This is a genomic window from Vibrio sp. 11-4(1), assembly GCF_013048625.1.
Lineage (GTDB): Bacteria > Pseudomonadota > Gammaproteobacteria > Enterobacterales > Vibrionaceae > Vibrio > Vibrio diabolicus.
Genome location: NZ_VHSY01000004.1, coordinates 1 through 115,343 on the forward strand (window position 1 = coordinate 1; position 115,343 = coordinate 115,343).

96 protein-coding genes, 6 tRNA genes and 1 pseudogene (1 of these 103 running past the window's edge) are annotated in these 115,343 nt (G+C 43.7%); 41 read left to right on the plus strand and 62 right to left on the minus strand.

What is annotated here, in order from left to right; translation table 11 throughout:
* The first annotated feature begins 1,274 nt into the window (after positions 1-1,274).
* The gene (locus tag FKN16_RS08945; RefSeq protein WP_170902506.1) at positions 1,275-2,114 is read left to right on the plus strand and encodes a LysR family transcriptional regulator; all 840 of its coding nucleotides are present in this window, start codon (positions 1,275-1,277) and stop codon (positions 2,112-2,114) included.
* 306 nt (positions 2,115-2,420) lie between these two features.
* Positions 2,421-2,633 carry a hypothetical protein gene (locus FKN16_RS08950; RefSeq protein ID WP_012842272.1) on the plus strand — a complete coding sequence of 71 codons (213 nt, stop codon included), beginning with the start codon at positions 2,421-2,423 and terminating at the stop codon, positions 2,631-2,633.
* Positions 2,634-2,735: 102 nt separating this feature from the next.
* On the opposite strand, the gene FKN16_RS08955 is transcribed toward FKN16_RS08950, so the two are convergent.
* The 10 genes from FKN16_RS08955 to FKN16_RS09000 form a co-directional block, all read right to left on the minus strand.
* The gene (locus FKN16_RS08955) at positions 2,736-3,125 is read right to left on the minus strand and encodes a universal stress protein (protein ID WP_012842271.1); all 390 of its coding nucleotides are present in this window, start codon (positions 3,123-3,125) and stop codon (positions 2,736-2,738) included.
* A gap of 926 nt (positions 3,126-4,051) precedes the next feature.
* Positions 4,052-4,213: a YoaH family protein gene (locus FKN16_RS08960; RefSeq protein WP_080936793.1), complete on the minus strand. Its 162-nt coding sequence runs from the start codon at positions 4,211-4,213 to the stop codon at positions 4,052-4,054.
* Positions 4,214-4,255: 42 nt separating this feature from the next.
* Positions 4,256-5,377 carry a conjugal transfer protein TraF gene (locus FKN16_RS08965; RefSeq protein WP_046875459.1) on the minus strand — a complete coding sequence of 374 codons (1,122 nt, stop codon included), beginning with the start codon at positions 5,375-5,377 and terminating at the stop codon, positions 4,256-4,258.
* 60 nt (positions 5,378-5,437) lie between these two features.
* Positions 5,438-6,319, minus strand: a complete 882-nt coding sequence (locus FKN16_RS08970) for a DUF2861 family protein (RefSeq protein ID WP_005394478.1) — start codon at positions 6,317-6,319, stop codon at positions 5,438-5,440.
* Positions 6,320-6,325: 6 nt separating this feature from the next.
* Positions 6,326-6,988, minus strand: coding sequence for a response regulator transcription factor VxrB (vxrB, locus tag FKN16_RS08975; RefSeq protein ID WP_005394480.1), 663 nt, complete (start codon positions 6,986-6,988; stop codon positions 6,326-6,328).
* Positions 6,963-8,417, minus strand: coding sequence for a sensor histidine kinase VxrA (gene vxrA / locus FKN16_RS08980; protein ID WP_005394482.1), 1,455 nt, complete (start codon positions 8,415-8,417; stop codon positions 6,963-6,965). Before vxrA ends, vxrB begins: the two co-directional genes overlap by 26 nt.
* A gap of 155 nt (positions 8,418-8,572) precedes the next feature.
* Complete coding sequence (pntB, locus tag FKN16_RS08985; RefSeq protein WP_164665637.1) at positions 8,573-9,949, minus strand: Re/Si-specific NAD(P)(+) transhydrogenase subunit beta; 1,377 nt, start codon at positions 9,947-9,949, stop codon at positions 8,573-8,575.
* 8 nt (positions 9,950-9,957) lie between these two features.
* Positions 9,958-11,514: a Re/Si-specific NAD(P)(+) transhydrogenase subunit alpha gene (locus FKN16_RS08990; RefSeq protein WP_170902507.1), complete on the minus strand. Its 1,557-nt coding sequence runs from the start codon at positions 11,512-11,514 to the stop codon at positions 9,958-9,960.
* A gap of 435 nt (positions 11,515-11,949) precedes the next feature.
* Positions 11,950-12,231 (minus strand): HlyU family transcriptional regulator, encoded by a 282-nt coding sequence (locus FKN16_RS08995; RefSeq protein ID WP_005394488.1) that lies wholly within the window; start codon positions 12,229-12,231, stop codon positions 11,950-11,952.
* A 41-nt stretch (positions 12,232-12,272) separates the two neighbouring features.
* Entirely contained in the window at positions 12,273-12,641 is a 369-nt protein-coding gene (locus FKN16_RS09000; protein ID WP_048625058.1) for a late competence development ComFB family protein, read from the minus strand.
* A gap of 254 nt (positions 12,642-12,895) precedes the next feature.
* On the opposite strand from FKN16_RS09000, the gene FKN16_RS09005 reads away from it, so the two are divergent.
* Positions 12,896-14,134 (plus strand): GGDEF domain-containing protein, encoded by a 1,239-nt coding sequence (locus tag FKN16_RS09005; RefSeq protein ID WP_109170287.1) that lies wholly within the window; start codon positions 12,896-12,898, stop codon positions 14,132-14,134.
* A gap of 24 nt (positions 14,135-14,158) precedes the next feature.
* Here the strand turns inward: FKN16_RS09005 and FKN16_RS09010 are convergent, their stop codons facing one another.
* Both FKN16_RS09010 and FKN16_RS09015 read right to left on the minus strand, forming a co-directional pair.
* Positions 14,159-15,151 (minus strand): Solitary outer membrane autotransporter beta-barrel domain, encoded by a 993-nt coding sequence (locus tag FKN16_RS09010; protein WP_170902508.1) that lies wholly within the window; start codon positions 15,149-15,151, stop codon positions 14,159-14,161.
* Positions 15,148-16,107 carry a diguanylate cyclase gene (locus FKN16_RS09015; protein ID WP_074190148.1) on the minus strand — a complete coding sequence of 320 codons (960 nt, stop codon included), beginning with the start codon at positions 16,105-16,107 and terminating at the stop codon, positions 15,148-15,150. Before FKN16_RS09015 ends, FKN16_RS09010 begins: the two co-directional genes overlap by 4 nt.
* A gap of 273 nt (positions 16,108-16,380) precedes the next feature.
* Between FKN16_RS09015 and FKN16_RS09020 the strand changes: the two genes are divergently transcribed.
* A complete protein-coding gene (locus FKN16_RS09020) occupies positions 16,381-16,818 on the plus strand; it encodes a DUF3069 domain-containing protein (protein WP_005394495.1) in 438 nt (145 codons plus the stop codon).
* 71 nt (positions 16,819-16,889) lie between these two features.
* On the opposite strand, the gene modC is transcribed toward FKN16_RS09020, so the two are convergent.
* The 4 genes from modC to FKN16_RS09040 form a co-directional block, all read right to left on the minus strand.
* Entirely contained in the window at positions 16,890-17,996 is a 1,107-nt protein-coding gene (gene modC, locus FKN16_RS09025) for a molybdenum ABC transporter ATP-binding protein ModC (protein ID WP_170902509.1), read from the minus strand.
* Positions 17,996-18,682: a molybdate ABC transporter permease subunit gene (gene modB / locus FKN16_RS09030; RefSeq protein WP_170902510.1), complete on the minus strand. Its 687-nt coding sequence runs from the start codon at positions 18,680-18,682 to the stop codon at positions 17,996-17,998. The genes modC and modB overlap by 1 nt, the downstream gene beginning before the upstream one ends.
* Positions 18,683-18,709: 27 nt before the next feature.
* Positions 18,710-19,474, minus strand: a complete 765-nt coding sequence (gene modA, locus FKN16_RS09035) for a molybdate ABC transporter substrate-binding protein (protein WP_170902511.1) — start codon at positions 19,472-19,474, stop codon at positions 18,710-18,712.
* 69 nt (positions 19,475-19,543) lie between these two features.
* The gene (locus FKN16_RS09040) at positions 19,544-20,995 is read right to left on the minus strand and encodes a cobyric acid synthase (protein ID WP_170902512.1); all 1,452 of its coding nucleotides are present in this window, start codon (positions 20,993-20,995) and stop codon (positions 19,544-19,546) included.
* Between the two features lie 155 nt (positions 20,996-21,150).
* On the opposite strand from FKN16_RS09040, the gene FKN16_RS09045 reads away from it, so the two are divergent.
* Together FKN16_RS09045 and FKN16_RS09050 are read left to right on the plus strand one after the other, a co-directional pair.
* On the plus strand, positions 21,151-21,525 hold the full coding sequence (locus FKN16_RS09045; RefSeq protein ID WP_170902513.1) for a NirD/YgiW/YdeI family stress tolerance protein: 375 nt from the start codon (positions 21,151-21,153) through the stop codon (positions 21,523-21,525).
* Positions 21,526-21,679: 154 nt separating this feature from the next.
* Positions 21,680-22,216, plus strand: a complete 537-nt coding sequence (locus FKN16_RS09050; RefSeq protein ID WP_005394515.1) for a hypothetical protein — start codon at positions 21,680-21,682, stop codon at positions 22,214-22,216.
* Positions 22,217-22,329: 113 nt separating this feature from the next.
* On the opposite strand, the gene FKN16_RS09055 is transcribed toward FKN16_RS09050, so the two are convergent.
* The 3 genes from FKN16_RS09055 to FKN16_RS09065 all read right to left on the minus strand — a co-directional run bounded on the left by FKN16_RS09055 (position 22,330) and on the right by FKN16_RS09065 (position 25,225).
* On the minus strand, positions 22,330-23,013 hold the full coding sequence (locus tag FKN16_RS09055) for an ATP-dependent zinc protease (RefSeq protein ID WP_054867620.1): 684 nt from the start codon (positions 23,011-23,013) through the stop codon (positions 22,330-22,332).
* Positions 23,014-23,024: 11 nt separating this feature from the next.
* Positions 23,025-24,212 (minus strand): amino acid aminotransferase, encoded by a 1,188-nt coding sequence (locus FKN16_RS09060; RefSeq protein ID WP_168187765.1) that lies wholly within the window; start codon positions 24,210-24,212, stop codon positions 23,025-23,027.
* Between the two features lie 155 nt (positions 24,213-24,367).
* Positions 24,368-25,225: an AraC family transcriptional regulator gene (locus FKN16_RS09065; RefSeq protein ID WP_134645680.1), complete on the minus strand. Its 858-nt coding sequence runs from the start codon at positions 25,223-25,225 to the stop codon at positions 24,368-24,370.
* Between the two features lie 120 nt (positions 25,226-25,345).
* Here FKN16_RS09065 and FKN16_RS09070 point away from each other — a divergent pair, with 120 nt between their 5' ends.
* The gene (locus FKN16_RS09070) at positions 25,346-26,731 is read left to right on the plus strand and encodes an MATE family efflux transporter (RefSeq protein WP_170902514.1); all 1,386 of its coding nucleotides are present in this window, start codon (positions 25,346-25,348) and stop codon (positions 26,729-26,731) included.
* An 84-nt stretch (positions 26,732-26,815) separates the two neighbouring features.
* Here FKN16_RS09070 and nrdG read toward each other — a convergent pair whose 3' ends face one another.
* Positions 26,816-27,286 (minus strand): anaerobic ribonucleoside-triphosphate reductase-activating protein, encoded by a 471-nt coding sequence (gene nrdG, locus FKN16_RS09075; RefSeq protein ID WP_005394529.1) that lies wholly within the window; start codon positions 27,284-27,286, stop codon positions 26,816-26,818.
* Positions 27,287-27,370: 84 nt separating this feature from the next.
* Positions 27,371-29,491 carry an anaerobic ribonucleoside-triphosphate reductase gene (gene nrdD, locus FKN16_RS09080; protein ID WP_170902515.1) on the minus strand — a complete coding sequence of 707 codons (2,121 nt, stop codon included), beginning with the start codon at positions 29,489-29,491 and terminating at the stop codon, positions 27,371-27,373.
* Between the two features lie 309 nt (positions 29,492-29,800).
* On the opposite strand from nrdD, the gene FKN16_RS09085 reads away from it, so the two are divergent.
* Positions 29,801-30,667 (plus strand): endonuclease/exonuclease/phosphatase family protein, encoded by an 867-nt coding sequence (locus FKN16_RS09085; protein WP_170902516.1) that lies wholly within the window; start codon positions 29,801-29,803, stop codon positions 30,665-30,667.
* 88 nt (positions 30,668-30,755) lie between these two features.
* Here FKN16_RS09085 and FKN16_RS09090 read toward each other — a convergent pair whose 3' ends face one another.
* From FKN16_RS09090 to FKN16_RS09110, 5 genes are read right to left on the minus strand one after another with little or no spacing between them, the layout of a single operon-like run.
* Entirely contained in the window at positions 30,756-31,811 is a 1,056-nt protein-coding gene (locus FKN16_RS09090; RefSeq protein WP_029864220.1) for an efflux RND transporter periplasmic adaptor subunit, read from the minus strand.
* Positions 31,808-35,116: an efflux RND transporter permease subunit gene (locus tag FKN16_RS09095; RefSeq protein WP_170902517.1), complete on the minus strand. Its 3,309-nt coding sequence runs from the start codon at positions 35,114-35,116 to the stop codon at positions 31,808-31,810. Before FKN16_RS09095 ends, FKN16_RS09090 begins: the two co-directional genes overlap by 4 nt.
* Before the next feature lie 28 nt (positions 35,117-35,144).
* Positions 35,145-35,603 (minus strand): YeeE/YedE family protein, encoded by a 459-nt coding sequence (locus FKN16_RS09100; RefSeq protein WP_005479357.1) that lies wholly within the window; start codon positions 35,601-35,603, stop codon positions 35,145-35,147.
* 10 nt (positions 35,604-35,613) lie between these two features.
* A complete protein-coding gene (locus tag FKN16_RS09105; protein ID WP_170902518.1) occupies positions 35,614-36,033 on the minus strand; it encodes a YeeE/YedE family protein in 420 nt (139 codons plus the stop codon).
* Between the two features lie 28 nt (positions 36,034-36,061).
* Entirely contained in the window at positions 36,062-36,370 is a 309-nt protein-coding gene (locus FKN16_RS09110) for a metalloregulator ArsR/SmtB family transcription factor (protein ID WP_170902519.1), read from the minus strand.
* A 178-nt stretch (positions 36,371-36,548) separates the two neighbouring features.
* Here FKN16_RS09110 and FKN16_RS09115 point away from each other — a divergent pair, with 178 nt between their 5' ends.
* A complete protein-coding gene (locus FKN16_RS09115) occupies positions 36,549-36,734 on the plus strand; it encodes a DUF2892 domain-containing protein (RefSeq protein ID WP_005498909.1) in 186 nt (61 codons plus the stop codon).
* Between the two features lie 71 nt (positions 36,735-36,805).
* Positions 36,806-38,509 carry an FAD-dependent oxidoreductase gene (locus FKN16_RS09120; RefSeq protein WP_170902520.1) on the plus strand — a complete coding sequence of 568 codons (1,704 nt, stop codon included), beginning with the start codon at positions 36,806-36,808 and terminating at the stop codon, positions 38,507-38,509.
* A gap of 76 nt (positions 38,510-38,585) precedes the next feature.
* On the opposite strand, the pseudogene FKN16_RS09125 reads toward FKN16_RS09120, so the two are convergent.
* From FKN16_RS09125 to FKN16_RS09140, 4 genes and pseudogenes are all read right to left on the minus strand, one after another.
* Positions 38,586-39,280, minus strand: a pseudogene (locus FKN16_RS09125) (aspartate/glutamate racemase family protein).
* Positions 39,281-39,424: 144 nt separating this feature from the next.
* Positions 39,425-40,225: a PhzF family phenazine biosynthesis protein gene (locus FKN16_RS09130; RefSeq protein ID WP_170902521.1), complete on the minus strand. Its 801-nt coding sequence runs from the start codon at positions 40,223-40,225 to the stop codon at positions 39,425-39,427.
* A gap of 141 nt (positions 40,226-40,366) precedes the next feature.
* Positions 40,367-40,843, minus strand: a complete 477-nt coding sequence (locus FKN16_RS09135; protein ID WP_170902522.1) for a DM13 domain-containing protein — start codon at positions 40,841-40,843, stop codon at positions 40,367-40,369.
* Positions 40,844-41,140: 297 nt separating this feature from the next.
* A complete protein-coding gene (locus tag FKN16_RS09140) occupies positions 41,141-43,465 on the minus strand; it encodes an FdhF/YdeP family oxidoreductase (protein WP_170902523.1) in 2,325 nt (774 codons plus the stop codon).
* A 666-nt stretch (positions 43,466-44,131) separates the two neighbouring features.
* Between FKN16_RS09140 and FKN16_RS09145 the strand changes: the two genes are divergently transcribed.
* From FKN16_RS09145 to FKN16_RS09190, 10 genes are all read left to right on the plus strand, one after another.
* Positions 44,132-45,016, plus strand: a complete 885-nt coding sequence (locus tag FKN16_RS09145) for a LysR family transcriptional regulator (protein ID WP_005460961.1) — start codon at positions 44,132-44,134, stop codon at positions 45,014-45,016.
* 53 nt (positions 45,017-45,069) lie between these two features.
* Positions 45,070-45,900, plus strand: coding sequence for a formate dehydrogenase accessory sulfurtransferase FdhD (gene fdhD, locus FKN16_RS09150; RefSeq protein ID WP_170902524.1), 831 nt, complete (start codon positions 45,070-45,072; stop codon positions 45,898-45,900).
* A 406-nt stretch (positions 45,901-46,306) separates the two neighbouring features.
* On the plus strand, positions 46,307-47,701 hold the full coding sequence (gene uhpT / locus FKN16_RS09155; protein ID WP_021707729.1) for a hexose-6-phosphate:phosphate antiporter: 1,395 nt from the start codon (positions 46,307-46,309) through the stop codon (positions 47,699-47,701).
* A 139-nt stretch (positions 47,702-47,840) separates the two neighbouring features.
* A complete protein-coding gene (gene uhpA, locus FKN16_RS09160; RefSeq protein WP_104970830.1) occupies positions 47,841-48,449 on the plus strand; it encodes a transcriptional regulator UhpA in 609 nt (202 codons plus the stop codon).
* Complete coding sequence (gene uhpB / locus FKN16_RS09165) at positions 48,449-49,951, plus strand: signal transduction histidine-protein kinase/phosphatase UhpB (protein ID WP_170902525.1); 1,503 nt, start codon at positions 48,449-48,451, stop codon at positions 49,949-49,951. Before uhpA ends, uhpB begins: the two co-directional genes overlap by 1 nt.
* Before the next feature lie 6 nt (positions 49,952-49,957).
* Complete coding sequence (locus tag FKN16_RS09170; protein ID WP_005394568.1) at positions 49,958-51,298, plus strand: MFS transporter; 1,341 nt, start codon at positions 49,958-49,960, stop codon at positions 51,296-51,298.
* A 124-nt stretch (positions 51,299-51,422) separates the two neighbouring features.
* The gene (manA, locus tag FKN16_RS09175; RefSeq protein WP_170902526.1) at positions 51,423-52,640 is read left to right on the plus strand and encodes a mannose-6-phosphate isomerase, class I; all 1,218 of its coding nucleotides are present in this window, start codon (positions 51,423-51,425) and stop codon (positions 52,638-52,640) included.
* A 350-nt stretch (positions 52,641-52,990) separates the two neighbouring features.
* Positions 52,991-54,259: a hydroxymethylglutaryl-CoA reductase gene (locus FKN16_RS09180; protein WP_170902527.1), complete on the plus strand. Its 1,269-nt coding sequence runs from the start codon at positions 52,991-52,993 to the stop codon at positions 54,257-54,259.
* Between the two features lie 406 nt (positions 54,260-54,665).
* On the plus strand, positions 54,666-56,234 hold the full coding sequence (locus tag FKN16_RS09185; protein ID WP_134645694.1) for a DUF1800 domain-containing protein: 1,569 nt from the start codon (positions 54,666-54,668) through the stop codon (positions 56,232-56,234).
* A 9-nt stretch (positions 56,235-56,243) separates the two neighbouring features.
* Positions 56,244-57,569: a DUF1501 domain-containing protein gene (locus FKN16_RS09190; RefSeq protein ID WP_170902528.1), complete on the plus strand. Its 1,326-nt coding sequence runs from the start codon at positions 56,244-56,246 to the stop codon at positions 57,567-57,569.
* An 86-nt stretch (positions 57,570-57,655) separates the two neighbouring features.
* Here FKN16_RS09190 and FKN16_RS09195 read toward each other — a convergent pair whose 3' ends face one another.
* On the minus strand, positions 57,656-58,750 hold the full coding sequence (locus FKN16_RS09195; protein ID WP_170902529.1) for a ketoacyl-ACP synthase III: 1,095 nt from the start codon (positions 58,748-58,750) through the stop codon (positions 57,656-57,658).
* Positions 58,751-58,912: 162 nt separating this feature from the next.
* Between FKN16_RS09195 and trxC the strand changes: the two genes are divergently transcribed.
* Positions 58,913-59,347, plus strand: a complete 435-nt coding sequence (gene trxC / locus FKN16_RS09200; protein ID WP_170902530.1) for a thioredoxin TrxC — start codon at positions 58,913-58,915, stop codon at positions 59,345-59,347.
* 176 nt (positions 59,348-59,523) lie between these two features.
* A complete protein-coding gene (locus FKN16_RS09205; protein WP_012842235.1) occupies positions 59,524-60,684 on the plus strand; it encodes an MFS transporter in 1,161 nt (386 codons plus the stop codon).
* Between the two features lie 48 nt (positions 60,685-60,732).
* On the opposite strand, the gene FKN16_RS09210 is transcribed toward FKN16_RS09205, so the two are convergent.
* Together FKN16_RS09210 and FKN16_RS09215 are read right to left on the minus strand one after the other, a co-directional pair.
* Entirely contained in the window at positions 60,733-61,122 is a 390-nt protein-coding gene (locus FKN16_RS09210) for a nitrous oxide-stimulated promoter family protein (RefSeq protein ID WP_005394584.1), read from the minus strand.
* A gap of 13 nt (positions 61,123-61,135) precedes the next feature.
* Complete coding sequence (locus FKN16_RS09215) at positions 61,136-61,645, minus strand: GNAT family N-acetyltransferase (RefSeq protein ID WP_170902531.1); 510 nt, start codon at positions 61,643-61,645, stop codon at positions 61,136-61,138.
* A 136-nt stretch (positions 61,646-61,781) separates the two neighbouring features.
* Between FKN16_RS09215 and FKN16_RS09220 the strand changes: the two genes are divergently transcribed.
* Positions 61,782-61,973, plus strand: a complete 192-nt coding sequence (locus FKN16_RS09220; RefSeq protein ID WP_005376066.1) for a DUF2986 domain-containing protein — start codon at positions 61,782-61,784, stop codon at positions 61,971-61,973.
* Positions 61,974-62,022: 49 nt separating this feature from the next.
* Here FKN16_RS09220 and FKN16_RS09225 read toward each other — a convergent pair whose 3' ends face one another.
* Complete coding sequence (locus FKN16_RS09225) at positions 62,023-64,194, minus strand: TonB-dependent receptor (protein ID WP_170902532.1); 2,172 nt, start codon at positions 64,192-64,194, stop codon at positions 62,023-62,025.
* 89 nt (positions 64,195-64,283) lie between these two features.
* Entirely contained in the window at positions 64,284-65,021 is a 738-nt protein-coding gene (locus tag FKN16_RS09230) for a siderophore ferric iron reductase (protein WP_047009216.1), read from the minus strand.
* Between the two features lie 420 nt (positions 65,022-65,441).
* On the opposite strand from FKN16_RS09230, the gene FKN16_RS09235 reads away from it, so the two are divergent.
* On the plus strand, positions 65,442-66,773 hold the full coding sequence (locus FKN16_RS09235; protein WP_005394592.1) for an anaerobic C4-dicarboxylate transporter: 1,332 nt from the start codon (positions 65,442-65,444) through the stop codon (positions 66,771-66,773).
* An 88-nt stretch (positions 66,774-66,861) separates the two neighbouring features.
* On the opposite strand, the gene FKN16_RS09240 is transcribed toward FKN16_RS09235, so the two are convergent.
* Positions 66,862-67,350, minus strand: a complete 489-nt coding sequence (locus FKN16_RS09240) for an NYN domain-containing protein (RefSeq protein ID WP_005394594.1) — start codon at positions 67,348-67,350, stop codon at positions 66,862-66,864.
* 117 nt (positions 67,351-67,467) lie between these two features.
* Between FKN16_RS09240 and FKN16_RS09245 the strand changes: the two genes are divergently transcribed.
* Complete coding sequence (locus FKN16_RS09245) at positions 67,468-67,908, plus strand: DUF4174 domain-containing protein (RefSeq protein WP_012842228.1); 441 nt, start codon at positions 67,468-67,470, stop codon at positions 67,906-67,908.
* Positions 67,909-67,921: 13 nt separating this feature from the next.
* Here the strand turns inward: FKN16_RS09245 and cobA are convergent, their stop codons facing one another.
* The 4 genes from cobA to nirB form a co-directional block, all read right to left on the minus strand.
* The gene (cobA, locus tag FKN16_RS09250; RefSeq protein ID WP_170902533.1) at positions 67,922-68,680 is read right to left on the minus strand and encodes a uroporphyrinogen-III C-methyltransferase; all 759 of its coding nucleotides are present in this window, start codon (positions 68,678-68,680) and stop codon (positions 67,922-67,924) included.
* Positions 68,681-68,852: 172 nt separating this feature from the next.
* Entirely contained in the window at positions 68,853-69,704 is an 852-nt protein-coding gene (locus FKN16_RS09255) for a formate/nitrite transporter family protein (protein ID WP_170902534.1), read from the minus strand.
* 195 nt (positions 69,705-69,899) lie between these two features.
* Entirely contained in the window at positions 69,900-70,223 is a 324-nt protein-coding gene (gene nirD, locus FKN16_RS09260; RefSeq protein WP_054867640.1) for a nitrite reductase small subunit NirD, read from the minus strand.
* Positions 70,224-70,236: 13 nt separating this feature from the next.
* Positions 70,237-72,801 carry a nitrite reductase large subunit NirB gene (nirB, locus tag FKN16_RS09265; RefSeq protein ID WP_170902535.1) on the minus strand — a complete coding sequence of 855 codons (2,565 nt, stop codon included), beginning with the start codon at positions 72,799-72,801 and terminating at the stop codon, positions 70,237-70,239.
* 529 nt (positions 72,802-73,330) lie between these two features.
* Here nirB and rnk point away from each other — a divergent pair.
* The 3 genes from rnk to FKN16_RS09280 all read left to right on the plus strand — a co-directional run bounded on the left by rnk (position 73,331) and on the right by FKN16_RS09280 (position 77,194).
* Positions 73,331-73,738 carry a nucleoside diphosphate kinase regulator gene (gene rnk / locus FKN16_RS09270; RefSeq protein ID WP_005394604.1) on the plus strand — a complete coding sequence of 136 codons (408 nt, stop codon included), beginning with the start codon at positions 73,331-73,333 and terminating at the stop codon, positions 73,736-73,738.
* 238 nt (positions 73,739-73,976) lie between these two features.
* The gene (locus FKN16_RS09275) at positions 73,977-74,930 is read left to right on the plus strand and encodes a sensor domain-containing diguanylate cyclase (RefSeq protein WP_170902688.1); all 954 of its coding nucleotides are present in this window, start codon (positions 73,977-73,979) and stop codon (positions 74,928-74,930) included.
* Between the two features lie 479 nt (positions 74,931-75,409).
* Positions 75,410-77,194, plus strand: a complete 1,785-nt coding sequence (locus FKN16_RS09280) for an Ig-like domain-containing protein (protein ID WP_170902536.1) — start codon at positions 75,410-75,412, stop codon at positions 77,192-77,194.
* A 63-nt stretch (positions 77,195-77,257) separates the two neighbouring features.
* Here FKN16_RS09280 and FKN16_RS09285 read toward each other — a convergent pair whose 3' ends face one another.
* Positions 77,258-78,853, minus strand: a complete 1,596-nt coding sequence (locus tag FKN16_RS09285; RefSeq protein WP_012842220.1) for a hypothetical protein — start codon at positions 78,851-78,853, stop codon at positions 77,258-77,260.
* A 680-nt stretch (positions 78,854-79,533) separates the two neighbouring features.
* Here FKN16_RS09285 and FKN16_RS09290 point away from each other — a divergent pair.
* Positions 79,534-80,820, plus strand: coding sequence for a hypothetical protein (locus FKN16_RS09290; protein WP_041853064.1), 1,287 nt, complete (start codon positions 79,534-79,536; stop codon positions 80,818-80,820).
* Positions 80,821-80,897: 77 nt separating this feature from the next.
* On the opposite strand, the gene FKN16_RS09295 is transcribed toward FKN16_RS09290, so the two are convergent.
* From FKN16_RS09295 to FKN16_RS09305, 3 genes are all read right to left on the minus strand, one after another.
* Positions 80,898-82,580 carry an Ig-like domain-containing protein gene (locus FKN16_RS09295; RefSeq protein ID WP_170902689.1) on the minus strand — a complete coding sequence of 561 codons (1,683 nt, stop codon included), beginning with the start codon at positions 82,578-82,580 and terminating at the stop codon, positions 80,898-80,900.
* A gap of 982 nt (positions 82,581-83,562) precedes the next feature.
* A tRNA-Cys gene (locus FKN16_RS09300) sits at positions 83,563-83,636 on the minus strand.
* Positions 83,637-83,673: 37 nt separating this feature from the next.
* A tRNA-Leu gene (locus tag FKN16_RS09305) sits at positions 83,674-83,760 on the minus strand.
* A 301-nt stretch (positions 83,761-84,061) separates the two neighbouring features.
* Here FKN16_RS09305 and FKN16_RS09310 point away from each other — a divergent pair.
* Positions 84,062-84,991 carry a CHAD domain-containing protein gene (locus FKN16_RS09310; protein WP_170902537.1) on the plus strand — a complete coding sequence of 310 codons (930 nt, stop codon included), beginning with the start codon at positions 84,062-84,064 and terminating at the stop codon, positions 84,989-84,991.
* A 68-nt stretch (positions 84,992-85,059) separates the two neighbouring features.
* Positions 85,060-85,848, plus strand: coding sequence for a lipase (locus tag FKN16_RS09315; protein WP_047009223.1), 789 nt, complete (start codon positions 85,060-85,062; stop codon positions 85,846-85,848).
* 74 nt (positions 85,849-85,922) lie between these two features.
* Here FKN16_RS09315 and FKN16_RS09320 read toward each other — a convergent pair whose 3' ends face one another.
* From FKN16_RS09320 to FKN16_RS09335, 4 genes are all read right to left on the minus strand, one after another.
* Positions 85,923-86,177: a hypothetical protein gene (locus FKN16_RS09320; protein WP_012842214.1), complete on the minus strand. Its 255-nt coding sequence runs from the start codon at positions 86,175-86,177 to the stop codon at positions 85,923-85,925.
* Positions 86,178-86,307: 130 nt separating this feature from the next.
* Positions 86,308-87,831: an alpha-amylase gene (amyS, locus tag FKN16_RS09325; RefSeq protein ID WP_170902538.1), complete on the minus strand. Its 1,524-nt coding sequence runs from the start codon at positions 87,829-87,831 to the stop codon at positions 86,308-86,310.
* A gap of 308 nt (positions 87,832-88,139) precedes the next feature.
* Positions 88,140-88,213: transfer RNA gene (locus FKN16_RS09330), tRNA-Cys, on the minus strand.
* A gap of 37 nt (positions 88,214-88,250) precedes the next feature.
* Positions 88,251-88,337 (minus strand) — tRNA-Leu (locus tag FKN16_RS09335).
* Between the two features lie 552 nt (positions 88,338-88,889).
* Between FKN16_RS09335 and FKN16_RS09340 the strand changes: the two genes are divergently transcribed.
* The 4 genes from FKN16_RS09340 to FKN16_RS09355 all read left to right on the plus strand — a co-directional run bounded on the left by FKN16_RS09340 (position 88,890) and on the right by FKN16_RS09355 (position 93,301).
* Entirely contained in the window at positions 88,890-90,521 is a 1,632-nt protein-coding gene (locus FKN16_RS09340) for a methyl-accepting chemotaxis protein (protein WP_170902539.1), read from the plus strand.
* 199 nt (positions 90,522-90,720) lie between these two features.
* Entirely contained in the window at positions 90,721-91,950 is a 1,230-nt protein-coding gene (gene alr, locus FKN16_RS09345) for an alanine racemase (RefSeq protein WP_104970750.1), read from the plus strand.
* A gap of 314 nt (positions 91,951-92,264) precedes the next feature.
* The gene (locus FKN16_RS09350) at positions 92,265-92,996 is read left to right on the plus strand and encodes an AzlC family ABC transporter permease (protein WP_134645708.1); all 732 of its coding nucleotides are present in this window, start codon (positions 92,265-92,267) and stop codon (positions 92,994-92,996) included.
* Positions 92,993-93,301: an AzlD domain-containing protein gene (locus FKN16_RS09355; protein ID WP_012842209.1), complete on the plus strand. Its 309-nt coding sequence runs from the start codon at positions 92,993-92,995 to the stop codon at positions 93,299-93,301. Before FKN16_RS09350 ends, FKN16_RS09355 begins: the two co-directional genes overlap by 4 nt.
* Before the next feature lie 139 nt (positions 93,302-93,440).
* On the opposite strand, the gene dld is transcribed toward FKN16_RS09355, so the two are convergent.
* The 6 genes from dld to FKN16_RS09385 form a co-directional block, all read right to left on the minus strand.
* Positions 93,441-95,147 carry a D-lactate dehydrogenase gene (gene dld, locus FKN16_RS09360; protein ID WP_170902540.1) on the minus strand — a complete coding sequence of 569 codons (1,707 nt, stop codon included), beginning with the start codon at positions 95,145-95,147 and terminating at the stop codon, positions 93,441-93,443.
* 384 nt (positions 95,148-95,531) lie between these two features.
* Positions 95,532-96,434 carry a LysR family transcriptional regulator gene (locus FKN16_RS09365; RefSeq protein WP_139060621.1) on the minus strand — a complete coding sequence of 301 codons (903 nt, stop codon included), beginning with the start codon at positions 96,432-96,434 and terminating at the stop codon, positions 95,532-95,534.
* Between the two features lie 236 nt (positions 96,435-96,670).
* Positions 96,671-96,746: transfer RNA gene (locus tag FKN16_RS09370), tRNA-Gly, on the minus strand.
* Positions 96,747-96,782: 36 nt separating this feature from the next.
* Positions 96,783-96,856, minus strand: a tRNA-Cys gene (locus FKN16_RS09375).
* 230 nt (positions 96,857-97,086) lie between these two features.
* On the minus strand, positions 97,087-98,541 hold the full coding sequence (gene viaA / locus FKN16_RS09380) for an ATPase RavA stimulator ViaA (protein WP_012842207.1): 1,455 nt from the start codon (positions 98,539-98,541) through the stop codon (positions 97,087-97,089).
* Positions 98,542-98,550: 9 nt separating this feature from the next.
* The gene (locus tag FKN16_RS09385; RefSeq protein WP_170902541.1) at positions 98,551-100,212 is read right to left on the minus strand and encodes an ATPase RavA domain-containing protein; all 1,662 of its coding nucleotides are present in this window, start codon (positions 100,210-100,212) and stop codon (positions 98,551-98,553) included.
* A 268-nt stretch (positions 100,213-100,480) separates the two neighbouring features.
* Here FKN16_RS09385 and FKN16_RS09390 point away from each other — a divergent pair, with 268 nt between their 5' ends.
* The 5 genes from FKN16_RS09390 (at position 100,481) to FKN16_RS09410 (ending at position 105,263) form a co-directional block, all read left to right on the plus strand.
* The gene (locus FKN16_RS09390; protein ID WP_005396403.1) at positions 100,481-100,996 is read left to right on the plus strand and encodes an NUDIX hydrolase; all 516 of its coding nucleotides are present in this window, start codon (positions 100,481-100,483) and stop codon (positions 100,994-100,996) included.
* Between the two features lie 22 nt (positions 100,997-101,018).
* A complete protein-coding gene (gene ltaE, locus FKN16_RS09395) occupies positions 101,019-102,023 on the plus strand; it encodes a low-specificity L-threonine aldolase (RefSeq protein WP_005396402.1) in 1,005 nt (334 codons plus the stop codon).
* Positions 102,024-102,102: 79 nt separating this feature from the next.
* Positions 102,103-102,423 carry a cytochrome c gene (locus tag FKN16_RS09400; protein WP_005396401.1) on the plus strand — a complete coding sequence of 107 codons (321 nt, stop codon included), beginning with the start codon at positions 102,103-102,105 and terminating at the stop codon, positions 102,421-102,423.
* Between the two features lie 203 nt (positions 102,424-102,626).
* Positions 102,627-104,159 (plus strand): putative basic amino acid antiporter YfcC, encoded by a 1,533-nt coding sequence (gene yfcC, locus FKN16_RS09405; protein WP_170902542.1) that lies wholly within the window; start codon positions 102,627-102,629, stop codon positions 104,157-104,159.
* Positions 104,160-104,267: 108 nt separating this feature from the next.
* The gene (locus tag FKN16_RS09410; protein WP_170902543.1) at positions 104,268-105,263 is read left to right on the plus strand and encodes a succinylglutamate desuccinylase/aspartoacylase family protein; all 996 of its coding nucleotides are present in this window, start codon (positions 104,268-104,270) and stop codon (positions 105,261-105,263) included.
* Between the two features lie 198 nt (positions 105,264-105,461).
* On the opposite strand, the gene FKN16_RS09415 is transcribed toward FKN16_RS09410, so the two are convergent.
* A complete protein-coding gene (locus tag FKN16_RS09415; protein WP_047009233.1) occupies positions 105,462-105,995 on the minus strand; it encodes a lipocalin family protein in 534 nt (177 codons plus the stop codon).
* 314 nt (positions 105,996-106,309) lie between these two features.
* Between FKN16_RS09415 and FKN16_RS09420 the strand changes: the two genes are divergently transcribed.
* Complete coding sequence (locus FKN16_RS09420) at positions 106,310-106,690, plus strand: cystatin domain-containing protein (protein WP_005396397.1); 381 nt, start codon at positions 106,310-106,312, stop codon at positions 106,688-106,690.
* A 57-nt stretch (positions 106,691-106,747) separates the two neighbouring features.
* Here FKN16_RS09420 and FKN16_RS09425 read toward each other — a convergent pair whose 3' ends face one another.
* The 7 genes from FKN16_RS09425 to tssH all read right to left on the minus strand — a co-directional run.
* Positions 106,748-109,804, minus strand: a complete 3,057-nt coding sequence (locus tag FKN16_RS09425) for an SMC family ATPase (RefSeq protein ID WP_170902544.1) — start codon at positions 109,802-109,804, stop codon at positions 106,748-106,750.
* A 9-nt stretch (positions 109,805-109,813) separates the two neighbouring features.
* Complete coding sequence (locus FKN16_RS09430) at positions 109,814-110,947, minus strand: exonuclease SbcCD subunit D (protein WP_012842192.1); 1,134 nt, start codon at positions 110,945-110,947, stop codon at positions 109,814-109,816.
* A 323-nt stretch (positions 110,948-111,270) separates the two neighbouring features.
* Positions 111,271-112,110 (minus strand): NAD/NADP transhydrogenase subunit beta, encoded by an 840-nt coding sequence (locus FKN16_RS09435; protein WP_170902545.1) that lies wholly within the window; start codon positions 112,108-112,110, stop codon positions 111,271-111,273.
* Positions 112,111-112,401 carry a PAAR domain-containing protein gene (locus FKN16_RS09440; RefSeq protein ID WP_170902546.1) on the minus strand — a complete coding sequence of 97 codons (291 nt, stop codon included), beginning with the start codon at positions 112,399-112,401 and terminating at the stop codon, positions 112,111-112,113.
* An 11-nt stretch (positions 112,402-112,412) separates the two neighbouring features.
* Positions 112,413-114,248 carry a type VI secretion system tip protein TssI/VgrG gene (tssI, locus tag FKN16_RS09445; protein WP_170902547.1) on the minus strand — a complete coding sequence of 612 codons (1,836 nt, stop codon included), beginning with the start codon at positions 114,246-114,248 and terminating at the stop codon, positions 112,413-112,415.
* 48 nt (positions 114,249-114,296) lie between these two features.
* Complete coding sequence (locus FKN16_RS09450) at positions 114,297-114,776, minus strand: type VI secretion system tube protein Hcp (protein WP_005375967.1); 480 nt, start codon at positions 114,774-114,776, stop codon at positions 114,297-114,299.
* 208 nt (positions 114,777-114,984) lie between these two features.
* Positions 114,985-115,343 carry the end of a type VI secretion system ATPase TssH gene (tssH, locus tag FKN16_RS09455; RefSeq protein ID WP_170902548.1) on the minus strand. 2,209 nt of this gene lie beyond the right edge of the window, so 359 of the gene's 2,568 nt are visible here — the last part of the coding sequence; its start codon lies beyond the right edge, outside the window; the stop codon is at positions 114,985-114,987.

Here is a 115,343-nt window from a genome sequence, read left to right on the forward strand (position 1 = left end):
GTGTTGATGCTCCCCATAACTTTCTCCAAACACCTGTATGATGCTAAGTGCTTATAAGTATAGATCAGCAGACAAACAGGACATTTCTACTTTGCTGAGGACAGGACATTTTAAAATGGGATTGACATTAGAGTTAGAAGATTAGCAGTGGCGATGTCAGCTTAGTTTCACCGTATTTGGCTTTTGCGGCCTATCGGCTGTCTTGTATGGGCCATGAACTTCTATTTCACCGCAGCGGCCACTTGATAAGAACCAGTCATCAACTTTAAAACCGTGTAGCTGATTAAGTTCCTGCACTGTGTCTTAGGTTACGTTCGACACCATGCACGTTGGCTCTGCATCTTGCTCATTCAAGTAACCGAACAACTGGATCGGATATTCCATTATTTCTCTCCAACTTTCTGAGTTAACAAGATCTTTTGCTGGCGTTCTTGAAGTTCTGATACTAACTCTGCTGGGCATGAGCTAGTGTTTAAGTTATATCAGATAAGCAACCTAACGATTGCTTAAAGCCTTTGTCTTCAAATCTCATTATATCCTTTCGATAACTTATGTTTTAAGTTATCGAAAGGACGAGAAAATTCAATGTTCTCACTTATGGCCACATATTGTTCATCCCAAAAGTGTAAGTATTACATTAGCTTTATAGGAACAAGGCATCCATTAGATGTAAACTCTCTACTTTTCAATCTATACCTAGATCTTTCTTCATATGTTCACTCAACTCACTAGTGGTTCTTACATTAATTTTATGTTTGCAATGATGGATTCTCAACTCTTCACCAAATAATTTTACTAACGATTTTGTATACAAAGCACTAATATTATTTATTATTCTATACAATGTACCTTTCTGATAAACAGATCTTTTCGAATTTTGTATTGCAGTCTTCATATTTAAATATTCTCACATTTTTAACTTTATAATTTAAAGAATCATTTTCAATCTCGATCTTTATTATTACTTTTGTCGATATTGAATGAGTCATTATCAATGATGCACAGTCGACAATTAAATTACCTGAATCCAACTTAGTAATTTCACGAGAGAGAACTTTTATTTTTAAATTTTCCGTTTCGTTATTTAAGTCGATTGAGTTAATTTCTTCAGGATATTTGTTTAACTTAATATCCAATATGGTTTTATTAAGATAGTAGTCTGCCATTATTTCATGACGGCTTTTAAATATCATTGTCCCCCTCCGTTGATGCAAGTTATACTTTCCCTCCCGTTAAAAGACAACGTGACTCAGAGTTGCAAAAAGGTAACAATCATGGAATTGATGAACAATGAGCTGGTCTGCTTTGCAGCCATTTGTAAACACCTCTCTCTTACAGAGGCATCAAAAGAACTTGGAAAGTCGAAAGCTCAAGTCAGCAGGCAGTTAGCGGCATTAGAAAAACAACTTGGTGTAACACTCGTCCACAGGACAACAAGAAAACTCGTTTTAACTGATCATGGTGAAAGCATTAGAGAGCTTGCCATCAAAACGTTAGAGAGCTTGCAGGAGTTGAATTACAGAGCTAGCTCGTTGAGTGAGTGCATTAATGGAAAGTTTAAAATTACAATGCCCAACTCTATAGCCTCTTCTATTTTTGGTTCTGTTCTTAAAGGCTTACAAGAACGATATCCAGCAGTGAACTTTGAAATATCATCAAGTAACAATGTTGAGAATTTATTAGAAAGCAATGTAGATTTAGCGATTAGGCTTAATAATATTATTGATGACACTCTGATTGCACATAAAATCGGTGATTATAACGATGTTTTAATATCTACAGTTAACAATGCCAATAACAACACGCTATTAATCTACAAGAATCACTCGAATAAGGAATCAATTAAAAAGCAGTACACTGACGTTATCGAAGTTGATAACACCTCTATTTTAATAAACTTTGTCTCTGAGGGGGTTGGGGTTGGCGTCATTCCAAATTACCTTGTAAAAAGTAACCATATAGACAACAATATCCAAATTTCACAAAATTTTGATATAGAACGCTCCATGTATATCGCCTCCCCTTATCAAAACCCTTTACCAAGAAAGCTAGCTGAAATATCTACTTTTATTAGGTCTGAGTTATCAAAAATATTGAAAAATGAATCACTTTAGGATGGCTTTTCAGGTTTATAATTTTCCTTTGATAACTCATGAGATCTAGCGAGAAGCTTTGTAACGTATTGTTTCAAAGAGCCTCGTTAGGCATTTATGAAAATCCCCAACTTTATGCTTGTTATCACAACATGAGATGCTATACCGTTTCATTATCAAGGCTTTGCGTGGAATAAATCACGTGGGTTAAACGATAGATTGACTTACATTAAAAATTTAATCGAAAGCAGCTTTATATTAAATTGATTTCATACCGTTCTGCGTGTATCTTCTACCCATATCCCCACAATAACCAAGGAGAATGCCATGGATAAGCTACTCGCGTCTGCACTAGAAATTAAGCAGCGAACTATGGTGACTGGCTTTTTTGCTAGAAATGGATTCAAAATTGCTATGACCGATTTTGATGATGTCACTTTTGAGCGAGAAGGTGTGCAAGTTAACGTGCATTTTGATTTGCAGTCAAACGCAGAGTCTGCATCTATTTTATCCCAAGAGGCATCTGCCATTCCTGGTTAGTTATTTTGTTGTCAATCATACGCAAAGCCGAACGCAAACGTTCGGCTTTTTAATATGCGAAAAACGGGATTACAAAAGATGTGGCACAAACCTGCGTTACTGTCACTCATCCAAGTAAACAATCAATAAATCCGCTTCAACCTCATTCGCTACCCTTGGTACCGATGAAAAGAAACGGCTCAATAAATTATGATGATGACCGCAGACAACTAGGTCTATTCCCTCTTTTTTTACGATTCCCGACAATTTGATATGAAGGTCACCGATAACTGCCATCGTCTCGTGTACTGGATATAGGCATTTATCAGCGAGTTCTTGTAGCTCCTTTTGCAACTTTTGTTCTTCTTTCGGCTCCATGATCACACGATCAACATCCACATAAACGAATGAAAGTTTGGCGTTCGAGTTCTTTGCTTGAGTTATTGCTTTTTCGATAACGACTTGGCTAGATTGAGATAAATCAACAGCGACTAAAACGTGCTTGTAACTCATTCTTTCTCTCCTAGTTAGTTTTCATGTGCTTATAGTAAGTCTAGTTCACTAAGAGCGAATGCAATGTCTAAACTCATATTTCATGAAAATATTGGAGTTTGATATAAGAATGTGGAAACAGCCGAGCGATCAGCTATCTAATAGCCTTGAAGGCTCGTGAAGTCAACTAGTGACTTAGGAACCGGTTATTGATATGTGGCCCATTTTGTTCTCCCTCCTTAAGATGTACATAACTATGTAACTAACGCAAACAAACCCACGTTACGCCGTCACTACGCTTCTAAACCCTGTCAATTTCTATTGCAGCTTGTTTTATATTCCTAATTACAACGTCGCCTAGTTTAGTAAAACCACTTGGCAATAAGTAATTTCTTCGTGTAATCCATCGATCAAGATTAAGAATTATTTTCATAGACAACACTGAATTAAAGACAAGATTTAGAGTTAAAACAGAGTCCAACACTCCTATGTTCAACCTAAGACCGACATACGTCTGCGAGCACTTACTGTCTATATAACGTCAACTATATAACTATATTCAGATTTTATTTCTCTGTTACAACGTGTCTTTTTTATCTTTACAGCACAATCCTCTACTTGAAAGTATATCCAATCATCATCTTGTAATTTAATTACACAAAAAGATGTTCGAAACATAACCACAAGACAAAAAACCAACACAAGTTACTGAATTTATTAATTTTAATTTAAAAAATAGCATTTCACCCCATATTCGTTCAAGCCAGAACGCATCAGGGTTAACTTAAATAAGTAAAATTTTACCAATTGCTTAGTACAGAATAGAGGAAGTTGAATAAATTGAAAGGTATAGAAATAACGTTACGACGTAACTACGTTAAGGTGTGAAAATATTTGAGGATAATATGAGACCAAAAAAACAGGGCCAAAGCCCTGATATGAATTAATTAGTTTTGTTGCTGTTGTTTTTCTGCGTACTCAGATCGAATCTGTTCGGCAACAATTTTGATGGCTTCTGCTGTACTTGTGCCCTTCGCCATCAATTCTTGAATTCTCTCTACAGCTTGTTGTTGCTCTTGGTGAGATAGAGGGGGTAAATCGTCAAACATAAAAAAGCTCCTCATTTTGAGGAGCAGACTATAACGATTCAATTAATAGGTCGCAAGGAAATTAATGGATGCCCCCATTGCGTTCTCGTTCGTGTACTGAGCAGCAATATCTAATTCGATCAACTTAAGTGGAGACAGTCCAATACCTGCAGTAATGGTACCTTCGTCGCTACTTCGAGCTAAGTTTTTCATATAACCCGCTCGCAATGCCATTTGACGCAAGATATCAAATTCAATACCAGCTCGAATCATTTGTGTATTATCATCGAAGGATGAAAAACGTTTTTCTTCATTAAGATCGTAGTCGACACTCATAGTAAAGTAATCGGCAACAACCCCTGCCCCGACCGTATATACGGGACGCATGCTGTATTCGTATGATTTTATCGTATCACTGCCATACATGAACGATTTTGTTTTAACGTCTCTTCCGATCAAGTTTTTTGCTGAAATACCGACACGATATGGGCCAAAGAACCAAAGCGCGCCCGCATCCAAGTTAAACATCGTTTCCGCTGTCTCATGTTCACGTAAGTCTTTGGTATCGAAATTCTGAAAACTCGTGGCGTAAGAGTACGTATAAATACGCTGAAGTTTAGGCGTAACACCAAATGAAAGGTGTTGATTCATAAAGTTGGTGTATTTAGCAAGTGATACACCTGCTTCAGCAACACCAATAGAAACACCTTGTACGTAGCTATCGTCTAACGGATTAGTACCTGACGTATCTACTTTTGGTTGTACGAATGATTCAGTGTATAACTTACCGTATGCAGTTGCAGATAAAAATTTATTAGGAATACCTATAGCGACAACGCCACCAAGATCAAAGTCAGTTTTTTTTCCATCTATGGCATTCATCGATTTTTTGATTTCATCGACATCGGTCAATTTGCTGATGCGTTCGATTTCATCGACAAGATCATATTGATCATCGTAATTACCACCAAAACTTGGCACGATCATTCCTGCGTCGTCGTTTCGGCGATAAATTGCAGTAAGTGCGGGGTTGAAAAAAGGAGCAGTCAGATAAGTTGCTGATACCGTACCAACGCCACCCATCGCATCGCTACGAGCTTCTATCGCATAAGTGGCAGCCGAAGCAACGTTTGCGAAAAGTGTGGTGGCAACAGAGGTGGCTAGAATTTTATATTTGGTTTTCATACTACACTTGTGATTTTGGTTCTTCCTGAACCTTTATCGGCACAAATGGTATTTCTTTAACTATTCTTCTTGGGAAAGATCATAGGTTCGGCTAATAGTTTGAGCTTGCTCAACAATTATATCGCCCTGCCAACGACGACTGTTGATACTCACTGCTAGCACGTATCTATCATTTGGGACACCCGCAAGCTCTAGTGAATTAGGATAGTTAGACTCGTAAGTCTTTTTCCACATTTGCTCGTATTGACCATCAATGTAGTCATATAAACCAACTTCAAGTTGCGGTAATGGACAATGGGGATTACGAAGTGCGCTCTTTTCTACTTTCCAATTCTCTTTAGATGTCCAACGAACATATTGCGAAGAATTGGAATCTCCTAATATTACCCAAGTTCGATACTCTTGTTTATCTTTAGAAACAATAGTTAAGTGATACAAGCCTGCTTCAAGCTTACCCGTGAGGTTATAGCGTTTCGAATAACTACGCTCATTGGCTAATTCCGTACCGCTCGGCTGTTCTTCATAACTGAATGAACTGTCTGCGGATATAGAATCATCCACCCATCGATTAAATGAAATATTTTCGATGTCAGTTGTAGCTCTTAGCTTGATCACTAACCTAAATGTATCTCGCCCAGGGCTTTGGATGGTCTGACGAATAACGTTCACGCCACTTATCCATTCAGGCAGCGTTACACCAGTGAGAGACTTGCCACAGTTTTTAGATAGTGACTGACCAAGAAGGTCATTGAGATGAGGAGTCAAATCTTTACTTGGTTCCGTTTGCCACAGTTCAACAAGAGAGTTGAACATACCGGCAAGATCATCTTCAAGTAAGTGTTGATGTGCCTGCGTTAAAGGCGTGTTGGTTTGAAACCAGTCCATTGCATGGACTGGTTTCACTAACGCTAATGAGAGAACTACGGGGAGTAGTGTTTTCATTATGACTTATGCTTTCATCTTGTAGCCAACACCGCGAAGTGTTTCAATTTCCAGTCCTGGCAGTTTTTGACGAAGCTGCAATACGTGCGTATCCACAGTACGTGTTGTTGGGAAGTGATTATAACCCCAAACGTGGTCAAGTAGCTCATCACGAGTAAACACGCGACCTAAGTTCGACGCTAAAAATAGCAGTAGATCAAACTCTGTACGAGTTAACGTAATTAGCTCATCTTTATAGGTAACTTCACGAGTTGAACGATCAATTTCTAAGTCTTTTGTGATCACTTTATCAGCGCTGCTTTGCTCTGCTGAATCCGGTGCTCGTAGCTGTGCACGGATTCTCGCAAAGAGTTCCGCTTCAGCAAAAGGCTTCGTTAAGTAGTCGTTCGCGCCGGAATCAAGGCCTGCAACTTTATCTTTTACGGTAACAAGTGCCGTTAGCAAGATAACTGGTACGTCTTTAATCTGTTTCCATTCTGGGAGACATTGTACAGAGTCACCATCTGGGAGTTGGCGATCGAGAATAACCAAGTCAGCTTTTTTCCATTGTGGTTCTACGTCTGCAATACGTTCCACATGTAAACACTCATATCCTGCTTGTTCCAGGCTTACTAACAGGCCATCAGCCAAGTTTTTATCGTCCTCAACGAGAAGCAGTGTCTGTTTCACAAGGTATCTCCAATATAAAGGTTGTAGGTGGTCCCATCAGGGACATTTTTCCGCCCATGCGGCCTACCATAGATTCAACGATTGTTAACCCAAGTCCTAACCCGCTCTTACTGACGAACGGTTTCTTCAAATTTGCCCAATCTTTAGCCGTTAGGCCACCAGCATCTCGGACTTGGAATACTATTTTTTCTTCACTAGTTGAAACATCCAATTCAACTGGTGCAATACCGTACTTAAGCGCATTACGAAGCAAGTTATCGATACAAGTTCCTAACCAGTACACATTAACTTTAGCAGCCACATCTTCATTGATGTTGAAAAGCACGGCACTATCAAATTCTTCTTCGATCTTAAATTCTAACCAGTCTGCGACAGACGGAACCCAATCTGTTGCAAGCATTTGGTTATCAGATTGCAAATAATCTTTACTCGCTTCTGCCAATTGACGCAAACGACGTGTATCTTCACACAATCTGCGGAACTCGTCATATACGCTTTCAGGTAGATGCTCGAATTCTCGGCGAAAGCCCTCAACCGTCAGTGATAGAGATGCAATCGGTGTTCTGAGCTCATGCGTTAAAATTTGCAACACAAGCATTCTACTACGGAGCTCTTCTCGCTTACTATTCCAGCGGTATACAGCCCAACCAATCACTAGAAGAATATTTGCGATTACCAGTATGATCATACTGATCCGCAAAACTTGTGAGTGATCTTCTACATCCCAACAAATATTGCCTCGTTTAACAAAGCAACTTTTGCTTTGAGACGCTAGAGCGTATGACAAACCCGCATTAGCGACGTTTTCTTCCCAGATATCTTTCTCGAAGACAAAGTAACGGTCACCACGTCGTAACCAAAGTTCGTTACCTTCGATAAACATGCTCGCGCCTGCAATCAAAGCATTAATGGCGTCGTCGTCCATGTTTTTCAAGCTTTCTAACAACTCATCCCCTTCCTCATTGTCACGCTCTTTAATATGCATGTATTGAGCAAGCTTGGGTTTGAGTTCTGGATACTTATCCACATAGCGTGCAGCATAAGTCCCACCACCAGGGTGAATGAGGCCACTACGCGAAAACCAACGTGGTGTCAGTTGCGTCCCTTTACAGATAGCTCTTGTAAATACTAACGGCTCAGTAATTAAAGGACTCAGTGGCAATTTACCACGACAAGTATTCGCTAAGCTGTAAAGCTGTTGTATATCTTTTAACGGATAGTCAGACGTTTGCGGCAGAAGCGAATCTGGCGCAAGTAACTTGGTAGGATAATTTGATTGCAGAATACGAATATCATACGATTTAAGAGCTACTTCATAATTAAATAGCTCTGTAAACGTATCTATTCTTTCTGGTAGTGAATCGGAAAATGCAGGTGCCGAAAAAAGCGGCAATACAGTTGCAAAACCGAGCAAAAACTTTTTAATCAAACTGTTACCGTCACTTGTTACATTAGCCAAAACTATACATCAATCTACAAGCAATTGACATCTGCTAACAGAAGGATTTGCATTACTATAACATTGAAACGGAACAAAAAAGGGCCAGCGATTGCTGACCCTGTATAGTTTTAAATCAAGAATGGTTAGAGTGCTTTAAAAATAGACTCAACACTTTCCTTCGCATCACCAAATAGCATTGATGTATTTTCTTTGAAGAACAGTGGGTTCTGTACACCTGCGTAACCAGTATTCATTGAACGCTTGAATACCACTACATTTTTCGCGTTCCAAACCTCCAGTACAGGCATACCAGCAATCGGGCTGTTCGGATCTTCCAGAGCTGCTGGGTTTACCGTATCGTTAGCGCCGATAACCAGTACGGTATCTGTTTCATCGAAGTCATCATTGATTTCATCCATTTCAAGAACGATATCATACGGTACTTTCGCTTCAGCAAGTAACACGTTCATATGTCCCGGAAGACGACCTGCTACTGGGTGAATACCAAAGCGAACCTCAATACCTTTTGAACGAAGTACGTCAGTAATTTCATGCACTGGATACTGCGCTTGCGCTACAGCCATGCCATATCCTGGAGTGATGATTACTGATTTTGAGTTCTTCAGCATTTCAGCGACTTCTTCTGCCGTTGTTTCGCGGTGTTCGCCCTGCTCTTCGTCACCTGAAATTACAATCTCTTGACCAAAGCCACCAGCAATAACACTGATAAACGAACGGTTCATGGCTTTACACATGATGTAAGAAAGAATCGCACCTGAAGAACCAACCAACGCACCTGTTACGATTAATAGGTCATTTGCGAGCATGAAACCTGCTGCTGCTGCTGCCCAACCTGAATATGAGTTCAGCATTGAAACGACAACTGGCATATCAGCACCACCAATTGAAGCAACTAAGTGGTAACCGAACGCGAACGCAATCAGTGTCATCACAATCAGAGCGAACATGCTGCCATCTGCTTTTACGAAGTAGATCATAAGAAGCGTAGAAATCACAACCGCTGCAAGGTTCATTTTGTGCTTGTGAGGAAGGTTAAGCGGCGAAGAAGAAATCACACCACGTAACTTACCAAATGCAACAATTGAACCCGTGAATGTTACGGCACCAATGAAGACACCCAAGAATACTTCTACAAGGTGGATAACATGTTCAGCATGTGTCGCCGCTTCTGGCGCATCTAGGTAACTGTTGTAGCCAACTAAAACCGCAGCTAAACCTACAAAGCTGTGCAGTATCGCAACCAGTTCTGGCATTTCGGTCATTTCTACTTTCTTCGCATAGAAAATACCGATCGCCCCACCGATCGCCATCGCAATAATGATCCACCCAAAGCCTTGAGCATCAGGGCTGAAGATCGTCGCGATCAGCGCGATCGTCATACCTGCGATACCATAGTAGTTACCATTACGAGCGGACTCTTGCTTTGAAAGCCCCGCCAAACTCATGATGAAAAATAATGCAGCAACAATGTAAGCTGCTTGTACTAATCCTGCAGACATTGTAACTCCTATTTATCTTTGCGGAACATTTCAAGCATACGCTTGGTGACGGTGAAACCACCGAAGATATTGATGCTGGCGATCAATACAGCAATAAAGGATAGGAATGAAACGACCCCATTACCTTGCCCAATTTGCAGTAATGCACCAACCACAATAATGCCGGAGATAGCATTCGTTACCGACATAAGCGGAGTATGAAGTGCATGGGTAACATTCCAAACCACGTAGTAGCCGACAACACAAGCTAAAACAAATACAGTAAAGTGAGAAAGGAACGCTGCCGGCGCAACCGATGCAATCCAAGCAAAAGCACCTACTGCAGCGGCTACACCAATAATCTTCTTCGCTGGAGAGGTAGGTTCTTCTACTTTAGGCTCTGGTTTCGCAGGTTGCTCTTGTTTCACTTGCGGCTGCGCTGAAACCTGGATTGGTGGCGCAGGCCATGTAATTTCACCTTCTTTAACCACGGTGACACCACGGATAACAACATCTTCGAAATCAATATTGATGTTACCGTCTTTTTCTTTACACAGCAGTTTTAGAAGGTTAACAAGGTTTGTCGCGTAAAGTTGAGAAGATTGCGTTGGCAAACGGCCGACCATGTCAGTGTAACCAACAATTTTTACGCCATTATCTGTCATGATAACTTGGTCTTTAACTGTGTATTCACAGTTACCGCCATTAGCAGCTGCCAAGTCAACAATGACACTGCCCGCTTTCATGCTGTCGACCATTTCCTTGGTGATCAGCTTCGGAGCAGGTTTGCCAGGGATTAGTGCCGTTGTAATAATGATATCAACATCTTTAGCTTGCTCTGCGTATAACTCTGCCGCTTTTTTGTTGAAGTCATCGGACATTTCTTTTGCGTAGCCGTCACCAGAACCAGAGTCTTCTTGGAAATCCACGGTCAGGAACTCTGCTCCCATGGACTCAACTTGTTCTTTTACTTCTGGGCGAACGTCAAATGCACGAACAATAGCCCCTAGGCTACCCGCAGCACCGATTGCAGCCAAACCAGCCACACCCGCACCAGCGACCAATACTTTCGCTGGTGGTACTTTACCGGCAGCCGTGATTTGACCTGTAAAGAAACGACCAAACTCATGAGCTGCTTCAACAACCGCACGATACCCAGCGATGTTAGCCATCGAAGAGAGCGCGTCTAAGGCTTGTGCACGAGAGATACGAGGAACAGAATCCATGGCAAGAACGTTAATGTTCTTACTTGAAAGTTGTTCCATCAACTCTGCGTTTTGAGCAGGCCAAATAAAGCTAACAAGTGTTGCACCATCTTGTAGTAGTGCGATTTCGTCAATGCCTTGTTCTTCATCTACGATTGGCGCATTAACTTTTAGAATAAGACCAGATGCCCAAACTTCTTCACTAGAAACGATTTTCGCACCAGCAGCTTCATAAGCAGCATCATCGAAACTCGCAAGCACCCCCGCTTGGGATTCAATCGCGATATCGAATCCCAACTTTATTAACTGCTCAACCGACTTCGGCGATGCAGCTACTCGCGATTCACCCGCAAGTATCTCTTTAGGTACACCGATTTGCAAAACGCATACTCCTTGTATACATATCAATAAATTAGTCCCAAAACAGAGCGTCGCTCTACTCTAACTCTTTTTTATTTCTATCTGTTTACCACGCAAGACAATTGCAAACGAAAGATGGTGTTTGGGGCCACCCATTTGCACAATAACACCTTGACTAACAGCCCTGTTATTATTCTGTTTGTATCGAACGCGTCTCATTACTTCAAGTGTTTTGTAATTTAAATACTAAATTTCATTACATATAACGCTAAGTAATGAATGATTGTCGCTCTGAGCACGAAAAATAACAACGCCATGCCTTACTAGACTGAGGTCTAACCAGATCATAATTAAATGGCGACTTAACAAACATTTAAGCTCTAAAAAAGAAAGAGCCATCAGCATATACACTAATGGCTCTTTTTAAGATGATTGGAATCAAGTTGCGGTGAATTGTTAATCGAAGATTTTATCGCCCATTTGATCGATAAACATTTGAGATTTCTTCAACATAAGTTCATTGGCATCTTGTTCCGAGCCGAGCAAATCTGAACGAATAAATCGATGAGTTTTCACTTCATCGTCGTATTGCTTTTCTATTCGACCGGCAATGCGGTATTGCCCACCCTCTGAAAGGCTCTCTTGGTAAATAAGGAAACCTTTGTACTCAACTGGTTCCACAGTTTTTACTTCAGCAGTTTTTTCACTACCACCAAACAAACGCGAAAAAAATCCCACGGTTCCTCCTTGGGTAAGCTCATCGATAGATTAAGCTTGTATCACTTAATATTGACATTGAGGATTGGTTTTTCATACCAGTCCAATTCTTTGTCTTCATCATAACTGGTATGGGTAAAAATTACAGGTACATCATGATCTCGGTTTTTACGCCGGTCTTCTTTCACCATTTCTGCCGCGTTTTTCACCGCGATATCTGCACTTTGCTTAAATTGGGTGAGCTTTTGTTCCGGAAGCGAAGATAGAAAATCAATATCATGACGAATATAGACAGGTTTAAGCTGAATAAGTGCAAGGCACGCAATATCTGCGAGCTGCTCGTTGTTATACTGCTCTACAAACTGAGGCAAACTGAGCACTTGTCCAACAAGTGTTTCCATGTAGTTATGCACATCTGAACTTATCTGCATTGGCAAATCTCCCTTGTTCTATGAAAACAAGTATAGCAACGACTTGTTTATAACAACTTATTGATTGCTCTTAATTTAATCAATCTCTCTCTTTTTGTCGTAATGTCTCCCAAAATACTTGGGAAAATGAGCAAATAGACGTATTCTTGCTAGTTCTCGAAGCATGAAAATCGATAGCAGATTAATATCTATATTGATGAAACGCTTAACCTAACCAATTATATAATCAACTATTTTCAGGCAATTTGTAATAGATGTCCTCATCATCAATGACTTCATCAGGCTTTCGATTCCTTTTCCCATTTATGTTGCTGGGATTAGTGAGTTCGAGCATGAACAACATCATTCAGATGACTCAGTCAAACTGGGGTATTGCCGCAAATTTGCCGTACATACTGTTAGGCTGTGCACTGCTCCTTTGCTATTCATTTAAGCAAGGTAGGGAGTCAATGGTGTGCTTAGCGATGTTACTGGCCTATTTCGTGATACAGCACAGGCTACAAGTCCCACTTCAAAGTGGTACAGCCTTACTTGAGTTGACCATTTTAGCCACGCTACTTCCTGTTTCTTTTCTTGCGGTATTTTTGTTTAGTAAAGACGGTTTCGACTCAAGAGCCATGTTTACTTACCTCTTGATGTTAACGATGTTCGTTCTTTGGTCTTACCTTACGTTAGCGTATTACGTTGAAGGTGGGTTTGAACAATGGACAAGCGGCATTTTATTTATCGTACCTACGGTTTCTAAACTGCCTTTTATTCTAGTTTTATATTGTGTGGGTATTGTCTGCTTCCTCGGAATTCTTGTTTTAAAGAAGAATGAAATCATCCATGCGATGACCTACTCTGCAATGGTGCTGGCGTCCGCGACGTTCATTTTCTTTGATGTGCAATACATATCTAGCACCATGTTTACCCTAACGGGATTGCTTATCATTATTTATGCTGCCTCTGCGAGCCATCAGTTGGCTTTCACAGATAGCTTAACGCGTATCCCGAGTAGACGCGCACTCGACCTTGACTTAAAACACATGGGCAAAAAGTTCACGATCGCAATGCTTGATGTTGACCACTTTAAAAAGTTTAACGATACCTACGGTCACGATACGGGTGATGACGTATTAAAAATGGTCGCTTCGCGTCTAACTAAAACTCCCGGTGGCGCAAAAGTATATCGATTTGGCGGAGAAGAATTTACCATCGTCTTTAAAGGCAAGTACGCAGATGAGTGTAAAGAGTTTTTAGAAGAAGCACGTAAATCCATCGCCGAGTATGAGATGATTTTGCGTGATGAAGAATCCCGCCCAGATAACCATAAACAAGGCCAAAAAAAGCGTGGTAACGACAGTTCGAGGAGAAAGTCGGTCTTTGTTACCGCAAGTTTCGGAGCGGCCGACAGCAGAAATGGGCAAGCACCTCAGGACGTGATTAAGTTAGCGGACGAAGCGCTTTACAAAGCGAAAAAAGCTGGACGCAATTGCGTGAGGCTTCATTAATACCCCAGAGCGAAAGTTAGCTGACTAATCTTGATTAAAGAACAAGACTAAGCTTCCTCCTTTTAACGCACTGCCATAATTGATCGTTAATCCGATCCCGATATTATCTATCCAATCGGAGTCAAATGGTGGTGTCATTAACCATCCAACACTGGCTTCGTAGTAGTGCACAGTATTCATGGGTTTTCTTGTATCACCACCAATATCAACTCGATTGAAGCTCGAATACACTGACTGCACAGTATCTCCAATGTGGGTAAAATCATAAAACACCTTTATTCCATTGACCCAATACCAGCCTTCCGGATTGCCAATATCACCATTATTTGCTTTACCCCAGCCAGTGCCATAAAAATAGTGAGGAGACGACCAGAGGTACCATTTCCCCCACGATTCATGCTCTAGGTATTTGAGCTTTGTGTTGACTTCTCCGACAACGGCCCAAGCACTGGTGTTTAGGTATACACCTTCTAGAAATGGTTTTAGGTCATTCAGTGCATTACTACGATAACTATAATCGTTTTGATAGTACATTAAGTGTGAGCCAATTGCGCCACTAAGCGTTAGCTTATCAGTGAGGTGTTTTTCTCCAGCAAACTCAATATACCCGCCCATGACTAACTCTTTACTTTTATCTGGAATCTGTCCTTTTTGGTCTACATACACATCTTGCTCTGTACTTAAGGCATAAACTCGGCCATTTAATAGATAGTGAGTTTGTATTCCCTCTTGTTCAAACAAATCAAAACTAAATGGTAGCGTTGATACAGCGATCTTCTTTCTGAGATCAACCGAATCTTGAGTACCAATGTCTTCATTATCTATGTTGAAGTATTCGTTCGGATCGAAATCATGAAATCCTACCGTAAAGACATCGCTATCTGACAGAACGATCCCAATAGCAAAGTTCCTTTCATACTCTTTTTGTATCTGATCTTGAATCGAATTAGCCTTAGAACATAATGAAAAAAGTGACAGTGTAGCTAAGGCGTAACTATTGATAACAGCTTGTTTCAACTTGCATTTACCACCGTATGTGTATTTCTTCCTAAAGACTTTGAGGTATACAGCGCTCTATCCACCGTCGCATACAAATCAGACTGCTGCTCTTTTCCCGTCGGTTGAAAAACAAAAACACCTTGTGACACTGTCACCCTACTAGACACACTAGAATACTCATGTGGGTAATCCAGAAAATACATGGCCTCTTGTATACGTTCTGCTTCTCTCTCTGCGGTTTGGGCGTCTGTGCAACCCAGTAACACCACAAACTCTTCTCCGCCATAACGCCCTACGTATTCGCCAGAGCGACAAAATGTTGCTTTAAGTTGGTTCGCAATGGCTTGCAAGCAACGATCTCCTTCTATATGACCGTAATTATCATTAAACGGTTTGAAAAAATCGACGTCCAATAAAATCAAAGCCATTGGCATGTTGTGACGGCCATGCCATGCAACCATCGATTCTAACTTATGATCGATATAACGACGGTTATAGAGTTTGGTTAAGCCATCTTCATTCGCTTGCTGGGTCAAAAGTTGATTCACTTTCTCCAACTGAGCTGTCGCTTGTTTAAGCTCTCGTCTCATATGGGCAATACGCTGCATTGCGATAAGCTTAGAGTTCAGTACGAGTTTATCTACGGGTTTAATTAAATAATCATCACCGCCGGCCTCTATGGCTTTTGCAATCATTTCTGGCTCTTCGTGACTGCTCAGGAAAATTATTGGGATCCAGTCGGGAAAGGTTTCTCTGATATGAAGAGAGACTTCAAAACCGTTCATATCTGGCATCGATATATCGAGTAATACCAGTTCAGGATCAAAACTCTCGTAGGTGTTTAGTGCTTCTAGCCCACTACCCACCGCTTTTACAATATGTCCAAGTTGCTTAAGACGAATAGCCAACTGCATCCTATCTAGCTGAACATCGTCAACCAGGAGGATTCGCATTGATGTCCCTGTCGGTTGCATAACGCGTTCCATTTCTTATTTTGTCTTTATTAAACATATACCATACTCATAGAGTTGTTGCATTCGACTCATAATTAAGTGCTATATTTTTGTTTAAATATCACGGAATCAATTGTCTATAACGATTACACTGAGAATTGCCCTACCAAAACATGACCAACGAACGTTAGTTCAACAAACTCACGTGTTCTGGTCATCTTGCGGACACATGGGTATAGCTATTTGATGCATTTGGTATTAATATTCCCGCCTTTTTGTAATGAGAGACACACCATGTCAGAAGCAACTAACAGCGAAAGCAAAAAAATCGATCTAGCAACCATTTCTCCTGAACTACGTAAAGTTATTGAGTTTGACGAAGTTCCAGAGCAAATGTTCGAAATGGTTACCTCTATCCATGAAGTGTCTGAAGAAGCAGTGCGTGAGTCTTGGGACGAAATGCCTGCAAGTGCTCAGAACATTCTAGATAACTTCGAGCAATTTCATGCTCTAGTTTCTGTTGGCCAAGCATTTGCTGGTATCAACGTGATGGAAGAATTCCCTACTCTTAATCTGCCAGAAAACATGACAGATGAAGATAAAGAAGAATACCGCGCTCAATTACTTGATAATGTGCTTCACAACTGCGTGAAAGACATGGTTAAGCAACTTAAGAAAGCACGTCGCGACCCACTTCTTAAACGCGAATTCAAAGAAGTGTTCGCAAAATAACGTTTTTCCGACAAAATAAAGGCCGCGTTTGCGGCCTTTTTTGATCATTAAGCGTGCGTAGCTTTAAATGATTAATGCGGCGCTAATGCCATGTCTTTTTGCGTGACACTGACACCTTTAATTTGTGCGAATACACTATCACCTGCCTTTAAGTCGAGATCATCAAGCGCCCAAGGTGTTATCGTTGCCCACAAATAACATCCCTCATCTAGCTTTAGCGATACATTAATACTCTGTTTATCATCAGCCGCGTTAAACACCTCGATTGAATCGACCGTCGCAGGCAGGATATTTCGAATAGAAGTCGCCTTAGGTTGCTCTAGCGTAATAGAAACGTCGTTGGCACGCACTTGTAAGCGAATTGGCGTCTCTGGCTCACCATCAATCTTTTGCACCCATAGTGATGCATTAGGTGCAAGGCTGACACAAGTCAGCGCATAACGCTCATGATGTTCAGCGATTCGGCCTTCAAATAAGCTGCTTTGATCCGAGAAAGACTGCCATGGACGCATAGCATGAGAAGCCCACACCTCTTCAAGCTTACCTGAACTCGTAATTTTACCTTGATCGATAATAGCGAGGTGTTGAGCGAGTCTTAAGATCTCCTGCAGGCTATGCGTGACATAGATAATCGGAATATTAACCTTATCCGACAATTCCTCCAGAAATGGCATCACCTCACGTTTTCTCGGCATATCAAGCGACGCAAGTGGTTCATCCATCAAAAGCAAGTTGGGTTTTGATAGTAATGCGCGCGCAATCGCAACACGTTGCTTTTCACCACCAGACAGTGAGATCGGGAAGCGCTTTAGTAACGGTTTGATAGACAAGAGTTCGGTGACTGCATCAAAGTACTTGTCATCTTTTTCTTTAACGCCATACAACAAATTGCCTTGAACCGAATAGTGAGGAAATAACCGCGAATCCTGAAACACGTAACCAATGCCGCGCTTGTGTGTTGGTAAGTTGACCCCCTGTTCACTATCAAACAAAACGTGATCACCAATCGCAACATGTCCCTGCTTTGGTGCAACTAATCCGCTGATGATATTAATTAACGTGGTTTTTCCCGCACCAGATCGCCCAAACAAAGCGCTAATTCCGTTACAAGGTAACTCAAGTTTAATATCGAAATCAGTATCACCAAGCATTTGTTTAAATTGAACTTTAATCGTCATTACTTCGCACCCAATCGACTTGCCGCTTTACGATTTAACCATTCAGAGATCATTAATGTAGACAAAGCTAACGCGATAGAAATGATACATAGGCGAGCCGCCTGCATTTCCGCGCCTGGCGTTTCAATAAAGTTGTACATTGCCAGTGGAATCGTTTGGGTCTCTCCCGGAATGTTAGAGACGAAACTGATCGTCGCCCCGAACTCACCAAGACTACGAGCAAAGGACAGCATCGTCCCAGTAATAATTCCGGGAATGGTCAGTGGTAACGTAATGGTGAGAAAAACTTTTAAAGGAGAAGCGCCTAACGTTGAAGCGGCATGTTCCAGTTTTGGGTCGACGTTCTCTAAACTTAACCGCACAGACCGAACCATCAAAGGCAAGGCCACTACAATACAAGCGACTACTGCTCCTTTCCAATTAAAGCTAAAGACTACCCCTACATGTTCATAGAGCCACTTTCCAAGAAACCCTTGCCGCCCAAGAGAAATCAACAACAAATAGCCGATAACCACTGGCGGCAATACCAGTGGTAAATGAATTAAGCTATCGAGGATCGATTTACCGAAGAACGTTTTTCGAGAAAGTAGCCAAGCAAGAAAAACGCCGAGAGGAATGAGCCAAAGTACTGCGTACGCGCCCACTTTGAGGCTTAACATTAAGGCTTGGTATTCCAGTTCTGTCACGCTTCGTTCCTATTATTGAAAGCCGGTTTATTGCTGAAAGCCATATTGAGCAAAAACGCGTGCGGCTTCGTCCGATTTTAGGTACTGGAAGAACCGCTCGGACTCAGTAGAATCATTCACAACTGCAGCCGGATAAACAATAGCCGCATGCGTATCACTCGAAAATTCACCGACAATTTTGACTTTGTCGGTTAACTGCGCATCGGTTTTGTAGACCACGCCTAAAGGTGCTTCTCCACGTTCAACCAACGCCAAAGCTAGGCGCACATTCTTTGCTGGTGCGATTTGAGTTTGAATCTCTTTCCATACACCCAGTGTAGTCAGTGATTCTTTCGCATACATACCAGCAGGCACTGACGTCGGATTGCCTAACGCAAGGCGATTTCCATACAATGCCTTTTCCCATGCTGTTGCATCAGAGAAGTTAAATGAGGTTAATTCTGAAGACTGAGGAGCAATCAACACTAAGCTATTGCGCACCAAGCTTGTGACATTGTCACGAGAAATAACGTCTTTATCGACCAAATAATCCATCCATTTAGTATTCGCAGAAATGAATATATCCGCTGGTGCGCCGTTGATAATTTGCCGAGCGATAGAAGAAGAACCACCATAAACGGGAGTGATAGAAACGTCATACTTTTCTTCAAAGTTTTGTGCGATTTCGTCGATCGCATTCGTCATCGAAGACGCCGCATACACTTTGAGGTTCGTAGCTGCGTTAGCTGCGTTAGCTGAAAATGAAATGCTTAATATTGCCGCGAGGCAAGCATGCGTTTTCCATGCTTTCATAGAGAAACTCCAATACAAGGCAAGCGAAAGAACTGGTTATTTGGGTAGAAAGTTCAATCAGTTAATGTGCTATTTAAACAAAAAATCAAGGTTTATATGTTGTTCTATCGCATCTGCAATACGATTAATTCCTTGCTCCTTTAACTCTTCAAAGTCTTGTTGTTTGATTTGAGTGCCGTTTACCCACTCTGACACCAGGCTTAAGACATCTGCCTCATCAAAGAACCCGTGAAGGTAGGTTCCCATGATTTGGCCACACTTGCTGATAGCCCCCTCTGCTTCACCGGTACTCAATATAAGAGGTTGAACGCCCTGCACTTCACTCTGTCCTACGTGGATTTCATAACCCTTTACATTGGCTGTTTTGCCATTAAGAGAAAGCTGTGCTTGCGTATTTGTAAGCTGTTTGCTGTTAGTTAGCGTCGTGGTGATGTCTAGTAAGCCAAGCCCTTCGCTTTGACCCGGCTGGCCTTCGACGCCATTTGGATCATCAATCAAGCTTCCAAGCATCTGGTAGCCACCGCAGATACCAATCACTTTTCCACCAAGACGAATATGACGTAAGATATCTTTATCCCACCCTTGGCTTCTTAGATACTCTAAGTCGTCTCTAACTGATTTGGTCCCAGGTAAAATAACAAGATCGGCTTTATCTATTTTCTCGCCTTTGCCTACATAACGTAGATTGATGTCGGGATTCAATCGCAACACATCAAAATCAGTATGATTACTAATCCGGGTTAAAACAGGCACAACGACATTCAGTTTTACCTCAGAGTGCAACTCTTGCTGCGCGGTGATCGCATCTTCTGCTTCTAAATTCAAACCATGAAGAAAAGGAAGCACGCCGAGTACAGGTTTGCCTGTTTTTTCTTCTAGCCAGTCGAGGCCCGATTGCAATAAACGAATATCACCTCGAAAACGGTTGATAACAAATCCTTTTACTCGCGCTTGTTCAGATTCAGAAAGTAACGCGAGTGTTCCGTACAAATGTGCAAACACACCACCACGATCAATATCAGCAACAATGAGCACCGGAACATCAGCGGCCTCCGCAAAACCCATATTCGCAATATCGCCTTCTCTTAAATTGATTTCAGCAGGACTCCCTGCGCCCTCGATCATGATCGAATCAAATTCTTGAGTCAGACGGGAGAAGGAATCTAACACCGTATCCATCGCAACTTTCTTGTAATCATGAAAGCCAGCCGCATCCATATTGGAAAGCGCCTTGCCCTGCAAAATGATCTGAGCACCTGTATCACTGTTAGGTTTAATCAAAACCGGATTCATATGCACGGTTGGCTCAATATTACACGCCTGTGCCTGAACTGCCTGAGCTCGACCTATTTCACCGCCATCTCTGGTTACCGCACTATTTAGTGCCATGTTTTGTGGCTTAAATGGGGCAACATTTATCCCTCTTCTCGCTAATACACGGCATAAACCTGCCACAAGGACACTTTTTCCGGCATCAGAAGTGGTGCCTTGAACCATTAAAGATGGGATCGCTGACTTCATGAACATTTGTAAGGAATAGAGGAAGATGAACAATCATAACGTCATCGTCCCCACTTACTCAAGCAAATGAATAGAATATGAATGTTGAAATCATCATTGGTTCAAACAAGCTCTGTTTTAATGAACCCATCAAAACAAACCGATGAGGATGTAACATGAAAAAGAATACAATTATCGCACCAATCGCCGCCTTAGTTATTGCTCCTTCTATCGCGTTCGCGAAAGATCACGCTCAAAACCAATCAAACTTGCAGTTTAACGGTCCTGTTACTGTGGAAAAATTGGATGCCTTGCTAAACGACTCCAATATGTTTACTGAAAAAGATGTGGTCGTTGAAGGTAACTTATTGCGTCAAGTTCGCGCGGATAAGTTTGTCTTTAGCGATGGTTCCGGTGAAGTGATGGTCGAACTCGATGACGATATTCAGCTAAATACTCCGATTGATCACACCACTAAAGTCCGTCTGTTTGGCGAATTTGAAGGCGGAAACAAACCAGAGATTGAAGTCGAACAACTCGTGGTCATGTAAAACAAACCCCGATTGCTGTGCACATCGACATGATGTTGTGACGATTACAGCTAAATGGTGACGGCAAGCACTTAAAATGATAGCTTTATCAATCTTGGTCTGCTTTTTGCAGACCATTTTTTTGTTCATTTTAATCATCTTGCCCGGAGACACCATGCTAGGTAAAGCTCTAAAGGTTGCAGCCTTTGGTTTGTGCGCTGTTTTGCCACTTTCCGCACATGCAAATAATTTCAACTACAACACGATGGAATTTCGCATGGGCACTAGCCCTGGTACATTTGGTGGCGAGTTCAATACCTACTTTACGGAAAACACCCACTTCATTGCTCGCGCAGACAGTGAATTCAGCGGAGACTGGGACATTGCTGGTGGTATTGGCTTTAATGGCCCTGCGGGTCAATTTGCGGATATTTATGGCCAAATGTTGGTACACAACATTAAAGAAAACGGCAGTGATAAAGTGGGTGACGAGTGGCGCACTGAGGTGAATATTGGTACTCGTATTTGGTTCATGCAAAATGTTGAGCTACATGCCCGTATCGGTCAAATAATGGATAACGACGATTCCAATACCGTTTATAATTTTGGCGCAAGATTCCACTCTACTCAGCAACTATCACTTGGCGCGGATTTCAAAAATAATGGTGTCTATGGCCAACAAATTGTGATGTCTGCTCGTTTTGCATTTTAATTAAGTAACTAAGCAGTTGCATTAATAAGTGTGTGATTCAATAAAAATGGCCTCCGGTTTCGGAGGCCATTTTTGTTAAGTACCGATTGTTAGCAGGAACTAGTAACAAGGCATTAATTTTTGCCGGATTTTTTAGGTTTATCTTGGACATACTTTTTCGATACATCCACAACGGCGATATCTCTAAAAAAGCTTCGACCAAGTAAAATTGGAAACTTCATATGCCCACGCTCAGCTAACGTAAACTCTGTCTTTTCTTTGTGGTCACCGACGGTAATATACGCTTTTACTACCGCTCGTTTATCCACCTCTTCTGACGATGACTGCTTGATTTTAGCCCAGCGCTCTACAGGTACTTTAAACTCTTTAGTTTCTTTATCGCCCAAGTCGATCTTAAACTGAACCCAATCTTTACCATCACGCTCAAACGGAACAATGTCTGTCGCGCTAATTGATGATGTTGTCGCCCCTGTATCAACCCTAGCTTTGAAGGTTTGATCAATTTCAGGAACGTAAACCCACTCTTCAGAACCAAGAATCAACATGCCGTCTGGTGTCTTTGTCACTTTGGCTGGTTTTGTCGGTTTTGGCTCGGGCTTTTTCTCAGGTTTTACTTCAGGCTTAGGCTCAACCTCAGGCGTTGGATCAACCTCTGGTTTCACTTCTGGCTCTACTTTGACAGGTTCTTCGACCTTCGGCGACTCAGGCTCAACAGGTTCCTGCGTCGTTTGAGTTGACGTACAAGCAATTAAACTGCCGCTCATCATAAGCGGCAGAATCAGTTTCCAGTTTTTCATCCACACTCCAATTAAGCTTGAGATACTTTCTTAATTGCGTCCGCTACGTATGGAATATGAGTTTCGGTAAGTCCAGCGATGTTAATTCGACCATCGCCAACACCATAAATGCCATAATCTTCACGCAGTTGCGCCATTTGGTTTTCACTAAAGCCTAGCACAGTAAACATGCCTTTGTGACCCTCAATGAAGTCAAATTGATCGGTATTATGGTTGTTTCTCAATTCGTTACACAAACTTTGACGAAGACTAACCAAACGATGTTGCATTTCACTCAACTCTTGCTTCCAAACGGAAGTCAGGTTGTCATCTTGAAGAATCGTCTTAACCAAAGCCGCTCCATGATCGGGTGGCATCGTGTAAGTAGAACGCGCTAACGTAAGTAACTTGCCTTTTGCGTTGGCCACGTCTTGCATGTTCTTACCAACGACAATCGCCGCACCTGTGCGCTCGCGATATAGGCCAAAGTTCTTCGAACATGATGTCGTAATTAACATCTCTTCAACGTTATCTGCCATGAAGCGAAGCCCTTTTGCGTCTTCCTCTAAGCCATCACCAAAGCCTTGGTAGGCAATATCAACAAATGGCGTGAAACCGTTCTTCTGTGACAATTCCGTAATGGCTTGCCAAGCAGAAAAATCGATATCTGCGCCTGTTGGGTTGTGACAGCAACCATGCAGCAATACAACATCGGAAGGCCCTGCTTTCGCAAGATCATCCATCATTTTTGCTGTGTCTACTTGTTTCGTTTCTGGAGAAAAGTAATGGTAGAACTTAACTTTAAGACCTGCCGCTTCCATCACTGGTTTATGGTTTACGTAGCTAGGGTTTGAAATCCAAACCGTCGTATCTGGCTGTGCGACCTTCATTAGGTCACCTAACATACGCAGCGCACCACTTGCACCTGGTGTTTGAATGGCAGCAACACGATCTATTGCTGACGTTCCCGTCAGTAGCAAATCGATCATGCTTTTATTAAATTCTTCGCAACCCGCAAGACCAACATAAGATTTGGTTTTTTGAGTTTCAACAACGACATCCTGCGCCATTTGAATGGCTTTCATGATCGGCGTTTCGCCTGCGCTGTTCTTATAGACGCCAATACCAAGGTCAACCTTGTTTGGACGGTCATCGTTACGGTATGCAACGGATAGAGATAAAATAGGATCTAATACGGGAGTTGGGAGATTAGAAAACATGAAAGTCATAACCCTTTGAAATTCAAGTACCGAACCTCACGTTAACACCATCGCAAAAAATGGCGAAATGATTTTTCACTTATTTCATCAATTAGAGAACAAAATTCTGGGTTACGATAAGTTTTGTGCGCTCTATCGGTTATAAAAAGAACGATTCACTCCTCAATATACCAATCCACTCTTCCGTTTTTCCTAAATTCTCTTGGCGTCATGCTCGACCACGCTTTAAAACGTGTACTAAAGTTGGCACTAGTTGGATATCCGACTATCTCTCCAATATGTTGAATCGGCCATTCTGTTGAACGAAGTAGCCTAGCAGCATATTCCATGCGCATACGTGTTAAATGTGCCATCGGGCTTCGACCAAACTGCTTTTGAGTCAGACGGTGCAAATGTGGCTCCGAACATGGATATAAAGCTGCCACTTGCTCGACACTCCAATCCTTATGCAGCTGACGCTGGACAAGATCGAATACGCGCCGAAGCCTCAATTGGCTGCGTGATATCGACTCTGAGGGCGGCATGTTTAACATCAGCTCTAACTGAGCCACGCTATGTGCACCAACCGCACCACCATAATCAATAGGAAGATTAATACTGCGTAACAACGTTTGGATACACGCATACATCACCTCAGGTGCAGATGTGAGCTGGTAACTAATATTACTCTCTATCATTGGCCATGCTCTATCAGGAGCAAGAAAAAGCCATGCGATCTGCCAGGGTTCCTCTTCCATACCAAAACCGTTTTCAACACCTGCAGGCACCGTGATCAACGAGCCAGGCTCCAAATCATATCGACACGCCCCACTTTCTAACCAACCTTTACCGCGCACGGTGTAAAGCAGCATGTGTTTTTTTTGGTTTTTACGATAAACAGAGAAGAAGTCACGACAGGTTGCAATTCCGCACTGCACAATGCCTCTCTCCTCCAATGCCAGTACTCGACTGTGATCAATAAACTCTTGATAGGTTTTTTCTGAAATCGCGTAGCGTTCTTGTTTATCTTCCATGATTTATTGGCTCACATATACACTAGTGGAGAGTTTTACAAAGGTTTTGGATGCCTTTGAAAAATACACCGCCAAATCATAGGGATAAACTACTCGCATTAATCTTTAAGGAGAAATGCGATGCTCTTAACACGCGAATACATCGATAAAGCATTTTGGCAAAAGCTGATTGCGATTGGCCTTCCTGTTTCACTTCAATCCATGCTTTTTGCGTTACTCGGCGTCGTGGATATTTTCATGGTGAGCCAACTCGGTGAATCCGCCACTGCAGCCGTTGGAGTCGGAAATCGCATTTTTTTCTTTAACCTTGCAGTCATTTTCGGTCTTTGCGGTGCAGTAACAGTGCTGGCTTCTCAATATTACGGTTCAGGGAACCTGGCAGGAATCCGCAGAACATTGGCGCAATCTTGGTTTATTTCCATTTTAGTGACGCTGCCGTTTATTGTTCTTTATGCGATTTTTGATAAAGAGATCGTCTCTTTCATGTCAGACGATCCTGAATACGTCACTTATGCACGTGATTATCTTGTGATTACGGGCTTTAGTCTTATTGCAACGGCCATAGTGGTACCTATTGAAGCGGTATTGCGCTCCGTAGGCCAAACCAAACTGGCAACCAACGTTAGTGTCTCGGCTATTGTCGTGAATATCGTGCTTAATTATGTTTTGATTTTCGGTTTATTCGGCTTCCCTCAATGGGGCGTATTTGGTGCAGCCGTTGGCAGCTTTGTTTCTCGACTTTTTCAAACGGCAGTGTTGATTTACTTTTTCTGTAAACGCTATGCATACCTGATTCCGACCAAATTCGACTGGGCGCAAGGCCGTTTAAAGCAGTATCGTCAAAAATACTTTAAGGTTTCTCTACCCATGCTGGTCCACGATGCGCTCTGGACTGGTGGACTGATCGTTTACAGCATCATCTATGGTCAATTGGGCGTTTCAGAACTTGCGATCATCTCATTCTTATCGCCAATTGAAGGTGTACTGATTTCAACCTTTATGGGATTTGCGGTCGCTGCATCCGTTCTTCTTGGTAATGATATTGGCGCAAAACATTATGATCGGGTCGAGAAAACGGCATGGTGGTATGTGTTAACCAGCGCAATCTTAGCCACCTTACTGTTTTTCCTAGTGTGGTTGAGCTCGCCTTTGATTCATCATCTATTGGTACTGAGCCCATTAACCGATGCAGAAATGGCACTTAACGTATGCTTAGTCATGGCGCTGGGTATGATTTTGAGAGTGTTTAACATGGTAGGGATTGGCGGCGTACTAAAGAGCGGCGCAGATATTCGCTACAGCATTTTCATTGATACGTTTGGTCAGTGGGCTATTGGTATTCCCCTTACCTATTACACTGGTATGGTACTCGGGTTGCCTTTGCATTTTGTCTTGATGTCTCTGCTAGCTGAAGAATTTGTGAAAGGCGTACTGACGACTTATCGTATCCAATCTAAACGTTGGATAAACAATATGGTCGAAGATGACCAAACGGTGACAGCGTAACTGAAAATACACTGACGAACTCACACCAAAAGGGCTCACACGTTATGCACGTGTGAGCCCTTTTTATGTTTGGAGAATGCTTGATTAAATATCCGTAAAGCGATGAATGATTTGGTTTGAACTGCCACGCCATTCGAGATTGAGATCTTTCTTGTCTTGTTCAAACTTACCATCAATCAAAACATCGATGTATTGCACCACTTCTCTTTGCGCGTCATCCAGTTCAGCCAGCGTGTAGCCTGTCCAAACCCAGATGTCTTTACCGGGACACTCTTCTCTCACCCTTTTCACGATCTTTAAAATATGAGGCACATTAGCAGGATGAAGCGGATCTCCGCCCGACAACGACAAACCGCGACGTTTAATGCGCGTGTCATTCAAGTCATTGATGATTTTGTCTTCCGCTTCTTGCGTGAACAACACTCCCGAATCCAATCGTTGCGTCGACTGGTTATAACAGCCACGACACTGATGTACGCACCCCGACACAAACAATGTGCAGCGCGTACCCGGTCCGTTAACAACGTCAATTGGATAATATTGGTGGTAGTTCATAATGCGTCTCTTTGTTATCGCGAAAAAGAAAATCAACCTAAAGCAGGTTGATTTTCAAAGTGTTGAATCGAGTGGTAATTAACCTTATAGGTGTTTCACTCGACGTTTCACTTCTTCTTGTTTGCCGAAGTTAAACGGACGTGCGTCTGGGCTGCCCAAGTAGCCACATACGCGACGTGTCACCGATACTTTGGTTGAATCGTGGTTGCCACAACTCGGGCAAGTAAAGCCTTTGCTTGTACATTCAAACTCGCCGGTGTAACCACATTCGTAACACTCATCAATCGGAGTGTTGGTTCCGTAGTAAGGAACGCGGGTGTAACTGTAGTCCCACACGTTTTCTAGCGCTTCTACGTTACGTTGCATGTTCGGGAATTCACCGTAACAGATGAAGCCACCGCTTGAGATTTCTGGGTAAGGCATCTCGAAGTCGATCTTGTCGTAAGGGTTAACCTTCTTCTCAACATCCAAGTGGAAGCTGTTGGTGTAGTAACCTTTGTCTGTTACGCCTTCAATCAAACCAAACTCTTTGGTGTCGATGCGGCAGAAACGACTACATAGGTTTTCACTTGGCGTTGCGTACAAGCTAAAGCCATAGCCAGTTTCGTCAGCCCATTGATTCACCGCATCTTTTAGATGTTTGATGATCGCGACCGCTTTTTCACGCAATACGGCATCATCGTAAACGTGCGCTTCAGTACCAAACAACGCGTTGATAGTTTCATGCACGCCAATGTAACCTAGAGAAATTGATGCACGGCCGTTTTTGAAGATTTCTGCAATCGAATCGTCCGCTTTCAAGCGCACACCACATGCACCTTCCATATATAGAATTGGGGCAACGCGCGCTTTTACGTTCTCTAGACGAGAAATACGCGTTTCTAGTGCTTTACGAGCAAGACGTAGACGATCATCAAGCAGTTCATAGAACTTCGCTTCGCTGCCTTTTGCACGAAGCGCGATACGTGGCAAGTTCAAGCTAACTACACCAAGGTTGTTACGACCTTCATGGATAAGTTCGCCATCCTCTTCGTAAGTGCCTAGGAAGCTACGACAGCCCATAGGTGTTTTGAATGAACCGGTTACTTCCACTACTTTGTCGTAGTTAAGAATGTCTGGGTACATACGCTTAGACGCACACTCAAGCGCAAGCTTCTTAATGTCGTAGTTTGGATCTTCTGATTTGTGGTTTAAGCCATCTTTGATGCCGAATACAAGTTTAGGGAATACCGCTGTTTTACGGTTCTTACCTAGACCTGCAATACGGTTTTTCAAAATCGATTGCTGAATAAGACGAGATGCCCAGCTTGTACCAAGACCAAAACCAAACGTAACGAATGGCGTTTGACCATTTGCCGTGTGCAGTGTGTTTACTTCGTACTCTAGCGATTGGAATGCGTCGTAACACTCTTTCTCGGTGCGCGCTTTAGCAAACTCTTCTGGCTCGGCAATGTTCCACTCTTTCGCGATCTCTAGATGTTTCTCATAGCTTGTCATAACGTACGGAGCGAGCACTTCGTCGATACGGTTGATTGTCGTACCGCCATAAATATGGCTAGCTACTTGAGCAATAATTTGCGCCGTTACGGCAGTCGCAGTTGAAATCGATTTAGGCGTGTCGATTTCTGCATTACCCATTTTGAAGCCGTGCGTTAGCATGCCTTTCAAATCGATAAGCATACAGTTAAACATCGGGAAGAATGGCGCGTAATCCAGATCGTGGTAGTGAATGTCACCCACTTCGTGTGCTTGAACCACATCTCGAGGCAGGATGTGCGTTTTCGCGTAGTGCTTCGCCACGATACCCGCTAAAAGGTCACGCTGAGTCGGGATAACTTTGCCGTCTTTGTTCGCGTTTTCGTTGATCAAATCAAGGTTACTTTCTTCAATCAAGCCTTCGATTTCACGAGTTAGTGCACTTTGCTTTTCACGCGCGATGTCGCGGTCATGGCGATATTCAATGTAAGAACGTGCTAGGGCTTTGTAAGGACCTTGCATGAGTTCATTCTCAACTAAGTCTTGAATCTCATGGATGTGAACTTCATCGTGATCTTTTAGCTGTAACTCGACAGCAAGAGCGACATTAAGAGCATAAATGGCGACATCTTTATCTTTGTTTTCCGCTGCCGCTTCAACTGCTGCTTGGATACGATCCCTGTTGAACGGAGCTCTTGAGCCGTCACGCTTGATTACGATTGGTTTCACTTTCTTCTCCTTACCCCAGCATACTCACAGAGTTATCCACAAACACACTATATGGGGTTATTTTTTATTCTGCTAACACAATATATTGTGGCGTATTTAACGAAAAGCACCACTTGAAAACATTGATTTTGATCAATAAAGATCGGCTAGCGGACAAGAACAAATCGATCTTATTGGTACTGATCTCAGTTGCGAAGAAAACCGTGAAAATTGCAAAATTGGAACTAAATCTACTTGCTTTTTTGGGATGTCTTATAGAATAAAGGTTGGAAAGGAATACGCTAAAAACCTGGAGTGAAACAAGCCAATATGCGATCACTATTTGTTACTGCCTTATTAATTTTTAGTTCAACGTCACTTGCTCAAAACTCCATCAACTTAACCAGTTGGAATATAGAATGGCTGTCTATAAATGGAGGTAAGGTTTCGAGAACCAGTGACGATTTCGTCAAACTCAACCAATATGTGGATAAAACTCAAGCCGACATCATCGCCTTTCAGGAGGTCGACTCCAAAGCTGCGGTTCAAAAAGCCGTAGGTGATGGCTACGCGATTTATCTCTCTGATCGAGCTCAATCAAACAATAAGCACCTTCAGTTTTCTGATACCAATCAGTACACCGGTTTTGCTGTGCGCAAAGACATTGAAGTGTCTGACCCAGCAGACTTCTCAATCACGCGTGGTAATAGCAAGTTGCGCTTTGCCAGTTACATCGTCGTTAACCCAAGCCAAAAGGACGAGCTTCACCTGCTCTCTGTGCATCTAAAAGCAGGATGCAGCGGAGCGTACAAAAACAGTCGTGATTGCCAGACACTGAGTCAACAAGGAGAAGCACTTGCGAAATGGATGAGCGAGAGAGAAAAGAAAAAAGAGCAGTATGCCGTAATGGGCAATTTCAATCACAACTTGTCGTATCAACGTGATTGGTTGTGGGCGATCATGACGCTCGGTAACGATGCACAATTGGTAACGCGAGATACCCAAGCCGATTGCAAGGTTCGCTCAAATAAGAACCCAAGCAAAACACACCAATTCCGCTCTTTGATTGATCACATTATTGTTAGCCCGCAAATAAAAGCGAAAAACGCGCATCAAACGCTGTTTAGCTCACAAGATGTTTTAGATTACAAACTGAGTGACCATTGCCCTGTAAACGCAACGGTAACGCTTAACTGAACGAACAAAATAGCCCAGCATCATGCTGGGCTATTTTATGTTGTTTGCTAGATAGACGTTTAACTAGTTAACAAGAGAAACCGTTCTATCAAAGCGCTCTTGGATTCAGCAGCACTATGTCACCCTGCTTTAACCCAGTTCGCACTCTCCCCAACTCTCCAAGCTGAATAAGCCGAGTTTCTACCTCACCGCTGTCTTGCACCACTTTTACGTAGTCCAATTGGCCAACTTGGTAAACCGCCTCTTTTGGCACGCGAAGTACAACATCGTCGGTCAAGGTCAACGCGACTTTGGCGTATGTACCTGGATAGATAGCCGTTGGCGGCTCAAATTGAAGCTTTACGGTATAACTGCGCGAGTTGGCATCTGCCGACGGCGTCACTTCTTTTACAGCCGCTTGCGCGTTGAGGTTGTAAGACGGAAAAACAACGTCCACTTCTTTATCATAAGTCACATAAGGCATGACAGACTCAGCAAAGTTCACCTCTATTTCCAACGAGTTTGGATTGTACATTGATAAAAGCAAAGCCCCCGGCGTCGCGGTATCACCTTTGTTGATGGGCTTTTGCGTGATCAAGCCATCAAACGGTGCAGTAATGATGCTGTAGCCAAAGGTCGTTTCCGCCTCGGAGACCGCCGCTTGCGCTTTATTGAAGTTGGCTTGTGCGGTTTGCAGCGCACTTTCCGCTTGGTCAAATTGCGATTGAGGGATCAGTTTTTTGTTTAAAAGCGCTCTGACACGAGAAAACTCCTTTCTCGCCGCGTTAAGCTGCGCTTGTGCAGAGGATAAAGCCTGCTCACTTTGACGAACTCGCGCGTCGAGATCATCGCTTTCTAGCCGCGCCAACACGTCTCCTTGCCTCACTCTATCGCCAACCTTCACCAATACCTCCATCACCGATGCCGTTAACCGTGCCGCGATATCGGCGTGCTGCTCTGCAACGACGACGCCCGGAAATTCTCGAACAACCGGTTCGCTGGTTAACATCAGTTGATGTGTCTCTGCGTTATTTACATCAATCTGGTTGGTTTTCGCGTCATGTTCTGTCGGCAACTTTTCTGTAAAAAATCCAGCCATATAGAGAAAAAGAAGCGCGAGTATGGCAAACAGAATCACGCCTAACCATTTGGTATCTAATTTCATTGCTCTTCCTCCATCTGAGGTAATCCATGTCCTTTGGTGTTTTGGTATGCAAGGTTGTAAACCACCGGAACCACAAGCAGCGTAAAGATGGTCGAGGCGGTAATTCCGAATATGATTGCCCAAGCCAAACCGTTAAAAATGGGGTCTAACGTAATCACGACATTACCCAGTAACGTTGTACCCGCAGTCAGCAATATTGGCCGCATACGAACAACACCAGATTCAATCAACGCATCATGTAAGCTACGACCTTCAGCCAACGATTGCTGAACAAATTCAATCAAAACGAGTGAGTTACGCACCACAATCCCTGCTAGCGCAATCATGCCGATCATCGCGGTCGCCGTGAACAGAGCTGGGTTGGGGTAATTACCGATGTCACTGCTTAACACATTCAAAATCCAGAACCCCGGCATAATCCCAATCACGGTCAGAGGTATCGCCAGCATGATGATGCCCGATACCGCAGGTAAACCAGTTTGAATCAACATCACCACAAATACGCCAAGCAGCGCAGCGCCATAAGCAATGCCTAAATCGCGGAATACGTCCACTGTGATTTTCCATTCCCCCTCACCACTCCAAACCACTTCGATGTTGTCTGGCACGCTCCAATTGACACCAGCGCCATTGCTCAAGTACGTGCGATCTTGCCAGTGACGATGCACATCTTCCGCGTGAGTTGTATCTTGGTCAGCCATCACATCGGCAATCACTTCACCCGGAACACGCCCAACTACCTCGGCGTAGACATACACAACAGGCTTGAGGTTTTTATGGAAAATCGGTTTGTCCGCTGCACGTTTCACAAAATGACCGACTTCAGACAACTGCACGATAGGCTGAGGAGCATCCACAACCGCCCCATTGGATTCTACTTTTGCAATGCCCGGACGGCCTCGCACATAAAGCTGCTCTAGTTGATTCAGGTTATCTCTGTCTTCGCGTCGGAGCTGCACTTCGATAGGTAGTGGGTCCACTTCTCTTGGATCGGCGATATAACCGAGCACTTTGGCGTTCGCGGCGGTAATAAGCGTGTTATTGATATCAGCAACAGAAACACCAGACAGCGCCGCTTTTTCTTGATCAACGATGAATTGCCACGTTTCTAAATCACCTTGGATGCTGGTATCCACCTCAGAAACCAACTGTTCTTTGCGAAGCCTATCCGCGACTTTCTCTGCTTGGATCATCAGTTCTTCATAAGATGTCGCTTCATCACCGTAAACTTCTGCCGTAATGGTGGCGATAACGGGCGGGCCTGGCGGCACTTCGACTAGCTGCACGTCAGCGTCAAACTTATCTGCAATCTGCTCTAAATCCGCCCTGAGTCGTGTCACCAGTTCGTGTGATTGCATTGCGCGGCGATTCTTCTCTGCAAGAACGACTCGAAGTTCGCCTTGGTATGGTTCGCTACGCATAAAGTAGTGGCGCACCATGCCGTTGAAATCCATTGGGGAAGCGGTGCCTGCAAAGCCCGACACACTTGTCACTTCCGGCACCGACATTAAATAGTCCGTAAAGCTCGACAGCGCGTTGGAGGTATCCACAAAGCTTGAAGACTCTGGCATGTTTAATACCAATTGGAACTCATTTTTATTGTCATAAGGCAGCAACTTGAGTGGAACTAAGCGAAGTGCTGGCAACAATGCTGCCAAGACGAACAACAAGGCAACCAAACCAAGGAAAAGCCACGCTTTCTTGCGACTTTCAAGTAGCGGAATCAACACACCACGATACAAACGATACATCGGCGAAGATTGGATATCATAGTGGCCGTTTTCCTCAGCACCTTTGAGTAGCTTCTTGGCAAGCCAAGGCGTGATCATAAACGCGACAACGGTACTAAAGATAACGCTGATCGGAACGTTGAACGCCAGTGGCGCCATGTAAGGTCCCATCATCCCAGTGATAAAAAACATCGGCGTAAACACGATCACGATTGCGACCGTCGACATTAACAAGGCGCTACGAATTTCTGCCATGGCGAGAACAATCGCGTTGGTTCGTGTTAGATTTTTGCGTTTGAGGTAGCGTTCAATATTGTCGATACTGGCGATCGGATCGTCCACGATCAAACCTAGCGCCAAAATCAATGCAAAGAGTGTGACTCGGTTGATGGAATAGCCAAATGCCAAGTCCATCCCGAGCGCGGCACCATAGCTAATCGGAATCGCGATACCAACCACCAATGCGCTTCGCCAGTTCAAGAACAAACCGACAAACACCACGACCGTTAGAATAGAGATGCCAAGGCTTGATACCAAGTTGTTTACTTTCGCATTCGCCGTTTCGCCATAGTCACGAATGACTGCAACTTGAACTTGTGGAGGAAACTGCTCGGATTGAAGCGCCGCCAGTTTATCCCGAACAGACTGAGCCACGTTAACCGCGTTCGAGCCTTTTTGTTTAGCGACAGAAATGAACACCGCTGGGTATGCTTCATCGTAGTTTTTATCGCGATACCAAGTATCGGATGTTGCCTCACCTTCACCGTCGTAAATACGCGCGACATCTTTCAAATAAACGGGTTTACCATTGAGCACCGCGATAACAAGATCGCCAACCTCTTCGGCGTTAGTCAGAAACCTTCCCGACTCCAATGTGAAATTTTGCCCGTTTACGCGAACGTTCTTGCCTTGGGTTTTACTATTACTGAGCTGAATGGCCTGTTCGAGGTCATCGATGGTTACTTTGAAGTTTGCCATCGCAACGGAATCAAGCTCTATCTGGATTTTTCTCGGCTCACCGCCAATCACTTCCACCTTGTTGGTGGCATCCAATGATTTAATGCCTAACGTGGCTTGGTCTGCAATACGTCTCAGTTGATGGCGATCGAGAAGGTCTGGATCGGTGGAATAAATTGCGGCAACAACAATGGGTACATCATCGATTTCAACAGGCTTTACAAGCCAGTTAGTGACAGAAGGAGGAACTTTGTCTTGGTTGGAATAGAGTTTGTTGTAAAGCTTAACCAAAGCATCTTCGCGGTTTTCGCCGACATAGAAACGAACGATGACTTGCGCAGCACCTTCCATTGACGAAGAATAAACGTATTCCACACCGTCAATTTGGCTAACAAGCTTTTCTAATGGTTCAGTGATTTGATTTTCGACTTGAGAAGCGCTGAGTCCGGGAGCCGAAACCAATACATCTGCGATCGGCACAACGATTTGCGGGTCTTCCTCTTTCGGGGTCAACCACAAAGCCGCGGCACCGACCATAAGCGCGAGTAAAATCATGATCGGAGGGAAAAAGCTGTTCATCACGGACTGAACAAAACTTCGCTTTAGTTTGTCGGGCATCCTTTCCCCTCCATATCAGATTGATTGTTTACGCGTTCGCGGTTTTCATCTTCTTCGCGTTACGGTGAGTAATGATCGCCTTCGCGAACAGAGATCCAACTAACATCGCAAGGAAGAACACCACAATGCTCACGTTGCCTAATGCCAGACTCGCAACCGCAGGGCCAGGGCAAATACCTGCCAACCCCCAACCTAAACCAAAGATCGCCGCACCAGATAACAAACGTCCGTCGATGTTCTTATTGGTTGGTGTGCAAAACGCTTCACCGCTAACTGATTGTTTTCTCGGCTTGATGATTAAAAAATAGCTTGGCATGAATACCGCGAGTGCGCCGCCCATCACAAAAGCCAAACTTGGGTCCCAACTGCCAGAAATATCTAAAAATCCAATGACTTTAGCTGGGTCGATCATGCCGGACACCGCCATGCCCATACCGAATAACACACCGCTCAAAAGAGCAGAAAAACGAAAAATAGTCTTGTTCATGGAATCTCTCTTAAACTAGGTGAAGTCGAACGAATACCGTTAAGCCAGCGACAACCATAAATACACAGGTCGCCACAACAGAGCGTTTAGACAAACGGCCCATGCCACAAATGCCGTGTCCACTAGTACATCCGTTACCCAGTCTGGTCCCGATTCCTACCAATAAACCAGCGGCAATCACCATCCCTAAAGAAAGGTTCGCGGTACTAGGAACCGCAACGTCCAACATCAGAACGCTAATCAAGCCACCAGCTATCATTCCAACCGCAAAAAGCAATCGCCACGAATAATCACCTTTTTTCGGTGACATAATGCCATTCATAATTCCACTGATTCCGGCAATTTTACCGTTAACCAACAACAATATAGTGGCGGAGATCCCTAACAAAATGCCACCAAACAAGGATTCCCATGGAATAACGTTTAACATTATTTACCTCTAAAATCTTAGCTACGAATTAGTTACAGAAAACGCCATGAAGCACTTTAATTAATGACTCAACTCTCGGTTCTGACAACGAATAAAACACTTGCTGTGATGCCTTACGAGCCGTGATCAATTTGTGTTTGCGAAGCACCGTTAAATGCTGTGAAAAGGCGGATTGGCTAAGGAACGAGTTCTTTTGCAGTTCCCCAACACCAACTTCACCTTGGGTCAGTTGGCACAACACCATTAGCCTTTCCGGATGTGCCATTACTTTTAGAAGATCAGCAGCTTCATTGGCATTGCCTTTCATTGCTGCTACATCCATATCTGTATAGCTCATGACTCACCTCTACATTAAAAACTAAATTAGATATTACTAAAACAACATCTTTAGTCAACACTAAATTAGCAAATATGAATTTAGATAAATTAACATTAGACATTTCTAATTTAGTTAATTATAGTGATGAACATCAAAGGATGGCGTTCTCAGTTTGAGAGTGCGAAGGAGAAGAGTTATGACGTTAGAAAATGCAGTACGAGTTTTTGCAGGCACGATGGTATTGATCTCGGTCATACTAACCGTGTTCGTTCACAGTAACTTCATTTGGTTCACCGTGTTTATCGGCGTTAATCTTATTCAAAGTGCTTACACGGGAATCTGCCCTGCTGCTTATTTTTTAAAGAAATTTGGTTTTAGATAATCTAGAGCGTAGTGACCTTTCACACAGGCTATTCGTGAAAGGTCAGTTCGCCCTAAAACTTGGAGTTAAAAATGACTAAGATCTTAATCGTCGGTGGTGTTGCAGGTGGTGCATCTGCGGCGGCGCGTGCTCGTCGTCTAAGCGAAGATGCCGAAATCATCATGTTTGAACGTGGCCCATTCGTTTCATTTGCTAACTGTGGCCTTCCCTATCACATCGGTGGCGACATCAAAGATCGCAGTAAATTATTGCTACAAACACCAGAAAGCTTTTTAGCGCGTTTCAACGTTGATGTTCGTGTAATGAATGAAGTGATATCGATAAACCGTCAAGACAAAACAGTGACAGTAAAAAATCTTCTTGATGGCTCAGAATATGAAGAAACATACGACTTCCTATTACTTAGCCCAGGTGCAGGCCCTATCGTTCCACCAATTCCTGGTCTGGATAATCCGTTGACTCACTCACTACGTAATATCCCTGATATGGATCGCATCATCGAAACGATCCAAATGAACAAACCAGAGCATGCGACAGTTGTTGGCGGCGGTTTCATCGGTTTAGAAATGATGGAAGCCTTCCACCAACTTGGCATTAAAACCTCTCTGATTGAAATGGCAGACCAAGTCATGACGCCAGTAGACCGTGAAATGGCAGGCTTTGCTCATGCAGAAATTCGTGACAAAGGTGTAGACCTCAAACTTGGCGTCGCGCTTGAATCTGTGAAATTCGTACCTAACGAGCACGTTGCAAGTTTCGACTCTGGTGAGAGTGAAAAACACCAACACCTAGAGGGTGAATTGGAGTTAACGCTAAACAACGGTGAAAAACTCACCACCGATATTTTGATTATGGCAATTGGTGTTCGTCCTGAGACAAAACTGGCGCAAGAAGCTGGCCTTCAAATTGGTGCTCTAGGCGGTATATACACAAACGAATACATGCAAACCAGCGATCCATCTATCTACGCTGTCGGCGACGCGATAGAAGAGAAAGACTTCGTGACAGGCGAGCAAACTCTAGTGCCACTTGCAGGCCCGGCAAACCGTCAAGGCCGTATGGCAGCGGACAATATGCTCGGCCGCAAAGAAACCTACCAAGGCACACAAGGGACAGCGATTTGTAAAATCTTTGACCTTGCAGTGGCTTCTACCGGTAAAAACGAGAAGCAACTAAAACGCGCTGGCGTTGAATACGAAAAAGTGTACGTCCATACCGCAAGCCACGCGAGCTACTACCCTGGTGCAGAAGTGGTGTCGTTCAAAATGTTGTTCGATCCAAAATCAGGCAAGATTTTAGGTGCTCAAGCAGTTGGTAAAGACGGTATCGACAAACGTATTGACGTTATGGCTGTTGCACAACGTGCTGGCATGACGGTTGAACAACTGCAGCATCTTGAACTGACTTACGCGCCACCTTACGGCAGTGCAAAAGATGTGATCAACCAAGCGGCGTTTGTGGCAAATAACATCATCAAAGGTGACGCAACGGCGATTCATTACGATGAAATCGACAACCTGACTGAAGATCAAATTCTCCTCGACGTCCGTAACCCGGGTGAATTGGAGTCTGTTGGTTATCTTGAAGGGGCAATCAACATTCCGGTTGATCAACTGCGCCATCGTATGGGTGAACTACCAAAAGACAAAGAGATTGTGATTTACTGTCAAGTAGGCTTACGCGGTAACGTGGCATACCGTCAACTGGTCAACAATGGTTACAAAGCTCGTAACTTGATTGGTGGATACAGAACACTCAAATTCTCGCGCTTATAACGGGATAATAAAAACAGAGAAAACCGAGGGATTGGTTTTCTCTTTTGTTTATTTACATGGACTCAAATCTAACTCATTAACCTTCTATCGCCAAACGGACTGCTGCTTGAGCATGGATAGAAGTGGTATCAAGTAGCGTAACATCGGTGTGACTTTGGTTTACAAGTAAGGCAATTTCAGTGCACCCGAGAATCACAGCTTCAGCTCCCTGCTCTTTTAGTTTTTCAATAATTTGCAGGTATATAGTTCTCGATTCCTCTTTGATTTCACCTTGGCATAACTCTTTATAAATAATGTTATGCACTATAGAGCGATCATCTTGAGCAGGAGTTATGACATCCAGCCCATAGAGGTCGGAAAGCCGTCCTTTGTAAAAGTCTTGCTCCATTGTGAATTGAGTACCAAGGAGTCCGACCTTTTGAACCCCTTTCTCACGAAGTAACTCAGCAGTCGCGTCTGCGATATGTAGTATGGGGATATTAATGCTGGCTTCAATTTGAGGAGCAACTTTGTGCATTGTGTTCGTACAAATAAGAATAAAATCAGCGCCCCCTTTTTCTATTGAAGATGCAGCATCAGATAGAATACTTGCCGTTTCTTCCCATTTACCTTGGTGTTGAAGTTTCTCTATCTCTGAAAAATTCACGCTATACATACAATTTTTGCGGAATTTAGGCCGCCTAACGCCTCTTTGACTCCTTCGTTGATCAATTTGTAATAACTAAGCGTCGACTCCCAACTCATGCCGCCTAGAAGACCGATAGTTTTCATATAACTCTCCAATCGTTATACACCACCATGGCAGGGGTGTTTTTACAAACAAAATCAACCACGTGAATAGACAGCCTTCTAGCTTTGTCACTAGTGAGAACTGGATAAACCTGCAATCAGAAAAACGAGAACCAAAAAGGACGACTACGCAATTCTCATATCTCCTCGCAACATTGTTACCGCACTTCCAGAAAGCTTAACGCATTCCGGACTCAATAATTCTGTATAAACAACTCCACTTCTCTTGGATGCTTGAAAGCCTTTTAATTGCGCTTTACCGAGCTCTTTAGCCCAGTAAACACATAAAGCGCAATGAGCAGAACCTGTCACTGGATCCTCATCAACACCCACCCAAGGGGCAAAATAGCGAGAGACAAAATCAGCGTCAGTGCTTGATTGAGCAGTGATAACAACTCCACGACCTTTTTGTTTAAGTAACGCACTAAAATCAGGTTCGAGTTGCTCTATCAAAGACTCATCATTGATGACGATCAACTGCTTATTATTAAACTGACCATAAGCGATTACATCAACCACATCGAGCCCTAAGCCGTGAAGCAAGTCTGTGTTAATACTTGCTCGCATATCTAAAATAGGAGCAGGAAACACCAAATGAATGTCGTCATGATCAAGTTGTGCAGTTAAAACGCCGGATAGCGTAGCAAACTCAATGGTATCACCTGTACTATATAACCCTTGCTCTCTCAGCACGTGCGCCGTGGCCAATGTGCCATGTCCACACAAAGCGACTTCAGTTTCAGGTGTAGACCAACGAAGTTGCATTGTGTTTAATGACAGAAACGCGGTTTCAGATAGTGACATCTCTGCCGCTATGGCCAACATCATTTCCTCATCAAGGCTTGATTCTGTGATACACACACCTGCAGGATTGCCTTTGAACACATCTGATGTAAACGAGTCGACCTGAAAAATTTTAACTTCCACAAAATATCCTTAAGTTCTATCAACCACTGTAGAACCATTAGCAGCGCTTAATGCATTTGTACCACGTAATGTATTGCACCAGTTATTTGAGCAGTAAACCTTTATTAACTAAGAAGAAACCACTTTTTCTCCTGATGGGATTTATTGGTATTTTGCCGAAGTAATGAACTCACCGAATGTTTCACACCAAACAACAACAGTATTGTATTCAGAAATGGAAATCCCTTGAGGAACCTCAACAACGAAGTTATTGAATGTTTTGACATCACCAACCAAGCTCATCTCAGATTTAAGGTCATTAAACGCTTGTTCAGTCTCGATAAATTTAGGAGATAAATAGAGTTTATAGTCAGGCCCGGGAGCGAGTTTTCCTACCAGCGTAATAGCTTGGGAACTCAAATGAATTTCACCTTCTCCCCAATGAAAAGCGTCGCTATCTTTGAGGTCCCTCGTGACAACTGCACTGTATTCTGCACCTTGCATGCGCTCAGAAACTTGCTCATCGGTCGGCGCAGGCGGTGCAATAAGAATCGGTAAAGTATAGATACCTATCGCAATACCAATCGCAACAGCCACTAAGTGGCTTAACGTTAATTTAATTATATTTTTCAAGGTCATCTATCTTCTTGTTAGTTTCATCAGCTTAGATTTAGGCTCAAATACAGACATCCGTCAGGTTATACGTCTAATAGCCTAATTTCATTAATATTATACACAAGCTGGACCAATGCGCCTTAATTGCTGCCTTTTAGAGTGCTATCCAATAACCCCGTTACTAACGAAAATAACTATTTTAATTCAGCCCCCTACATGCCTTCGACGAAATGATCTAAAGGCAAAGTGAGCAATTAAAAACGGCTGATAATTGATATCAGCCGTTTGCTTATCTGGAATGTCGTTGTGCTGGTTTGGGAACTATTCTGCTTCCACCAAAGCGATCTTATCGGATGTCGATTTTTCCAATTTGATCGCAATAAACTTAGAGGTTGGCGTAAACGTTCTATCCCCATAACTATCTAAAGGAACCAATGGGTTCGTTTCTGGATAGTAAGCCGCCGCCTGACCTGCTGGCACATCATAGGCAACAAGCGTAAATCCGCTCACGCGACGCTCTACGCCATCTTCCCATAATGACACCATGTCCACTTTATCGCCCGGTTCAAATCCGAGTTTACGAATATCCGCTTCATTGATAAACAGTACTTCGCGCATACCAAATACACCACGATAACGATCATTTAAGCCGTAAAGTGTCGTATTGTATTGGTCGTGTGAGCGCATGGTTTGCAAGATCAAATCTGGCTTTTGGCCTTTTTCGAGTATCGCTTCGCTGATCAACTGTTTCGGCAACTCACTAGAGCTGAACAGTGCTTTGCCGCTTGGTGTATTCCATCGACGCTCGGCAGCTGGGTTTACCAAGTGGAATCCACCCGGGTGTTTAAGCTTATGGTTAAAGTCGGTAAAGCCCGGAATCGTGTCGGCAATCAAATCGCGAATACGGTCGTAATCTTCAATCGCCCACAACCAATCAATTGGTTTTGCCCCGAGTGTCGCATTGGCAATACCGGCAATAATCGCTGGTTCTGAACGCAAATGCTCCGAACGCGGTTTTAGCTGACCAAATGAGATATGTACCATGCTGAAAGTATCTTCAACCGTCACACCTTGTGGGCCCGTCGCTTGCTGATCAATCTCAGTACGGCCTAAGCATGGAAGAATAAGCGCATCTTTACCTGTGACAAGGTGAGAACGATTTAACTTCGTCGAAATGTGTACGGTTAAATTACAGTTTCGCATCGCGTTGTGCGTACGTTCTGTGTCTGGCGTTGCTTGTGCAAAGTTACCGCCCAAACCGATAAATACTTTCGCTTGCCCTTCTTCCATCGCTTTAATGGCTTGCACAGTGTTGTGGCCTTCACCACGCGGGACGGCAAAGTTAAATCGACTTTCAATGCGATCCAACAACAGATCTGAAGGTTTTTCATCAATGCCCATCGTACGGTCGCCCTGAACGTTACTGTGACCACGCACTGGTGAAAGACCCGCGCCCGGCTTACCAACGTTACCTCGTAACATTTGCACGTTTGCGACTTCTTTAATGGTTGGCACAGAGTGACGATGCTGAGTCAACCCCATTGCCCAACACATGATCACACGTTCTGCACGTCGATACATGCTCGCCACCATCTCGATTTCACTTAAATCAAGACCCGATTGTTCCGAGATGTGTTCCCAAGAGGTTGCGTCCACTTCAGCCAAATACTCATCAATACCTATCGTGTGTTGCTTGATGAATTCACGGTCAAATACCGCTTTGCCACCGTTTTGCAATGCCTCGCGTTCCCATTGCAACAAGAATTTCGCGATGCCACGAAACACTGCCATGTCTCCACCTAAAGCAGGACGCAGGTACGCCGTGTTGGTAGGCTCTGAGCCGTTACTCAACATCTCAATCGGCATTTGTGGGTTTTGGAAACGCTCTAATCCGCGCTCTTTCAGCGGGTTTAGACAGATAACCTGCGCACCACGTTTTACCGCTTCGCGCAGAGGTTCAAGCATTCGTGGGTGGTTCGTGCCCGGGTTTTGACCAATCACAAAAATCGCGTCGGCTTCTTCAAAATCATCAAAGATCACTGTGCCTTTACCAACGCCAATGGTGTCTTTCATCCCGATTGCACTGGCTTCGTGACACATGTTGGAACAATCTGGGAAGTTGTTGGTACCGAATGCGCGCACAAATAGCTGATATAAAAACGCCGCTTCGTTGCTTGCACGACCAGAGGTATAAAACTCCGCTTGGTGCGGTGAATCCAATTGATTGAGATGTTTAGCCACAAGAGAAAAAGCCTCATCCCAAGAGACAGGTACATAGTGGTCGGACTCGGCATCGTATCGCATTGGGTGCGTGATACGGCCTTGGTATTCCAACCAGTAATCGGTTTGCGTTGAGAGAGATGAAACGCTGTGATTGGCAAAAAACTCAGGATCAACCAGACGATTGGTCGCCTCCCAGTTTACCGCTTTCGCGCCATTCTCACAAAAATTGACTTTACCACTATCTGGCGACTCGCCCCATGCACATCCCGGGCAATCGAAACCGCCATTTTGGTTGGTTTTGAGCATAGTGCGAATGTTTTTAACTGCATTTTCACTGCCCCACCAACTTCTGGTTACGGCTTTCAGTGCACCCCAACCACCAGCTGGACCTTTGTATGTTTTTATTTGTTCTTTTTGGCTCACGACTTTACTCCTCGCAGATATACCAGCAAGCAGGGGGCCCGTGAAAACAAGCGCGTTATTTATTGAGATAATGCGGAAGTATTGAAGGGCTTAGTTTCTAATCCATGTATTTTTTAATCCAAATAAGTAACCACTCAACATACTCTCGCTTGTCCGAGCGTTTACTTATCTAGATTCTTGATATCGGATACCCGCCTACTGTTTCTAAGACTGTTAGATTCAATTTGCATTGTTGCGTCTTGATCTAAATCAAAGATTAAGTCGATATTCAATATGCGTCCAATTGATAATCCTGACCGAGTGATAAACAAAATCTATGACGAATTTTTCCACTGACGGTCATCACATTTTTAATCAATACAATTTATGAGGTTAATCGTTTTTCTATTCGATTCCGCCTAGTTCGCTTAACGAACTCAATAAAATCGCCACTCTTGATAATAGATAATATCTATCACACTATAGATACTTTAAATTTGACCCTAATTAATATCAGGAATAGCCTTGATTCAGATCAATTTTGAGTGTGGTTTTATTCTTGACTTGGTTTTGGTTTTTCATTCCCCAGTTAAAACGCTCCAGCGCTTAAAAAGTACGGTAGTGCTGTGCCCTTTTTAGGGAGTTCCCCCGTACATGTGACTCACAACGCAAGGTTAACAAGCCATTATGGATATCAAACAACTTAAATATCTCATCGCACTTGAACAGACCAAACACTTTGGTCAAGCCGCCGCATTGTGCCACATTACGCAGCCTACTTTGTCCATGAGAATCCGAAGCTTAGAGGAAGAACTCGATCTCGAATTAATCCAAAGAAGTCAAAGATTTGAAGGATTTACTGAAGCCGGAGAACGCATTTTAGCTTGGGCAAAAACCGTCTTAGCAGCTCATGATGGATTGCAAGCCGAAGCCGCCAACTGCCGTGGTCAGTTGGTAGGCTCTCTTCGGCTTGGAATGGTGCCACTCGCCAGCCAAAACCCGATGCAATTGCTCAAACCATTAGCTCAACAGTTCCCTGAGTTACGCTTTCAAATACTCTCCATGACGACCGAACAGATCATAGACCAACTCAATCGCAATCAGCTTGATTTGGGGATGTGTTATGTCGATCAAGTCAACACCGCTTACTTCGATGTTATCGAGCTAGATTCGACCAAACTTGGCGTTTTATTCGATGAGCGTCATTTTGATTTTGCCGAATCTGAAGTGTTGTGGGAGTCACTCAATAACATTCCGCTAGGGCTGCTTTCGAAGGGCATGCACTATCGCCACTCGATTGATCTTAGCTTTGTGAGTAAAGGGCTAGTTCCACAAACCGTCATTGAAAGTAACTCCACCTTTCACTTGATCCAAGCAGTAACCAGTGGCCTTTGTTGCGCCATTATGCCGCTGAATTGTGGATTGGAAGAGTTGAACGATACGCTTCGCATTATTCCTATCGAAGAAGCCGCCGTTCACGCCCCGCTAGGTTTGTTAAAGCGAAAACAAGAACCCTTCTCCGCGCTAACCGATCAGTGTTTCGCAGAAGCAAAAAACATATTCAATCGATAACAAGAATCCACACGTCAATGTTTGGCATACACAACGGCTTATGAGGTGATTTCATGAGATGTACTACTCAATCTTATTTTGAACTGTCCGATTTCAATCAAGCACCACCTCAACCAAGTGCGTTCAATTACCGAGAATTAATTGATGGCCGCCCAGTGCAACAAATGTCGCTGGCGAGTGAATCCGCCTTAGCTATCAGCTACAACGGCATTAGCCAAGCGGTCATGATGGTGACGCCAGGCCATCTGGAAGACTTCGTGAAAGGGTTTAGCTTAAGCACAGGCATCGTCCACGACTTCAAAGAGATCAAAGACATTGAAATTGGTGGCGATCACGAATCTCACTATGCGGAAGTGGAAATCAGCAACCGCGCTTTCTGGGCGTTAAAAACACAACGCCGAAATCTTGCTGGCACAACCGGATGCGGCATTTGTGGCGTCGAGGCTCTTGAACAAGCCTTGCCTGATTTGGTGCCGCTGACACCGTCTCTTCCTCCGCGCTCCGATGTATTCGAAGAGCTGCGAGACAAAGTCACACTGCATCAAGAAGCCGCACGTGAATCTGGCGCGTTACACGCCGCTTTATTTGCAGATTTACAAGGCAACATCAAGTTGTGCCGAGAGGACATCGGCCGTCACAACGCGCTAGATAAGTTGATTGGCGCATTGGCCAACAATCACATCGAGCCTCAAAGTGGCTTCGCAATCATGACAAGCCGTTGCAGCTTAGAGTTGATCCACAAAGCCGTTCGCGCGCGTATCCCCACTCTGGTTTGCTTATCTGCACCGACAGCGTTAACCGTCGAATGGGCAAGAAGAAACCATTTGAACCTAATTCACTTGCCAAAACACGGCTCGCCGCGTCTATACAGCCCTGCGCCTTAATACGTCAACCTAGCCGAATTCCTAATATTTCTAACAGAGACCTCTGGGTCTCTGTTGTTTGCTTCTCGCTCGCGATTGATAGCTAGCAACGAGACACTATTCTCTCCAAACAAACGTACTCACCCCTTGTCAGCTCTAAGCTTGCGTATATTAACCTGCTTGCATTTGAACGCTTTCCAGTCCGGTAAGAACCCTGTCAAAAACCCATGAATTAGTAAGGGTTTTGTGTGACTCTTTTCACGCTTTTCCACCTTCCTAGGCATTTCTAGGAATTTTTCCTAGCCGATCTAGGCAACCATCTCATGTGCCTCACAAAACCACTCTCTAGAATTCCGCTCAGTCAAAGGTAACAAGAGCGCATAACGGTCTCCGTTGTGTTTCTAAAACAATTACAAGAGAGTTCATCATGTTAAAATTCCTCGAACAGGTGCGGAAGCCGACCCTCGATCTTCCTGTCGAAGTTAGAAGAAAGATGTGGTTTAAACCGTTCATCCAATCTTACTTGGTCGTATTCATCGGCTACCTAACCATGTACTTGATTCGTAAGAACTTCAATGTCGCGCAAAACGACATGATCTCAACTTACGGTTTGAGCATGACAGACCTAGGTCTTATTGGCCTTGGCTTCTCCATCACATACGGCATCGGTAAAACCGTTGTGTCTTACTACGCTGACGGTAAGAACACCAAGCAATTCCTCCCTTTTATGCTGATCCTTTCTGGTCTTGCAATGCTTGGTTTCAGCTTCAGCATGGGCGGCGGTAGTGCAAGCCTGTTCTTGATGGTGGCTTTCTACGCTCTAAGTGGTTTCTTCCAAAGTACTGGTGGCCCTTCTAGTTACTCAACCATTACAAAATGGACACCTCGTAACAAACGCGGCTCTTACCTAGGTTTGTGGAACATGTCACACAACGTTGGTGGTGCGGGCGCAGCGGGTGTTGCTCTTTTCGGTGCTAACTACCTATTCGACGGCCACGTAATCGGCATGTTCGTTTTCCCTTCTATCATCGCGATCATCGTCGGCTTTATCGGTATGCGCTTTGGTAGCGACTCTCCAGAAGCTTACGGTCTAGGTAAAGTAGAAGAACTTTTCGATGAAGCAGTGAGTGAAGAAGACACCGCCGCTGAAGAAAACCAGATGACCAAAAAAGAAATCTTTGTTGAATACGTTCTTAAAAACAAAGTTATCTGGCTACTTTGCTTTGCCAACATCTTCCTTTACATCGTTCGTATCGGTATCGACCAATGGTCAACGGTATACGCGTACCAAGAGCTTGGTCTGTCAAAAGAAACGGCAATCTCTGGCTTTACTCTATTCGAAGTCGGTGCGCTTGTGGGTACTTTGATGTGGGGTTACTTATCTGACTTAGCAAACGGTCGCCGCGCATTGGTTGCTTGTGTGTCTCTTGGTTTGATCATCGTATCGCTTGAGTTCTACCAACACGCCACTAGCGAGTTCATGTACTTAGCCTCTCTATTTGTATTGGGCTTCTTGGTGTTTGGTCCGCAACTTCTTATCGGTGTTGCCGCGGTTGGTTTTGTCCCTAAAAAAGCAATCAGTGTGGCTGACGGCGTAAAAGGTACTTTCGCTTACCTAATCGGCGATAGCTTTGCAAAACTAGGCTTGGGTATGATTGCAGACGGTACACCTATCTTCGGCTTAACAGGTTGGAAAGGTACCTTCGCAGCCCTAGATACCTCCGCCATGATTTGTATTGTTTTGCTTGCTTTCGTCGCTATCGCGGAAGAGAAGAAGATTCGACACGCGAAGAAGCTTCAACTTGCACAAAACCAAGCCTAACTTCTCTGCGCGCTTTACTTCGGTAAAGCGCGCAAGATCATTAAAATGAGTTGATCAATTCAGTATCATTAAAGGTTTTTCTATTAGCTCCGTTTGGGGGCTTATTGTTGTTTGTTGTCTGCTCTATTTGGTTGTAATGATGATTCATGTTGCTCTAGTTGATGATCACGTCATCGTGCGTTCTGGTTTCGCACAATTATTAAATTTAGAAAGTGATATTACCGTTGTTGGTGAGTTCGGCTCTGTCGCAGAAGCACGCACAGGCTTGCCTTCGGTACACCCACACGTCGTCATCCTAGATATTTCCATGCCAGATGAAAGCGGCTTAAACTTTCTTAGCGAAATACCAACTGGCATTGCCTGCGTGATGCTTAGCGTGCATGACTCCCCTGCGATGGTGGAAAAATCACTAAAGCTAGGAGCAAAAGGCTATCTTAGTAAACGCTGTAGCCCAGACGAACTTATTCAAGCCGTGAGAACCAGTGCTTCTGGCGGCTGTTACCTCACATCAGATATTGCACTTAAACTTGCAACGCCTAGCGACAACACCACCTCTCTATGCCAACTGACAAAACGTGAAAACGAGGTATGTCAGCTACTTGCTACCGGGTTAGATGTAAAGTCAGTCGCGGCAGAGCTTGGCTTGAGCCACAAGACCGTGCATGTTCATCGTGCAAATGCCATCGACAAACTCGGCGTGAAAAACAACGTTGAGCTCGCCAAACTATTTTCTCAAGAGTCCTTTTAATGCGAGCTTATGCTGTTACCACCATTTGCGGACTTTTTGTTATGGCTTGCGCCTGGTTCTGCTTGTGGGTGATTGCCTATTACTTCGTCAATGATCCCGAGCTGGCGATCTTATTGTTTCCTTTCGCTTTACGATTAGGTGTCGCCCTGCACACTCGCACCGCTTATTGGCCAACGATTTATCTTTCAGAGTGGGGGCTTTCCATCGCACTTGCGATCTTACTGGGTCAACCGCAGTGGCTTACCGTGCTGATTGCGAGCATTGCCAGTATCCCGGTCACTCTGATTGCGAAAAAATACTACTACGGAGACCAAAACCGCCATTTAGCCGTGATGAGCGTTGTCATTATCATTAGCGCGTTTATTAATGTGATGGCCGTTGGTTTTCACGTTCCTTCGGTTTACATGGTATGGCTGGCTAGCATTTCTGGAGGCTTGCTCGTGGTGCCTATGTGCTACTTGTTATGGAGTTATTTGTTCCAAAGTCGTTGGTCTCCGCTTAGCTCTCTCCTACTTAGTAATGCCGTTGTATTTCAGGTGCGTCATATCGTGCTTTATGCGCTGCTTTTGATCGGCAGTATTTTGGTGCAAACCAGTTTGCCTGAAGAGCTAAAACGATTTGCGCCATTTTGTATGGCGATTCCAATCATCGTGCTTGCTCTGCGTTACGGCTGGCAAGGTGCCCTACTCGCCACCATGCTCAACAGCATTGCGCTGATTGCGGCTCGTAGCGGCGTATCGAATCTAGAAATCACCGATTTGTTATTATCTCTCTCGGCGCAAACCATCACCGGCATTATGCTCGGCTTAGGGGTTCAGAAACAAAAAGACCTCAATCACAAACTGCGCGGCGAACTTGCACGCAATCAGAATTTGTCTCGCCAGCTTATCAAAGCGGAAGAATCCGTAAGACGCGATATTGCGCGCGAGCTACATGACGAAATCGGCCAGAACATCACGGCGATCCGCACACAAGCCAACATCATTAAGCGGGTAAATAACGCAGAAACAAGCGTGGGTTGCGCCGACATGATCGAAGGGCTTTCCCTCAACGTGTACGACACCACTAAGCGACTGTTAAGCAAGCTAAGACCAAAAATGCTGGATGATTTGGACTTAAAAGAATCCGTCGAGCAACTAACGCGAGAAATGGAGTTCGCCAATCACGGAACCAACGTTCAACTGAACTGGCAGGGCGATTACACAAGCCTGAGTGACACACTCAAAGTCACCCTATTCCGTTTATGCCAAGAGTCATTAAATAACGCAGCCAAGTACGCAGAAGCGCAGTTGATCAATATTGAACTGACAATTGGAGAAACGGCGGTGTCACTGAGGATTCACGATGATGGTGTCGGTTTCAAAGTTCAGGACAGCATGAAAGGCATGGGCGTTCGCGGCATGCAAGAGCGTGTGCACGCATTGGGTGGGAAAATGGTTATCTACTCCACCAGCGATCAAGTGATCGGCACTCAAATCAGCATTACTTTACCTAAGGTGTAACTCAAGATGTTTGGATTTTTACGTTCACCTAAATTTACTCAACCGAGTCTAAGCAACGAGCAAATCGACCAGCGTTACCGCCATTGGCGTTTGCACATTATGTTGGGGATGTACATCGGCTACGCCGGTTTCTACTTTACCCGTAAGACCTTTAACTACGCCGCACCAGCGATGATTACCGACCTTGGCTTAGATAAGGGCGATTTGGGTCTAATCGGTACGCTTTTCTACATCACCTACGGCTGCTCGAAGTTTATTTCTGGCACGATTTCAGATCGCTCTAACCCTCGTTATTTCATGGGGCTAGGCTTGATTGCGACAGGTCTGGTCAACATCGCGTTCGGCTTTTCTAGCTCACTCGCGGCTTTCATTACTCTGTGGATCTTAAACGCGTGGTTCCAAGGCTGGGGCTGGCCTTCATGCTCCAAGCTGTTAACCACTTGGTATTCACGCTCTGAGCGTGGCTTCTTATGGGCGATTTGGAACACCGCACACAACGTTGGTGGCGCGCTGATCCCTATTTGGGTGGGCTATTTAACGTTGCACTACAGCTGGCGTGAAGGCTTTATTCTACCCGGCATCATCGGTGTATTGCTCGGTCTATTCGTTTGTTGGCGATTGCGCGACAAACCCACAACAATGGGTTTACCAAGTGTCGGACAATGGCGCAACGACGCACTAGAACTTGCGCAAGAAAATTACGGACGTGGCCTCACCTACCGCGAAATTCTGAAATCGTACGTATTTAACAACAAATACATCTGGCTGCTCGCGTTCAGTTATGTGTTGGTTTACATCGTCCGAACCGCAATCAATGACTGGGGAAACCTGTACTTAACCGAGCAGCATCACTATAGCCTGATTAACGCCAACGCTGCTCTGTCGATGTTTGAAATCGGAGGTTTTGTTGGTTCATTGGTTGCGGGTTGGGGCTCAGACAAACTCTTTGGCGGTAACCGTGGGCCAATGAACTTGCTGTTCGCGATTGGGATTTTCTTATCTGTCTCTGCGCTTTGGCTGATGCCTCTGACCAACTTTGCATTCCAAGCGGCGGGATTGTTCTCCATCGGCTTCTTTGTCTTTGGGCCACAAATGCTGATCGGTATGGCGGCGGCGGAGTGCTCTCACAAAGATTCTGCCGGCGCGGCAACAGGATTCGTGGGCTTGTTCGCCTACATGGGCGCAGCATTGTCTGGCTATCCACTGGCGTTAATTCTTGAAGAATATCATTGGACGGGTTTCTTCATCACCATTTCAGTTTGTGCAGCCGTCATTGGCCTTTTGTTGCTGCCATTTTTGCAAGCGCAACCATCACGAAAACCACTCGAACCAAAACCTCGGTTGTAAATCAACTTATCGCCCTTCGGGCAAATTGGCGAGTGACCTAACCGCGCTCGCCCTCCTTATTTAACGTATCTCTGCTCAATTTTTCTTCCGATTCAGTTCGGAGGGTTAACTATGGAAAAAATTCATGAATTTGAACACTATTTCATCGCATAGCTTCTTTCAAATGAACAACAAAATCCAAAACTACGCTTGGGGAAGCACCTCTTCTATTCACGATTTGTTTGGCTTTTCTAACGAAACGAATGAGCCTCAAGCAGAAGTATGGATGGGTACTCACCCAAACGGCTGCTCTGAAGTTCAGATTGAGCAAAACACGCTGCCTTTGTCTGAACTGATCAAACAAAACCAACCCGCTTACTTATCAGCAGAAACCGCAGCGAAATTTGGCGACCTGCCCTTTCTGTTTAAGATCTTAGCGGCCGAACATGCACTGTCGATTCAAGTTCACCCAAGCAAACAAGATGCCGAAATAGGTTTCGAAAAAGAGCAAAGTGCTGGCATCCCACTAAACGCGAGCCATCGTAACTACAAAGATCCAAACCATAAACCTGAGTTGGTGTACGCGCTGACAAGTTACCAAGCCATGAACGGTTTTCGTTCGTATGACGAGATTATTGAGGCATTTGGCCTTTGCGATATCGATGAGCTACGCGCACCGCTAGATGCATTCAAACGCGAAATCAACTCACAAGGTTTACGAGATTTCTTTGTGCACATTCTGACCATGGAAGGCGAAACAAAAGAGCGAGCACTGAAACAACTTCTTGCCCACGCTTCAAGTCAATCGGAACAAGGCACTGACAGCGACGTTTTCCAGCTCATCTTGGATCTATCCACTCAATACCCTGGCGATGTCGGCTTGTTTGCGCCATTACTGTTGAATGTCATCACGCTGCAACCTGGCGAAGCGATGTTCCTAAGCGCAAGAACGCCACACGCTTACATTAAAGGCACGGGATTAGAGATCATGGCGAACTCAGATAACGTTTTGCGTGCAGGACTCACGCCGAAACATATGGATGTTGAAGAACTGGTTAAATGCACAGATTTTGTGCCTAAGCCGTTTGAAAGCCTTGTTCTTGAACCCAATGCAAATGGTTGCCAGAGCCTTTACCCCGTTCCAGTCGCAGACTTTAGTTTCAGCATTCTTAACCAACCGAATCACGACGTGGTTGAGGCAAACAGCGCAGAGATTTTGATGGCGATTGATGCCGAACTGACACTCATCAGTGATAACGGTGAGACATTAACCGCCGCGAAAGGACAATCTGTATTTGTTCCTGCTTACGTTGGCCATTATCGCATTCAAAGTGCGGGACGTGTGGCTCGCGCCTTCAACTAGTTTTTGAACAACTGATTCAAACTAGCGTCTGACCCAAGGGACTGGGTTAGACAATTTATTCCTTTCATAGATTGAGCCAGTCCGCTTTTAAGGTACTCATGCTTGCACTTTTTCGACTCAAATCCGCAGCGGCCTAAGCCATCTAAGTTCTCTACCCCCGATTCTTCTGTTCACTACAGCACTCATTGTCAAAACCCATTTATTTCCGGTAAATCCTCCGCTCCAATATCAAATTACTTGGATAACAAAGGCGCTCACACAGTGGTATTTGTTGCAAAACGTATAATCAACGTTGTAATCAAAGCCCCAATCACTACAATCTCTGGTTCGATTTTTCAGTTAACGTTTGTATGCCGAAGTTAAACCAAGATAACCCTGTTCAAAGCTCCGCCCTTTCCGATATCGAAACCAGCAGTAAGATTCAATCGGCATTAGAACCGAAGTTTCACAAGCCAGAGAAACGTCTCTGCTTAAGCCCTGGCCTATCGGATAAGCATTTGGCGCGCCGTTGGCAAGTATTGGAACACGTGACCAATAAAGATCATCTTCTTGATCCTTTCACGCAGTCACATTGCGACGCTTACTCCAACAACATCGAGCACTTCGTTGGTACTGTCAATGTGCCGGTCGGCATCGCAGGCCCTTTACGCGTCAACGGTTTGTATGCGAACGATGACTTTTTGGTTCCGCTCGCAACGACAGAAGCCGCGTTAGTCGCTTCCTACAACCGTGGCGCAAATCTTATTACCGCCGCTGGTGGCGCGAGCGCATTGTTGCTGAGTGAAGGGGTGAGCCGAACACCAGTGTTCGCCTTTAATCACCTTGCCGACGCTGGCCAGTTCGTTAGTTGGGTTGTGACCCAGTTTGACGTATTTCGTCAAATTGCGGAATCCACCACCTCACATGGCAAACTCAAAGACATCAATGTAAATATCGAAGGAAACCATGTTTATTTGGTCTTTGAATACGTGACTGGTGACGCTTCCGGACAAAACATGGTGACCATCGCAACAAACGAAGTGTTCCATCATATTTTGGCGACCAGCCCAATCAAACCAACTCAAGCCTTCTTGGATGGCAACTTATCAGGCGACAAAAAACCAAACGCGCACACACTGCGCTCGGTACGCGGTAAGAAAGTATCCGCCGAAGTGACTATTCCTGCTGAGTTGGTGGAGAAATATCTGCATACAACGCCGGAGTCTATGGTTCAATTTGGCAAAATGACAACGGTGGGCGGTTTACTCAGCGGGACAATTGGCGTCAACGCGCATTACGCAAACGCCCTTGCCGCGCTGTACATTGCTTGTGGTCAAGATGCCGCTTGCGTTGCAGAGTCTGCCATTGGTATCACTCGTATGGATGTGGACGCTCAAGGCAACTTGTACGCGTGCGTGACCTTGCCAAACATCATGGTTGGCACGGTTGGCGGGGGTACTGGCCTTCCAACGCAAAAAGCATGTTTGGATATTTTGGGTTTGCACGGCAACGGCAACGGCAAAGCGAAAGCCTTAGCCGAAGTCGCAGCTGCGCTTTGTCTGGCTGGCGAACTCTCGATTGTGGGCGCATTTTGTGCCGATCACTTCTCCCGGGCTCACCATAAACTTGCTAGAAAATAATCCTTTTACTTTGTACAAGAGAACACCCATGCGGTTTTCTCTTGTGCCAATAAAGCAACTTTATTTATTAGCTCATAAATTAGTTTAAGTTATATTGCAGACTCAATGATTACACCACTCTCACGTTGACCGCATTATTGCAGTATCACCACACATTCCTCGCTATATCACTGTTTGACCCTATTCTCACACGATATTAAATATCAGTACGTTACCTAAATAAATATCAAAAACATCTAGCACTAAAGTACCAAATTCATAGATTGAGTTTTTTGTTAGTCACTTATAGAGACTATACTCGTTCCTGCAGCTGCTTGATTTTTCTAAATTTATTATTTAGCTCAAATGAGCTTAATCACTCCCGTTAAATGGATTTAAGTCGTTCCCTCGGGTAAGCGAGTTAACTATGAGACGTCAGAAACAGAATGAAATCTCTTGTTGGGTACTAGGGTTGATTATCTTATTACTAAGTTACGTCCCTTCAGTACCAGCAGAAATGGAACTAACGCCCTCCGATCAAACCGTTGCGCGTTTCCTCTATCAGAGCACTTTTGGGCCAACACCAACATTAATTGATGAGGTAGAAGAAGTCGGGATGGAAAGTTGGATATCTCAACAAATCTACCTTCCTGCCACCTATCATCAACCGCTCTATCGGACACCTTTTTCCAAAGGCGCACAATCCAATCGCGAAAACGCTTGGTATCAAATTGTTATTACTGCTGATGATCAACTCAGACAACGCATGGCGTATGCATTAAGCCAGATCTTAGTGGTCTCTCGCTATGGCGGTGTTCTTTCCAGTAAGCCCACTGGTCTAGTCGACTACTATGATGTATTGATTGCTAACGCTTTTGGCAACTACCGAGATTTATTATATGACGTTTCCATTCATCCTGTTATGGGCAGCTATTTGTCCATGCTCGGTAGCGCAAAAGAGAACAACACGACGGGTGCATTACCTGATGAGAACTTCGCTCGAGAGTTGATGCAGTTGTTCACCCTAGGCTTGTATGAACTGAATATCGATGGCAGTAAAAAGCTTGATCGTACAACGGGTAAGCCTATCCCCACATATACCCAAACGGATATTCAAGAGCTCGCTCGAGCATTAACTGGGTGGAAAAATGCCGATTTAGCGTTTGTCGAACCGATGCGAGTCATCAGCCACCGACACGATGATGGCGAGAAACGATTGCTTGGTAACACAATTCCTGCTGGTTTAACTGCGCAAGAAGAGCTTTCAAAAGTGATCGATATTTTGATGTCTCATCCAAACATGGCGCCGTTTGTTTCTAAGCTACTTATCCAACGTTTTGTAACTTCGAATCCAAGTCCGGAGTACATCGCACGTGTTGCTTCGGTATTCAATAACAATGGCAAAGGAGAAAAAGGAGATTTAAACGCGGTCATTCATGCCATCTTGCTCGATTCTGAGGCTCTAGGCATGACAGATACCCCGCCAATAAAAGTGAAAGAGCCAATACTGGTCCTAACTAATTTTCATCGAGCAGCGGGTTTTACTATCAAATCTACACGTTACGAAGACGCTACTACGATGATGAATATCGCCAATCAAGGACCTCTTCGTTCTCCTTCCGTATTTAATTTTTACTCTCCTGATTACCAACCATCTAACGAGTTTACGGAGTCTGGTATTAGCTCTCCGGAGTATGAGCTACTGAACTGGTCCGTTTATACCGATTTGGTCAACTATATGTTGACCAGCACTCGCAGAGGCGGCGGTGATTCCTACACTCTCGATCTCGGCGAGTTTTATCTTCTTTTGGATGATCACGATGCCTTAGTCGAGCTGGTTAACGCACGCTTCTTTGCTGGAACGGCCTCTGCGGAATTAAAAAAACTCATGCTCACCGTGTTAGATGAATATCGTGAGGACTATGTGCCAACAACAAAGCTCGCCTTGGTGATTTTTACCGCCATTTCCGGCGATGAATTCTATATTCAGGATTAGGAGTGGATTATGGATATTTCACGACGACATTTTATAAAAAGCACTGCATCGATGGGCGCTTTAGCTTCGCTTGGTCTACCGGGTTATTCTCTCGCGGCGCCTTCTAATGACTTTCGAGCATTAATATGTGTCTATTTAGCAGGTGGAAACGATGCGTTCAACACTGTACTGCCATTGTCTGACGCGCACTATAACCAATATGCCAAAGTCAGAGGGGCTCTTTCTGTCGCCAAAGACGACATACTCCCTATCAATTCGCGTACCACCGATGGCTCGGATAACCTAGTAGAACTTGGCTTACACCCCAAACTAAAGGCGCTGTCTTCAATTTTCGAACAAGGCGATGCCAATATCGTGCTCAATAGCGGTATTCTCAACCATCCCGTTACAAAACAAGCGATTGAGCTAGGTGAAGCGTCACTTCCCGAGCAACTGTTTTCCCACAATTCACAAACTGACGCTTGGTTACTTGGTGGTATGCAAGAATCTAGCAACTTGGGTTGGGCAGGAAGAATGTTGGACGTATTAACTTCTGAATCAGAAATAACCCCACTATACAGTGTGCATGGGAACTCGCTTTGGTTACGCGCGATGGAACACCGCCAAACCGTGCTGAAAAAAGACCGTGCGGTTCAGCTTACCGCGATTGATAACCCGCTATACAAGGGGATCTATGACCAACTTCTTTCTCATCAAACAGAGAATCCGTTTAGTGGTCACTTTAATTTGATGGTTGATGAGTCGATGATGATGAGCCGCGTGCTAAGCGAGCAACTCAATCATATTGATGACGCGCCGCTGTTCACCTCATCAACACTCGGCAAGCAGATGCAAACCGTCTATAAATTGATCGCAAGCCAAGATGTGTTAAAGCAACAACGACAAGTCTTTTTCGTTAAACACTCTGGCTACGACCTACACGATTCTCAATTAGTTCGACACCCCGTACTACTCGAAGATCTAGCAACTAACCTCTTAGCAATGTATCGTGCGATTGCGCGGTTGGGGCTAAACAAGCAAGTCACCTCTTTTACAATGTCTGACTTTGGTCGACGGATGACAAGCAACGGTAACGGCACCGATCACGGTTGGGGTGGTCATCAACTATTGATTGGAGGCGCGGTGAATGGTCAGCGACCTATCGGTACATGGCCTGAACTAGTATTGGGTGGAAACGATGACTATTCTCAAGGTCGACTCATACCCCAAATTGCAGCTGATCAGGTGGGCTCAACTCTCGCGCAATGGATGGGCGTGAGTGATAACGCGGCATTGGAATACGTGTTCCCGAATATCCGCAACTTCGCTAATTCAAACCTTGGCTTTATGGCTTAAGCTGCTTTAATGAGCTCTTAATTAACTTGTCATGAAAAAGGGAGCATTTACGCTCCCTTTTCAATATCATTTCCGCTGAGTGTCCGTTACGCTTCGTCGCGACGGCGCTCGTTACACAGCTTAATGGCACGCTCAAGCAATTCTAGCGCGGATTGCTCACATTCAGGCAGAACCGCATCACTTTCACCAATTGGCGTTACGCGGTCACCCCATTTCAATACCGCCGCACCCCATGTCAAACCTGCACCAAATGCAGCAAGAAGCATGTTATCACCTGGGTTAACTCGGCCTTGCTCTACCGCTTCACACAATGCAATTGGCACCGTCGCTGCAGAAGTATTGCCGTAGTTTTGGATGTTCACAAACGCTTTGTCGTGTGGGATCCCAGATAGGTCACATAGGGTTTGAATAATACGAATATTCGCTTGATGAGGAATAACAACGTCGACTTGGTCGGTAGTTAACTGTGATGCTTTAAGCACGGTTTTCGCAGCTAGCCCCATGCCTTTTACCGCACGTTTGAAAATTTCTTGTCCTACGAAGTTGAAATCCCAGTAACCGTTGTCTTCCGCAAAACGGTCCATACAAGTACCAAACTTTGGTACGGAAAGAATATCGCGACCTTTAGCGTCACAACCAATTTGAGATTGCAGTAGACCCGTTTCTTTTTCTGTTCTTGATAACACAACGGCGCCCGCGCCATCACCAAATAGAACAGCGGTATCTCGCATGGCCCAATCGATGTAGAAAGACAATCTTTCCGCGCCAATAATGATCGCGTTGCGATAGTTACCTGATTGAATCAAACGTGTGCCCGTTTCAAGGCCGTAGACAAATCCCGTACATGCGGCATTTAAATCAAAGGCCGCCGCAGAACGAATGCCCAAGTTCTGCTGTATTTTAGATGCGATGTTTGGAATAAGTGAATCCGGAGAACAAGTCGCCACAATGATTAAATCAACGTCGCTTGCGTCAACGCCCGCGCGCGCCAATGCGTGTTTGGCAGCAACGGTTGCCATGTCTGAAGTATTTACATGGCTAATACGGCGGTTTTCGATACCGGTGCGGGTACGAATCCACTCATCTGAAGTATCAAGGAAAGTGCTAAGATCATCGTTAGAGAGCACGGCAGGAGGAACACATTTCCCCCAACCTGTAATTTCAGCGTAGTAATTTGTCATCGCAGACCTATTTATTGTTGTATTTTAATAAAATTTCTTAGAACCTTAGGCTCAAATACAAACCTGCTCTGCGTTATTTCGGCAGGTTAAAAAATAAGTATACAAATAATGAGGCTGACTGGTAAGTCATGTTTTCATCAATACGTAATAAAGGAAGAAGTCATGTCATCGTTTAAAACTCGCTGCCCTTCATGCGGCGGTCTGAATCGTGTCCCTAATGAGCGTGTTGCAGAGTCTGCAACTTGCGGTAAATGTAAAAGTGCACTTTTTGATGGCGCGCCTATCGAAGGAACGCAAGATAACTTTTCTGCCCTATTACAAAGTGATACGCCTGTTGTCGTCGACTTTTGGGCCCCTTGGTGTAATCCGTGCGTCGGTTTTGCCCCTGTTTTCTCGGATGTCGCTCATGAACAAGCAGGAACGGCTCGTTTTGTAAAGATTGATACAGAAGCACAACAAGCGCTCGCTGAACAATTTGGCATTCGAAGCATTCCTACCATCATGGTTTTCAAGAACGGTCAACGCGTTGATATGATCAATGGTGCGCTACCTAAAAGTCAGTTTGATCAATGGTTAAATCAAGCACTTAATAAGTAATTCTCCACGCCAACCTCACTGGTAGGTTGGCGTTTTTATGCAACTTATCGACCTATCTATTTAACAAATATTATTTGTCGAAACGACTTAAATTAATCATTTTACTTGCCTAACTATTAGCCTCATATTCGCGCCGAATAACCCATAGATTTCATTTAACTTATAGGCGCAAAACAGTGGAAAACACAGTCGTTCCTGCAGCATCACCACGAGTTACAGTTCCAGTCGTCGCACTGTCTCTTTATGCGGTGGCTTCGGGCTATTTAATGAGCTTGATCCCTCTCATGCTCGGTGAATACAACATCTCAGCAGATTATGCGAGTTGGTTGGCGAGTGTTTTTTATGGCGGCTTATTGGTCGGCGCGATGTTTATTGAACGTGTCGTGCGTCAAGTGGGTCACCGTAAAGCGTTTATTGGCTGCTTAGCGGCATTCTCGCTAACGATTGTCACGCTACCCGTTTTTGCTAATGGGTTAGTGTGGCTTGCTGCTCGTTTTATCGCAGGTATTGCCGTTGCGGGCGTTTTTGTCATTGTTGAATCTTGGCTAATGTCTGGCGACGAAGCATCACGTGCAAAACGTTTGAGCTTGTACATGCTATCGCTTTATGGCGGTTCTGCATTAGGCCAATTTGGCATTGGTGTACTTGGCGTAAGTGGCGGTGTTCCGTTCATTGCAATCACAACGCTGATCCTAATGGCGATGTTGGTGCTGATGTTTATTGAATGTGAACAACCAAACAGCCATGAATCAACCGCTTTGTCATTTAAGCAAATTGCCAAGCTAAACCATGCTGCAATTATTGGTTGTGTTGTATCAGGTTTAACCTTAGGCGCGATATACGGATTAATGCCTGTTGAGCTCACTAACCGTAAAATCAACCATCAAGACATTGGTACATTGATGGCACTAGTGATCCTAGGTGGCATGTTGGTTCAACCAATGGTGACCACATTGAACAAATACATGAGCCGCACAGTGCTAATGGCGTTCTTCTGTATTTTGGGTATTTTTTCGATCGGTTTGACCTTTATTTCATCGTCAGCCGTGGTATTAGCTGCTGCTTTATTCTTTTTAGGTGCAGCTACTTTTGCCTTGTACCCAATTGCGATCAACTTAGGTTGTGAAGGACTTGATGAGCGCTTTATTGTCTCTGCCACACAAGTCATGCTGTTCAGCTACAGCATTGGCTCTGTTGCTGGCCCGGTTGTGGCTGATAAATTTATGGGCCAAGAACATGGCTTACTAGGCTACTTGTTTGCCGCTTTGGTTGCGACTGGCGTATACATGCTACTTGCAGCGAGTAAAACTAAGCAGCGTATGGCGGCTGGCCTCTAACCACACAACTTCCACTCAACGAAAACGAGGGCATGTCGCCCTCGTTTTTTATTCTTCGCTTTTTTGTTTAGATAAACGTTTGTGACGGTTTGACGCGTTCGCTGCAGGTTTTTCCGGTACCGCGCGCTTTTCATGAAGTAAATGACGAACCGCCAAGATGGGATGTTTCAGTAGCATTCTGGGGCCAGAGTAACGCATGACCAAACGCATTTGCTCTTTCGGGTCCGGTTTATAACAGTGAATCGGACACTTGTTACACGTCGGTTTATTCTCTCCGTAAGGACAACGGTCAAGACGAACTTCTGCGTATTCAAGCAGCTCACGACATTCTGAGCACAAGTCACTTTTTGTTCCATGGTGATCGTGACAGTAAACCTCTACCATGGCTTTTACCGTCTTAAATTCAGTGGCGAGCTTGCCAAGTAAAATATCGCTCATGAGCTTCCAAAAATCACAACGTCATTGTGTAAAGTTCTAACGTTCGACCATTATCGTATTGCTGCTCAACTCGTTCAAACTCAAAGCCCAGTTTTTTGAGCAAACTTATACTACGAATATTGTCATTGTTGGTGATGGCAGCCAACTTATCGAGTTTCATTTCCCCTCGAGCATATTCCAGCACCGCGGTTGCCGATTCGACTCCGTAGCCGCAACCATAAGCAGAAGGTAAAAAACCATACCCAAGATCGTAGTGTTGCAATGTGTCACGTTTAACTAGCCCACAAATACCGATCGGTTGTCCATCGTCTTTTTTCTCTACTACGAGTAAACTCACACCTTTAACTTTTTGCATGCGTAGCATGTTTTCTTTTATATAACGCGCCGCTTCATATTCAGTACGAATTTGTTTATCTCCGACAAAAAGGTAAAAGTCTGGGTGGTTATAAAGTTCTAATATGAATGGTGCATCATCTACACTCACAAGACGTAATATCAAACGTTCAGTGATCAGTGTTTTCATTTTGACTCCATTAAAACGCGAGAGATGATTGGACATAGAAACGTACTTGAATCTTGCGACCGACGTAAGGGCTTATTTAGTTGTAACTTGATAAAAAAATAACTATCCTGCCCCGCTAAATTAAAGGACCACCACCATGAACCGCAAGAAGAAAATCAATCAGATCTTAAAAGCGAAGCAGAAGAAGCACAACGCTAAGCTACATAAGAGCAATAAGCCGCGTTATATCTCCAAAGCTGAACGTGCAAAAATGGAAGCTGAAGAGCAAAACCAAGCTTCAGAGCACACGGAAAACGTTGTAGACACAGCGCAGACAGATCAAGCCTAAAAGAAAAGCCGCTTTAAGCGGCTTTTTTGATACTCGAAGAGAGTTAGCTTTAGTATTCAACACTGTAGTTCAGTGTGAATGTGCGACCTCTTCCTTTGTAGTCGTACGCTGCTGCATCGTAGTGTGCTGCATAGAGAATCTGCGCACGTTGACCCCAGGCGGTTGTGTAGTCTTCGTCAAATAGGTTTTGAATACCAAAGCCTAACTGCCCAACAGGTAGTGTTACATTACCCAGAAGATCAAACGTGGTGTAGCCCTCCAACTTATTGTTGGCGTCATCTTCGTAATCAAACATCGTCTGACTTTGTAGACGAATCGAGTACGAATCTTGGTAGTATGCAGCCCATGCATTAGCCTTAGACGTACTGGCTTTACCTGCGCTCAAATCTTCCCATTTACCATCGGTTTTCAGCTCAGAAACTACGTAGTGTCCTGATGCCCCTAACAGGATATCGCGGGTCACCCAGTAATTGATGTTTGCTTCTGCACCGTAAACACGCTGCTCGTCGTCAACATTCGTAATCAACAACGTTTTTCTATCATACTTGATGGAGTTGTCTGAAAGCGAGTAATAGCCTGCCGCCTGAAGCGCAAGAGAGTTGGTATCAAGACGGTAACCGATCTCATAGCTGTCCGTTTTAATGCCTGACATTTTTGAGTCAGACACATTAATGCTGTTGTTCAACGCATAGTGCCCGTTTGCATCCACAGCGTCATAGCTGCCTTGACCATAGTACTTCGCAGGGTCAGCAAGTTCGAAACCTTGGGAGAAATTTGCCCAAAGTTGAGATTCATCATTAAGCTGATAAATGGTGCCCAAATTAAACAGACTTACAGAGTAGTCGGTGCTGCCACCTGGTACCGCATCCGCTGATACGCCATTACCCAAGGCAATCTTCTTTTGTACGCTATAGGCAACAAAGTCATCAATCTTGTTGTCCATGTATTGATAGCGGTAGCCTGCTTGAACGGACCAATCTTGATTAATTTGATAGTCACCTTGAACAAACATTGCGTAAGACGTTACATCTACACCTGGGTAACGACCAACTTCGGCGTACGTTTTATTAATCAAGTTTCCAGAGTTGTTTGCAATGCTTGGATCGAATAGAGCTTGATTGCTCTCAAAACGGTCTAAATACGCATCAACACCATAAACAAGGTTGAATGATTCCCAGTTTTTTGCCAGTGCCAAACGTCCAGCAAAAACCTCTGTCTTTTGCTGAGAAGCACCTTGGTAATAAGGAGTAAACGTTTGGTCTTCACTTCGGTAAGACAACTCGCCAATCAGTTGATGGCCGAATACGCTGTCGTGAGCGTAGTTCGCACTTAAGAGAACTCGCTCTGTACCGTGTTCACGATCGGAATCGAATCCCTCTCGTACATCAACAAATTTATTGTTAACAATGTACAAGCCGTATGGCGAATCTTGCTGGCTGTCATAGTATTGTGCGACAAGGTTTAACTTGCTGGCATCGGAGATTTGAATCTCTGTCGATCCCATCACATCAAGCGTCGAGTTGTATTGCAGAGAACCTTGGGAAATATCTGGGGTGACAATGTCGCCATTTACGTCAAATGCACCTTGTGTCTCGGTGTACACAACCGAACCCCTAGCGGCAATTCGCTCATTACCACCTGAGATAGACTGAGCTAGTTTGTAATCAAAGTCATCGCTGCTGTTAAAACCTGTAGTGCCACTGACATACGATTCAAACGATAAGTCATCCGAGTAAGCTTTCTTGGTGATAATGTTAATAACACCACCTGTAGCGCCAGCACCATAAATGGAGGTTGCACCAGATAGTACTTCAATTCGCTCGATGTTGAATGGGTCAATCGCATCAAGCTGACGACTAATTGGGCGAGAAGACTGCAGTGAGACACCATCAATCATCACCAACATCGCTCTGCCACGCAGGTTCTGGCCGTAGTTAGTTCGACCACCCGTACCAACGTCTAACGAAGGAATGGTCGCAGAAAGAATGTCACCAAGTGTCTTGCCCGCGCGATATTGCTGGGCAATTTCCTCTTGCCCTACAAACCAAACCGTTCCTGGAATATCAGAGATCGATTTCGGCATCACACTGCCCACGACCACCATTTGTTCATCACTTGGTGTTGATGTTTGTTGAAGTTCTTCCGCAGCTATTGAGCTAACTGCGTATCCACTGCTCATCGCAAGTACGATGAGATTAAGAGAAAACGTCCTTTTTATCATTGTATTTATCTTTTTGTTGTCAACAAGAGCATGCAATGATACTTATTCTCACTCTCAAATCGAGCACTGTTACATAAGTTAACCAAATGTTAATTAGAATTATGCTTGCTCATAAGCTGTCGATTTTTTTCTAAACGAGGACAATCTTCACAAAGCTTTCTGCCTTCACACTTATAGACCAAACAACAGCTTTTTCTGACCAATTTTAGCGGCTGATCCAGTGATGTCTCATAAAGTGAATGACTATTGTTGGCATCTAAACCCAATGCCTGTAACCACAAGATGGCATGCTCACGCAATGTCGTGTTGGTCATTTGCGGAAAACGCTGTTGAAGACGAATCAAACAAGCCATGATCCCATCCGACATCAATTGATGAGTGAAGCCTGGGCGAATGCGCGTCCATTGACTCATTTCTTGTTGGTAGAAATCGAACAACTCTCGAATTTGACGTCCGGCCTCTTTTATTAATTCTTCTGGCTTACCATGTATATGTGTTTCGTCAGCGAATCGATATCCAGACACAAAACAAGGCTTGAGGTGCTGCGCCATCTCACGAATGTTTGGCAACGTGTGGAAACCGTAGATAGAAATGAACGCAACATAAACAGGCTGCCAACACAACAAATCCCACGTTCTCGTCAACCAATACGCTTTTCCCGCTTCCGGATGAGCCTCAGACAACTGTTGGTAAAGGCCTTGAATGATCGGATTTATATCATTTTCGATATGAATAACTTCTTGCCCTATTTCGCCAATATCACCGTGAAGGTAAGGCGTAATCTCACTCGAAGTTTGAAATAGTTGCGGGAAAAATTGCTCAGACATGATGGTTTATTGTTGGTGTAGTCATTCTGACACCTTTATACCCAAGCACTAATCGCAATGCAAACTATTATCCTTTGCGTTCACATAGCAAGAGCCTATTCTCATCTGTGGTCTCTGTCTTTATTTTCAAGCTCTTTGCGCCCGTAAGGTCTGGTTACGTATGCGATGAATAGCAACAAACTCTTAAACCTCTTCGCATTTAGCGCTGACATGATCGCAAAAATACACAGCATAAAAACACCCTGATAAAACTGTGTTAACAGTTTCCCTGTGTAGCGTGAGTTATTGCCAATAATTGAATATTGCTGTTTCTTATCCAAAGGAGTGTGAACAACATGAAGTATTTTCTTTCTGAATATCGGGACAATGTAATTAAGTAATTTGGCTATATAGCCCCCTGTTTTGAATAAGGAAATCCACATGTTGTATCTTGAGTTTCTATTTTTGCTCGTGATGCTGTATATCGGCTCACGTTATGGTGGTATAGGCCTTGGGGTCGTATCTGGTATTGGTTTGGTGATTGAAGTCTTCATCTTTAAGATGCCGCCAACCTCCCCTCCTGTCACCGTTATGTTGATAATCTTGGCAGTGGTAACATGTGCATCCATTCTTGAAGCGGCTGGTGGTTTGAAATACATGCTGCAAGTTGCCGAGCGTGTGCTTCGTAAGAACCCAAAACGCGTCACCCTTATTGCTCCGTTCGTGACTTACTTTATGACCTTCCTGCTTGGTACTGGTCACGCGGTTTACTCTATCATGCCAATCATTGGCGACGTTGCGCTTAAAAACGGCATTCGTCCGGAACGTCCAATGGCAGCCGCTTCCGTCGCTTCGCAAATCGCGATTACGGCCTCTCCAATTTCAGCGGCAGTGGTTTACTACTTGGCACAACTCTCTGATATTCAGCACGAGATCACTCTGCTTTCTATTTTGCTCGTTACTGTTCCAGCGACGCTATTCGGTACGTTGCTGATGTCACTTTACAGCCTAAAACGCGGTAAAGAACTGGAAGACGATGAAGAATACCAAGAGCGTTTAAAAGATCCGGTGTGGCGTGAAAAGATCCTCAACACCACTGCAACGTCTCTTGATGAAGTGCTACCAACAAGTGCTCGTAACTCTGTATTGCTGTTCATCGCGTCTATCTTGGTTATCGTCGTTATCGCGATGTGGCCGGACATTCGTACCATCGTAGATGGCGCGAAACCAATCAGCATGGCCGTTGTGATTCAAATGATGATGCTCTGCTTCGGCGGTATCATTTTGCTTGCAACCAAAACTGACCCACGTGACGTACCAAACGGCGTAGTATTCAAATCAGGTATGGTGGCTGCCATTGCGATCTTCGGTATCGCCTGGATGTCAGATACTTACTTCCAATACGCAATGCCTCAGTTCAAATCTGGCATCGTTGAGATGGTAACCAACTACCCTTGGACGTTCGCGCTTGCGTTGTTCATTGTATCGGTTGTGGTGAATTCTCAAGCAGCAACGGCTCGTATGATGCTGCCTGTTGGTCTTGGCTTGGGTCTGGATCCGGCACTGCTTATCGGCCTAATGCCTGCGGTATACGGTTACTTCTTTATTCCGAACTACCCTTCAGATATCGCGACAGTGAACTTCGATACGTCAGGTACCACTAAGATTGGTAAGTGGTACTTCAACCATTCATTTATGTCGGTAGGTTTGATTGGTGTGATTGGTGCTTGCTGTCTGGGCTACTTGTTAGGACAAATGATCATTCCTTCATAATTAGCCAAATCAACAATAAATTAGAGGCGAGTCATTGTACGTTAGCGTACAGCCTGAATGACTCGCCTTTTCTTTGTCACGTTAGTGATTACAGTAAGAAGTCATCATCAATCGCGACAAAGTTATCTGCACAATCAATCAGAGTTTGGGATGTTAGCTTAGGCACACCATAAACGGTCACCGTTTTATTGAAGCGCTGCTGAATTCGTTCCACTAGCAGACTAAAGTCCCCATCTCCAGAAACGAGAATCACTTCCTCAACTTCAGGGGCAATTTCAATCGCATCAAGAGTAATACCGACATCCCAGTCGCCTTTCGAGCTGCCGTCACGACGCTGAATATAGGGTTTAAGCATTACCTCGAACCCAACACCGCGTAAAATGTGATGAAACTGACGCTGTTTTGGATCGTTACTCGCGATGGCATAAGCACGAGCACTCACCACCTCTTTCCCTTGCGTCGCAACATACCAAAACTGGTTGTAATCAAAATTACTGCGATACGCTTCGCGACAGGTGTAATACACATTCTGTACATCAACCAAAATGGCGATCTTTTGTTTTCTTTCTGAATTCATCTTTTCTACGCTTGATTTATTTGCTGCCTACCCTAAGTCAGTTTTGGTAAAAGCACAATGAGCCAATTCCACTAAACTTAACGTATAAACGGTATTTGGGTTTCTAGGGGAACTGTCATGGGCGGAAAGTTACTAGTGATACTACTTTCTTGTATCTTGTCATCGACAGCATTCGGTTATCCAGCACATTCAAAGTACTGGCCGCATCGGAGTGTGCTTTACTTCGCTCCAGAAAACGATGAATACGTTAAACAATTCTTACTCGAAACACTCATGAATGAGTGCGAGTTGGAAGACAGAGATGTGGTCACATTAGTCATTACAGAACAAGGTTACACGTCTCCAGCTTGGCTCAAAGAAGAGTTTGATTTGAAAATGCTTGCCAAGCTGTATGAAATTGAAAAAGGCTCACATACCGCAATTTTACTGGGTAAAGATGGCCAAGAGAAATACCGATGGGGCGCAGAAACGGATTGGCCATTTATCAACAACTTGATTGATCAAATGCCAATGCGTAAGCAAGAAATGCAGAGACGTCACAGCCCCTGCAAAATCTAACCATTAGATGAACTTATTTTCTAAACCAGTCTAGTTTGTTGTGCAACTGAGTCACGCTGCCAACGACGATCAATGCTGGACTGATCGCCTTCTCAGCCATTTCAGAAAGTTCGTTCAGTTTTCCTTGGAACACGCGCTGCTCTGGACGCGTACCATTTTCAATAATGGCGCATGACATCTCTGGATCTAATCCATGAGTGATCAGCTTATCCATGATGTGACCGCTTTGCTTCAAACCCATGTAGAACACAAGTGTGTTGTTAGATTGCGCTAACGAATGCCACTCAATTTCGCGACCGTCTTTTTGCACGTGACCTGTAATAAATTGAACGCTTTGCGCGTGGTCGCGATGCGTTAATGGAATACCCGCGTAAGCTGTTGCACCCGCCGCAGCGGTGATCCCTGGCACCACTTCGTATTTGATGCCATATTCTGCAAGCTCTTCTAACTCTTCACCGCCGCGTCCAAAGATGAAAGAATCACCACCTTTTAGGCGCACAACGCGTTTACCTCCTTGTGCTTTTTGTACCAAGATTTGGTTAATTTGATCTTGAGGTACACAGTGAAAGTCCAGTTTCTTGCCTACATAGATCATCTCAGCAGATGCGTGAGCCAGTTCAAGAATGTCTTTCGACACCAATCGGTCATACACCACAACTTCAGCCGCTTGAATGGCTTTCAAACCTTTGACCGTCAGCAAGTCTGGATCGCCCGGACCTGCACCAACAAGAGAAACAAAGCCGTTGTTTAAAGATGAGTTCGCAGTAGTCATATCAACGCCTATCGGAAATTTGGATATAAAGAGTAACACTCACGTTATTAACTTAAGGTTCAAACTACCCCAAGGAGTTATTACTTTTTATAGCTAAATCAATACAATATCTATTGAAAGTTAAATGAGTTGAATAGCCCCACCCGCAAAAGATAGGGCCATATAAAGCGGTTTATTTTGCGATTGCAGGTTCTGCTTTTACTTCTTCTTCAACTACGCAGATAGAAGGCGCTGTTTTCGCATGAGTTAGGTACAGTGGCAGACAAGTCATTACGAGACCACCAACAATGTTACCTAGAATGGTTGGGATAAGGTTGAAGTTCAACCAAGTCGCGATACCAAAATCCGCACCTAAGATCATACCCAGTGGGAATAGGAACATGTTTACCACGGTGTGCTCGAATACTAGCGCGAAGAAGATGAAGATTGGGAACCACATCATCGCTACACGACCAGATACTGAACGTGCCGTCATGTTGCCGATCACGCCTAGGCACACCATTAGGTTACAAAAGATAGCGCGAACAAAACACGTGATCCATCCGTCCATGCCCATGTTTTCGAAACCAAGGCTACGGGCAGTCGATACAGCGACAAACTTCTTCGCTACCGCGTTCAATTCTAGAGAGAAGTTACCGGTTAGAGAGATAGCCACTAGGTAAGCCACTATTAGAGAACCAATCAGGTTACCCAAACCTACCAATCCCCAGCAACGGAAAATACGAGCCCAAGTGATACCCGGACGGTTAGCAAACTTAGCCAAAGGCGCAAGACCAAAAACACCTGTGACAAGGTCGTAACCCATCACACTGAGAATCACAAAGCCCACAGGGAAAACAAGCGCCCCCACAAGGCCAATGCCTGTTTGTACAATCGCGGTAATAGCAACCACCACTGCAAGAGACAGAATAACGCCTGCCATCGTGCCGCGAAGCAGAAGATCTCGAGTGCTGGTATTAATTTTCGCTTCACCCACGTTGATCATGGTTTGCACGAATTCAGCAGGTTTAAAGTCTGTAGACATGAATGTGTCCTTATTCAAAATTGAAAGTTAAAAAGTTAAAGATTGAATAGAGAAAGGCTTCCAGTTGACACCCACTGCTGTCGACATCATCTCGCTTCCCTGTTCCCCCAAGATGACGCTGGAAAGCCTTTGTCTATTGAATCTAAGTACTCGGTGCATTCCTTCCCCTTAAAGAGGAGGGAATGCAAACCAAGCTTATGCAGAAATTTCTACTTCACCGTTGGTTACGCGCGTTTTGTACGCTTTCACGTTAAAACGCTCGTCTTCCATGCACGCACCTGTTGCCAGGTTAAAGCGTTGCTTTTTAAGTGGGCTTGCTACCCAAAGTTCGCCTTGGTGCTCACAAATCAAACCGCGAGAAAGCACGTTTGATTGGAAGAACGGGTCTGTGTTGCTGATCGCCAGCACTTCTTCTGCTTGTGTTGGGCGGAATACCGCAACTTGCTGACCATCAACCAGTGCACAAACACCCGTGCCCGGTACGATGTCGCTGATTTGGCAAATCTTTTCAAATGACATAATCAACCTTCCCTTATGCTTCAGTGATCGCTACGTGTAGGATGTCGCCTTTCGCTTCAGGGTGTTTTTCCGTGAAAGTTGCCGGGCGGTGCTGTTCACGCTCTTGTACAAACATAACGTTGTCATCGCGCTTGTCAGAGTTGATGAAGTGTGCGAAACGAGTCAGTTGTGATTCGTCATTGATGGTTGCAGTCCACTCACATTCGTACTCATCTACAAGCTTCGCTACGTCTGCTTCTAGTTGAGCGTTAATGCCAAGTTTGTCTTCAACAATCACTTCGCGTAGGTAGTCAACGCCACCTTCCATGTTTTCCATCCAAACGGATGTGCGTTGTAATGGCGCAGCTGTGCGGATGTAGAACATCATGAAGCGATCGATGTACTTGATTAGCGTTTCTTTATCTAGGTCGCTGGCTAGTAGGTCTGCGTGACGAGGTTTCATGCCGCCGTTACCACAAACGTACATATTCCAACCTGCGTCAGTGGCGATAATACCAAGGTCTTTACCTTGTGCTTCCGCACACTCACGAGTACAGCCAGAAACACCGAACTTCATCTTATGAGGCGTACGAATGCCTTTGTAACGGTTCTCGATGTAAGAACCTAGACCAACAGAATCTTGAACACCGTAACGACACCAAGTTGAGCCAACACATGTCTTCGCCATACGAAGTGCTTTTGCGTACGCTTGACCTGTTTCGAAACCAGCGTCGATAAGCTTGCGCCAGATCTCTGGAAGATCGTCTTTTTGAGCACCGAACAGACCAATACGTTGAGCACCGGTTACTTTGGTGTATAGGTTGTATTCTGCAGCAACGTTCGCTAGTGCACCCAGTGCTTGAGGTGTAACTTCACCACCCGCCATACGTGGGATTACGGAGTAAGTTCCGTCTTTTTGAATGTTACCTAGGAAGTTATCGTTCGTGTCGTGCAGCTTAACCAGTTGTGGCTTAAGAATGTGCTCACCCCAGCAAGAAGCCAAGATAGAACCAGCCAGTGGTTTACAAACTTCACAGCCGTAACCTTTACCGTATTTCTCCAGAAGCTCATCAAACGTTTTGATCTCTTCAATACGGATTAAGTGGAACAGCTCTTGGCGCGAGTAAGCAAAGTGCTCACACACGTCGTTCTTCACTTCGATACCCGATTTAGCAAGCTCAGCATTTAGAACAGACGTCACTAGAGGAATACAACCACCACAGCCTGTACCTGCGCCAGTCACTGCTTTGATGTCGCCCAATGTATGATGACCATCAGCAACCGCTTGAGCGATCTTGCCTTTGGTTACATCGAAACATGAACAGATCACCGCGCTTTCTGGTAGAGCGTCTGCACCTAGTGCTGGTTTCTCAGCGCCTGCGTGTGCAGGAAGGATCAATGCGTCTGGGTGTTCTGGTAGGTCGATTTCGTTCAACATCAATTGAAGCAGATCGCCGTAGTCAGACGTATCACCCACGAGTACTGCACCTAGCAGCTTCTTGTTGTCTTCAGAAACGATAAGACGTTTGTAAACTTCTTGTTCTTCGTTCTGGTAAACGTAACTCTTACAGCCTTCAGTACGACCGTTCGCGTCACCGATAGAGCCAACTTTCACGCCAAGAAGTTTCAGCTTCGCAGACATGTCAGCGCCTTCGAATTTGCTCTCTGTGTTACCTAGTAGGTGACCAACAGCAACCGTCGCCATCTTGTAACCCGGAGCAACAAGACCGTAGAACATGTCGTTCCAAGACGCACACTCACCAATCGCGTAGATGTTCTCATCAGAAGTCTGGCAGTGGTCGTTGATGGCAACACCACCACGAGGGCCAACTTCTAGCTCCATTTGACGTGCTAGTTTGTCTTGTGGACGAATACCCGCTGAAAATACAATGAAGTCTGTTTCTAACTCAGTGCCGTCAGCAAAACGCATAACGTTGCGTGCGTTTGTGCCTTCTGCCGCAATCTCAAGCGTATTTTTGCTAGTATGAACGTTCACACCCATACGCTCGATCTTTTGACGAAGTTGGTTACCACCAGCAAGGTCAAGTTGCTCAGCCATCAGCTTTGGTGCGAACTCAACAACGTGCGTTTCTACACCCAATGCTTTTAGTGCGCCTGCCGCTTCAAGACCTAGAAGACCACCACCGATAACCACGCCTGATTTGCTGTTTTTCGCACACGCTTCAATCGCTTTTAGATCTTCGATAGTGCGGTAAACAAAACAGTCTTTGCTTTCATGACCTTTGATAGGCGGGACAAATGGGAATGAGCCTGTAGCAAGAATCAGCTTGTCGTATTGAACTTCGCGACCAGTGCTTGAATAAATAATGCGGTTTTCACGGTTAATGTTAATCGCACGTTCACCGATCAACATATTGATGCCGTGTTTCTCGTAGAAGCCTTCTTTTACTAAAGAAAGTTCATCTGCAGTATGGTGAGAAAAGTAAGAGGAAAGGTGCACACGGTCGTATGCGACACGAGGTTCTTCACAGAAAACGGTAATCTCCATATTAGAGATATCAGCTTTCTCGACTAAGTCTTCAATATAACGGTGCCCTACCATACCGTTACCGATGACTACTAGCTTCAACTTGCTCATTATAATTCCTAAGGGTTAGGTTCTTATCACTGAGCTCATTGTTAATTGTGAAAGAAAATTAATACATGATGTAAATCAATTACAATTTCAAACTACCCTAAAGGGGTAGATAAACGTTTTTATCTTGATATTGAAGAATAAAAGGTAATTTATTAACGGATGTTGGTAGTTTTTACAAAATGAGATAACCGCAGTCATGCTCACAAAGGGCTATACAGTTTTGGCTTTTACAGAATGGCAATGATTGTCGAGTTAAACCACGCTAACGATAAACCCTGCTTTGTTTAAAAACAAAGCATTCGTTTTAACCTAGCCGTTTCAAGGCTATTAAAGGTGAACAACTGAAGTGACTGAAAGTTTTAGAAAAATCAAGTCTCACAACAAAAATCTTTTACTAGCTAAGTCGCACTATAAAGACTAGAATCTGATTTAGTTCATATGGAATAAAATCCATATGATTGATACCGTAATTGACATATAGAGTGCCGTCCCATGTTTGTGAGGCGGCCTTTTATTTGGGAGTCATAAAATGTCAGAAAACAATTCTATCTACATTTCAAGCTTAGATATGAACCGAATCACGGCTTTGTTGGATAAAATGCCAAACATCGCGGCGGAGCTTGTTGAGCTAGAAGCAGAGCTAGACCGTGCGACGGTTCTTGAGCCAGAACAAATGCCAGATAATGTGGTCACGATGAACTCAACTGTAGAGTTTAAATTTGCAGGTGAAGATAGAACCATGACAAAGACACTGGTTTACCCATCTGAGCTGAAAAGCAGTGATGATATTTCCATTTTTGCGCCCGTAGGCAGCGCACTGATCGGCTTGTCTGTTGGTCAAAAACTTGAATGGCCAATGCCAAATAATCAAGTGAAGACAATTGAAATTGTCGATATCACCTACCAGCCTGAGCGTTGTGGTGCACTAAACCGCTAACCCTCAGTAGTCCCGGTGCAAAGGCCTCATTTATGACTTTGCACCAGGAGAGCCCCTCGCTTATCCCCTATTTCCTTCTTTGTTTTTCCAAGCATTTACTTTGCTGCTCTTAAGTAACATCACCGATTCTTTATTATTTACCGCATATTCAATGCTTATATCTCCAAGCTCAATCATAGAAATTGCAAAGTATTTTTCGTATATTGTCGCTCCGAAAACGACGTAAATTATGCGCAAAATGGAAGAATATCTAACTAAAATTGCCTGCTTAGAAAAAGAAAATAAAGAGCTGAAGCGGAAGAATGCGCGACTACAAGAAAAGTTGAATGCTGCACTCGACAGTAATGGACTGTGTTTGTGGGAGCAGCATATTCCTTCAGGTACTTTGACGATATTCAATATGCAGTGGGGCAAAATGCTAGGTTATCAGCCCCATGAGTTAACCGCGACGGTTGAAACGTGGAAAAACAATCTCCACCCTGAAGATTATGATCTTGCGGTGGGTGCATTTGAAGATCACCTAGCTGGCAAAACCGACCTTTACGAGGTAGTTCATCGCATGATTCATAAAGACGGCAGTGATAGTTGGGTCTACGATCGAGGGCGCATCGTCGAGTATGGTTCTGATGGCGAACCACTACGCATGATGGGCACTCATATCGATATTACAAAAGAAAAGCGATATGAGCAGCAACTGGCTAAGTTAGCTTCGAGTGATCCATTGACCGGACTGTTAAATAGAAAAGCAATAGAGGAAAACTTTAATCATCAACCTCAAACCAAGCCGTCTCAGCAGTCTGCCTTAGTGTTTGTTGATATAGATAATTTTAAAGCAGTTAACGACCAGCTAGGCCATCATACTGGTGATACTCTCCTCATTAATATCGCCAATAGCTTAACAGAGCTTGCGCCAAGCAAGTCTCAAGTCGGACGCATAGGAGGAGATGAGTTTGTCGTTTTAAGCTCTTATTCAAATCAAGAAGAAATATCTCAACTTTGTGATCGACTCTTAAGTTCCATCATTCCTGCGATAAATCAGGACTTAAATACAGTAACGATTGGAATGAGCATCGGTGTTTGTCTATTTGATAAAGGAAAACAACAGTTTAATGAAGTTTATCAAAAAGCCGATCATGCAATGTATGAGATAAAGAAAAATGGCAAAAATGGCGTTGCCTATATCCAGATATAATAAGTCTCTTGTTTTTTGAAATTAATATTTCTTTAATTTGACAATTTTCTCTATGGAATTGATAGCGTCTTATTTTTAATAAGTCATTTATATAGGAAACAAAAGAAATAACAAACAATTAAGAGTGTTGCATACTACACGGTGTAATATTATTACTGTCTTTGTAACTGCTTTTGTTGCATACAATATTATTTCTTATTATTTTTATAAAAACCACCAGTAAAAAGTAGTTAAACATTATAATTCATGAACTTATAAAAACCGAAATGCATGGTTGAATTTTAACCACCCCTTCTGCTAATATCTCGCATCGTGTTTAAAAGTAATAAACACACACAAATATAAAACAAACTTTATAAAACATAATGCACACTTGATAATTACTGGTTCTATTTGGATAGAGCTCGGTATTTATTTTATTTAAAACATTATGAATTTGTAATTTCATTTAATATCAAAATATTAAGTAGGTATATAAATTGAAGAAGGTCATCCTCCCTCAATTGGGCTTTGTTGCGTCAAATTTACGCTTGCTAGCTCTAGGCTTTGTAACCCTCGTGTCAGCATATTCTTTTTCATCAGAGGCTTATGCTGAGCAAGTGGCTAGTGGTGAACAAAAAACATTAGTTGTACTCGTCAATTTCCAAGAAAACCCTCAAGAGATCCCGATCTCTAAAGAAGACGCCCATCATGTTGTTTTTAATACCGTTAGCGACTTCTATTCGCAAATGTCCCAGGGGCAACTTTGGCTATCTGGTGATGTTGCTGGAACATTCACCTTGCCGATATCAAACCAAATTTGTGATGATGATGCTGTAGCAGCGGAAGCCAACAAAATGGCTGAAACTGCGGGATATCAACTATCAAACTATGACCGTTTTATCTACTTAACAACCAAAACTGGATGTGCATCAGAAGGCTCTGGTAGCCAAGGAGTAACTCCCTCTAGAGCGTCAATAAATGCGGTTTTCGAGCCTCGAGTTATCGCCCATGAATTAGGACATAATTTTGGATTGCATCACGCTTCCGCACTCGACTGTAAAGACGGTACGTTGGCTGGTGATTGCCGTGTCATAGAGTACGGTGATAGCTACGATACAATGGGTAACTACGATATGGGTTACTTTAGCGCCTTCCAATTGGAAAACTTAGGGTGGCAGACCTCCCCTGCTCAAATCATTTCTAGTGATGGTGTTTACTCTATTGATGCCTATGAAGACTTTGAAAGTACTTCATCAAAAGTTTTAAAAATCCCAAGAGGTACCGATCCAATTACAGGTCAGCGCCAATGGTTTTACGTTGAATATCGACAAGCTTTTGGCTACGACAGCTTTTTACGTGACCGTTCGTACATCGTTTACCGCCAAGATGTGACAGAAGGTGTAGTTGTGCGCCTAGCGACAGACGGTGATCTTAAAAGTAGCCGCTTGCTACACATGAAGCCTGACTCCACTTTCAAACAATTATTTGGGAGTAATGACTGGGAAGACCCTGCTCTTCCAATTGGTGGAACGTTCACCGATCCAAAAACAGGCGTGTCGATTACTTTGGAAAGTGCTAATGGTCAAAACGCACAGGTCAGTGTCATATTTGGTGGTGAATCAGGGCAATGCGTTGCGACATCGCCTCTACTCTCTCTAACCCCACTATCAGGTTCTGATGCTAATGCCGGAGAAACGTTAGCGTATAATCTTAAAGTGACGAACCAGAACAATACAGAATGTGCAGACGCGACCTATACAACGGCTTTAAGCGTTCCTGACGGATGGAATTATGACGCAAGCGCCTTGACGGTTCCTTCCGGCATGAGTGCAGAAACGACGGTCATGGTTACGTCAAACAGCGATGCTCAGCCGAACTCTTACAGCATAACCGTTGACGTTATAGATGCTGAAAATGAACAATCAGCCAAAACCGAGCTATCTTACACAGTGTTGTCTGAGTCAACGTCACCACTTGAGGCGGTGAATGATAGCGTAACGGTCAGTGATAAATCCGTCGTTCGCATCGAACAGTTAAATAATGACTCGTTTGAACAATCGACCTCTCTTGCAATTACGGTCGCTAAGCCAAACAAAGGCAGCGCCCGTGTACTGAGCGATGGCTCCATTGAATACACACCATCGAAGAAGTTTAAGAATAATGATTCATTTACTTATACGATCAGTGACGGTCAATCTTCTTCAACCGCGACGATTAGCATCACCTTACAATCGACTTCTGGTGGGAATGGTGGTGGAAACGGTAAAGGGAAACCGAACTAAATCACGAAATTCATATGAAAAAGCCTGGAGAATACTCCAGGCTTTTTATTCACAAGACGTCAATTAGTTGCTTGGTGCAGGACAAATATCACAGTCTGCAGAAGCTGTATTCGTCGCTTGAGTATTATCGATTTTCAAGAAACCAACCGCCGTCACAGTATCACGGAAAGATTGTGTTTCTGCATTGCTAAATGCCGTTGGGATATAACTACCAGTATAAGACTGACATTGATCCGAAGCGAGTTCGATATTATTCACTACTGTCACGTCATCAGAAGCATCCTCAGGCGTACCTGAGTCATCCACAACAGAAACATTCACTAAAGTAAGTCCAGGCGTTGTGTTACATACCATTCCCGAGAAGCTCACTTCAGCAATGATACCATTTTCAGTAAGCTTGAAGCCGCTTTCACATGATTTCGTTACACTAATCATTGGAGACAAGCTCAATGACTCACATGGATCACTTGCGGTATCAGTAATGGTCGCTTGGCCACCCGGAGTCGCAGCTGCTGTGACTTTCACCGTATTAGTTAGACCATTGCTTGTACTTTCAAAACTGCCGCTGTATGAAGCACTATCACCTGAAGCAATGGCACCTAAGCTATGTGTAGTACCTGCTTCTAAGTCCTCTACAACAACATCGTAGAGCGTACCGACACCATCATTAATCACGTCGCCGCTGTATGAGTAAACGTAACCATCTTCTGTTTCATTCACGACCGCTTGATTACATGTTTTGGTGATATCAACACTACACAACTCAAAGTCACCAACCACAAAGTCTTTCAACTGAGCGGTAATACTGCTTGATGCTCTTGTTTCGGCTGCAAACGAGCTAAAACAGGTGTCTGTTTGTAGAAGTTCAGTAAGGTTTACACCACCTTCAAAGAAGGTTTCTGGAGGGAAGACATTTTCGACACCACTTTTTGGCGTATACGCCCATGGTGCAGGTGAGTCAGTTGTATTGGTTGAAGCACACACATCTTGCGCGCCTGGTGAACACAGTGCATTTGTCTTAACTTTCAAACGTAAGTTTGTCGCAGCACACTGACCATCTTGTGGATTATTGTTATCAGCTTTCGCACAAGTTGTGTCCCATTCAAGAACCAAAATTTCTGGCCCCTCATTTGCCCCTTGCAAATAATTCACCTGAATCAAAAGGTCACCAGCAATATGTTGACCAGTGAATGTACCGTCTGGGTTTGTACTGACTGAGTCTTGATAAAACCAAAAACCTAAGAAGGCATCACCGCTGTTACCAAAACGGTCTGCACCAAAGGTGAGTACAAGGTCATTATTAATGTTGTATGCCGCTGCATACGCATGAAGAATGTCCCCTTTATCAAGTACCGTACCAGTCTTCCAACCAAGTTCCGGTATGTCTTTGATGTCTTTATTACCACCAGTAAAGATTGTATCCGGTGTTGCCGTGTCATTCTCAAAGCTAAATACTAATGCTCCACCACTGTTTGGCGGCGTTGACCAGTCATCTGGAGCACCTACTCCAGAATCATCTATCGCATTAGCATTTGCTTCTAACTCAAATACGCCATCTGTTGGTGTTGCAAATGCAGAGCTACCTATTAGCAAGCTTGTAAATATTGCATAAAGAAAGCTCTTCATCGTATGCCAGATACCTGACTTACAAGAATTCATAACCTACTCCTTAGAACGCTTCTAAAGCTAGACGAAGGTCCCTATGTCATTAATTGCCTTTTAAGAAAGAGTGAAAGCGAGATACAACTTTCGTTTCGAGCTCGTATAACGCATAGAGCATGCCACTACTTAAGGTTATGATTTTATTAAACTAAATATTTTCAACAGCGAAGAGAATGAACAGAGTGTTCAATTTTAAAGAAAGAGAAAGAAAACAAAAGAGACAAAAAAACCTACGATAACAAAGATATATACGTGTTCTAGGATAATGTTACAGATTGACACTTTATTGTTTACACCTGTGACAGATGCGCAAAAGCGACGGTATTGAAACTGTCCACTATGAATATGAAATAGACGCTTACTCACCTACTCCCAATAATGTGAAGGTGATGTGTAACACCTGTTTGCATAGTGTTACATCCTTTACACATCTAATTGAATACTCATTTAACTAAAACATATTCAGTCGTTTAGCGAATAAGTTTTAGCTCAACCATTTATGAAAATATAAACAAACTGTTCACCCCTCTGTACAAAAATAAAAAATAATCAACAAATACAAAGGGTTAAATGTGGAACACTCTATGCTAGTCAACTGGCGCAGTTTAACTCTGTGAGAAAACTATCACGTATGTGGGCTCAAGGACGTAGCGAGCCCACTTACACAAGGAGGTTTTATGAAAACCATATTTAACTCTTGGTGGGGCAATAAGAGTTACCGTTGTTCCACTTTATGTAGCCAGAATATACTTACAGCGATCAATATCAGCAGCATGTTTAAGCTGTTTACTTGGGTCATAGCGGTTAGCTTAGTGCTAAGCTCTCAAATTGTTTACGCATCCGCTGGCGACCCTTCAAGCCGAGGCGTGCAACCAATATTTGTTGAAGGGAATAACACCTGTCAACAATTACTTCCAGGGATCGATGGTTTGATAGAATACAAGCTTGAGCCAGTTACAGACGGCACTTTCGGTGATGGCATGCTTGAAGTGGTTATTGATCAGCAACCTGGGGCAAAAACCTTCAGTTGGGATCAAGGTGATAGCCCTGTGATTATGCAAGCTATCTTCGTAAAAGGTGGTCCTGACGGAAACCTATATAACTACTTTACAGATGGATTATTGTATCAAGATGATGCCTTACTACATGCACCTGTGGGTAACAATGGTAGATACTATGGCTTAAGTCATATTTCATTCTGTTACACACCAGGCGTACCAGACATTAAAATCACTAAAACTTGTACATTTGGTGATGTTGTCAATGGTAACACTTTGAAATACAACTATAAACTCACTGTAGAAAACACCGGTGACTTTGCATTGTATGATGTTGTGGCAACAGACACTACAGCCGTTGACAACGATATGGCTGCCGGTGACCATGTGTTCAATTTAGCGATGCTCGCCGTCGGACAAACGCAAGAGTTTAATGGTTCGTTTATTATTGACCAAAACGGTATCACTAACTACGCAGAAGTAAGCGCAGCACTTGAAACTGGTGGTGGTGTTGCGGTTTCTGACAACGCAGATTGGGAATGCCCAAGCCAAAACATCCCTGGTTCATTGTCTCTAGAGAAAGACTGTAGTGTCGTCGTCGTGAATCGATTTGAAGATACTGGTATTAATGAATACGGTCTTCAAGTCAATTACAGTGGTAGTGTATGTAATACCTCCAATGTCACCATTGACGGCATTGTCGTAATCGACAACAAAGACTCGAATCCAATCCAGGTTGGTATGCTTGCGCCTGCTGAGTGTTACGACTTTACTGGTAACTACGAGCCAATCCCAGGAGATGGTGAAGGCCTTCCATTACCGGGTGAAGAAGTCAGAGCGTTTACAGATACTGTGGATGCGAGTGGTGAAACTATCTTCGGTAATGTTGTCGTAGAAGCGATAACAGCGTCTGCAGAATGTACGCTATGTCCAACTTGTCCAGAGCCAGTTAGCTGCCCTGAATAAAGTCTCTTACAACTTAATAAAACAACGCCTGACGTTAACTCGCCAGGCGTTTTCTTTCGAACTATATCGTTATCGTTCTATTTATTCTTACCTTTCCCATTGTTACCAGAGTTGCCAGAATCGCCACCGGATGAGGACTCTAACTTCACTGAGACCTGAGCGGTCGAGCTGCTTTGACCATCACCTATGGTATAGGTAAAGCTGTCGTTATTTTTGAATTTCTTCTCAGGTGTGTAACGCAGGGTGCCATCTGATAACAGCTCTAGTCGCCCCTTGCTTGGTCTAGTAAAAGAAACCACGCTTGCAGAGTTTTGCTCTCCAACAACATCGTTTGCCATCACATCGATAGTCACCGACTGTTTCGAAGACATAGTCACCTGATCATCAACAGCAACGAGCTCTGGTGATGGTGAGATTTCAGTGGTTACAGAGTAATTCACGGATGCTGCGGTTTGCAGACTTGAGTCCTCTCCGTGCGTCACGATCATCTTCAAAGCATAGTCTTTATCACTAGCGTCAACCGAAGATACGACTGATATCATTACTTGTCCGGTTTCACCTGCTGCTAGCGTGATTGCATTGCTGCTTGCTTTCCAACCAATTGGCACTGACGCGTTCACAGAAAAACTGCTCGCTGAACAATCTGCACTATCTTTGTTAGTAATAGTGACCTGATATTGAACCTCATCGCCGGCTGCAACCGAGTTGTTTGTTGCAGCTTTCGCAGTCACTGATGGAGCATTAACAGTACAAGTCCCGATATTACCGTTGTCAGAGCCGTCAAAGACAACGCTTACTTCGGCGATGCCGTTCGCTGCACTCACCAAACTCAATGTTACACCTGAGTCTGGGTCAGTATAGCTACCACCGACCGGCATAGATGGGTCAAACCAGTCATTTCGGCCAAAAACCGCACGATATTCAGAATCAGTTTTAAAGTGAAGCAGATTACTGCTGCGCCCATCGCCTTCTACAGCGCTTCGAATGATGATGCCATCCGTAACGTCCCCACGATAGAACGAGTAAGAACGAGCATCTAAAAAGTCGTCAAACCCAATAGACTGGCGGTATTCAATGTAAAACCATTTTTTTGCACCTGTAGAAGGATCAGTACCACGAGGTACTTTTATCGTAACTGGCTGATCACTAGTCGTCTCGTAATTCGCGATGGAGTAAGTACCATTTTGAGTAACTTCCAGTGTCTTTGAGGCGTGCTCTCCCTCTAGCCATCCTAGTCGCTCGCGCTGGAAAGTATTCAAATAGCCGATGTCTGGACCACCCATTACATCATAGGTATCACCGTATTCACGCAACGTACAGTTGTCTGAAAGCGTATGCTCGCCACAATCAAGAGCACGAGAGTGATGCAAACCAAAGTTATGTCCAAGCTCATGAGCGATATTCATCGGAGAAAAATCACCATTGATGTGCGCGCGTGAAGGCATGCCATCAATAGTTGCCGATCCAGCGACACCACATGCCGTTTTTGTCATCAAGTAAACAATACGATCGTACTCTTCAAGCTTCACTCCCGCAGCGATGGCTTCTTGATCCGCTGCATCTTGAACAGCGGTAAAATCACAAACCTGATTAGACAACGGTAGATTAAACCAACCCACGACTTTCCCAGACAGCCACATTTGATCAAAAGAGCTTTCACGGTAGAAGTCATTCACTGTGCCAAAGATTAGATTATTTGCCTCTGATAAAGTTAATGGCTGCTCATTTGGGTTTTCTTTGAAGTTCAGCAGGATAACCAATGTATTTTGCTGTCCCGTCGTACTTCCTGCTGCACTGGCGTAATGGATGCTCTGTAAACAAGCGAATATTACTAATAAAAATGACAACCCTTTATTTAGGATTGTTCTATTTATTTTAATATTTTTTATCACTGCTTCACCTAATTTTAAATTAATAACTAGTTCACCTTCCCGCCAATATAAGCAGAAATGGTAGGGTAAAATAATATAAATTTTAGGCAATAAAATGCCCTAGCCTATAAAGCCAAATATGTTCCTATATACATCAACATGGTTATAAAAGGATAACCACCAAAAATATAAGAGCCGGAATCATAGCAAAGCAACCGGTCAAAATTCAACCAGAGCGATAAGTAATTTAGGTTAAGTTTGTGTAATAATAAATTTGTCCATTTTTGTCAGTTACTTAAAATAACCTTATGATTGTTTTATATGAACAACCTTTGTATTCAACAATGACTTTAATAAATCACTTGCACTACAGCTAATTTAAATCATTAAAAATCAAACAAGTAGAAATTGAACTAAAACAACCTCAATTTCATCGCATGAAATTATAACCTTTAAATTCATTAACTTAATAACGAGTCATTCGAATAATATACCTCAACAACTCTTGAGTAATATTATCCATCTTTAATTGTTAAATTTACGTTAAATTAAAGTGGTGAAAAGTTTTTTGCTCACCTAGTTTTATACTCGATTAAAAGACAGACTGAGCGATACAGTGCAATATCAACTAGAGACATATAGAGAAACAAGCAGGATATATGTGCAACTTTATTTTCAGTATTGAACTAAAATCACGTGACAATATGACGCTATAGATAGCAATTCGGGAAAACCAGTTAAAGAATGATTAACTGATAATTGAGGTTGGTATTTGTACAAAAATTAATTATTCAATTAAAAAGTGTGTATTAGAATAGTTTGACAATACCAGATACTAAAAAACCGGCACTAGGCCGGTTTTTAGAAATAGTGGAGGCGCCTCCCGGAGTCGAACCGAGGTCCACGGATTTGCAATCCGCTGCATAGCCACTCTGCCAAGGCGCCTTTCTGATTTTTATATCTCTGTCACCAAAGATTTTGATGGTGCCCCGGGCCGGACTTGAACCGGCACAGCGCGAACGCCGAGGGATTTTAAATCCCTTGTGTCTACCAATTCCACCACCAGGGCAACGCAATCATGCGATGGGTTAGACACCATCTGTCTCAGCGGCCTTTGCCGTGAGAACGAGGGGTACTTTAACGGATTAATTTATCTGGTCAACAAAAAATTAGTCTTTTTTATTCAAATGGTTAAAAAGCCAACTCAAACGAACAAAGGGCGATCATTTTGCTCACAAGAACATCAGCATGCTTTGCTCTCGTTTACTTTGCTTCATCACTTCATGTCAATGAGGAATCGACAAGTCGCACAAATTGGCAGTATGGGTATAAACTTAACTCGTACTGCAGGGGACAAATAAGCGCTCATCATGTTTCGAAAGTCATCATTTCAATTACCGCTACATACTGATTCCGAACTCGACTTCGTAGTGCCCCACTTCTTACTTACTGAATTTGATTATGCACGCTCTCTGGAACAGGGGATCGTCCAAGACTTGGATCCTGAATATACACACCAATATCGCGTCACACTGAGGCGCATACGCTCACTATGCGTGCTACTTCGCGAACTGATACCTCCTTTTGAACAGCGTATTTTGAAACCTCATTTAAAAATAATGATGAAGAAAACAAATAAGCTGCGTGATTTGGACGTATTTATCTTGGACAAAAGCCAATACATTGAAATGCTCCCAAACCACAAACCCTCTCTTGAGCAGCTTTTTGGCTTTATAGAATCCGAACGTGCTTACGAACAGGCAAAAGTTGCGCGTTGGCTAGCGACACAAGAATACACTATGCACTGCACTTTGGTCAGGAATAGTCTGCTGCGAAGTACACAACACGAACGAGTGGATAACAACGTACCTGCGTCACTCTTCGCAAGCCAAAAAGTCTCCGAACAATTTAAAAAGGTCGACAAAGCACGGCGCAAGATCTCGGACAAAAGTTGTGACAACGTGATTCACTCGATGAGGATAAAGTGCAAAGCGCTGCGTTATTTGCTAGAAGGGTTTTCCGCACTCTACCCTTCCCCACAGCACAAAAACAACGTGAAACAATTAAAACTATTGCAAGACAAGCTCGGTGATTTTAACGACACTTCAAGTCAAATTGAATTTTTCACACAGATCAAAGAGGCAGTAAACCTAAATAAAAAAGATCGTAAGACCTTGAAAAAGCTGCTTAACGTGCTTAGTGAACATCACGATATCTCGCGCCAGACCATCTTAACGCACTTAGACCAATTTGAGGCTTTCATCCACGATACCAACACACAAAGTCTCTACCAGCACTAACCTAGGTTCACGTATTTTTAATATTCATTAATTACAGTCAGTCGTTAGGCTCCATAAAGAAAGATAACGTGAAACCATTAAAACGATACCAATATGAGCGCTATGCCGTACTCTGTAATCTCGCCTATCCTCGCGTCTTCAGACAAACTCAATACGGATTCGATCCTAATGGGCAACGAGTCATTAGAAATGAACACGGTAAGATTATGATTCGCGTGCTCTGGAGTAAAAAACAGAGTGAAGTGGTCGTAGTAATTAAAGGCTCACACAGTATCAGTGATTGGTTGTTAAACTTCGCGATGTGGACGAGAAGCTGTCGACGGTTGGGACTGAATTACCGCATTCACGCGGGTTTCTATCATCTTCTGTTTCAAGAAAGTTTACCGAGCCGAAATGAAGATCGGTTGGGGTTGACCGTGATCGAGCGCCTCGAAGGTATCGTTGTACCGCTCATTCTTAGGGGAAAAAGAATCACCATTACTGGTCACTCTTCAGGTGGCGCGATTGGCAGTGTTTTTGCCGACTATATTGAGAAAAAATACCCAAAGAGCATTAAACGCGTCGTGACTTTCGGTCAGCCCGCAGTTGGAGATTGGACCTTTAAAAAACGCTACCGTTTGGGGCACAAAACTTACCGGATTTGTTGCGACATCGACATCGTGACATTCATGCCGCCAGTGCCTTTTCTCTATTGGCATGTAGGCAAAATGCTATGGTTGTATAACGGGAAAATATACGAGAATACGCCAACGTTCATTCGACTTGGACGTTCTCTATTTAGTTGGTTGATGCGACCATTCTCTTATCACTTTATGAGTAAATACATCCGCGATAAAGACTTCTTTGACGAACGCTGAGCTAAGTACCCTAAAACTATGATGTACAGGCACTAAAAAGCCGGACTTAGCCGGCTTTACGTTTTTGTGGTGAATTACAGAGAGGCAATTTCTTTTTCAAGTTGATATTTGCTATCTGTGACTATGCGCTCTAACACTTCAACGCGTCGCTTCAAGTCACCAATTTGCTTGTTAAGGTTATCTTGTTCTTCTTGGCTCATTGTATTACGTTCAGATATCTCCAAGGCTCTTACTTCTTTACGATGATTCAAGATTAACTTAATTATCCCGCCCCCAAATATGGCACCGAACACAATAGCCACAACCAATACATCAGCAATAGATTCCATTCTTCATCTTCCTCTAGATAATGCTCAAATATAAGTTACTCATTTGTTATATGAATATCAAATAACGTATTGATTCACTGCAAAGTTTCATCAAAATTTGCCTGTTCTGTATCAAAATCACAAGAATGGATTACTCAACGCTAACCCAAACCGAGACAGATCCACCATTTACAGGGAACTCAGCCCACCCGTTCGCATCTGTCCAAATGTCTTCAGTTCGGATGCCCAACTTGTCGACATAGCGTGTACTTGGCTTGCCCGTAAACATCCACTTCGAGCCACCTGGTCCATCACTCATGATCACTGCCATTGAATGTGGATGTTCTGCATCGCCCTCGCGAGTCCAGCCAATTACATCCCAATGGTCGAGATAAGAATGTTGTTTGCCATACGCATAGTCTTTACGCAGTGTTACGAGCTCTTCGATGTAAGGCACTTTGACCATATTGATGTCATGCCCTTTATCACTGTACTGCGCGCCGTAGTAATCTGCATAAAACACGGATGGATAACCTTCTTCACGCAATAAGATAAACGCGTAAGCGAGCGGCTTAAACCACCAATCAACCGTCGACTCCAACGCCTGCAAAGGTTGAGTATCATGGTTTTCTACTAAGGTTACCGCTTTGACTGGATTGTCCTTCATCAGCGTACCATCCATGATTTGACGCATATCGTAGCTACCACCCGATTTAGACGCATTGTAGAAGTTCATATGTAACGGTGCGTCGAATAGAGACATGCTGCCAGAAGTTTTGGTGATAAAGTTATGCAGCTGATTCACATCGTAGTTCCAGTACTCTCCGACCGTGAATAGTTCTTTCCCTGTTTTCCAACGTAGGTGATCAATCCATTCTTGAAGATATTGGTATTTGATGTGCTTCACCGCATCCATTCTAAAGCCATCAACACCAGTCATGTTGATGTACCACTCACCCCAATCTTTCAGTTCTTGTTTAACTTCAGGATGATCCATGTCTAAGTCAGCATACATAAGGTAGTCGTAATTCCCCTTTTCAGAACTGACTTCCCAATCCCATGCCTTACCTTCACCTTTGAATTTAAAAATGGCTTTTTCTTTACCTGCATCGTCCCAGTCCACGCCATCAAAATGGTACCAAGTCCAATGGAAGTTAGAGTACTTGTCGTTGCGTCCAGGGAAATCAAACTCCACCCACGCTTCAATCCATTTATCACCAAGTTCAATGTTGCGGTTGTTCCAATCTACCCGCTTAGTATCAACCCAAGATTTCCCATCCGCACCACCACGGTGGTTAAACACCACGTCACCATAAACCTGGATATTGTTATTGTGAGCGGCATTGATAGCGCTAAGATACTGATCTTTCGTGCCGTATTTGGTGCGCACTGATCCTTTTTGATCAAACTCCCCCAAGTCGTACATGTCATAAACGCCGTAGCCGACATCATTACTGCCACCCGCACCTTTGTATGCAGGCGGTAGCCAGAGCGCTGTGAATCCGTTTTCTGCTAGCGTTGGAGCGTTATTTTCCACTTGAGTCCACAGTGTGCCATCGTTAGGCACATACCAATGGAAATACTGCATCATTGTGCCATTCTCAGCAGCCAATGCAGATGAACTTAGCAACAAGGTTAAAGGTAAAATAGTGCGTTTTAATTTAAATGTTTTCATTATTTTTCTCTCACGTTAAGGACTAAAATCCTCCTTTCTGCTCATACACACCAAGCATTGCCAACGGTCACGCTAGCCAAGTTGCTGCCTGTGATACAAAAAGTGCGGATTACAATCGAAGAGAAATTAGCACCAATCACCCTATACAATTATTGAGTTATTTAACATTTATAAAATCAATGACTAGTGCATTGAAAATATTGAATGGTGATCAAAACATGGGAGGAATTTAGAGAAGCGTGGACAAGTATAGATTGATGGATTTAAAACGAAGAAAGCCAGTCATTTAAGACTGGCTTTCGAAATAGTGGAGGCGCCTCCCGGAGTCGAACCGAGGTCCACGGATTTGCAATCCGCTGCATAGCCACTCTGCCAAGGCGCCTTTCTGATTTTTATATCTCTGTTACCAAAGATTTTGATGGTGCCCCGGGCCGGACTTGAACCGGCACAGCGCGAACGCCGAGGGATTTTAAATCCCTTGTGTCTACCAATTCCACCACCAGGGCAACGCAATCATGCGATGGGTTAGACACCATCTGTCTCAGCGACCTTTACCGTGAGAACGAGGCGTACTTTAACGGATTAATTTATCTGGTCAACAATAAATTTTATCTTTTTGATTTAAGTGCTTAAAAAGCGATCCAGACGGTACAATTGGCATTCAATTAGGCCAAGAAACACTCGTTAGCTTTCATAACTCTCAAGTCACACACATGTTGATGCCCGTAACTGCTTGGCTTGTAAACGCCTGACTAACGCGGATCGTAGTCACCACTCTCTTCAGCTCTGTAACATCTGTAACAATTGGAGTCCCTACTCTTGGCACTATTTCACACGAAATATCATATTTTGTTACCGATAACTTTGCATCGAATGTGGTCGTACCTTTATAAAATCATTGACATTTTTTATTTTCAAAAAAAGCTCAATTCATTATCGAAAATATCAATAAATAATGATAGCTTACACTCGTTGCAGTAATTTAATGGACATATATCACATATAAGGACGTGGTTTACTTTGGCGACACACCATAAGAAAAACAAGGTATATCACTAATGTCTATCAAGAATCTTTCTATAGCGAAAAAGATATCGCTATCGTTTTTACTCATTGCCATCGTCAACATTGCGTTTGGCGTATTTTTATCTACAGAGCTCAAAAGCATTAAATCTGAGCTTTTAAACTATACCGATGATACGCTTCCTGCTATGGAAAGAGTAGATTCGATTCGAGATCATTTGTCTCGCTGGCGCCGAGCTCAATTTGCTGCGTACACTTATGAAGACGCAGACCAAGTCAAAACTAAAATTTCTAACAATATTAGAGAACGCGAAAAGATCACTAGAGAGCTCAACGCTTACGGTGAAACGATTTGGCCTGGTGAAGAGCAACAAACTTACCAGCGCCTTATGCGTCAGTGGAAAAAGTACCTGGTCACTATGGATCAGTACAACGAAGCGATGCTAGCTAACGACAAAAGCAAGGCCCACCCTATTTTGGCGAACTCTTTACCTGCTTTCGAAGCGGTTGACTCTGAGCTCGGTGAACTGATCCGTCTACTTAAAAATGCTATGGACAGTAACAAAACTCATATTCTTTCTTCTGTAAATGGATTGAGTAACTCGTCAATTGCGAGCAACGTGATTATTCTACTTATCATGGTAGGCATGACGTACGTGCTGACACGCCTTATTTGTGGCCCACTAAAACTTGTTGTCGAGCAAGCAAATGCCATCGCAACAGGTGACCTATCAAACGACATCGATCGTAAAGCCATCGGCAATGACGAGCTAGGTGAGCTGGCAGATGCGACCACTAAGATGCAAGATGACTTGCGCCAAGTTATCGACAACGTGATTGCTGCGGTCACACAGTTAAGCAGTGCAGTAGAAGAGATGAATCAAATCTCTGATATTTCTGCGTCTGGTATGAAAGATCAACAACTGCAAATCACACACATTGCTACGGCAATGACAGAAATGAAAGCAGCAGTAGCCGATGTTGCACGTAATACTGAAGATTCAGCGAACCAAGCTAACGAAGCAAACCGTCGTACGCAACACGGTGTTCGTGAAACGCAAGGCATGGTTGACGCGATTCATGAAGTTTCAAACGTAATTGGTGCTGCGGGCGATACTGTGGCAGAGCTTGAACAGCAATCGAATAAAATTAACGTTATTGTTGATGTTATCCGTGACATTGCCGATCAAACCAACCTACTTGCGCTTAATGCAGCCATTGAAGCTGCGCGTGCTGGTGAGTCTGGTCGCGGTTTTGCCGTGGTTGCGGACGAGGTTCGAACGCTTGCAGGCCGTACGCAAGATTCAACCAGCGAAATTACGTCGATCATTGAACAGCTACAATCGCTTGCAAAAGACGCGAAATCTGCGACAGAACTTTCTAGAACCAGTATTTCAGAATGTGCAGAGCAAGGCATTCAATCAAAACAGCTGATGAGCGACATAGAACACTCGATTTCTGATATCTCAGACATGGGCACCCAAATCGCCACTGCTTGTAACCAGCAAGACTCTGTTGCAGAAGAGCTTAACCGCAGCATTGAAAACATACACTTGGCATCTCAAGAAGTATCACAGGGCTCTGAGCAAACCGCACAGGCTTGTCGTGAGCTAAGCCAGCTGTCAATTTCTCTTAAAGATGTAATGAGCCGCTTTAAACTGAGTTAAACTCAGTGGATACCTTAGTTGATATTGAATCAACCTCGATTTGCGCAAATTGAGTGCAATCACTGAGGTATATTTAGGTATATCGAATCATGATCTTCAAAAACGCTCCAAAGCACTACTTGGGGCGTTTTACTTCGTCAGGTACTTTCCCCAAGTACTCAATAACATAACCAATACAAAAAACGCGTACGGAGACTTTATGCGCTTAAATAAAACCTTACTATCACTGACTATCGCTGCTGCAACCGTTGCTCCTGCGATGCAAGCTACTGCTGCCCCTCTTCAAATTAGCAACACTGTAGTAAAAGCAGAGCAAGTTCAAGGCGCTAACGCTTGGTTGGAAATAAACTTAGGTCAGTTCCGCGATAATATTGAGCAGTTTAAATCGCACATGGATGGCAAAACGAAAATCTGCGCCGTGATGAAAGCCGACGCATACGGTAATGGCATCGCGGGCCTGATGCCAACCATTATCGAACAACAAATTCCTTGCGTTGCCGTTGCAAGTAACGCTGAAGCACAGACCGTTCGTGACAGTGGCTTTAAAGGTCAACTTATGCGTGTACGTTCGGCGGATATTGGCGAGATCGAAGCCGCAATCGACCTAAATATCGAAGAACTGATTGGCACTGCAGAGCAAGCCAAAGCACTGTCTAAGCTAGCAGATAAAGCGGATAAAGAAATCAAAGTTCACCTTGCTCTTAACGACGGTGGTATGGGACGAAATGGCGTTGATATGACGACAAAAGCGGGCAAGCAAGAAGCGCTAGAAATCGCTCAACAAGCTGGCGTTAATATTGTTGGCATAATGACTCATTTCCCTAACTACAATGCAGACGAAGTTCGTCAAAAGTTATCTTCGTTCAAAGACAGCTCTGCATGGCTGATTAAAGAAGCGGGCCTAAAACGCGAAGATATTTTGCTGCACGTGGCAAACTCTTACACTGCACTTAATGTTCCTGAAGCACAGCTTGATATGGTTCGTCCTGGTGGCGTTTTATATGGTGATCTGCCAACCAACCCTGAGTACCCTTCTATCGTGTCTTTCAAAACACGCGTGGCATCCGTTCACCACCTGCCAAAAAATAGCACTGTCGGTTACGACAGCAGCTACAAAACGAGCAAAGAAAGCCTAATGGCGAACATTCCTGTTGGTTACTCTGATGGCTACCCACGAAAAATGGGCAATACGGCAGAAGTACTGATCAATGGCCAACGAGCAAAAGTTGCAGGTGTGGCTTCAATGAACACCACCATGGTTGATATTACAGGTATCAAAGATGTTGAGCCTGGTTCTGAAGTTGTACTGTTTGGCTCTCAGCAAGGCAAAACGATTTCGGCAGCAGAAATGGAAAAACATGCAGAGGTCATCTTCCCAGAACTATACACGGTTTGGGGTACTGCGAACCCTCGTGTCTACGTAAAATAAACCCTTTCAGTTATTCGTAACAAAACGAAAAAGCGAGCCTCGTGCTCGCTTTCCTACTATATACTAATCTGTAACAATCCGTGCTCTTCTCAATTGAACAGAGCTTGCTATTTGCGTTGCGTTACTTTCCTTGAGCCCTAGCAAGTGACAAATCCTCTAACCCCTTCATCTTAAAACCGTTCAGGTATACTTGTTTTTTATATAGCACTTAGTGTTTGAAAGCCCTTTCAATTGATGTTAAACATGAAGTTTACAAAAGAATAACAAACGCATTCATATGGCACTGCCCTTTTGCCTGCTGGCTAGGTATCTCTATGACAGAAAATACTCAACATCTTCAGCGTTCCTCATCTGAGTTGCACGAATTTACTCGGGTCGACGTATGGAACGGTTTCACCCAACTTTTACCTCTGTCCATGTTTGTGGTCATATTTGGCCTCGCATTCGGTGTTGCCGCCGTACAAACTGGACTAGATGTATTTCCCACTATGTTGATGAGCACACTGGTCTTCGCCGGTGCTTCACAATTTGCCACGCTAGAAATGTGGGGAGCAGAAGTACCTCTGATTCCAGTGCTTATTACTGTATTTGCTATTAATGCTCGTCACCTCTTGATGGGCGCCACGCTTTATCCATGGTTACGACAACTCCCACCGACAAAACGTTACGGTGTAATGCTAGTGGCATCAGACGCGAACTGGGCAATGGCACTCAATGCATTTGGTAGAAAAGAACCAGGTTTTGGTTTGCTTGTTGGTGGCGGCTTAGCAATGTGGTCGTTTTGGATTGTTGGCACCTGGGTCGGCATTTATTTTGGTAGCGCAATCAAAGACCCGGTGGGCCTCGGGCTCGATATGGTTATGGGATGCTTCCTGCTCTCGATGGTTGTGGCAGGGCCGAAAGACTTAAGAATCTTTGCGATTTGGGCCACAGCAGCGGCATCTTCTATGTTGGCGTATTGGTATTTACCAGAGAATAGCCACGTAGTGGTTGGCGCTATTACTGGTGGAGTCTTAGGTGCTTGTTGGAAGGAGAAAAAAGCATGAACATCGAAACGAGCGTAGGTGGCACACTGCTTATCATCATCGCTATGGCGTTAGTCACGCTCATAACCCGCTGGGGCGGAGTGTATGTCATGTCATTCATTCCAATTAGCGAACGGGTTCAACGTTTCATCACTGCTATGTCAGGCTCCGTATTGGTTGCCCTTTTAGCTCCGCTAGCAGTAGAGGGTGATAACGGTGCTAGAGCAGCACTTTTTTCTACTGCTGTCGTTATGTTCATCGTGAAAAAGCCTCTACCCGCAATTGCAGCAGGCATCATCGCCGCCGCTGCAGTACGTGCTCTTTAGTCTTTGTTTCAACGCCGATATCAGTCATCAATAAAAGACCCAAAACACGAAGCCCTGATGTCACAAGTGTCATCAGGGCTTATCTTATGCTCATCATTTTAACGATGCTCAACGATATTAATCACGGTGAGATAGAACATTACGCACAGCAGTTACAATTGCGCTTGTATTTGTCCATTTTGCCAATACCAGGGTTAAAGGTGTTGGTTGGATCTAGCTCGTGGTAAAACTTCTGCAGCGAATTTTCAGCTTCGTACAAGTGACCCACATTATGTTCTGCTGGGTATTTAGCACCACGGCTATTGAGGTGTTCTAGCATCAGCTTTTTCATCAACTTCGTGTCGGTCCCTTTTTTGAAAATGTAATCTTGATGGAATACATAACACATAAAGTGACCATAATAGAGCGCTTGAACAAGGTTCTTACTCACCTCTTCTGGTAAAGTTTCTAGCCACTCTTCATCATTACGTCGCAATGCGATATCAAGTGCAACGATGTCTTCTACGTCTTTTCGGTGAATCGTCTCGTAACGAATTGCTGCACCTGCTGCTGCAAAGCGATGTAAATAAGCTTTTTTACCCTCTTCCGGCGTACACTCGAAGGAATCACAGTCGTCTTCAACAGCCCAAACTTCTTTGAGGTATTTTTGTGCCTCAGCAATACCACTATCACTCATTTTTAATACCAGGTGATGCTCATACTTGTCGCGGAAATCCAGCATTCGTTCTGGTAAATGTTGTGGGAACAACTTACTCGCGTAGTACAAAATGGTATCCGGCAGGTATTTACTAACAAACGGGACGCGCTCTAAGAAATTTTCTACTTTAGCTTTAAGTGCAAACATTTTTGGCAGCTTATCTGTGCCTAATAAATCGATGGATAAGAAGACATCTTTGCCGTACTTCTCTGCCATGTTGAAGATATCTCGATGCAAGTATTCTCCCATCTCAGGCAAGTTCTCAAACGTAGATAAGAAATCTTTTCGCAGCTTCGTCAGTTTCGCGGGATCATTGGTGCCAAGGTAAAAAACCTGCTCTTTTTCGGGTACTGGGTAGCTATCAACTCGAACGGCGAAAACACCCAATTTACCAGCGCAGCCACTGGCTTCAAATAATCGACGTTCATCGGCATTAAAGCGAGAAGGAATGTCAGAAGTCACGTCTCGAACACGTTCATCGTATTCTTTGTCTGATGCCATTCGCTCGTCATGAATGATCTTCGCTGAGTCAAAGTTTCCTTCTTGCAGGTTTGTCAGAATTTCTTCTGGCGTTTCACCTAACCCTTCAATACCAAGGTGATTAACCAGGTGTAACTGGCCTTGCTTATCGACCTGCGCATAGATCGCCAGTTCGGTGTAAGCAGGACCACGCTTGACCAACGCACCGCCTGAGTTATTGGCGATACCACCAACCACAGTGGCACCTAATGATGAAGAACCGATGATAGAGTGCGGCGCTCGGTTCACCGCCTTCAATTCTTTTTCCAATGAGTGCAGACTTGCACCAGGCAAGCATACCGCCTGCTTACCGCCATCTAATAAGTGAATCTTCTTGATTTTGATAATATTGATCACGACCACATCACGGTCATAATCATTACCACTTGGAGCTGAGCCTTCTGTTAAACCTGTTTTGGCAGCCTGCATAATAATAATGCAGTTTGCTTCAACGCACTGTTTAATGATCTTCCATTGTTCTACAAGAGTATTAGGAAACACGATAGCAAGCGCAGTGCCACTACCTGAGCGAAAACCCGAGCGGTAGTATTTTGTTTTAACCTCGTCGGTTAGGACATTTTCTTCCCCAACGATAGTTTTAAATTCGTCAATCAGCTGCTTTTGTTTCATATCCGTATCTCTAGTTATTGTACTTCGCTCACATCACCGTTTAGTGACGGTAATGGGCGTTTGAGCCACTATAAGCAGTCCATTTCTCGGCGTCTATGTCAGGCAGGCGAGCAACACTTAACCAACAGACAACAAACAAAATAATTCTTTTATTTTTCTGTCACTTATCTTTCACATTCGGAAAATTTAACGCAAGAAACAGACCGTTTCTTAAAAGAAACAATAGCAAAACCATTTGTTAACAGTTGTGCGCAGCATCTTGTTATCAATATTAGTGATAAAACAAGGAGAAAGCTTAAGCTTCTAAATTTATAAGAATTATTAGAAATGAAGATGGAAACAATAACTCAACACCAACATAACGATTGGTGTTGAGTTATTGTCTTAAAATCGATGATTTTGACTTTGAAAGCTGGTGTATAGATGATCAATGAAGATCTTAATTTTTTCTGGCTGTTGACGAGTGTAAGGATACACTGCATAAATACCCAAACATTTGGCGGTTTCGTCTTTGAACAGTTGAATCAGGCGACCTTGCTTTAAGTCTTCATAAACCAAGACACGTGGCACATAGATGATTCCCTGCCCCAACAGCGCCACATTTCTCAATACCGAAGAGTTGTTGGTACAGAGGTTACCGTCGACTGTAATTTGATACACCTCGTCTCCCTCTTTAAACGCCCACTCACGCGCCCCGGTTTCTTGGTAGGAATAAACCAAACAATTGTGCTTATCCAAGGCTTGAGGTTGCTTAGGAATGCCATGTTTAGCAAGGTATTGAGGTGACGCACAAACAATCCAATTGGCATCCACCAGCTTTCTTGCGATCAGGCTAGAATCTGGCAACACTCCCGTTCGAATGGCCAAATCAAAGCGTTCATTCACGATATCGACAAAACGATTATCTAGATCCATGTCGATATTGATGTCAGGATATTTCTGATTAAACTCATTGATCACTTGAGGAAGAATTAACTCACCAGAGATAGTGGGTACAGAAACTTTAATGTTTCCAGATAAATTCTTACCCAACCCCACAATGGATTCTTCTGCCGTTGCCACCGCTTGATAAACGGCTTTTGCATGAGTAAAGAACGCTCGCCCTGCCTCCGTCAACGTTAACGTTCGCGTTGTTCGGTAAAGAAGCTGTACACCAAGCTCTTGCTCAAGCTTCGCGATGCGTTTACTGACAACCGATTTGGTCAATGACATGTGTCTTGCTGCAGCGCTAAATGAGCCTTGCTCGATAAGGTGATAGAAAATGATGTAATCGTCGGTATTTCTCATGCGTCTTCGTCAAATCCTTTGGAGACCGACATTGTAAACGGATATTGGTCAATCTGCGAAATATCGGGTCACACTTAACAGCATAACTGGTGAAAGAAACAAGGGTTATACCCACAATTCAAGAAATTGAGATGGCGTAAATTTATCAATATTCAGATACAAAAAAACCAGCTTTCGCTGGTTTTAAGTTGATGCACTTGGCATCGAGATACCGCAATTGCCATATCTGAATAATTTGGAGCGACACACGAGGTTCGAACTCGTGACCTCAACCTTGGCAAGGTTGCGCTCTACCAACTGAGCTAGTGTCGCATTGATTCTCGAAAGCCATTCACTCTCAAAGAATAATGGAGGCGCCTCCCGGAGTCGAACCGAGGTCCACGGATTTGCAATCCGCTGCATAGCCACTCTGCCAAGGCGCCTTTTTACTTCGCTTCAGGGCTCTTCCCCTTACTTCGCTTCAGGGCTCTTCCCCGTTGCGTTGGTGGCTACTTTACGGATTGAGAGAAGATAGTCAAACAAAAATCTTTCATTTTCTGTTTGTTTGATTTCTTTTAAGCCAATTAGACCAAAGTTCGATCTTATCGGCTTAAAACGAAGCAATATAAATCTAGCTTTCTGTACGTTTTACTCAATAGAATTTCAATGTCACTTAGTAATTACCGACCCGTTTAAGCAACCTGCCCACAACATTAGGGTGATAAGACCAAGTGTGATCAAACATCGACATTAATGCTGGGTTTCCATATTTAGATAGGCTGATCGCGTGAAAACGGTTTTTCTTCGCTTTAAGCGCATCCACTTTGGCAAGCAACTCGTCTTGTTGTTTTGGCGCGATAAAGTCGGAAATGACCACCATATCGGCATTTTTGTACTTATCACCGCTCATCAAGTCGATAGATTTGATCAAAGTTGGCTCTAAGTCTGTACCACCATGGAAGCTATAAGTTAAAAAGTCCGCCGCCTCGCGCAGACCATCTTGTTTGGTTAGCTCGTACGTAATGTGTTCCGTCGAAAAAATAATGACATAGCAATCACGTTGCTCCGCTAATGCAATTTGCATCAGCGCATAAGCCATGGCTTTGGCGCATTGTTCAGGAAACCCGCTCATTGAGCCGGACGCGTCCACACACACAATAAACGGTCCTTTTTCGATATCTACCGCTTTGTTGTCAGGTCGGTGAGCTTTAACTTTACGTAACGTGCGCGATTTGCCCTGTGTACGGTAGTTCATAAGTCGTTTATCGACTAAGTGTTTATAGAACACGACCTCGAGTTCAGGATACGCCAAAAACATCGTTTCGTTGGGAAGTAGCTTATTTAAATCATCGCTTTCGTGAATGCCGACAATATCATCTGTCGCTTCATCACTCTTCTCTTCGATCATTTGTAGCTCTTCAGTAGGCGCGCGGTTAAGTTCGGGATCATTCACTTGCCCCGCCATACGGCCAAGTTGCTCGGCTATTTCTTGCAAGCCTTGGTGCTTCTTCAGAAACTCCGCATGGCGTTTCATCACTGTTAAGTCAGTTTTGCTCAACTTGGCAGATGCCATATCCCATAAGCGCCCTACACTTTCAGCATCACCCGACTCCGTGACCTTATCCATATTACGCATGGTCTCCATACGCTGATACAGGTCATTCAGCACTTTCTCTTTATTGGCCTCAAGCTCGCTTACTTGCGCTTGCTTAATCGCATCGGCTAGACTTTGGTACCATTGATCACAGAAGTAATGTGGGAACATGGGATTATTCATCCCCTTGTTCTTCTCCATCATTCGGCGAGCCTGCATATAAAAAGCGGAGTGCCACTCAAGCTTTTTAATCACATCTTCGATGTTTTCGAAAAACGCCTCTTCATCCCAGTGAATGACTTCTTGATATAAAGACAGCTCTTGTTGGAAACGCTCTGTCTCACATACCTTGGTAATCCGTTTTTTAACACTGCCCCTCCACTTTAATAAGTGGCCTTTGACTGAAGATTTAACGCCTCGGTTTTCTGCCATCATCATGACTTGCGAACGCGCCATTAAATCATTAACTGCGCTATCGATGATACCAGAGTCGGCCACCATCAGCGCGAGGTTAAGTCCGTCTGCACCTAGCATGTCGTCTCCTTATGAGAAAAACTGATGTAAGTTTTTAAAGCGTTGAATAACTCTCTCGCTTTCAGCTTGGATAGACTCAAGTCTCTGACTGACCTGCTGCAGACTCGACTCCATTAGGCGTGGTAGTTCAGGATCAACAAAGCTATGCGGAAGCGCATCATGGAAATTCGCTTTTACCTTGCGCATATGGTGCTCTGCTTCACTGAGTTGATTTACGGCTTTTTCACTCTGCGTTAACCACTTTTGGTAAAGCTCTACATCCAAGCCCTCTTGAGTCACTAAGCTCACCAGAATGCCTCGGTTTGCGATATCACGGATAACTAGGTTATTTGCGGCATCAACATCAAATCGTAAACGACACATGTTGGTGTTTTGATTGACGTAGCCATACACATCACCGTGTCCCTCTTTGATGACTCGGTCTAGTTCATCTTTTGGCACGTAAACCCAGCGGCTATCGCCTTTCTCTGATTCTGAAACCGACATGTTGCTTTGCAAAATAACCAATTTAACTAAGTTAACGGCTGCGCCAACTTTGTAGGTCTTAGCTTTAGAGGTATCAAAACGCATGGTTTCTTTGCGCAGAATACCCGTTGCCGCTTCAGACGTTAACGTCATGCGGTAGGCATCTTCAAGCTCATGCTGAACATCGACCAAAGACTCGCGACAGTATTCAATTTCCTGTTCGGCGTCTTGTTGGTCAAATGCATGTTTTAGGGCGAACTCTTGGACCACTTCGCGTACCACGTCTCGCGATTCAGGGCTGTTCCATAAACAATCTTGCAGCAACAGTAGATCAAGTGGGTTGATTTCATCGCGGCCATTAAAAAACGCGCTCGCTTTTAGCAATTTCACGGCTTTCTTCCAGCGGCGGTCAGACACATACATGTCGGTATTAGCGACATCGCCAAACTGAGCTTCGACTTTGCTTTCTAACATCGTTTTAAGCTGGAAAAGCTTCTCGAATGCATTATCGGTTAACGTCAGCTTGTCGAGCTGCTGTTGCCATTGATGATATTCTTCATCTGTTATTGCTAGCCCTTCTGGCACTTGTGCCTCTTGTGACGTGCCTACCGTCAACATCGACTTAAAGTTTTGTTTATTCTGAATTCGATTCACAAACACGCGCACCAACATGCGGTCATAGAGTGCATCCAAACCGCTGTCTTCATCTGGCAGTTCATTGGAAGCCGATACCAACAAACGCATTGGCACACGCTCAATATCGCTGCCATTTTTGAACGTTTTCTCATTGACCACTGTCAGCAATGTATTCAGAATGGCGGGGCCCGCCTTCCAGATTTCATCTAAAAATACGACTTGTGCGGTTGGCAAATACCCTTTAGTTAAGCGAACATAACGACCGTTATCTTTGAGTTCTTGAATACTCAGTGGCCCAAAAACTTCTTCAGGTGTTGAGAATCGAGTCATCAGGTATTCAAAGTAACTGCTATTATCGAACGCTTGGATAAGTCGCTTGGCAATTAAGCTTTTTGCAATGCCAGGTGGGCCTAAAAGAAAAACACTTTCACCAGCAAGTGCCGCAAGGAGGCAGAGCTTGATGGTATGTTCGCGTTCATAAACGCCATCCGTTAACGCTTTAGCCAACTTGTTGATGCGTTCTGAGAGAAGCGCTTTTTCGGCATTTGAGGCAAATAAGGTTTGTGTCATACGTTCTCCGGCTGCTGAACTGGTATTGCGTTAACATTTTTATACACTTGTTATAACTTTGTTACAAATGTATTTTGTTGAATTCCCCTTATAGCAGATGCTTACCCCCTTCTTTAGCAAGCAATCAAAGTTTCCATTTATGAGATACAGCTCACTGAAAGTGCAAACGCTTTCGTCGTGTTGCAACATTTTTTGCTTTTGTTTCCCACCATTTGTGGTTAATGTCGAAAAACGTCAAAATGCGGTAACAGCTAGGGTTAATAACTGCATGAGCAAAATAATTCATAAATGGAAGCAAATTTCTCTGATTGAAGAAGAGGTTATGCTTCCTACAGGACAGGCAATTACGCACACCACAATCCATCACCCGGGCGCTGCGGTGATTCTCCCGATTACAACGGAAGGAGAGATAGTCCTTGTCCATCAATTTCGGCCTTCACTTAATAAATGGCTTTTGGAGCTTCCTGCTGGTACAAGAGAAGGCAATGAAGACCCTCTCTGCTGCGCGAAAAGAGAGCTAGAAGAAGAAACGGGCTATAGTGCAGAAAAATTCACCTCTCTCGGCCAAGTCACTCCCCTTGCCGGATTTTGTGATGAGATACAGTACCTATTTGTTGCTGAGAAGCTCAGCCAAACCAACCGTTACGAATGTGATGAAGATGAAGTGATTGAGGTTGTTACCTTGTCACTCCAACAACTCGAAGACAAGATTATTGATGGCACAATTACCGATGCCAAAACGATCGCTTGTTTAAGCAAAGCGCGCCTTTGCGGATATATTTAGGACTTTGACCAAGGAGACATTCATGGATTTTCGATCAGATACCGTTACACAGCCTACCCAAGCCATGCGAGAGGCCATGTTTAAGGCCCCCGTTGGGGATGATGTTTATGGTGATGACCCTACGGTCAATGAGCTTGAGGAGTTTGCCGCAGAGCTTGCAGGATTCGAAGCGGCTTTGTTTACCACTTCAGGCACGCAAGCCAATCTGCTCGGCCTAATGGCGCATTGTGAACGCGGAGATGAATATCTGTGTGGGCAGCAAGCACATAACTACAAATACGAAGCCGGCGGCGCAGCAGTACTTGGGTCAATTCAACCTCAACCAGTCGAAAATAACCCAGATGGCACACTCCCATTTGATAAACTGGCAGCGGCGATTAAGCCAGATGATTGTCACTTTGCTCGTACCAAGCTGCTCAGCTTAGAAAACACGATTAATGGTAAAGTATTACCTCTGTCTTATTTAGCAGAAGCACGTGATTTCGTGAATAAACATAACTTGCAGATGCATCTAGATGGCGCTCGCGTTTTTAATGCAGCCGCTGCGCTTGATGTTCCGGTAAAAGAAATCGGTCAGTATTTTGATTCAATGACGATTTGTCTGTCGAAAGGTTTGGCTGCCCCTGTTGGTTCGTTACTGCTTGGTAGCAAAGAGTACATCGCAAAAGCACGTCGCTTAAGAAAGATGGTCGGCGGTGGTATGCGTCAAGCGGGTATTCTTGCCGCAGCAGGCAAACTCGCCCTTACCGAACAAGTGGAACAGCTAAAACAAGATCATACCAACGCAAAAACCTTAGCGGAAGGTTTAGCTGAACTGCCTGGTTTTTCAGTCAACCCTGAATTTGTTCAAACGAATATCGTATTCGCGAAGCTTGATCCTCAAGTGGATATAGTAAATATCGCTGCGAAACTAAAGGAACAAAATATCACGATAACACCTGGAAACCCCATTCGTTTCGTGACTCATAAAGACATTTCAGCGCAAGATATCGACAATTTCTTATCAAGCATTAAATCTCTGCTTTAGTTTGATTTTGATCATTGAGCTTCCCCTAAGGGGAAGCTTTATTGTATCGATATGACTTTTTAGCGAATAGACAATCTTCATGTTCAGATTTGTACTTCTAACCTCTCTTATTTTCTCTTCCGCTAGCCATGCCGCGCCTTTTGGTGATGCTGATAAAGGTAAAATCAAATCCCCTAGCTGCGTCTATTGTCATGGTGCAACAGGCGTCGCAGGTAATGATGCCTATCCAAATCTTGCAGGTCAAAATGCCCAATATCTATACGATGCGATGAAGTCTTACCAAGCAGGCGAACGTAAAGGGCCGCTTGCCGAAATGATGGGCGCACAATTAAGAATGTTAAATGATGAGGATCTTCGTGATGTCGCTGCATTTTATGCAGAACAGACGCAAGACAAATGATTTGTTTATCTCGGCTCACAACAAGAGCTTGTGAGCCCTCGACCCGAGCCAAAACATTTAACCAAACTTTGCTTGTAAAATAATCACAATGACTTCACTTCAAATATTTGATGAATTTATAGTTCAATATTTCCATTAATGTTGACTTTTTATTCTGTTTTATTGATATTTCATGCTTCATTGAATTTAACGTGAAGTAAGTTATGTCTCACACACATGCGCAACCAACGGACTCGGTTGCTACACCCAAATCATGGCAGATGCCAGATACCCTCATTTTGATCTTCATTGTTGGTATTCTCGCTGCGATTCTTACCTACTTAATTCCTGCTGGCCATTTTGACAGTCAGCAAGTGACTTATATGGTCGATGGTGCGGAAAAAACACGCACGGTTATTGATCCATCTTCATTCTCTTATGCAACCGACGAAAACGGTGAATTGGTTTACAACAAGGTTGGCCTGTTTGCTTCTGGTGGTGGCATTGGTCTCATGAACTTCCCTTTCGAAGGGCTAGTTTCAGGCTCTAAATGGGGCAGCGCGATCGGCGTGATTATGTTCATGTTGGTTATCGGTGGTGCTTTCGGCGTTGTAATGCGAACAGGCACCATCGACAACGGTATCTTGCGCCTTATCGATAAGACCAAAGGTAACGAAGCGCTATTCATTCCAGTGCTATTTTTGCTGTTCTCTCTGGGCGGTGCGGTATTTGGTATGGGTGAAGAAGCCGTAGCATTTGCGATTATTATCGCTCCGCTTATGGTTCGCCTTGGTTATGATGGTATCACTACGGTAATGGTGACCTATGTTGCGACTCAAATTGGCTTCGCTACTTCTTGGATGAACCCTTTCTCCGTCGCTATTGCACAAGGCATTGCGGGTGTACCTGTTTTATCCGGCATGACTGTGCGCATGGGGTTATGGGTTGGCTTTACGTTAATCGGTATCGCTTTCACAATGCTCTACGCCGCTCGAGTGAAGTCAAACCCAGAACTTTCTTACAGTCACCGCACAGACAAATACTTCCGTCAGCAAGAGCTTGGCAATCAAGATTCTCGTTGGAACCTAGGTGACACACTCGTTATCCTTACGGTTATTGCAACCACAGTATGGGTTGTTTGGGGCGTAGTCGCTAACGCATGGTACATCCCAGAAATCGCTTCTCAATTTTTCACTATGGGCTTTGTTGTCGCGATCATCGGTACGATTTTTCGCTTAAACGGTATGACGCTCAACTGCGCAGCCGATGCGTTTAAAGAGGGGGCGGCTATTATGCTTGCTCCTGCTCTATTGGTTGGTTGTGCGAAAGGTGTGTTACTTATCCTAGGTGGCGGTACGACTGATGAAGCGAGTGTACTGAATTCTATTCTGAACAGTGCTGGCGGCGTGATCAGTGGGCTTCCTGACGTAGCTGCGGCATGGTTAATGTATGTATTCCAATCTATCTTCAACTTCTTCGTTACTTCCGGATCTGGACAAGCGGCACTGACGATGCCTTTATTAGCGCCATTGGCGGATATTGCAGGTGTCACGCGCCAAGTTGCCGTTTTGTCATTCCAACTTGGAGATGGTTTTACCAACGTTATCGTCCCTACTTCAGCATCCTTGATGGCAACACTTGGTGTCTGCCGCATCGACTGGGGTGACTGGGCAAAATTCTGCTGGCGATTTATCCTATTACTCTTTACCCTATCAAGTATCGTCGTTATCGCAGCTCACATAATGGGGTTTGCGTAAAACGAAATCAATTGGCACAAGGCGAGACACGTTCTCGCCTTATTAATACTCTTCGTATGGCGACGTTAAGGTTTTAGATTGGCTTATGGTTTTGGAGTGGTAACTTTAATGGCAACACAACTTCTCGATGACATGATTCAAGGTCATCAAGTGATTCAATCTCTCAATGTAGCAGACCTAGGTCCGGGTGAGCATAAGTTTTGGTTCCGCATCGCGACCAACGCGATCTCTCAGTGGCAACATCTTCCTGTTTTGGTATTCAAAGGTGAAAAACCTGGCAAGAAAATCATGATCACCGCAGGGGTTCATGGTGATGAATATAATGGTGTGTTAGCAGCGCAGAAGACCGCTAGAGAACTCATTGGCACTGAAGTCGCTGGTACTGTCACTATTATTCCAACCATTAACATGCCAGGTATGCTAAACCACTGCCGCGATTTCTATTCCGCAGACCCGGATGCGTCTCCTGCAAACTTAAACCGCTTTTTCCCTGGTGACCAAAACGGCAATGAGGCACAACGCTACTTATATGCATTGTGGAATGATCTGCTCAAACCAAATGCTGATTTAGCCATTGACCTTCACACTCAAACCAGTGGTGCGGCCTATCCACTATACGTGTTTGCAGACTTCCGAATTGAGCAATCATTAGAAATGGCTCGTCTCATTAATCCTGATGCGATTTTAAATGATCCCGGAGATGCAGGCGTCCTTGAAACAGTTTGGAATAACCATGGTGTCCCAAGCATTACGGTTGAAGTGGGTATGGGGCGCTACACAGAGCAAAAACTCATTAGTCGAACCGTATCAGGCATTTTTAATGTGTTGAAGCAGCATAACGTCGTAGAAGGTGAGATAGAGCCTATCACTTCATGCTTGGAAGGAAACGAGATCGTCAGTGTGAAAGCGACACATGGCGGCTTTGTACTACCTCATGTTGGTTTGATGGATTTTGTCGAGCAAGGCCAACTGGTTGCGATTCAATACGACAGCTTTGGCACTGAAGTTGAGCGCTACACCGCCCCTACAAGTGGTACAGTGCTCAGCCACAATGTGGAATCTATTCGGGCGCCTGGCTCTCTGATCGTTCGTTTGATTAAGTAAACCATAACCGTTTGTCGATAAATCAACCTTTCGACGCTCACTCAAATTTATATAAGCCCCATCACGAGTAATCACAAATGATGGGGCTATATTTTTGATTACTTGAAGTTACAAGGTAACAAAAGTATTCCAAGCAAAACTCAAAACCGCTAGACAGAAACTCCGCTTCTGTTGATTTTAGAAGTCACATTGATGAACTTAAAACTGTCGTCCACTCTCTTGATCAACGAGAATTAGCTCATCTAACGCGAAACCTTTCTCTTTAGCAACCTGCTTAAAACGCTCCAGGATTTTCTCATCAACGTTGGGTGTTCTAGACAATAGCCACAAGTAGTCGTGGTTGTAACCGGAGACAAACGCATAGTCATAGTTTTCACCTAGCTCAAACACAATGTAAGAAGAATAGATTGGCCCAAAAAAGGAGACTTTTAAGTGCCCAACCGTTTCGTCTTCAACAAAATAAGCTTTACCTTCAGCTTCGGACCACTGTTGATCTTCTTCTGAATACCCGCGGTTTGTCACCTTAACCCCACCATCCTCACGAAGCCGATACTCGGCCGTAACGTTGGATAGACCACGCTCAAACGAATGATCGAGCCGTGCGATTTCATACCACTTGCCTAGATAAGGCTCTAAATCAAAATTGTTAACTGGCTCCACCCCATCAGGTTTAGAGGTACAGCCAAATAAAGTTACAAGTGATAAAAGTAATAATGTTTTTAGCGATTTCATACAACACCTAAATTTGATTTAGTGATTGATTTTACTGTAGAAGGTAGCAAATCGATCACTAAGTCGCACCACTGTCCCAAAGGTACGTAGCTACACATCACAGTTCTTCATTATCAATAGCATGCTGAACACCAAAACCTCGTTATGTCAGCAATTCCCTAACAATATTGTTCTATGTTTTACTTACAAGTTGGTCATACTTGTATATTTTGTCAGCATTTAACCGTATGCATATAGAAACTTTGCACAATATAGACATACGCTGTCATATCACCCTCCTATAATACGTCGCGATATAGACAGAGGTTATTGTTATGAAATTAAAAACAGTGTCAGTTTGTGCACTTTTGGTATTGCTTGCAGGTTGCCAGCAGGAAAACCCAAGCCAAGCGACACAATTAACAACCTCGGCAGATGTATGTAATACACAAGGAAACATGCCAGGTGGGTGGAATGAGTTTAATGCTACCCCTGATGCACAAAAGGCAATGGCTTTTGTTTTGAAAAGAATGGACACAATAGCGTCGTTCAAACAAATACTGAACGTTCACGCGCAAATCGTTAGCGGCGTCAACTATGCCATTGAGTTTGAATTGGATGATGGCTCTATTTGGAATACAGTTGTTTATCGCAACCTAGATGGTGAGTATGCGATTACCCAATCGCCAAAAGAAGGCCACTTTTGCGAACAGTAGCGATTAAGTAAGAAAGCCCCTAGGTAGGGGGCTTTGGGTTTTGTGATAGGAACGGAATTAGACAGCGAAACTACATTGAGATTTGACCGATACTGTCGAACCGAGTCTTGATGGTTCAACATCAATCCTCTGCGCCATTTGTTCTTTTAACTCAGAAACGTGAGAAATAACACCGATCATGCGTCCAGTCTGTTGTAAATCCACTAACGTTTGAATGGCGAGATCCAAAGACTCTGGGTCTAAACTACCGAACCCCTCATCAATGAATAAAGTGTCTAAACGGATACCACCACTATAGGATTGCACAACATCCGACAAGCCAAGCGCCAATGCAAGCGCTGCCATAAACGATTCACCACCGGAAAGTGTTGCAACATCACGTGTTTTTCCTGTGTAGCCATCTTCAACCATTAAGTCTAAGCCGCGACCCGCAGCGCCTTTGAAGCCCTCTGTTTTTCGAGCAAGAATATAGCGCCCTTTACTCATGAGGCTTAAACGTTGAGAGGCCTGAATCAACACATCATCCAACAGTACACCAAGAACAAAGCGATGCAGGCTAACCCTGCTGCCTGTTTTACCGCTGGCAACGTCGTATAACGTACCAAACACTTTGTACTCTTCTTCTAACTTACTATTTTTCTCATGCAGCGTATCAATATCTTCACGAACTTTTTCAATTCGCTCAAAGGTTGAGCGCGTGGTATCGAGCTGATTCCTTACTTCAATATACTGCGCCTGCAGAGTGGTTAAGCTGTCGTTAAGCGAATCCAAGTCCGGTCTTTCAAGCGCTTTCAATGCATGGTTTAAATCATGTAGTGTTTGTTCAAGCTTGGTTTGTGTCTGTTTGAAGTTGTCTATTTCTTTCTGCCACGCTTGAAGCTCATCATCTGTCACTCTGCTATTTAGATAACTGCTTTCATCCTCAAATTTACTCGCCTGTAACGCCTCATTCCACGCTAATTCTGCTTGGCAAAGCTTTTGTTCTGACTCAGATAGCCACTGCTTGTTCGTCACTAACTGACTTTCAGCATTCGATTGCGCTAATACCGCTTGCTGCAAAGCGTTTTGCGCCTTTTCTAAACCTGTATTCAAGGTCAGAATTTGCTCTTTTGTGAGCGAAATGTCACGCTCAAGCGCATCAACGGAACTGTATTTCGGATCAATGGAAGCTTGTAATTGAGTCAATTGTTCTTGGTTTGCTTGAACGGTTGATTCATTTGCCGCCATTTGATTCTGCAGCTCATGAATTTTATTTTCACCCACAAAGCAGCGTTGATTAAGCTGTTCAACGTTCTTTTCTAGCTTTTCAATATCAATAGATTGTAGACGTAGAAGTTGATCATTAAGCGCCTGCAACTCAGTTTGAGCCGTCGAGATCTCAGATGCTGCATGCTCACCAAGCTCTTCTTTCAACTGGTTACATTGATTCTGATACTGACTAATGACAACGTTATGTTGCTCTAGCTGAATACTTAGCTGGTTCAATGATGCTTGAGCTTCTCTTTCTTTCACTCTAGCCGCCTGAACTTGCTCTTTTGTAACGACTTCTTCAACAAACGTTGCAGGGTTAGGATGCGCTTGGCTGCCACATACCGGACATGCTTCACCTGCCTTTAGTCTCTGCGCTAATACTGCCGCTTGAGCATTGTGCCACTTAAGCTCTATGGTATCAGCGGCGTGTTGACACTGCATATAGCGCTGACTGGCTTCCTGTAATGACTGCTGCTTGCTTACGGTTAACGCCGTGAGTTTAGAGAGCTCCAAAGTAAGACCATGCAGCTTTTGTAGATCCTGTAGTAGTCGTTGTTTTTGTTTTATTTCCGCATTGATGCTGCCAACAAGCGCAACATCTACTCGGGCTTGCTCTAGATCTTTCTGGCCCTGTTGCGCCTGTAACGCTAACTTGTCTTTCAGCTCTATGTACTGCTTTAACGTTGCTTCAAATTGTTGTTTTTGTTGATGACCTGCCGTTATTTTGCTTTCCAAGTTGGCTTTTTCAACCAACTTGTCTTTCATGCTTTCAAGTTGATACTGCAGCTGCGTTAACTGTGGGACTTTTGCCGCGGCTTCTTTTGCACTTTGCTGCAAGTTTTCTTTTTCTTTCGTAACAGCATTGGCTTTATCAAGGCTCTCTTTCAAAGCAACTATTTTTTGTCTGAGCTCTTGAGTTTGAGCTTTTGCATTTTGTAATGAAACGTAGGGTAATTCTATCTTATTGGCATTTTTAGCGTTTTCTAATTGCTGTTGACGAACTTTTATCGAGTCTGAATGTTCTAGATGCAGCTTGAGTGAGTTTTCTGCTTGCTCTCGTTTCGAAAACTCTCCATTAATAGTTTCCGCTTTTTGTAATTCAGATTTAGCAACATTTAGCTTATCTAACGAAGCTTGTTCATTCTTTCTATCGACCTCTAGCTGCTCAGCTGCTTGTTCAAGCTGGTGTAATAATTCCTGCTCTGAACTCACTCCTGCAACTTGTAAGGCACCTCGAATTTGATTATCAAATTCATCTTTCGCTTTACTGATTGCGCTCGCTTTATCCTTGAGCGCGTACTCAATTTTTTTATATATGTCCGTTTGAAAGAGCTGACCAAAAATTTCTTCGCGCTCTTTAGAACTAGCAAGCAACAGCTCGCGGAACTTTCCTTGAGGCAATACCATTACTTGGCGAAATTGCGTTTCATTCAAACCAATAATATTGCTCACTTCAGTTTTAACCTGAGTCGTCTTGCTAGTGATGAGCTTTTCGGTCTCGCCGAGTTCATAAAGAGCCGCAGTGTGCTTTTTTACCGTCATCCCTTCACCACGCGCTTTGGGCACTTCCTGCTCTGGAGATCGCACAACTCGGTATTGTTTGCCATGTAACGAAAACTCTAGAGCGACTTCGGTTGGTAAGTCTTGCGCCGATAAGTCACATCGCATCTGGATGCCTTGCCGCTCATTACCGGTAGTTTCGCCGTAAAGGGCAAAGCAAATGGCATCTAAGATCGACGTTTTACCTGAGCCTGTAGGACCATTAATCAAAAACAGAGGGTTACGGCCAAGCTTTTCAAAGTCAATGACTTCGGTTTTTGCAAACGGACCAAAGGCTTGCATGGTAAGTTTAATTGGTTTCATCTTTGGTCCCTATTGCTGTGATAATTGCTTAATAATGTCAGTAACGGCTTGTTCTTGCTCTTGGGATAATTGACTATCTTGTGCCTCAATAAAAAAGTCTCGGAACATATCAATTTCGCTTCGTGCCAACTTTGCTTGCGCCATTTCCTGCTCTACCCCAATTAACATACCCGGTTTCTCAAGATGTAAAACGTTTGGATACACCGAACGAAGCTTTTCCATTGGATTTAAAATCGCATGTTTATCCATCAAACGAACTAACAAATAATCTTCATTTTTAGGGTCAGTCTTGCCCTGCTCTATGACTTTATCTAGCTCTCCCTCAACAATGCGCATTTCATGAGGGGCAATTAGCTCAATATGTTTAGCAGAGACAAATCCTTTCTTGTCTAGTTCGACTAACGTGAAGCCTTTCTTCTGGTTCTGTTCACCAAAACTGTACTTCATGAGCGAACCAGAATAACGGATATGCTCTGCGCCTTTCTTTTGAGGCTGATGTAAATGACCAAGTGCGACGTAGTCGAAATCTAAGAAATGTTCATGACTTACGCGATCTGAGCCACCAATAGATAGTGGTCGTTCAGAGTCAGACTCAATAGCACCATCAACAAAACAGTGGCTAACGAGAACACGCCTTTGCTCTGAAATGAAATGCTCTCTTATTTGCTCTACAAGCAGTTGATGTGCCTCATCATGAGTTGATACCGAGGTTTTGTAGGCAAATCTGACCTGTTCAGGGTCGTTATAAGGCATGCCATAAAACGCTACCTCACCCGCAGAGTCCGTTTTTATGATGATGGGAGTTAGCATATCTTCAAAGTTACTAACAATATGAAGGCCTGCATTTTTCATTTGCTCTGAGCCAAAACCTAATCGTTCTGCACCATCATGGTTGCCAGATATCAATATCATCGGTGTTTTCAGTTCAGTACAAATACGCTTCACGACTCGATTTAGCAGTTCTATTGCAACCGTTGGTGGCACCGAACGGTCATAAATATCTCCCGCCACTACAACGGCATCGACGGGGTTGTGTTCAATATAGTTAATCAGTTGTTCGAGAACTGCTTGTTGATCTTCGAGTAGTGATACATTGTGGAATTGTCGACCAAGATGCCAATCTGAGGTGTGGATAAACTTCATTCGAATTCACTTTCCGCCAAATCTTTAAGCTAGGTTTGCTCCTGCAAGAATCCGAATTTCAGCCGTGTAAACATCAGAGTATTACGCGACTGGCTGAATCTGGCACAAACCAAAGCTCAATATATTTAATTTGGGTTAGGATATCTTGAGTCGAACAGCTTTTCATGTAGTTTATGTTCTATGGTTCACTATTTCACCGGAAAGCGAGAAGAACGTTGTATAAACACCTTTTAAGCAGCATTAAGCGATGGTCTCGAATAAAAAAACCGTCACATTTAAACCATTAAAAACCAACGTTTAGAAGGGACAAACTAGCTCAAGAACTACTCGTTATGCCAATTGTATAGAACTCCCACCGTATAACCATCTGGCTCGATATCAGCTTGCAAAACGTGGAAGTCTGAGTTGAGGCTGCTTCTTTGATGCTCCTCAATCATTAACACTTTTAAAACACCTCCGCATGCGCCCAGCCCTCCTAGTTTAACATCAATAAATTGATACTGAGTTTGATCGGTCACCCAGGGAGACAAGAGTTGCATAGCATTTAACCATCGAGGCTCATCGCCATCAATGGATAAATGCAACTCACTAAGTGAGTGATCACACCCTACTCCAAGTTGTTTAAACACTTTATCGACAGCAATGCTTTGTTGTTTGGTATCTAAATCAATTCGAACATCATCAGTAACAAGGCCGGACTGTTGAAAAAAGCACTTCGTCAAAATGATCGAGTTTTGAGATTTGGCATGCTCTTCTGCATCGCGAGCAATTTCTATAGCCAATATCCAAGTTGCTTGTGTATCGTTAACGTCACGGTTTATCCGATTTAGCGCCATCAAGAACGCCGCTTGACCATAAGGATAAAAATAAATTTCTCTATTGGCAGAGTTACCAAGGATAAGAGAAAACTCGTTTATCAATGCCTTAAGCAAGCTTTTATCTACCGAAGACGGTAAAAGAACACAGATATTCCCTTTGATATCACTTTGCTCCAGTATCTCGCGCTCAGAACGCACAAGATTTAATATCTGCTCATACAGTGATTGATCAGGATAGGATCTTGGTGTTTCTGCGGGCAATCTAAAACATTCGTTAGCTATCTCACGAACAGTGTATGGCCTGCCATTAATGGCAAGAAGATGAGTTTGAAATGCGAGTGGCATCTAGCCTCCGATAAAAACCGTAGGCATGCCAGACAGAATTTTACCACCATGAGACGTTGAATCCCCGACCCTTGCCGCTGGCTTACCGTTGATTGTAACGCTAGAAGAGCCTGCAGAGATGCTATCCGGAGGACCTATACAGATAAGCTTATCTCCCTGCCTAGCCGCTGGAATGCCGCCAATTGTCACGTTTGGCGAGCCAACTACGACGGGGCCACCTACATGAGGAATTTTTCCTGTTTTTTTAGGACAAAGATGAAAGCTGCCCAATATTGCGGCTGGTTTACCCACTTTAAATCACCTTAGTTCAATGAAATTTGCCCAGCTTTAAGAGCGATAGCAGAGCCGTTAATAGATATTTTATTGCCTTTGATGTTGATTTCTCCGGAACTAGACATCTGAATCGAAGCGCCACCGACTTTGATCTCGATACTCTTTCCTGCATTAAAAGACAACACTTCACCCGTTTCATTAGAAAAGTTTTTACCTACTTTCAAGATCGCATTCTTGCCAATCTCTTGATTGACATCATTCGTCACTTTTTCGGTTTTACTGTTTTCAACGGCAATATCAACACAGTCTTCAACTAGCATTTGGAAAAGTTTTTCGGCATGAAGATAGATGTGTTCTTCACCGGGTTTGTCATCAAAGCGCAACTCATTAAAATTAGATGTGCCTTTTTGTACAGAACGCGATTTATAACCACTTTGAGAGCTTTGCTCTGGTAACGTGTAGGGAGGGAGTTGACTACCATTGTACAGTGACCCCGTAACAATTGGCTGGTCAGGATCGCCATTGACAAACTCGACGATGACCTCTTGTCCTACTCTAGGATGAAACACCGAGCCCCATCCGTTACCCGCGATATTTTGCGCAACACGAATCCAACATGAGCTGTTTACATCGTATTTACCAACACGATCCCAGTGAAACTGAACTTTAATACGACCGTGTTTGTCTATGTAAATTTCGCCATCTTTGTTTCCCGTTACCACTGCGGTTTGCAAACCTTTCATCTGAGGTTTCGGATAGTTCACTGAAGGGCGAAGGATTGTTTTTGAGTCAACACAACTAAATGATACTTTAACACCTTGCGCAGCAGTGCCACCTTGACCAGTCTGATTATAAACAGCCGCAGATAAAAAAACGGAGGACAGTACGTATTCTTTGCCGACTCGAGACTTATCTTCATGCTTTTTAAACTTAAAGCACTTTCCCACACTGAACGTTCGACACGTTGCCTCGCCACGGCACAGATATGCGTTTTGCTGTAGTGCTTCTATAGCGTGCGTGTTTCTAAGTGCGTATTGATCATCACTTTCCGTTTCACCCATGTATTCAAAATACTCGCTTTCAGGCACGGTAAAAAAATCACTTTCACCCTTGGCAGTATTTTTAGGATTAGACGAGGGCTTAAGCATGTTATAGCCTGACTTTTGGCTTGCTTTAGTCGTCAAAACTTGGGTTTCATGCCATGAAGAAATATGGCTAGACTTAGCCGTACCTGTATCAAAATCGACTAAAAACTCTGTACCCGGCTTATAGAAACTGATGTCGTCAAAAACCTTAAGCGTGTGGACAGACTTAGTGTGTGTGAAACAGAACGACAACCCTTCTTCTGACAATAAGCGTCGGACAAATTCAAGGTCTGACTCTTCATATTGCACTTTGTATGTGTATTTAGGGTACGACTTAGTTAACTCAAAACTAAAGGCGACACTATGCTCCGAGAGTACTTCGGAGATAATGTCTTTTATATCTTTATGCTGAAATATTCTGCAATTTTTTCTATAATCGGCGAAACGTAATTTAGGCTCTATTAATAACTCTATATTTTTATAATTCTCACCATTATGAGTATTAGAAACTCGTTGCCCTTCTAATCTTGCAGCAGATACATAACCATGTATATAACGAGGTTTTGAAGAAACATCCTCACTATTTTCAAGGGTAATTGTTACTTCTTTACCAATTATTTCGTTTAACTCACTTCGTTGATCATTAAAGTAAGCTTTAGCACGCAATGAAAAAAGTTCTGAGATCTCTTCTCTATACTCAAATGAGTTTAGTATGATGGCATCTTTTCCGAATGGAGAGGAAATTCGGATGAAATTGTTATCTTGAGTTGCTCTTTTCATTAAATACTTCTTTCAAAAAATGCGGGGGAATATTCCCCCGCATAAAAATTACATTTGTTGACCTTTAACACCGCTGTAGCCGTATACCAATGGCGCAGAAGTGTTGTTTTTATCGTCAGTAGGAGTCACTGTCATCATCATTTCAGTGTAAGAAATAGTGATGGTTTCAACTGGACGATCATCCTGGATAGAAACTGAGTAGTTAGAAATCATCGCATCAGTCAGTTCGATCTTCATGATTTCTTCAACTTTCTCACCCTGCTTAGTAATATGGAAAACCGCAGGTTTACCTTTACCAATTGTCGCTTCTTTAAATAAGTCAGGAGAAGAACGGTCTTGAAGTTTAGTGATAGTCAAATCATATAGACGAGTAGCGCTCGCTTCACGGTCCATCGCTGTACCAGTGTATGATGAGATCTCACGACCTACACTCCAATCTACAGATAGTAGTGTAATCAAATCTTTATATTGCTCGGCAGTTGCCTCACCCTTAATATCTGCGTATTTAAGATACGTATTAGACTGCATGCTAATCTCCTATAGCATTATTAATTGACATATATCGTAGTAATTTAATTATCTGACGTTTGATGATAATTAGTGATTAATGTATCAAAAACTTCATTTTAAATACGCCCTGTTATATCTTTAAATAAGACTTAATTTAAGCGTTTTTTATAAAAAATAATAGTTAATATGAACCAACTCCCAATTATTATTGAGAGTGTAAAGGATGTTAAACTATTGAGACATCAAGTCCACTAGTTGTGCCTTTAACAATAATTTCATCAAACGTCTTATCATTAAGAATTGCATGCAATATTTCATGAGAAATCTTAGGAAGTAATGTGTTTTCTATGGTTGTCTGTACCACACGTGCACCGCTCCCCGACTCATTACTATTGTCTACAATATCATTAATTAGTTCTTCATCAAAAAATAGGTCAGCGCCGTAATTTTTACGAATGCGATTCGTAACTTTGGCTAATTTTAATTTTGTTATTTCTATCAATATTTCTCTTGATAGAGGCAAATAAGGTAATACATTAACACGTCCTAAAAATGCAGGTTTAAAGTCAACCAACAAATCGTCAC

Bases quoted from the DNA above. Each gene is read 5' to 3' on its own strand.
- FKN16_RS08945 (WP_170902506.1), top strand. From the start codon at position 1,275: ATGGAATTGATGAACAATGAGCTGGTCTGCTTTGCAGCCATTTGTAAA.
- FKN16_RS08950 (WP_012842272.1), top strand. From the start codon at position 2,421: ATGGATAAGCTACTCGCGTCTGCACTAGAAATTAAGCAGCGAACTATG.
- FKN16_RS08955 (WP_012842271.1), bottom strand. From the start codon at position 3,125: ATGAGTTACAAGCACGTTTTAGTCGCTGTTGATTTATCTCAATCTAGC.
- FKN16_RS08960 (WP_080936793.1), bottom strand. From the start codon at position 4,213: ATGTTTGACGATTTACCCCCTCTATCTCACCAAGAGCAACAACAAGCT.
- FKN16_RS08965 (WP_046875459.1), bottom strand. From the start codon at position 5,377: ATGAAAACCAAATATAAAATTCTAGCCACCTCTGTTGCCACCACACTT.
- FKN16_RS08970 (WP_005394478.1), bottom strand. From the start codon at position 6,319: ATGAAAACACTACTCCCCGTAGTTCTCTCATTAGCGTTAGTGAAACCA.
- pntB (WP_164665637.1), bottom strand. From the start codon at position 9,949: ATGTCTGCAGGATTAGTACAAGCAGCTTACATTGTTGCTGCATTATTT.
- FKN16_RS09000 (WP_048625058.1), bottom strand. From the start codon at position 12,641: ATGCAGATAAGTTCAGATGTGCATAACTACATGGAAACACTTGTTGGA.
- FKN16_RS09005 (WP_109170287.1), top strand. From the start codon at position 12,896: ATGTCCTCATCATCAATGACTTCATCAGGCTTTCGATTCCTTTTCCCA.
- FKN16_RS09015 (WP_074190148.1), bottom strand. From the start codon at position 16,107: ATGCAACCGACAGGGACATCAATGCGAATCCTCCTGGTTGACGATGTT.
- FKN16_RS09020 (WP_005394495.1), top strand. From the start codon at position 16,381: ATGTCAGAAGCAACTAACAGCGAAAGCAAAAAAATCGATCTAGCAACC.
- modC (WP_170902509.1), bottom strand. From the start codon at position 17,996: ATGACGATTAAAGTTCAATTTAAACAAATGCTTGGTGATACTGATTTC.
- modA (WP_170902511.1), bottom strand. From the start codon at position 19,474: ATGAAAGCATGGAAAACGCATGCTTGCCTCGCGGCAATATTAAGCATT.
- FKN16_RS09040 (WP_170902512.1), bottom strand. From the start codon at position 20,995: ATGAAGTCAGCGATCCCATCTTTAATGGTTCAAGGCACCACTTCTGAT.
- FKN16_RS09045 (WP_170902513.1), top strand. From the start codon at position 21,151: ATGAAAAAGAATACAATTATCGCACCAATCGCCGCCTTAGTTATTGCT.
- FKN16_RS09050 (WP_005394515.1), top strand. From the start codon at position 21,680: ATGCTAGGTAAAGCTCTAAAGGTTGCAGCCTTTGGTTTGTGCGCTGTT.
- FKN16_RS09055 (WP_054867620.1), bottom strand. From the start codon at position 23,013: ATGAAAAACTGGAAACTGATTCTGCCGCTTATGATGAGCGGCAGTTTA.
- FKN16_RS09060 (WP_168187765.1), bottom strand. From the start codon at position 24,212: ATGTTTTCTAATCTCCCAACTCCCGTATTAGATCCTATTTTATCTCTA.
- FKN16_RS09065 (WP_134645680.1), bottom strand. From the start codon at position 25,225: ATGGAAGATAAACAAGAACGCTACGCGATTTCAGAAAAAACCTATCAA.
- FKN16_RS09070 (WP_170902514.1), top strand. From the start codon at position 25,346: ATGCTCTTAACACGCGAATACATCGATAAAGCATTTTGGCAAAAGCTG.
- nrdG (WP_005394529.1), bottom strand. From the start codon at position 27,286: ATGAACTACCACCAATATTATCCAATTGACGTTGTTAACGGACCGGGT.
- FKN16_RS09085 (WP_170902516.1), top strand. From the start codon at position 29,801: ATGCGATCACTATTTGTTACTGCCTTATTAATTTTTAGTTCAACGTCA.
- FKN16_RS09090 (WP_029864220.1), bottom strand. From the start codon at position 31,811: ATGAAATTAGATACCAAATGGTTAGGCGTGATTCTGTTTGCCATACTC.
- FKN16_RS09095 (WP_170902517.1), bottom strand. From the start codon at position 35,116: ATGCCCGACAAACTAAAGCGAAGTTTTGTTCAGTCCGTGATGAACAGC.
- FKN16_RS09100 (WP_005479357.1), bottom strand. From the start codon at position 35,603: ATGAACAAGACTATTTTTCGTTTTTCTGCTCTTTTGAGCGGTGTGTTA.
- FKN16_RS09105 (WP_170902518.1), bottom strand. From the start codon at position 36,033: ATGTTAAACGTTATTCCATGGGAATCCTTGTTTGGTGGCATTTTGTTA.
- FKN16_RS09110 (WP_170902519.1), bottom strand. From the start codon at position 36,370: ATGAGCTATACAGATATGGATGTAGCAGCAATGAAAGGCAATGCCAAT.
- FKN16_RS09115 (WP_005498909.1), top strand. From the start codon at position 36,549: ATGACGTTAGAAAATGCAGTACGAGTTTTTGCAGGCACGATGGTATTG.
- FKN16_RS09120 (WP_170902520.1), top strand. From the start codon at position 36,806: ATGACTAAGATCTTAATCGTCGGTGGTGTTGCAGGTGGTGCATCTGCG.
- FKN16_RS09135 (WP_170902522.1), bottom strand. From the start codon at position 40,843: ATGACCTTGAAAAATATAATTAAATTAACGTTAAGCCACTTAGTGGCT.
- FKN16_RS09145 (WP_005460961.1), top strand. From the start codon at position 44,132: ATGGATATCAAACAACTTAAATATCTCATCGCACTTGAACAGACCAAA.
- fdhD (WP_170902524.1), top strand. From the start codon at position 45,070: ATGAGATGTACTACTCAATCTTATTTTGAACTGTCCGATTTCAATCAA.
- uhpT (WP_021707729.1), top strand. From the start codon at position 46,307: ATGTTAAAATTCCTCGAACAGGTGCGGAAGCCGACCCTCGATCTTCCT.
- uhpA (WP_104970830.1), top strand. From the start codon at position 47,841: ATGATTCATGTTGCTCTAGTTGATGATCACGTCATCGTGCGTTCTGGT.
- uhpB (WP_170902525.1), top strand. From the start codon at position 48,449: ATGCGAGCTTATGCTGTTACCACCATTTGCGGACTTTTTGTTATGGCT.
- FKN16_RS09170 (WP_005394568.1), top strand. From the start codon at position 49,958: ATGTTTGGATTTTTACGTTCACCTAAATTTACTCAACCGAGTCTAAGC.
- manA (WP_170902526.1), top strand. From the start codon at position 51,423: ATGAATTTGAACACTATTTCATCGCATAGCTTCTTTCAAATGAACAAC.
- FKN16_RS09180 (WP_170902527.1), top strand. From the start codon at position 52,991: ATGCCGAAGTTAAACCAAGATAACCCTGTTCAAAGCTCCGCCCTTTCC.
- FKN16_RS09185 (WP_134645694.1), top strand. From the start codon at position 54,666: ATGAGACGTCAGAAACAGAATGAAATCTCTTGTTGGGTACTAGGGTTG.
- FKN16_RS09190 (WP_170902528.1), top strand. From the start codon at position 56,244: ATGGATATTTCACGACGACATTTTATAAAAAGCACTGCATCGATGGGC.
- FKN16_RS09195 (WP_170902529.1), bottom strand. From the start codon at position 58,750: ATGACAAATTACTACGCTGAAATTACAGGTTGGGGGAAATGTGTTCCT.
- trxC (WP_170902530.1), top strand. From the start codon at position 58,913: ATGTCATCGTTTAAAACTCGCTGCCCTTCATGCGGCGGTCTGAATCGT.
- FKN16_RS09210 (WP_005394584.1), bottom strand. From the start codon at position 61,122: ATGAGCGATATTTTACTTGGCAAGCTCGCCACTGAATTTAAGACGGTA.
- FKN16_RS09215 (WP_170902531.1), bottom strand. From the start codon at position 61,645: ATGAAAACACTGATCACTGAACGTTTGATATTACGTCTTGTGAGTGTA.
- FKN16_RS09220 (WP_005376066.1), top strand. From the start codon at position 61,782: ATGAACCGCAAGAAGAAAATCAATCAGATCTTAAAAGCGAAGCAGAAG.
- FKN16_RS09225 (WP_170902532.1), bottom strand. From the start codon at position 64,194: ATGATAAAAAGGACGTTTTCTCTTAATCTCATCGTACTTGCGATGAGC.
- FKN16_RS09230 (WP_047009216.1), bottom strand. From the start codon at position 65,021: ATGTCTGAGCAATTTTTCCCGCAACTATTTCAAACTTCGAGTGAGATT.
- FKN16_RS09235 (WP_005394592.1), top strand. From the start codon at position 65,442: ATGTTGTATCTTGAGTTTCTATTTTTGCTCGTGATGCTGTATATCGGC.
- FKN16_RS09240 (WP_005394594.1), bottom strand. From the start codon at position 67,350: ATGAATTCAGAAAGAAAACAAAAGATCGCCATTTTGGTTGATGTACAG.
- FKN16_RS09245 (WP_012842228.1), top strand. From the start codon at position 67,468: ATGGGCGGAAAGTTACTAGTGATACTACTTTCTTGTATCTTGTCATCG.
- cobA (WP_170902533.1), bottom strand. From the start codon at position 68,680: ATGACTACTGCGAACTCATCTTTAAACAACGGCTTTGTTTCTCTTGTT.
- FKN16_RS09255 (WP_170902534.1), bottom strand. From the start codon at position 69,704: ATGTCTACAGACTTTAAACCTGCTGAATTCGTGCAAACCATGATCAAC.
- nirD (WP_054867640.1), bottom strand. From the start codon at position 70,223: ATGTCATTTGAAAAGATTTGCCAAATCAGCGACATCGTACCGGGCACG.
- nirB (WP_170902535.1), bottom strand. From the start codon at position 72,801: ATGAGCAAGTTGAAGCTAGTAGTCATCGGTAACGGTATGGTAGGGCAC.
- rnk (WP_005394604.1), top strand. From the start codon at position 73,331: ATGTCAGAAAACAATTCTATCTACATTTCAAGCTTAGATATGAACCGA.
- FKN16_RS09275 (WP_170902688.1), top strand. From the start codon at position 73,977: ATGGAAGAATATCTAACTAAAATTGCCTGCTTAGAAAAAGAAAATAAA.
- FKN16_RS09285 (WP_012842220.1), bottom strand. From the start codon at position 78,853: ATGAATTCTTGTAAGTCAGGTATCTGGCATACGATGAAGAGCTTTCTT.
- FKN16_RS09290 (WP_041853064.1), top strand. From the start codon at position 79,534: ATGAAAACCATATTTAACTCTTGGTGGGGCAATAAGAGTTACCGTTGT.
- FKN16_RS09310 (WP_170902537.1), top strand. From the start codon at position 84,062: ATGTTTCGAAAGTCATCATTTCAATTACCGCTACATACTGATTCCGAA.
- FKN16_RS09320 (WP_012842214.1), bottom strand. From the start codon at position 86,177: ATGGAATCTATTGCTGATGTATTGGTTGTGGCTATTGTGTTCGGTGCC.
- amyS (WP_170902538.1), bottom strand. From the start codon at position 87,831: ATGAAAACATTTAAATTAAAACGCACTATTTTACCTTTAACCTTGTTG.
- FKN16_RS09340 (WP_170902539.1), top strand. From the start codon at position 88,890: ATGTCTATCAAGAATCTTTCTATAGCGAAAAAGATATCGCTATCGTTT.
- alr (WP_104970750.1), top strand. From the start codon at position 90,721: ATGCGCTTAAATAAAACCTTACTATCACTGACTATCGCTGCTGCAACC.
- FKN16_RS09350 (WP_134645708.1), top strand. From the start codon at position 92,265: ATGACAGAAAATACTCAACATCTTCAGCGTTCCTCATCTGAGTTGCAC.
- FKN16_RS09355 (WP_012842209.1), top strand. From the start codon at position 92,993: ATGAACATCGAAACGAGCGTAGGTGGCACACTGCTTATCATCATCGCT.
- dld (WP_170902540.1), bottom strand. From the start codon at position 95,147: ATGAAACAAAAGCAGCTGATTGACGAATTTAAAACTATCGTTGGGGAA.
- FKN16_RS09365 (WP_139060621.1), bottom strand. From the start codon at position 96,434: ATGAGAAATACCGACGATTACATCATTTTCTATCACCTTATCGAGCAA.
- viaA (WP_012842207.1), bottom strand. From the start codon at position 98,541: ATGCTAGGTGCAGACGGACTTAACCTCGCGCTGATGGTGGCCGACTCT.
- FKN16_RS09385 (WP_170902541.1), bottom strand. From the start codon at position 100,212: ATGACACAAACCTTATTTGCCTCAAATGCCGAAAAAGCGCTTCTCTCA.
- FKN16_RS09390 (WP_005396403.1), top strand. From the start codon at position 100,481: ATGAGCAAAATAATTCATAAATGGAAGCAAATTTCTCTGATTGAAGAA.
- ltaE (WP_005396402.1), top strand. From the start codon at position 101,019: ATGGATTTTCGATCAGATACCGTTACACAGCCTACCCAAGCCATGCGA.
- FKN16_RS09400 (WP_005396401.1), top strand. From the start codon at position 102,103: ATGTTCAGATTTGTACTTCTAACCTCTCTTATTTTCTCTTCCGCTAGC.
- yfcC (WP_170902542.1), top strand. From the start codon at position 102,627: ATGTCTCACACACATGCGCAACCAACGGACTCGGTTGCTACACCCAAA.
- FKN16_RS09410 (WP_170902543.1), top strand. From the start codon at position 104,268: ATGGCAACACAACTTCTCGATGACATGATTCAAGGTCATCAAGTGATT.
- FKN16_RS09415 (WP_047009233.1), bottom strand. From the start codon at position 105,995: ATGAAATCGCTAAAAACATTATTACTTTTATCACTTGTAACTTTATTT.
- FKN16_RS09420 (WP_005396397.1), top strand. From the start codon at position 106,310: ATGAAATTAAAAACAGTGTCAGTTTGTGCACTTTTGGTATTGCTTGCA.
- FKN16_RS09425 (WP_170902544.1), bottom strand. From the start codon at position 109,804: ATGAAACCAATTAAACTTACCATGCAAGCCTTTGGTCCGTTTGCAAAA.
- FKN16_RS09430 (WP_012842192.1), bottom strand. From the start codon at position 110,947: ATGAAGTTTATCCACACCTCAGATTGGCATCTTGGTCGACAATTCCAC.
- FKN16_RS09435 (WP_170902545.1), bottom strand. From the start codon at position 112,110: ATGCCACTCGCATTTCAAACTCATCTTCTTGCCATTAATGGCAGGCCA.
- tssI (WP_170902547.1), bottom strand. From the start codon at position 114,248: ATGAAAAGAGCAACTCAAGATAACAATTTCATCCGAATTTCCTCTCCA.
- FKN16_RS09450 (WP_005375967.1), bottom strand. From the start codon at position 114,776: ATGCAGTCTAATACGTATCTTAAATACGCAGATATTAAGGGTGAGGCA.